Below are 85,953 nucleotides of genomic sequence, written 5' to 3'. Positions count from 1 at the left end.
GGCGCTGCCGGCCCTGCTCCCCGCCGGCGTCCGCGCCGCGCTGCCCGCCGCCCCCGTCCCGCCGGCGGACCCGGCCGCGCCCGCCGCTCCCGGCGTCCCGACCGGCGACCCCTCGGTGACCGTCGACCTCAACGGTGTCAACGGCACCCCGTCGAGCTCGATCACGGTGCTGCTCGCGCTCACGGTGCTCTCCGTCGCGCCCGCGGTCCTGCTGATGATGACGAGCTTCACCAAGATCTTCGTGGTGCTCGCGCTGACCCGGAACGCGCTCGGGCTCACGGGCGTGCCGCCGAACCAGGTGATCGCCGGCCTCGCGCTGTTCCTCAGCCTGTTCATCATGGCGCCCGTGCTCGGCGCGGTGAACGACGCCGGGCTCCAGCCGTACCTGAGCGGCGCGCTGACGTTCACGCAGGCGGTCGACGTCGGCGTCCAGCCGTTGCGCGAGTTCATGCTCGCCCACACGCGCGAGGAGGACCTCGCGCTCATGACGCGCGCGGCCGACCTCCCCAACCCGGAGAACCCCGAGTCCGTCGAGACCCTCACGCTCATCCCGGCGTTCATGCTCTCCGAGCTCCGCTCGGCGTTCATCATCGGGTTCGTCATCTTCGTGCCGTTCCTGGTCATCGACCTGGTCGTCGCGTCGGCGCTGATGGCGATGGGCATGGTGATGCTCCCGCCCGTCATGGTGTCGCTGCCGTTCAAGCTGCTGCTCTTCGTGCTCGTCGACGGCTGGGGGCTCATCGTCACGTCGCTGGTCGGCAGCTACAACGGGGGCGGCTGACATGGACAGCAACGCCGTCCTCGACATCGGGCTCGACGCCCTGATCCTCGCCGCCAAGCTGTCCGCGCCGATCCTGGTGACCGCGCTCGTCGTCGGGTTCGCGGTCTCGCTGCTGCAGTCGATCACGCAGGTGCAGGAGGTCACGCTCAGCTTCGTGCCCAAGGCCATCGCGGTCTCGGTCGCGCTGCTGGTCGCGGGGCACTGGATGATCTCGGAGACCGTGAGCTTCACCCAGGAGCTCTTCACGCGCATCCCGTCCCTGCTGAGCGGGGGCTGACGCGTGAACATCGCGCTGCCGTGGCTCGCGCTCGAGTCGGTCGTGCTCGCCGGGGTCCGGATCGCCGCGTTCCTGGTGATCGCGCCCCCGTTCGCCCACCGTGGCATCCCGGGCACCGTCAAGGCGATGCTCGCGACGGGGCTGGCCCTGCTGGTGGCCCCGCGAGCGCGGGCCGCGTCCGACCCGGCGGACGTCGCCGCGTTCGTCGCTCAGCTGATGCTCCAGGTGCTGATCGGCGCCGCGCTCGGGTTCCTCGTGGCACTCGTCTTCTCGGCGGTCCAGGCCGCCGGCGGGCTGATCGACCTGTTCGCCGGCTTCCAGCTCGCGCAGGCGTTCGACCCCTTGAACCTCACGAGCGGCGCGCAGTTCCAGCGGCTCTACCAGCTCACGGCGATCGTGCTGCTGTTCGCCTCCGACGGGTACCAGCTCATCGTCGCGGGCCTGGTCCGGACGTTCGACGTGCTGCCGCTGGGCACGCCGCTCGACCTCGCCGCGATGGGCGCCGCGAGCGCCGACGGCCTCACGCAGATGTTCCTCGCCGCGCTCCAGGTCGCGGGCCCGCTGATCGTCGTGCTGTTCCTCGCCGACGTCGGGCTCGGGCTCCTCACGCGCGTCGCCCCGGCGCTCAACGCGTTCGCGCTCGGCTTCCCGCTCAAGATCCTGATGACGCTCCTCCTCGTCGGCACGGCGTTCGTCGCGCTGCCCGCACTGGTCTCGTCGCTCACCGACGACGCCGTCACGAGCCTCATGGGGGTGAGCGGATGAGCGAGGACGCGGCCTCCAAGAGCGAGAAGGCCACCCCGAAGCGGATGAAGGAGCTGCGCCGCGACGGCTCGCTCCAGCGCTCGCAGGACCTCTCGGCCTGGCTCGGCATGGGGGTCGCCGCCGCGACGCTCGGGATGGTGCTGAGCCGCGGCTCCGAGGCGGCGACCGAGCAGCTCACGACCGTGCGGGCGGTCGTCGCCGACCCGGACCCGGCGCGCGCCGTCCAGGCGCTCGACGACGGGCTCGGCTCCGTCCTGACGACCGTGGCGCCGCTGCTCGCCGTCGTCGTCCTCGCCGCTGTCGTCGCCTCGGCCGCCCAGGGCGGGCTGCACATCTCGACCAAGAAGCTCAAGCCGACGTTCAAGCAGTTCAACGTGGCGAAGGGGCTCAAGCGCGTGCTCGGCGGCCAGGCGTGGTGGCAGGGCGCGAAGGCGCTGCTCAAGACGGTGGCCGTCGGCGGCGTGCTCGCCGTGACGGTGCAGGGGATCGCGCCGATGCTCCTCGCGTCCGGCGGGCTCTCGCTGGACCAGGTCATGCAGCTGGGCGGCAACGGGGTCGCGTCGCTCATGCGCACCGCCGTGGCGGCCGGGATCGGGCTCGCGATCCTCGACATCCTCGTGATCCGCCGGGCGAACCGGAAGAAGACGATGATGAGCAAGCAGGAGATCAAGCAGGAGAACAAGTCGTCCGAGGGCGACCCCCTGCTCAAGAGCGCGATCCGCTCCAAGCAGATGTCGATGAGCCGCAACCGGATGATGGCGGCCATCGCCGACGCCGACGTCGTGCTCGTCAACCCGACGCACGTCGCCGTCGCGCTGCGCTACGAGCCGGGTAAGGGCGCGCCGCGGGTCGTCGCCAAGGGCTCGGGGCACGTCGCGGCGCGCATCCGGGCCGAGGCCACGAAGAAGCGCGTGCCGCTCGTGGCCGACGTGCCGCTCGCGCGCGCGCTGCACGGCGCGTGCGGGCTCGGCCAGGAGATCCCGACCGAGCTCTTCACCTCCGTCGCCAAGGTCCTCGCGTTCGTCATGGCGCTCAAGCGCCGCGGCGCCGCGCAGGGCGTCCACACGGTCCCCGCCGGGAGGGCCGCATGACCGCCCGCCAGAGCACCGCCGTCGTGCCCCCGCCCACCGCCCCTACCGCCACCCTCGCCCCCGCCGTCGTGCCCCCGCCCACCGCCCCTACCGCCACCCTCGCCCCCGCCCGCGCTCCCGCCGCCCACGCACCGGCACACACCCACGCACCGGCACACACCCACGCACCGGCACACACCCACGCACCGGCACACACCCACGCACCGAGGACGAGTCGATGAAGAACAAGAACATCGCGGGGCTCGCGATCCCCGCGGGCGTCGTCGGGATCGTGCTGCTGCTCGTCGTGCCGCTGCCCGCGCCGCTGCTCGACGTGCTGATCGTCGTCAACATCGTCGGCTCGCTCGTCATCCTGCTGACCAGCATGTACGTCAAGCGGCCGGTCGACTTCTCGATCTTCCCCTCGCTGCTGCTGGTCGCGACCCTGTTCCGGCTCGGCCTCAACGTCGCGTCGACGCGCCTCGTGCTGCGGGACGGGTACGCGGGGGAGGTCATCGGCGCGTTCGGCGAGTTCGTGGTCGGCGGGTCGCTGGTGATCGGCCTCGTGATCTTCCTGATCCTCGTCGTCATCCAGTTCGTCGTGATCACCAACGGCGCGGGCCGCGTCGCCGAGGTCGGGGCCCGGTTCACGCTCGACGCGATGCCCGGCAAGCAGATGGCGATCGACGCCGACCTCAACTCCGGCCTCATCGACGAGGACACCGCGCGCCGGCGCCGGGCCGACGTGAGCGCCGAGGCCGACTTCTACGGGGCCATGGACGGTGGCTCGAAGTTCGTCAAGGGCGACGCCATCGCGGGCATCATCATCACGGTCATCAACCTGGTCGGCGGCTTCATCATCGGCATGGTCCAGATGGGCATGTCGGCCGGCGAGTCGCTCGAGCGGTTCAGCCTCCTGACCATCGGCGACGGCCTCGTCACCCAGATCCCGGCGCTGCTCCTGTCGGTCTCGAGCGGCATCATCGTCACGCGCTCGGGCGCCGACGACGACCTCGGCTCGGCCGCGAGCAAGCAGCTCGGCCAGTCGCGCCAGGCGCTGCAGATCGCGGGTGCCGCGTCGATCGGCATGGCGTTGATCCCGGGCCTTCCCAAGGTCCCGTTCGTCGCGGTCGGCGCCCTGCTGCTGCTCGCCGGTCAGCGCGTCAAGGCGCGCGACGCCGCCGACGCCGAGGCAGCGGCTGCCTCCGCGACGTCGCCCGCCGCCGCGGCGCAGTCGCCCGACACCCCCGAGGCGCTGATCGAGCAGATGCGCGTCCACGCGCTCGAGATCCTGCTGGCGCCCGACCTCGTCGACCTCGTCGGCGGGGGCGACGGCGACCTGCTCTCGCGGGTGCGCGGGCTGCGACGGAAGATCGCGATGGACCTCGGCGTCGTCGTGCCGCCCGTCCGCACGCGCGACTCCGTCGACCTGCCGCGCTCGACCTACGCCGTCCGGATCTCGGGCGTCGAGGTCGGCCGCGGCGAGCTGCCCGTCGGGCGGATGCTCGCGCTAGGAGATTCCCTCGACGCTCTTCCAGGCCAGGCGGTCCACGAGCCGGTGTTCGGGCTCGCGGGCAAGTGGATCCCCGCCGAGCTGCGGCACGCCGCCGAGATGGCGGGTGCGACCGTCGTCGACCGCGTCTCGGTCCTCATCACGCACCTCGGCTCGATCATCACCCAGCACGCCTCGCGCCTCCTGACCCGGGAGGACGTGCGCGTGCTCACCGAGGGCGTCAAGCAGGTCAACCCGTCTGTCGTCGACGAGCTCGTCCCCGGGCTGCTGAGCCTCGGCGAGGTCCAGCGCGTGCTGCACGGGCTGCTCGACGAGCAGGTCGCGATCCGCGACCTGGGTCGCATCTACGAGGCCCTCACGCTCCGCGCCAAGCAGAGCACCGACGTCGGCGGGCTGGTCGAGGCGGCCCGCGCCGCGCTGGGGCCGGCGCTCGCCGCGCCGTACGGGCACGACGGCGTGCTGCGCGTCGTCGTCGTCGACCCCGTGCTCGAGCAGCAGCTCGTCGAGTCGCTGCGCCCGGCCGAGGGCGGGACGCAGATCATGCTCGAGCCCGCGCGCGTCGAGGGCGTGCTCGCGTCGGTCCGGTCGTGCGTCGCGGCGGGGGAGGCGTCCGGGTTCCCGGTGGTGCTGACCTGCGCGCCCGCGCTGCGGCCCGCGATGCGCAGGCTCGTCGTGCTCGCGACCCCCGAGCTGCCCGTTCTCTCGTACACCGAGGTGACGGGGTCCGGGCTGCGGATCGAGACGGTCGGGACGGTGCGCGATGCCCACGCGATTGCTGCTTGACGGCGAGGACCTCGCGAGCCTCGTGCGCCGCGTCTGCGCCGAGATGGGGCCCGACGCCGTCATCGTCAAGGCCGAGCGCGTCCGCACGGGCGGGATCGGCGGGTTCTTCGCCAAGGAGCACTTCGAGCTGACCGTCGAGGTGCCCGAGCCGCGACCGCGGATCCCGCGGCGCCGACCCGTCGTTGCGCCGGCCCCGGGCCCGGCCGCCGCCCCCGCGGTCGGGCTGTCCGCGCTGATCGACGCCGCCGACGCCGCCGAGGTGCACGACGCCGCACCCCGCGTCTCGACCGACGCCGCGACCTTCGCCTCGGTGCTGGCCTCGATCGACGACATGGCCGACGTCCCGGGCGGCGCGCACGCCGGGGTCGAGGGCCGACTGGCCGCGACGCCGGTGGTCGAGCACCAGGGTGCGCGGCGGATCGAGGACCTCGGCGTCGTGGGCGCCGCGGGTGCGGCGGGTCCCGTGGGCGCGGCGGTCTCCGCGGTCGACGCGACGGCCGTCGCCGGGGTCGATGCCGGCGCGACCCCCGGTGGTGAGGCGGCGGGCGCGCCCGCGCTGCCGCCGGCTCGCTTCGCGCCGCGCGGGGCGGTCGTGACGCCGGTCGCGTTCGACCCGATCCGCGCCGGGATCCCGACCCAGGCGGGCGCGCCCGAGTCCGGTGCGACCGAGCCGGCGGGTGCGGCTGACGAGGTCGGCGCGGCCGAGGAGGCGGGCGCGGCTGACGAGGTCGGCGGGACCGACGGGTCCGGGGCGTCGGCCGCGGCGGGCGCCGTCGGCCCTGGGCCGGGGTCGACCTCCGCGGCGACCCCCGACGGTGCCCCGCGCCCTCCCGACGGTGCCCCGCGCCCTCCCGGGGGCGACCGCCGTGCGCTGCTCGCGCTCGGCGTGCCGTCCGCGCTGCTCGGTGACGGGCCGCTCGACGAGCCGCTCCCGCTCTCGAGCCTGCTCGCGTCGATGACCCGTCCGCCGACCCTGCTGCGCACGTCCGGGGCGATCGTCGCCGTCGTCGGCGAGAAGGCCGAGGCGCTCGCGGTGGCGACGCAGATGGCGGGGCGGCTGCGGCTCGACCCGCACGACGTGGTGCTCGCGGGCGAGATGCAGCCGGTCGCGGGGCACGGACGCCGGCTCCTCAGCCCCTCGGCGGCGGCCCGCTACCGGGCTCGCGTGACGGACGGTGAGCAGGTGAGCATCGTCGCGCTCGGCGTCGGGCCTGGTGCGGAGGACCGCCGCGCGGCCGCCGAGCTGCTCGCCGAGCTGGGGGCCGACCAGACGTGGGCCGTGCTCGACGCGCGGCGCAAGGCGGCGGACCTGCGGGCCTGGATGGCGGCGGTCGGCGGGGCGGTCGCGGGGGGTGGAGGGTTCGACGCCGTCGCCGCGGCCTCGGTCCACGAGACCCAGGAGCCGGGCACGGTGCTGGGCCTGGGCACGCCGGTCGGCTGGATCGACGGCCTACCGGCGACCCCGGTCGTCTGGGCGGCCCTCCTCAGCGAGCGCCTGGGCACGGGCGCCCACTGGGACTGAGGGAGGAAACTGCGCACCCACGCGCACTTTCCTCCCGCGGGCGAGCCTCCCGCCCAGCGGGGCGAGGCCGGGCGGTGGGGACGTGAGCGGATAGTGTCGTCGGCATGCTGGTGCTGAGCCGTCGCGTGGGTGAGCGACTGATGATCGGGGACGACGTCGTGGTGACCGTCCTCGAGGTGCGCAGCGACGGCGTCCGCCTCGGCATCGACGCGCCGCGCACGGTCGCGGTCAACCGGGCCGAGGTGATCGAGGCGGTGACGGAGTCCAACGTCCAGGCCGCCACGGCGGACGAGGGCGCGGTCGACGCGCTGCGACGCCTGATGCCGCCGAAGCCACCCGCCTAGCGCGCGGACCTCCGCCGCGCGCTGAGCACGCTCCGGCCGCCTGATCACCCGTCCGCCCCCCCGACCTGCGGAGAGGTCCGGGCGCGCGCGGGTGAGACGGGGGCGTCGCGCTCACATCTCGACAGGTCGTGCCGATCGAGAGGTCTGGCGGGACCGATCGAGCGTGGGGAGGGCAGTCGTGGACGACATGGACGAGATCGTCCGCGAGTTCCTCGTCGAGAGCTACGAGAACCTCGACCAGCTGGACCAGGACCTCGTCGAGCTCGAGAAGAGCCCGGGCGACCGAGCACTGCTGAGCAGCATCTTCCGCACCATCCACACGATCAAGGGCACCAGCGGGTTCCTCGCCTTCGGTCGGCTCGAGCGGCTCACGCACGTCGGCGAGAACCTGCTCGTCGAGCTGCGCGACGGCCGGCGCGCGATGGACGAGAGCTCCACGACCACGCTCCTGCTCATGGTCGACGCCGTGCGCGAGATCCTCGCGTCGATCGACGCCACCGGCGCCGAGGGCGACGTCGCCGTCGATCCCGTCATCGAGCGCATCAGGGCCGTCCTGGAGAACCGTCACCCGACGCCCGCCGCCGCCCCGCTCACGGCCGACGCTCCCGCCGACGGCACCAACGGCGCTCTCACCGACGGCACCGACGGCGCTCTCACCGACGGCACCGACCAGGCGGCCGACCACGCGGCGTCTGCCTTCGCGTTCCTCGCCGCGGACGACGACGTCGCGTTCGTCCCGGAGGTCGCGTCGCCGGTCGAGCCCGCCGGGCTGCCGACCCGCGGCGCTCGTGCCCTGCCGGTGCGGACCCCCCGCCCCGAGCCGACGGCGTCGACCCCGAGCCCGTCACCTGAGCCCATCCCGGCGCCGCCCGACCCGAGCCCGCCCGCAACCCCCGGCCCCGCCGACGCATCCGCCTCCGCCGACCCGACCAGCCCCGCCGACCCGACCTCCGCCGACCCGACCTCCGCCGACCCGACCAGCCCCGCCGACCCGACCTCCGCCGCGCGCGGCTCCCACGAGACCTCGGTCCGCGTCGACGTCGACCTCCTCGACGCGCTCATGCGCCAGGTCGGCGAGCTCGTGCTCGCGCGCAACCAGCTCAAGCTGCTCGCGGCCGAGGCGCAGGACCCGGCGCTCACGCGCGCGTTCCAGCGCCTCAGCGTCATCGCGGGCGAGCTGCAGGACGGCGTCATGAAGACCCGCATGCAGCCGATCTACCAGGTGTGGGGCAAGGTGCCGCGCCTCGTCCGCGACCTCGCCGCGGTGACCGGCCGCAAGGTCCGCCTCGACATGATCGGGGGCGAGACCGAGCTCGACCGCACCCTGCTCGAGGCGGTCAAGGACCCGCTGACGCACCTGATCCGCAACGCCGTCGACCACGGCATCGAGGACACCGACGTGCGCGTCGCCGCCGGCAAGAACCAGGTCGGCGTGGTGACGCTCCGCGCGTCCCACGCGGGCGGGCAGGTCGTGGTCGAGGTGACCGACGACGGCGGCGGGATCGACCCCGGCCGCGTCGCCGCGAAGGCGGTCGAGCGCGGGCTGCGCACGGTCGAGCAGGTCGCCGCCATGAGCGTGCCCGAGCTGCTCCACCTGCTCTTCCTGCCGGGGTTCTCGACGGCCCAGGCGGTCACGAACGTCTCCGGCCGCGGCGTCGGCATGGACGTCGTGCGGACCAAGGTCGAGGCGATCGGCGGCTCGGTCGACGTCGAGTCGACCGTCGGGGCGGGAACCACGTGGCGCCTGCGGATCCCGCTGACGCTCGCGATCGTGCCGGCGCTCATGCTCGAGGCCGCGGGCGGCACGTACGCCATCGGTCAGGTCGGGCTGCAGGAGCTGGTCGCAGTCGAGGCGGAGAAGGTCGCCACGGTGATCGAGCACATCGGCTCCGCCCCGGTGTACCGGCTGCGCGGCGACCTGCTGCCGCTGGTCGGCCTGCGCGACGTGCTGGGCCACGGCAGCTTCCGGGACACCGACGGCTCGCTGATCATCGCCGTGCTCGAGTCGGACAGCCACCGGTTCGGGCTCGTGGTCGACCGCGTGCTCACGACCGAGGAGGTCGTCGTCAAGCCGCTGCCCGCGCGCCTCAAGGCGATCGGCCTCTACGCGGGCGCGACGCTGCTCGGCGACGGCCGGGTCGCGCTCATCCTCGACGGACCCTCGATCGCGCGTCACGCGCTCGCGGCCGACGCCGCGGACCTCGAGGAGGCCGTGATCGAGGAGGAGGTGGACCACCGGGAGACGGAGGAGATGCTGGTCGCGGGGGTCGGTGGCGGGCACCGCGTGGCGTTCCCGCTGGCCCTCGTGACGCGGCTCGAGCGGCTCCGCGGGGTCGACGTCGAGCACGTCGGCGGACGCGAGGTCATCCAGTACCGCGGTGCGATCGTCCCGCTGCTCCGGCTCCAGCGCCTGGTCGGCGTGGAGGAGGAGCGCGCGGGCGGCGAGCTGCTCGTCGTCGTCGCGTCGCGGGGGAGCCGGACGGTCGCGATCACGGTGGACGAGATCCTCGACATCACGCACGACGACGTCGCGGCACGCAGCCTGGTCGACGCGCCCGGCCTGCTCGGCTCGAGCGTCCTCAACGGGCGGGTCACCGGCCTGCTGGACTGGCACGCCGCGCTGCTGAGCGCCGACGCCGGCTACTTCGACGAGGTGCTCGACGAGCCCGGCGCGGAGTCCGCGCGCACCGCCGACCTGGTGGGGGTCTGAACGTGGCCACGCAGCTCGCGACCTTCTCGCTCGACGGCGCCCGGTACGGCGTCGACGTCCTGCGCGTCCGTGAGGCCCTGCGGCTCCAGGACCAGACCCCCGTGCCGCACGCCCCCGTGGGCGTCGTCGGGCTCGTCAACCTGCGCGGGCAGGTGATCCTCTCGTTCGACCTGCGCAGCCGGCTCGAGCTGCCCCCGCCGCCTGCGGACGCAGAGCCGATGATGCTCGTGGTCCAGGTGGGCGGGGAGTCGATCAGCCTGCTCGTGGACGAGGTCGGCGACGTGGTCGACGTCGAGGACGACCAGTTCGCGCCGCCGCCGGACACGCTCGGGAGCCCGCTCCGGCAGATCATCCGCGGCGCGTACAAGCTCGACGACGGCCTGCTGCTGGCCCTCGACCTCGACCGCGCTACCGCGCCATGAGCCGGCGACCTCACCGCGACACCGACCGTGCGACAGCCGAGACGAAGGGCCTCGCGATGAAGCGACCCGGACCGACCGCAGGCAACCGCGTCCCCACGCCCCACCCCCCGGTCGACGCCGTCGCCGACCCGCAGCCCGCGGTCGACGCCGTCCCCGCGCCCCAGCCCGCGGCCGGCGGCGTCGTGCACCGGCTCACCGCTCGGGTCAGGTCGCTGATCCCGCGCGCCCGGAGCGCAGACCGGGACGCCGCCAGCCCCGAGGCGCGCTCTGCCGACACCCCGCAGGCCGACCCCCCGCAGGCCGACGCCCCGCAGGCCGACGCCCCCCAGGCCGACGCCCCGCAGCCCGACACGCCGCAGAGCGGCCGGCCCACCGCCGCGCGACGTCGTCGTCGTCGTCGTCCACGCCTGCCACGACTGTCGCGCGTCCGCGTGCCGTGGCTCGGCGCGCTGTCGATCCGCTCGAAGATCCTCGTCAGCATCGGCCAGCTGGCGGTCGTCGCGGTTGCCGTGACCGGGGTCGCGCTCGTCCAGATGGACGGCATGGCGAAGGACACGACCCAGCTCGCGCGGATCAACGACCAGGCGATGGCGAGCCTCATCGCCGTCCGTCGCGAGCACCTCGAGGCGCAGATGGTCCTCGCGCAGGTCGCGGCGTCGACGACGAACGCCAGCACCGCCGAGTGGCTCACGGAGGTGGACGAGGCCGACGCGCGGTTCGACGAGGCGGCGGACGCCTTCGAGGCAGCGACGGCGAGCAGCGGCACGCTGTCGGACGAGTGGGAGCTCGCGCGCACCGCCTGGGAGGACTGGCGCGAGATCCGCGAGTCCCGCCTGCTGCCGTACGCCGTCGCCCGCGACCGCGCGGCGTACGAGACGCTCCAGGTGCAGGAGGGCCAGCTCACCGTCAGCAGGTTCGAGGGTCACCTGAACGAGGTCGAGGCCGACCTCGCGACGCGCATCGAGGCGCTCGCGGCGGAGTCCGCCACGACCGCGCGCTCGGCCGTCCTCCTGGTGGTCGCCGCCCTCGTCCTCGGCGTCGTCCTCTCGCTCGTGCCCGCGGTGCTGATGACCGGCACGATCCGCCGCAAGGTGGACAGGGTCAAGGGCTCGCTCGAGGCCATGGGCGCCGGGGACCTCACGGTCACCGCCGACGTCCACAGCCGCGACGAGCTCGGCCAGATGGCAAGGTCGCTCGCCACGGCTCAGGAGTCGTTGCGGGCGACGCTCGCCGGCGTCTCCGGCACCGCGCACGCGGTCGCCGAGTCGGCCGAGGAGATGGCCGCGGCCGGCGCCCAGGTGGCGGCCGGCTCGGAGGAGACGAGCGTGCAGGCCGGGGTCGTCGCGGCCGCCGCGGAGCAGGTCAACCGCAACGTCCAGACCGCCTCCGCCGGCGCGGAGCAGATGGGCGCCTCGATCCGGGAGATCGCGCAGTACGCCAACGAGGCGGCCAAGGTCGCGGAGCGCGCCACGGGAGTCGCCGCCGAGATGACCGGCACCGTGACGAAGCTCGGCTCGTCGAGCGAGCAGATCGGCGCCGTCGTCCGCGTCATCACGGCCATCGCGGAGCAGACCAACCTCCTGGCGCTCAACGCGACCATCGAGGCGGCCCGCGCAGGCGACGCCGGGCGCGGCTTCGCCGTCGTGGCCGGGGAGGTCAAGGAGCTCGCGCAGGAGACCGCCCGGGCCACCGAGGAGATCACGCGCCGGGTCGAGGCGATCCAGCAGGACACGACCGGTGCGGTCGCCTCGATCGGCGAGATCTCCGAGATCATCACAGCGATCAACGACTACCAACTCACCATCGCCTCGGCGGTCGAGGAGCAGACGGCGACGACGCACGAGATGGGACGCTCGATCGCGCAGGCCGCCGCCGGCTCGAGCGAGATCGCGGACGGCATCAGCAGCGTGGCCTCCGCCGCGACCACGTCCACCGAGGTGTTCGGCACCGTCAACGACTCGGTCGACGAGCTCGCCCGGATGTCCGCCGACCTGCGCCACCGCGTCGAGGTCTTCACCTACTGAACCGCTCGTCGATCCATGTGGCCCGATCCACGTGACCGCCCCGCCGACCTCATCCGGCCGCCGCGACGGCCGATGGGAACGACGGCACCCCGAACACCCAGGAGCACCCAGATGAGCACCGTGACGACGACCGGCACCACGGTCAGCGCCGACGCCGCGCGTACCGGCACGACCCCCGTCGTCGACCCGTCGCCGATGCCTCAGGGCGGCGCGGCCCCGACCGTCGTGCCGACCCCCACCGCAGGTCCCGCGTCCACGCAGGCGCCCGACGCCGAGGTCGCCCCGGCGTCGGCCGCCGCCACCGCGCGGTGGTCCTCGATGCGATCGATCCGGGCCAAGATCCTCGGTGCGATCGGCATGCTCGCCGCCGTCTCCCTCGGCGTCGGCCTCCTCGCCGTGGTCGGCATGACCGGGATGGCGTCCGACGCCGCGGAGATCGCCGCGGTGAACAAGCAGGCGACCATGGCGCTCGCGGGCGTCGACGAGGCACAGCTCACCGCTCGCATGAGCATCGCCCAGCTGGCGGCGGCCACCTCGGACGCCGGCAAGGCCGGCTGGGAGGAGAAGATCGACGCCGCGGACGTCATGTTCGACGAGGCGGCCGCGCAGTTCGCGCAGACCGAGGGCACCAGCCGCGTGCTCCCGGAGGAGTGGGAGTCGCTGCTCGCGAACTGGGAGACCTGGAAGCAGGCGCGTGACGAGGGGCTGCTCCCCGCGGCGATCGCGAGCGACCGGAACGCCTTCGAGCTCGAGCGCATCCAGCGGGCCCAGCCCGCGATCGACTCGTTCGACCGCGACCTCGCGGCGGTGCAGGAGCACCTGATGCGCTACGTCGACGGCCTCGCGACCCAGTCGCAGGCCGAGGCACGCCGCGCCATGGCGCTCCTGCCCGTCGCGCTGGGCATCGGGCTGGTCCTGTCGCTCGTCCCGGCCTTCCTGATGACCCGCACCATCCGGCGGAAGATCGACCGGGTGAAGTCCTCGCTCGAGGCGATGGCCGACGGCGACCTCACGGTCGCGGCCGACGTGCGCAGCGCGGACGAGCTGGGCCAGATGGCGCGCTCGCTGGCACGCGCGCAGGAGTCGCTGCGGGCCACGATGGCCGGGGTCGCGGGCACCGCGCAGGCGGTCGCCGCGTCCGCCGAGGAGATGTCGGTCGCCGGGGCGCAGGTCGCCGCCGGCTCGGAGGAGACGAGCGTCCAGGCCGGCGTCGTGGCGGTCGCCGCGGAGCAGGTCAGCCGCAACGTGCAGACGGTCGCCGCGGGCGCCGAGCAGATGGGCGCCTCGATCCGCGAGATCGCGCAGTACGCCAACGAGGCGGCGAAGGTGGCCGAGCAGGCCACCGGCGTCGCCGCGGCGATGACCGGCACGGTGACGAAGCTCGGCTCCTCGAGCCAGGAGATCGGGAAGGTCGTGCGGGCCATCACGTCGATCGCCGAGCAGACCAACCTGCTCGCGCTCAACGCGACGATCGAGGCCGCCCGGGCCGGGGACGCGGGCAAGGGCTTCGCCGTCGTGGCCGGGGAGGTCAAGGAGCTCGCGCAGGAGACCGCCCGGGCGACCGAGGAGATCACCCGCCGGGTCGAGGCGATCCAGGTCGACACCACCGGGGCGGTGGCGGCCATCGGCGAGATCTCCGAGATCATCGCGGCGATCAACGACTTCCAGCTGACGATCGCCTCCGCGGTCGAGGAGCAGACGGCGACGACGCACGAGATGAGCCGCTCGGTCGCCCAGGCCGCCACGGGGTCGGGCGAGATCGCCACCGGCATCAGCAGCGTGGCCGAGGCGGCCACCAGCTCGACCCAGGTGCTGCACACCGTCGGGGAGTCGGTCGACGAGCTCGCCCGGATGTCGGCCGACCTCCGGCACCGCGTCGACGTCTTCACGTACTGATGTGGCCGGGCGACGAGCACGGGATCAGGAGCGTGGGATGAGGAGCACGGGACGTCGCGGGCGTACCGGCGCGCGGGGGCCGGGACGCCTGCGCACAGCGTTCGGGTCGTGGTCACGGTCGCGCTCCATCCGCCGGAGGCTGCTGGTCTCGCTCGGCATGCTGGCGGTCGTCGCCGCAGGTGTCGCCGCGCTCGCGGTGTCCCAGCTCTCCGCGCTGGCCGCGGGGAACGAGGACCTCGCCCGCGCCGACCGTGCGACGACGAGCCTCGCGCGGATGGGCTCCGCGCAGCTCACGACGCGTGCCGCGGTCGCCGAGCTGGCCGCGACCGCCGGCAGCACGGACGTGGCCGCCCGGCTGGCCGAGGTCACAGCGGGGGACCGGGCCATGGCTGCGGCCGTCGAGGGGTTCGTCGCGGCGGTGGGCACCGACCGCGAGCTGCCCGAGGCCTGGCCCCAGGTGCTGAGCAGCTGGGACCGCTGGGTGACCGTGCGCGAGGAGCGGCTGCTGCCCGCGCTCTTCGCGCGGGACCGGGTCGCCTACGAGCTCGGGCAGACGCAGCAGGCGCAGCCGTACCTCGACACCTTCGACCGGAACTTCCGGTCGGTCCAGGCCGAGATCGTCGGGGTCGCCGAGGCGCGCAACGTCGCGCTCCAGGCCCAGGCCCAGCGGGCGAGGCTCGTCCTCGGCGCGGCGCTCGTCGTCGGCGTCGGGATCGCTGCCCTGACCGCGTACACGTTGCCGCGCACGATCCGACGCCGGATCGACCGCGTGAGCCGCTCGCTCGACGCGATGGCGGACGGTGACCTGACCGTGGTCGCGCGCGTCACGAGCGGCGACGAGCTGGGCCGGATGGCGCGGGCGCTCGCGACGGCGCAGGAGACGCTGCGGGGGACCCTGGCCGAGGTGGCGGTCACCGCGCAGGCCGTGGCGGACTCCGCCGAGCAGCTGTCCGCGGCCGCCGCGCAGGTCGCGGCCGGCTCGGAGGAGACCAGCGTGCAGGCCGGGATGATCGCGGTCGCTGCCGAGCACGTCACCGACAACGTCGAGACCGTCGCGGCGGGCGCCGAGCAGATGGGTGTGTCGATCCGGGAGATCGCGCAGTACGCCGACGAGGCCGCCACGGTCGCCCAGCGCGCCACCGGGGTCGCCGCCGACATGACCGGGACCGTGACCAAGCTGGGCTCGTCGAGCCAGGAGATCGGGAAGGTCGTGCGGGCCATCACGTCGATCGCCGAGCAGACGAACCTGCTCGCGCTCAACGCGACGATCGAGGCCGCCCGGGCGGGGGACGCCGGCAAGGGCTTCGCGGTCGTCGCGGGCGAGGTCAAGGAGCTGGCGCAGGAGACCGCGCGGGCCACCGAGGAGATCACGCGCCGGGTCGAGGCCATCCAGGCGGACACGGCGCTCGCGGTCGCGTCGATCGGTGAGATCACGGGGATCATCGCGGCGATCAACGACTTCCAGCTGACGATCGCCTCCGCCGTGGAGGAGCAGACGGCGACGACGCACGAGATGAGCCGGTCCGTCGCGCAGGCGGCCACGGGGTCGGGCGAGATCGCCACGAGCATCGGCAGCGTCGCGCAGGCGTCGGCGGGTGCCACCCAGGTGCTGCACACGGTCGGCGACTCGGTCGAGGAGCTCGCCCGCATGTCGTCTGACCTGCGTGCCCGTGTCGCCGCGTTCACGTACTGAAGATCGCCACAGAATCGCCCATACCGCGTCGCGGCGGTGGCTCACATCGGGGGACCCGGCGCCGATAGAGGAGTCAGTGCAGGGAGGCCCCCGACCCCGCACCGAGCCGGCCGCAGGCACACGCACACCAGCCCGACGCCCCAGCCCGACGCACCAGCCCGACAGACCAGCCGACGCACCAGCCGACAGACCAGCCGACCGACCAGCCGCTCGAGCCGCACCGGCCGAGCGGCGCGACGAGCGAAGGAGCGCACGTGTCCCGCATCCGGGTCCTCGTGGTCGACGACTCCGTCGTCGTGCGGCGGCTCGTGGTCGGTGCGCTCGAGGGCGACCGCGACATCGACGTGGTCGGAACCGCCGCGAACGGCCGGATCGCGCTCGACCAGGTGACCCGGCTCCGGCCGCACCTGGTGACGATGGACATCGAGATGCCGGAGATGGACGGCCTCGAGGCGGTCCAGGAGCTGCGTCGTCGGGGCGACCGGTTCCCGATCATCATGTTCTCGACGCTGACCGAGCGCGGCGCCGAGGCCACGCTCGACGCCCTCGCCGCGGGCGCGACGGACTACGTCACCAAGCCGACGAACGTGCCCGACCTGCGCGCGGCGCTCACCGACGTGGCGCAGCAGCTCCTGCCGCGCATCAAGGCCCTCGTCCCGCACGTGCTCGACGCCGACGGCGGCTCGTCCGACCGCGGGACCGGGTCGCGGGGTGCCGGGCACGACGGCGGCGCGTCGCCCGAGGCGGGACGTCCCGTGTCGGCGCTGCGGACCCCCCTGCGCCCGCTCTCCGAGGCGACCCGGCGCCGCGCGCGTCGCACGGCGGAGCTGTCCGGTGGCACCGGTCCCACCCCCACCTCGTCTGCGCTCCGTGGCGTCACGGGCCCTCGGAGCGCGGACGCCCCCGTCACGGCCGCGGCACGTGGCGTGCCCGGCGCGACGGCGCGGCGTCCGATCGCTCTTGCCCACCACGCCGACGGTGCCGTGCGCCCGGTCCGGGCCGTCGTCATCGGCGCGTCCACCGGGGGCCCCGAGGCGCTGACCCGGCTCGTCGCGTCGATCGCCCGGCCCCTGCCGGTGCCCGTCGTGGTCGTGCAGCACATGCCGCCGGTCTTCACGCGCCAGCTCGCGCAGCGGCTCGATCGCACGGGCGGCTCGACGGTGGTCGAGGCGGTGGGTGGCGAGGAGCTGCTGCCTGGGCACGTCTACGTCGCCCCCGGCGACCACCACCTCGAGCTCGAGCGGACCGCGCGCGGCGCACGCACCCGCCTGACCCAGGACCCGCCCGTCAACTTCTGCCGCCCGGCGGTCGACACCCTCTTCCGCACCGCGGTCGACGTGTACGGCGGCGACCTGCTCGCCGTCGTGCTCACCGGCATGGGCACCGACGGGCGCACCGGCACCGGCGCGGTCGTCGCGGCGGGGGGCACCGTCGTCGTGCAGGACGAGGCCTCGAGCGTGGTCTGGGGGATGCCGGGGGCCGTGGCCGCCGCGGGTCTGGCGCACCGCGTCGTGCCGATCGACGAGATGGCGGCCACGGTCGTCGGGCTGGTCCAGCGCGGCGTCGACGACGCCGGCAGCCACGCGGACACCCACCCCGCCCCCACCGACACCCCCGCCTCGCGGACCGGTGCCCTGACCCCCGCCCGAGGAGGTGCCCGGTGACGTTGGCCCCCGAGTCGTTCCGGTACGTCGCTGACCTGGTCCGAGAGCGCAGCGCCATCCAGCTACCCGCCGGCAAGGAGTACCTCGTCGAGAGCCGCCTCCAGCCGCTCGCCCGGCAGGCCGGGCTCGTCGAGGTCGACGAGTTCGTGCGCGCGCTGCGCACCGCGTCCAAGCCGGCCGACCATGAGCGCGTCGTCGAGGCGCTGACCACGAACGAGACCTCGTGGTTCCGCGACGCGACGCCGTTCCAGGCGCTCGTGCGGCATGTCGTCCCCGAGCTGCTGGCCCAGGACCCGGCGCGCACGTCGCTGCGCATCTGGTCCGCCGCCTGCTCGACCGGTCAGGAGCCGTACAGCATCGCGATGCAGCTGCGCGACGGCTTCCCGGAGCTCGACTCGCGGATCGTCGCCACGGACCTGTCCGCGGAGGTGCTCCTCAAGGGGCGCGCGGGCCGGTACAGCCAGCTCGAGATCAACCGCGGCCTGCCGGCGACGATGCTCGTCAAGCACCTCACCCGCGCGGGCACCGAGTGGGAGGTGAGCGACGGGCTCAAGTCGATGGTCACCTTCACGCGGCACAACCTGCTGCACACGCCACCCGCGGGCGGGCCGTACGACATCGTCTTCCTGCGCAACGTGCTCATCTACTTCGACCTCGCGGCGAAGCAGGAGGTCCTGCGGCGCGTCCAGTCGGTCGTCCGCCCGGGCGGCTTCCTGCTCCTCGGCGCCGCCGAGACCACGATCGGGATCGACGACAGCTGGGAGCGCGTGCCGGTGGGCCGCAGCTCCGTCTACCGACTCAACGACCGGAGGGCGTCATGAGAGCGCTGGTGATCGACGACTCCCGGGCGATGCGGCGGATCGTCGCCGGCATCCTGTCCGGGCTCGGCTACGAGACGGCGCAGGCCGGGCACGGGGCCGAGGCGCTCGAGCTGCTGGACGCGGGGGAGCGCTTCGACCTCGCCTGCATCGACTGGAACATGCCCGTCATGGACGGCATGGAGTTCGTCCTCGCGGTGCGCGCGCGCCGCGAGCTGCGTGACATGACGCTCATGATGGTGACGACCGAGGGTGAGCACAGCCAGATCGTGCGTGCGCTCGCGGCCGGAGCCCACGAGTACCTCATCAAGCCGTTCACCCCGGACGCGATCCGGGACAAGCTCGAGCTGCTCGGGCTGATGCCTCTCGAGGAGTCCGTATGAGTTCCACCGCCCTGTTCGGCGCCGAGCAGATCACGGCGATCGCGGAGGAGGTCTTCGCCGCCATGGTCGACGGCGAGACCGGCGCCCTGAACCCGTGGCTGGACGGCCCGGTCACCCTGACGAACCCGCTGCACGCGTGGGTCGAGCTCCAGGTGGAGCTGCCGAGCCGCGTGCTGCTGACCACGGAGCGCGAGACGGCCGACGACCTCGCGCGGGCCTTGCTCGCGATGGAGCCCGACGAGCCGGTGTCGGAGGACGACCTGGTCGACGCGTTCGGCGAGGTGGCGAACGTCGTCGGCGGCAACCTCAAGGCGCTGCTGCCGGTGCACGGCAAGCTCGCGCTCCCGCAGGTGAGCGCCGACGCGCCGTCGGCCGAGGGGGCGACGCCGATCGACGACGTCGCGCTGTCGTGGCGCGGTCGCCTGCTCACCGTCTCGGTGTGGACGCTCTGACTGCGTCTGTCCCGCTCCCCCCGGGTGCGAACCGCGGTTCCTTCTGTGCAGGGTTCCTCCATGCAGAGTGACGAGATGGGTAGACGACGTTGGTACGAGTAGTGATCGCGGACGACAGCAGGGTGATGCGCAAGATCGTCATCCGTACGCTCCGGCAGGCGGGGTACGAGTGGGACGTCTTCGAGGCCGGTGACGGCGCCGAGGCGCTCACGCTGGTCGCGGCCGAGCAGCCCGACCTGGTGCTCTCGGACTGGAACATGCCCGAGCTGACCGGCATCGACCTCCTGCATGCGCTGCGCGCGGGCGGCGACGACGTGCCGTTCGGCTTCGTGACGTCGGAGGGCTCGCCCGAGATGCGGGCGCAGGCCGCGGAGGCGGGGGCGCTGTTCCTCATCGCCAAGCCGTTCACCGCGGAGTCGTTCCGCGAGGTGATCGAGCCGGTGCTGGTATGAGCAGCGGACCCGTCGAGGGAGCCACGCCGCTGCCCGCCGCCAAGGACGTGCGTGACCTGCTCGAGGTGACGCTGGGCCGCGACGTCGACGTCGCCACGGGCGGGCCGATGGTCAACCCCGGGGCCGACGACGGCGCCCTGGTCGGCGTCTACGTCGACCGCGGGCTCCGGTTGAGGGCCCTGGTGCTGTTCGACCTCGCGCTCGCGGCCCGGGCCGGCGCGGCGATCGCGCTCGTGCCCCCGGGCGCGTCCGAGGGCGCGATCGAGGCCGGCGCGCTGCCGGACCCGCTGCTCGAGAACGTCGAGGAGATCCTCAACATCGTGCGCTCGCTGTTCAACGTCGAGGGCGCCCCGCACCTGACGCTCGACACGACCGTGCCGCCGGGCGTGCCGCTCGCGGCCGACGTCGCGCGCTGGCCGATGGCGTACGTCCCGCGGCTCGACCTCGAGGTGGACGTCAAGGGCTACGGCCCGGGAAACCTGTCGATCGTCCTCCCCACCTGACGGCCAACGTCCGGTGTCAGACCGAGCGCGCGCCAGACCCCGCCCTGACTCTGACACGTGCCCGTGGACGTCGGGTGTCAGACCGAGCGCGCGCCAGACCCCGCCCTGACTCTGACACCTGACGACCGCCCCCGCCCCGCACCGCCCCGCGCTCCCACTCCCGCCCCCGTTCCCGCTCCCCCGGGGCGCCGTACTCCGGGGCGGGTCGGGGCGGAGCGGGGTGGATCGACGGGGCGGGAAAGGACTGCGGGGCCGGGCCCGGAACGTGAGCTCCTGGTCCGGCCCCGCAGGCGTGGCGCCTACCGACCCCGTGGGGTCAGTGGCGTCGGATGCTCACCGCCCGGCGGCTCGCACCGGTCAGGGCCCACCCGAGCGCCACGAGCGCGAGTGCGCCCAGGCCGAGCAGCCCGCCGTTGAAGCCGGTCGCCGCCAGAGCCGCCGCAGCCGGAGCCGCCGCAGCCGGAGCCGAGGTCACCGGCGCGACGACCGGCGCCGCGGCGACGTTCACCGAGACGGTCGCGGTGTCGCACAGACCCGCCGGGTCGCAGGTCTCGACCGCGAAGGCGTACGCCCCGGCCGCGGCCGGCGTGAACCGGACCTGCGCGCCGCTCTGAGCGGGCACGACGGCCGCACCGGCGGTCTGGGTCCACCGGTGGACGAGCGAGTCGGCGTCGGGGTCGGTCCCGGCGGCGGTCAGGGTGACCTCGCTGCCGGCGGTGCCGGTCTGCGTGGTCCCGCCGGTGACGGCCGCGGTCGGGGCGTCGTTGACGGCGCTCACCGTGATCGTGACGGTGGCGTCGTCGCACAGCCCGGTGTCGTCGCAGATGGTCACGACGAAGCCGTCGGCACCGTTGGTGTCGGCGTCGGGGGTGTACATGAACCCGCCCAGCGCGTCCAGCGCCACGGTGCCCGACGACGGCGGCGTGCTGACCGTGAACGTGAACACGGCGCTGTCGACGTCGGTGACGTACACGCTGCCCTGCACCGGCACGTCCTCGGTGGTCGTCAGCGACTCACCGGTAGCGACCGGCGAGTCGTCGACCGCCGCGACGGTGTAGGTCGCGGTCGCCGGGTCGCAGGCGCCGTCGGGGTCGCACGCCTGCCAGGTGAGGGTGTCCGTGCCGTTGAAGTCGGCGTTCGGGGTGTACCGCAGGTTGTTGCCGACGACGACGGCGGTGCCGTTCGCCGGGCCGGTCACCACGCTGTAGGTGAGGTCGGTGGCCGGGTCGTGGTCCGGGTCGGTCGTGCGGTTGGGCAGGACGGTCTGGTTGAACGCGTCCTCGATGAGGTTGCGCTGGAAGTTGGACGTGACGGGCGGTTCGACGACGGAGCTCACCGTGACCGAGACGGTCGCGGTGGTGCAGAGGCCGGACTGGTCGCACGCCTCGAGCTCGAAGGAGTCGGCGCCGTAGTAGTTGGCGTCGGGCGTGTACGTGAAGGCGCCGGTCACGGCGTCGACGACGACGGTCCCGTCGGTCGGGTTGACCGACACGGACACGGTGAGCGCGTCGCCGTCGACGTCGGAGGCGTTCGCGTTGCCGCTGACGGCGGTGTCCTCACCGGTCACGATCGACTGGCCGGTGACGGTCGGGGCGTCGTTGACGGCAGCGATGGTCAGGCTCACGGTGGCGACGTTGCTGCTGTCGGTCCCGTCGTTCGCCTGGTAGGTGAAGGAGTCGGTGCCGTTGAAGTTCGCCGCGGGCGTGTAGGCGAACGTGCCGTCGGCGTCCAGGGTCACGGTGCCGTTCGTGGGCGACGTGACGAGCGACGCGGTGAGGGTGTCGACGGTGTTGACGTCGCTGTCGTTGGTCAGCACGTTCCCGTTCACGACGACGTCCTCGTCGGTGGTCGCGGCGTCGTCGGCGGCGAGGGGGACGGCGTTCCCGACGGTGATGGTCACGGTCGTGGACGGGGACTCCACAAAGGGGGCGGTCCCGCTCGCCCAGGTGTCCCAGACGCTGTACCAGATGTTGTTGTCACCCTTGAACCCGGGAGCCGGGGTGTAGGTGAACCCGCCCTGGTCGCGGGTGAGAGCCCCGTTCGCCGGGACGTACCCCCAGCTGGCGATCGAGAAGCCGGTGCCGTCGACGTCGACGTCGTTCGCGAAGATCCCCGGGTTCGGGACGATCAGGGTGGTGCCGCTCGGGGTGGTGTAGAAGTCCGGGTTGGCGACGGGTGCGTCGTTGACGGGCGTCACGGTGACCGTCACGGTCGCGGGGGCGCTGTTCTGCGTGCCGTCGCTCGCCGTGTAGGTGAACGAGTCCGTGCCGTACCAGTCGAGGTCGGGGGTGTACGTGTACGTCCCGTCGGCGTTGACGACGGCGGTGCCGTTCGCCGGGGCCGTCGCGAGCGATGCGGTGAGCGCGAATCCTTCCGGGTCGGTGTCGTTCGCCAGGACGTCACCGCTCACTGCGGTGTCCTCGGCGGTGGTCGCCGAGTCGGCGTTCGCGACGGGCGGATCCTTCTGCACGGTGACCGTGACGCGCGTGTCGAACCCCTGGAAGTACCCGTCCTCGGGTCGGTACGTGAACGCGTCGGTTCCCACGAACCCGCCTGTCGGGGTGTACACGAAGGAGCCGTCCGGGTTCACCGTGACCGAGCCGTTCGAGGGCTGGCCATAGCTCGCCACCCGGATCGGCACCGGGTAGACGGTCACGTCGTTGGCGACCACGCCGGGCGCAGCCACGGTGAGGACCGTGCCCGTCCGTGTGACGTAGCTGTCGGGCCGCCCCATCTGCGCGTTGTACGCGGCAGCGGGTCCCGCCGTCGCGACCAGTGGGACGGCGACGAGAAGCGCTGCGAGCACGCCCCGGATCAGGGTGTTCATGAGGCGCACGGAGGGGACTCCTCGAGTAGGTGTGTGCCCGCAGCGTCGCAGCCTGCCCGAACCGGCGAACCTCGCCGTCACCCGTTCGCGAGACACTTCACCCGGATTTGTTATGTCATTTCAGGTGAAGGCCGACAATTCGGTATCCGCCCACGTTGTCCGACTCGTTGAGCTGGGTCAGCCACGGGTCAGCCCCGGGTCAGCCCCGCGCGACGGCCCCGATGACGGTGACGGCCGGCAGCAGCTCGTCGAACGACCGCTGGTAGAGCGCGTCGTTCCCGCCGTAGGGGTCGACGACGTCGTCGTCGCCCTGGTCGGGGCCGCTGAGCCCGCGCTGGGCTGCGGCGAGCGGGATCAGCGCGGCGAGCCGCTCGGCGGGCGTCCCCGCGGGCAGCGCACCCGGACCGACGCCCTGCGCGAGCCGGGCGAGCTCGCGGAGCGTGAAGGTGCGCCGCACGGCTCCGGGGAACAGCTCGACGATCCGCCGCCGGTCGCAGCCCCTGCGCCCTGCACGAGCCGGGCCATCTGCGGCGGCATCGCGGCGCCGACGACGGCACCTACGCCCGCACTGGCGACCACCAGCGCGGAGACTGCGTGCGCGGTCGCGGTGGTGTCGGCGGTGAGCTCGGCGGCGAGCAGGCGCTCGACGGCGGGGGAGCTGTTTGCTGGCGCACGGCGGGGAACCCAACCGGCCGCCGACGTCCGCCACGTGCTCGCAAATCGAGGCAGGAGGATTGTGGGAATCACCGGAGCATCGGCAGGCGCGCCGTGCCCGAAATGTCCCGTGTGGGCCCCTGGAAAACTGAGCCGCGGATCTCGCTTAGAATTGCCCGGTGTCGAGGACAGAGCCGGTGAAGCCCGAAGCCGACGGCTCTCGGACCCCCGAACCCCCCCGCCGCAGTCGGCGCAAGACCAAGGACCGTCGCGCGCTCATCATCGCGCTGTCGCTGGTCGCCGTCCTCGGGCTGGGCGGCATCGTGGCCGTCTGGGCGGTCCAGCAGCGGCTCGTGGGCAACGTCGAGAGCCTCGGCGACCCGTTCGACGCGATCCCCACCCGGCCACCTGCCGCCGCACCGGCGCCCGGTGCAGAGGGGGTCACGAACGGCGCCGTGCCGTTGAACCTCCTGGTGGTGGGGTCCGACAGCCGGATCTCGGCCGGCGACCCCAGCCAGTGGAAGGCGGGTGCGCAGCGAACCGACGCGATCATGCTGATCCACCTCCCAGCCGACAGGCGGGGGGCCTACGCCATGTCGATCCCGCGTGACTCATGGGTCGACGTCCCGGGTCGCGGCAAGGCGAAGATCAACGCCGCCTTCTCGTACGGCGGGCCCTCGCTCCTCATCCAGACGGTCGAGCAGCTCACGAATGTGCGTATCGACCATTTCGCCGTCACGGACTTCGAGTCGTTCCAAGCGATCACCGACCAGCTGGGCGGCGTTCAGATCACCCTCAAGAAGGACCTCTACTCCGGCAGTCGGCTCGTGCTCCCCGCGGGCGAGCACCTCATGAGCGGTGACCAGGCGCTCGCGTACGTCCGGGACCGCAAGAGCCTCGCACGCGGCGACTTCGATCGTGTGCAGCGGCAGCAGGCATGGATGCGGGCGATCTTCGCGCGCATGCGCAACGAGCAGACGCTGCAGAACCCGGTCAAGTCCGTGCCGTTCCTCGACGCCGTCTCGAAGTCGATCGCTGCCGACGACGGGCTGACGCGGGACGTGATGACGGACCTGGTGGACCGGGCGAAGGGCCTGGGCTCGAGCGACATCGCGTTCTTCACGGTCCCGATCGCGGGAACCGGGCGCAGCGCCGACGGCCAGAGCATCGTCAACCTCGCGCAGCCGGCGTTCGACGAGCTGATGGCGGCCGTCGCGGCCGACGACGTCGCCACGTATCTCGAAGCCAATCCCGACGACGTCGACCTGCTGCCGCCCGTCGCATCGTGAGCCCGGCGCCCCGGCCGACCCACTCGCTCGCCGAGCTCCGGCGGGCGCTCTGGCATCTCCGGACCGGTGGCGTCGCGCAGTACCGCACGTACGCCCGGCGTCGCGGGATCGAGTCGCGGCCGAGCGTCGCGGGCTCGGTGGGGCGTGACGGCGCCGTGACCTTCGCGCCCTGGCCGGTCGAGGGTCGTCTCCCCGCCCGTCCCGCGCTCCGCGCCGGGGTGATCCTCGACGACTTCTCCCGGCTCGCACTGCGGTACGAGTGGGAGCAGGTCGAGCTGAAGCCCAGCTCGTGGCGCGAGGTGCTCGAGGCAGACCCCGTCGACGTCCTGTTCGTCGAGTCGGCCTGGGCAGGGAACGGTGGCGCCTGGCGCTACCACCTCACGGGGCCGACCTCCCCGCGCCAGGCTCTGCTCGACCTGGTCGCCTTCTGCCGCGGGCAGGGCATCCCCACGGTCTTCTGGAACAAGGAGGACCCGGCGCACTTCGACGACTTCCTCGAGACGGCGCGCCTGTTCGACGTGGTCCTCACCTCGGACGTCGAGCGGCTCCCGGCCTACCGCGAGGTTCTCGGTCACGACCGCGTGGACGTCCTGCCCTTCGCCGCGCAGCCGGCGCTGCACAACCCCGTGCGGTCGGGCGCCGGCCACCAGGTCCGTGACGTGGCCTTCGCGGGGATGTACTTCGCGCACCGGCACCCCGAGCGGCGCGAGCAGATGGACCTCCTGCTCGGTGCGGCGGTGCGAGCGGGGAAGCGCATGGAGACCGGCCTCGAGATCTTCTCCCGTCAGCTCGGCGGCGACGACCGGTACCAGTTCCCTCAGCCCTTCGCGGAGCACGTGGTCGGGTCGCTGCGGTACGAGCAGATGCTCTCGGCGTACCGTGCCTACAAGGTCTTCCTCAACGTCAACACCGTGGTCGACTCGCCCAGCATGTGCGCCCGCCGCATCTTCGAGATCACGGCGAGCGGCACCCCCGTGGCGAGCACCCCGAGCGCGGCGATCGACCACTTCTTCGCGCCGTCCGAGGTCGTGCAGGTCTCCGGCGGCGACGAGGCCGAGCACACGATCCGGGCGCTCGTCCGCAGCGCGGAGCTGCGCGACCGCATGGTGCACCTGGCGCAGCGGCGCATCTGGTCCGAGCACACGTACGCCCACCGCGTCGACAGCGTGCTGGCCGCGGCGGGGCTCGACGTGCCGGCGGCCACTCGGCGCCCCACCGTCTCGGCGCTGGTCTCCACCAACCGGCCGGAGCAGCTCGACCATCTCCTGGCACGGGTCGGCGGGCAGGTCGGGCTGCCGGTCCAGCTCGTCCTGCTCACGCACGGGTTCGCGCCTCCCGAGGCGGAGCTCCGCGCACGGGCGTCGGCCCACGGCGTCGAGGACGTCGTCAGCCTCGCCGCGGACCCCTCCGTCCCGCTCGGGGAGTGCCTCAACCGGCTGGTCGCCGCAGCCGACGGGGAGCTCGTCGCGAAGATGGACGACGACGACCTCTACGGTCCGCAGTACCTCAGCGACCAGGCCTATGCGCTCGCCTACAGCGGCGCTGACCTGGTCGGCAAGCAGGCGCACTACATGCGCATCGAGGCCGGCGATGCCACGCTGTTGCGGTTCGCCGAGCGCGAGCACCGGTTCACCGACTTCGTGATGGGTCCCACCATCGTGACCCGCCGCGACGTGGCGCTGGCGCACCCGTTCCCGGCTCTCGACCGCGGGGAGGACACAGGCTTCCTGTCGGCTCTCAGCGGGAGTGGTGCCACGATCTACTCGGCAGACCGCTTCAACTTCGTCCAGGTGCGCCGGGCCGGCGCGAGCGGGGGGCACACCTGGACGGTGTCCGACGCGGCGCTGATGGCGTCCGGCGACGTACAGACCTTCGGCTTCAGCAGCCACCACGTGATGTTCTAGGGGGATCGGCATGACAGATCAGCAGACAGTCGCCGTCGTCGGGCTCGGGTACATCGGGCTCCCGACGGCCGCGGTCCTCGCCATGCACGGCTCGCACGTCATCGGCGTCGACGTCAACCAGGCCACGGTCGACGCGGTGAACCGCGGCGAGGTCCCGTTCGTCGAGCCGGACCTGGAGATCGCCGTGGCGGGCGCGGTGAGCCAGGGGCGGCTCAAGGCCGACACGACGACCCCGCAGGCCGACGTGTACATCGTCGCGGTCCCCACGCCGTTCGCCGAGGGCTACGCCGCCGACCTCTCCTACATCGAGGCGGCCGCGGACGGCATCGCGGACCAGCTCACCGGCGGTGAGCTCGTGATCCTCGAGTCGACGTCGCCTCCCGGTGCCACCCAGCACATGGCCGACCGCATCCTCGCCCGACGACCCGACCTCAGCCTGGACGGCAGGGACTCGCGACGCCAGATCCACGTCGCGCACTGCCCCGAGCGTGTGCTGCCGGGTCGCGTGATGATCGAGCTCATCACGAACGACCGGATCGTCGGGGGGCTCACGAAGAAGGCCGCCGAGCTGGCGAAGTCGCTCTACCAGACGTTCTGCCAGGGCGAGATCATGCTCACGGACGCGGTCACGGCCGAGATGGCGAAGCTGGTGGAGAACTCCTACCGCGACGTGAACATCGCGTTCGCGAACGAGCTGTCCCTGATCAGCGCCAAGCTCGGCATCGACGTCTGGGAGCTCATCGAGCTCGCGAACCACCACCCGCGCGTGAACATCCTCCAGCCCGGCCCGGGCGTGGGCGGGCACTGCATCGCGGTCGACCCGTGGTTCATCGTCTCCTCCGTCCCCGAGCACGCGAACCTGATCCGGACCGCGCGCGAGGTCAACGACGCCAAGCCCGGCCAGGTCATCGAGAGGGTGGTCGCGAAGGCCGCCCGGCTCAAGGACCCACGGATCGCGGCGCTCGGGCTCGCGTTCAAGCCCGACATCGACGACCTGCGCGAGTCGCCGGCCCGGCGCATCGTCGCGCGCCTGGCCGACGAGCTGCCCGACGCCGAGATCTACGCGGTCGAGCCGCACATCGAGCAGCTGCCGCGTGAGCTGGCCGAGCGCTCCAACGTCTCGCTGATGCCGTTCGAGGCCGCGGTCCGGGACGCCGACATCGTGCTCATGCTCGTCGACCACGAGACGTTCAGGGCCGCGGACCGCCGCAAGCTCAAGCTGCGGGAGAAGATCGTCATCGACACACGGGGCGTGTGGCGCTAGTGGAGGAGCAGGGCGGCGCGGCGGTGCAGACGGCCGAGTCCACCGAGCTGCGACCGGCGCAGGTGCTGGTCGTCACGAACGCGTACCCGAGTGACGCGGCGCTGTACCGGAACGCCTTCATCCACCGGAGGGTCCGGAGCTATGTGGACGCGGGGATCAGCGTCGAGGTCTTCTACCTCCACCCACCTGTCGAGACGCCGTACTCGTACCTCTTCGACGGCGTCTCCGTCACCGTGGGGAACGCCTCTGCCTATGACCGGCGGATCGCCTCGCGGTCGTACCGGTCGGTCCTCGTGCACTTCGCGAGCCCCGAGATGCTGGATCCCATCGTGCGGCACGCCCCCACCACGCCGGTGATCGTGTGGGTCCACGGGTTCGAGGCCGAGGCATGGCACCGCCGCTGGTTCAACTTCACCGAGTCCGCGAAGGAGATCCGGGAGGCCTTGGCACGACGGAGCTCGTACTTCCACGGGCAGCTCTCCTTCATGGCATGGCTGCTGTCGACGAACGACCTCGACGTGCAGGTCGTCCACGTGTCCGACTGGTTCCGCCGCCATGTCGTCGAGCCGGATGCCGGTACCGCCACCCGGCGCCCCCACGTCATCCCGAACGTGATAGACGAGGATCTCTTCCGGTACCGCCCGAAGTCGGCGGACGACCGGTTGCACATCCTCTCGGTCCGTCCGTACGCCTCACGCAAGTACGCGAACGACCAGACGGTGGCGGCGATCGTCGAGCTCTCGCGACGGCCGTTCTTCGACCGGCTGCGCTTCACGATCCGTGGTGAGGGCCCGCTGTTCAAGGAGACCGTGCGGCCCGTCGAGGGGTTGGAGAACGTCTCGATCCACCCCGGCTTCCTCCGGCAGGAGCAGATCGCCGAGCTGCACCGCCTCCACGGGGTGTTCCTGGCGCCCACCCGGTTCGACTCTCAAGGCGTCTCGATGTGCGAGGCGATGGCGAGCGGGCTGGTTCCCGTGTCGACGCGGATCACGGCCATCCCCGAGTTCGTCGAGGACCGGGTCTCCGGCATGCTCGCCCACCCGGAGGACGCGGTCGACCTGGCGAACCAGATCGAGATGCTCTACTACAACAGCGAGCTGTTCCTCTCCCTCTCACAGAGTGCCGCCTCGTCCGTCCGGGAGAAGTGCGGCTTCGCGTCGACCGTCGGTCGCGAGATCGAGCTGATCGGGGTCGACGCATGAACCGCTCAGGGAGCGAGCCCGTCGCCGACGTGGACTGGGCCTCTGCGTACGCGTACCTGGAGGAGCAGCAGGAGGCGATCCTGCGACGCCTCGCGGACCGCCTCGGTCGACTCGAGACGGAGGTGGAGGAGCTGACGCGCGCGCGTATCCGCGCGGTCTCCCTTGAGGTCGAGGAGGAACGGACGCTGCACAGCGTGATCGAGGCAGACGGGTCCGACCTGTCCTTCGCCTTCTACGTCTACCGCGAGGACGATCTGCGGTGGCGTCAGCCATACGGCCGGTCGAATACGCTCCGGTTGTCCCCCGAGGAGCCGGGTCGTTATCGCGTCAGGGGCTTCGTCCGTCGCGGCACGGAGTCGTCGCCGGCGGACACACGCGTCTCGACGACCGTCACTCTCGCCACGGAGGGGACGTGACCGCCGTGAAGGCTCAGCCGTTCAGGGTCCTGTTGTATGCGCACGTCGACCTGAACGTGATCGACGGGTCCGCGTTCTTCGTGGCAGGGGCCGCGTCGCTGCTCACCTCAGCACCCGGCGTTCAGGTCGACGTCGTCGCGGCGACACCGATCACCCGCTCCGTCGTCGTGCAGGAGATGCTGGTCAACGACCGCGTCACCGTGACAGACCCGTTTGCCGATCCCGGGCTTGCGGTGCACAAGCCCGAGTTCGAGGGCGCCCGCAGGATGGACGAGGGTATGGCGGCGAGCGCCCTCGACCACTACCTGGACCGGGCGGCGTACGACGTCGTCATCGTGCGCAGCACGGAGGTCGCCGACGAGCTGGCGCAGCGCAGACCTGACCTCGGGCGTCGGCTCTGCGTCTACGTCACCGGCGTCGTGGCAGCCGACGCGCCGATCGGCGAGGAGGCGCTGGCGAGGCTCGAGCGCCTGGTCGTCGGCGAGGCGACGCTCCTGTGCCAGACCCCCGAGATGCGCGACCACCTCGGCGCCCTTCTCCGGGCAAACGGGTCGACGACGCGACTCGCTGTCATGAGTCCGTCCGTTCCCGCGGAGAACGAGGCGATCCTGCCGGGGACCGACGGTCCCCTCGTGCTGGCCTACACCGGCAAGTTCGCGCCCGCCTGGCACACCGTGGAGATGCTCGCCGCGTTCAAGGAGGCGGCGTCGGCTGGTGCGGACCTGCGGATGCTCGTGGCAGGCGATCACTTCAAGCGAGCCCCCGAGTGGCCGACCTTCGGTGCGGAGGTCCGCTACCTGCTGGAGTCGCACCCCGGCATCAGCTGGCGCGGAGCGGTGACGCGCGCCGAGGCGAGGCAGCTCGTGTCGAGCGCACATGCGGGCATCGGGTGGCGGCACCCCTCGCTCGACACCAGCCTGGAGCTCTCGACCAAGCTGCTCGAGCACGGCGTGCTCGGTCGGCCCTGCGTCATCAACCCCACGGCGATGCATCAGCGCCTCTTCGGTGCCGACTACCCGCTGTTCGCCTCGTCCATGACCGAGTTCGTCGCTCTCCTCGGCCGCATGGCGAGCGACCGCGGGTTGGTTCGCGCGGCCGCCGAGACGGCCGTCGACGTGGCCGAGGGGTACACCTACGAGAGGGTTTTCAGAGACGTCTTCCCGACGCTCGTGGACGCCGCCCTCGGCGACTCGCCCCCGCGCGGCGACATCAGCGCCAGCGTGCGTGCGCTCGTCACGTCCGACGAACGCCTGGTCACGCGTGACGGATGGACGGTGGCTTGGCTCGCCGACTCCGCCGACGCCGCGCGCGTCCTCGCTGCATCACAGGCGCGTGACGAGCTCCACGCAGTCGAGAGGATGGGGCCTTTCGTGCGGTGGTCCTCGGACGGAGCGACTCCGTCGAGTGCGGGGCGCACCACCGTGCCGACCCTCGAGCTCGTCGTCGACGTGCTCGCAGCCGAGCGATCCGCTGGGACCGGTGCCGCCAAGGCTTCCGCCGGTGAAGTGGGCCCGACGACGGTCGTGCACGACGCCGCGGGTCGGTTGGGCCTCGTCCCGGCCGCGGAGCCTGCGCGCGACGCGCGCGACGCGCCCGGCGTGTCCGGCGCGACGGGCACGCCGCGGTCGTCGTCGCCTCGGTCCGAGCGGGCAGGAACTCCGCGCACCGCCGATGCGACGTTGCGCACGGAGATCGAGCACCTGTCAGCTGATCTGGCGCGACAGGTCAAGGAGACGCAGCGACTCAAGGACAGGTACGAGGCGTTGTCAGGCAGCCGGCTCGGCCGTCTCCAGCTCTCCTACTGGGAGATGAGGTCGAGGCGACGACGCCGGCCGCCCACGGACGACACCTCGGCGGTCACGTGACGGCATGGTGGCAGCGGCAGTTCTCGTCCGGCCGAACATCGTGCCCGTCCCGCGGTCCGGTCGACGCCCGGGCACAGAACGCCGCTCGGTTAGGGTGGGGGCGGTTCGACCGACACAGACCGCAGGTCGGCGGTGCGCGACCGGGGGAGGCGGCGCTCGTAGCGCCTCCGACAGGCGGCCCTCCCGCCGCCGGCGGCGCGGTCGAAGGGCGAGGGTGCGGGGGACCGCTTCGCCGCACGTCCACACCATGCCCACGCGGGAGCCGTGGTGCTTCCCGTGCAGCAGACCCGCATGCGTCGTCAGCGGCGCTCACCTTGGAAGGGAAGGAGCAGCCTTGACGATCGAAGACCTCGACCAGCAGGTCGAGCTCGACGATTCGGTGTCGTCGATCTTCGTCGAGATCCACTTCGCGAACGGAGGGGTGGCGACCCGGAAGGCGGCACTCGTTGCCTTCGCCTTCACGGACGAGGCGGGTGAGTCCGTCGTCCCGGTGTCGCCATACCTCGAGTCCGAGCGGTTCGGTCCGTACTTCTACCTCCACGCAGGGCCCGACGAGGTCTCCGTCTCTCGCACGACGATCCCTCGACCGGAGGGCGCGACGCGGCTCACCCTCCGGGGCCACCCCTGGTTGAGCAAGACGCCCGTCGAAGTGGTTGGGGCCCCCACCATCGTGGTCGAGAGACCGGGCAGTGAGTCGACATTCGCGGATTCCGCCGGCAAGCCGGCGTCCGTGCTCATCGACCAGCTCAAGGTCGTCTACGACGTCGAGCCTGGCGTGCGTTATCGGGTCGAGTGGACGGTGGATGCTGCACCCGGTGCTCAGGCGCTGATGCTCTTCGACTACCAGGACGCAACCGGTGCCTCGCTCCCGCCGGGGCCCGAGTTCCAGATCCAGCCGCAGTTCGGCGCCTTCACGTATGCGGTCGGTCCTGACGGTGAGGGAACGCGCGCGATCGAGATCACGGTGCCGAGGGGGGTCGCCAGATTGGTGCTCACCGGCCAGACGTGGAAGACGGGCGCGATCACCGTGCCTTCGCGGCCGGTCGTCACCGGTGCCGGGCTCGAGGTCGGCGCCCTGTCGAGCGAGCAGCTGGTTCAGCACCTCGGCGCGATCCCGTCGGACGCCAAGGTGCTCGTCGTCTACACCACGGCCGGGCCGATCTCCCTCAAGAACAGCCTGCTCCGCCGCTCGAACCGGCTGGCGATGGAGTACGCGGATGCCGGGTGGAACGTCGTCTTCCTCGCCTTCGGCACCCCGGCGCCCGACGAGTCGGGCCTCATCGCCGAGCGCATCCTCCAGGTGGGGCGTGACTCGCTCAGTCTCGTGATGGACGTCCTGCTTGCACGTACTGGCGCCAACAACGTCCTGCTCTGCTCCTCCTTCGCCGACATGTCGATGGTGGGACTCCTCGATCGCTGTCACGACCACGGCTGGAGAGTCATCTACGAGGTCCGCGACGACATGGAGGAGTTCAAGCGCGTCGGCTACTCGAAGTGGTACGAGCAGAACTTCGAGGTCCGTTTCGCGAAGCGCGCCGACGCCGTCCTGGCAGTGAGCCCCCGGCTCCGGGACAAGATCGCCGTCATCACCGGCCGCGAGGACGTCCAGCTGGTCCCGAACGCGGCGCCGGACGCGCTCATCGAGGCTGCGGCCCCGCTGCGGACCGCCGAGGCGTGGGAGCGGCGGGCGAGGCTGCGGAAGGTCGGGTACGTGGGCCATCTCACCGCCTCCTGGTTCGACTGGCCGTGGTTGCTGGCTTCTGCCGACGAGCTCAGCGACGTGCGGTTCGAGATCATCGGTCACGGCATGCCGGACGATCTCGTCCTGCCCTCGAACGTGCGGTACCTCGGGCCCAAGACCCATGACGAGTGCCTGCCTTACGTCGAGGAATGGAGCGCCGGGCTCGTGCCCTTCAAGATCTCCCGCCTCACCTACGGAGTGGACCCCAACAAGGCCTACGAGTACGTCGCCATGGGCATCCGCACGATCTCTGCACCGATGGGCCAGGTGGAGTCGATGCCGGGCGTGCTGACGTACACGACGCAACGGGGGATGGCCGAGGCGATCAGAGCGTCCGTGTCGAAGCCGCTCGGCGCGCAGGAGCTCGAGGGCTTCGAGGACTACCTGGCGACGGCGTCGTGGTCCGAGAGGGCCGGTCGGATGCTGAACATCCTGGAGGGCGAGTGAGCATGGAGCGTGTACTGAGCACCTACGTCAACTGCTCTCTGGGCGGCATGACGAGCGTCTACCGCGCTCGCGCGCTGGCCAACCCGAGCACCCGCTACGACCTCGTCTTCACCAAGGACCGCGGTGGGGAGTCGGCGTTCGCCGACTTGCCGAACTGCAACGTCCGCATCGTCCGCCCCGACCGCCTCAAGAACTACCTGTCGTTCGCGCTCGCCACCGTGGACTACGACTTGTTTACCGTGACCAGCCAGCCAGAGCTCATGAACCAGGTGTCCGCGCCGGCACGGACGAAGGTGGTGTACGAGGTGCACGCCCCGATCGAGACCGTCGTGGAGTCCGAGATGAGAACCCTCGACGTCACCAGGGTGGATGAGATCTGGGCGCCGAGCGAGTGGGCCGCGGACGTCGTGCAGCAGGCGTTGCCGAGACGGAAGCATGCTCGGGTCCGCGCAGTGCCCAACCTCATCGACCGCACGCGCTTCAACCCGACGGCGCGGGAGGTCGCTCCGCTGCGCGGAAGGCCCGGTGCGATCCCTGTGATCTGGATCGGGCGGATGGAGAACGTGCAGAAGAACTACACGGACTTCCTCCGCGTACTGCGTCTCCTGCCGCCGGAGTACTACGGACTCCTGCTCTTCAGCTTCGAGACGGACCCGGCTCGCATGAGCGCGGTGCTCGGCGCCGCAGGGATGCTCGGCGTCGAGGACAGGATCGACTTCTACTTCAACGTGCCCCAGCAGGACGTCGGGGCGCTGCACCGCGCCGTCCGTGATGCCGGAGGCGTGTTCTGCTCGACCGCGCTCTCCGAGTCATACGGGTACGGGGTGGTCGAGGCCGGTGCGTGTGGGCTGCCGGTCGCCGCGTACGACGTCGGCCCGCTCAGCGAGCACGTGCTCGAGGACTACAGGCTCGTGCCGGTCGGCGACCTCCGCGGGATGGCGCACGCCGTCCGGGCCCTGTCCGGTCGGGTGACGGCTGAGGCATGACGTTGGCTCTCGTGGCGACGACCACCGCGAGCGACGGAGTGGGATGCCCGCGAGGCGATGTCATGTCCGCGTGAAGTCGGCGTGCGTCTCGTTGGAGGGCGCGGACGGCTGGTCCTTCGAACCTCGAAGCCGTTCCGCTGCTGCATCCCACATCCGTCCTAGGCGCTCCGCCTCGGCCTGACTCATCAGCTTGCGGTCCCGGTAGTAGAAGGTGCCCGGGAAGAACGTGATTTCACCGAGGTAGATCCCTGCAGGTGTGTCGTACAGGTCGACCCGGCAGAAGCTGGACGCGACAGCCGTCGACACGCGTTTGGCGACGGCCAGCAGCTCACGCCAGTTCTCCGGCGTCGTCGCGGGCACGATGGCCTCGAGATGCTCGGCGCTCTTGGCCACGCCATAACGGCCGGTGACGTCGGGGAACGGCAGAAACTCACCGTCGAAGTACATCGCGCTCGCGGGACCGGCGAGATGCTCCTCCTTGAGGATCATGCCGATCTCGCCCTGGAACGTGTAGAACCGGATGTCTTGCGGAGGAGTCCGTCCCTCGTGGTCCCGGAGCAGCTCCTCGGCGATGAAGTGCCCTCGCGCTGCATCTCCGTAGTAGCGCTCGGAGATCGCGCCGCACCTGCTGAGCACCTCCTCGCCGGAGATCTCCTGACCATCGAGCAGATTGATGAAGGAGCCGGCGCTCGCCCTCTTGAGCAGCAGCACGCCGATGGATGTGGACGCGAAATCCGGCTTGAGCGCGAACTCCTCGGGGAGGTCGCGCTCGAGGAGATCAGCGATGGGCCCGACGTAGAACGTCTCGGGAACGCGCACCCCGACAAAACCGGCGAACTGCCTCAACTTCTTCTTGTCGCCGATCCGCGCCGGGGTGAACGGCTCCTGGCCTGCGAGTCTCCGGCGCATGTGCTCGAAGTAGTCCACTGCTCAATTTCCCTCAACTCTGGGTGGGCGGGTGTTCCCCGGCAATCGGCTGCCAATCGTACCGGACGGCCGTGCCGGTATCAGGCTGCGCCGGCCGGAAAGACGCCTGCAGCACGAGCACGGACGTGCGGGTGATATGCGAAGAATGGTACCGAAAGCGCAATGGAAAATACGTCGCCGCGACGATCCGCCCAGGGAACGGTCGTGCGATGAGTCAGACCGCCGTCGTGTCCTGAAGGCGCCGCCGCGGACGACACACACGCGGACGCCACACAGGGGGTCGCACGTGAGCGAGGCGCTCGGGCGCGCCCGGCGCCGGGCAGTGTGAGCCCACACACACCGCCGATGGGACCGGATGCCCCGAAGGGTGAAGTACCTTTGAAAGGCGAAAGGCTCGCGTCGACTCTCCGCTCAAGAGCATGCGGGCCGTTGAACGTATGGATGTCGTCGCAGAAGCGACCGTAGCCGCACACCGGCTCGCATCCCGCCGCCCGATGTGACCGACCTATGACCTGCCGGATCCCTCACAATCGCTCGGCGCCGACCGAGGAGTAGTACATGACCCTGTCCTGGCGCAGTCGCGCGGCCGCATTCGTCGTCATGATGGCGTTGGTGCTCACCGGACTCGTAGCGATGCCACCGCGAGCGTCTGCGGCTGAACCTGTCGTCACAGGCGCCGAGAAGGATCTCGGTGTACAGATCCCGGGCGCCGAGGGCGCCGTTCGCTCCGAGCAGTCAGCACAAGGGGCTCTGGCTGACGGTCGATATCTCACCTACTTCACCAGCAGTGGTGGTCCCGGCACGCCAGCACGCTTCTTCGCGATGGACCTCGATGGCACCATGGCTGCGGAGATCAGCATCCCCACCGGGGTAGACGTTCTGAGCATCGTCTACTCGGCCGCGTCGAAGTCGGTCTACCTCGCAGCGAACGACTCCGCTGCCGCGCACCTGTACCGATGGGGGGGCGGTTCCACCCTCACCAAGGTCGGGACCATCCCTGGCCAGTACGCAGTGCGGCTCGCTCCTGCTCCCGACGGCGACCTGTACATCGGCACCTACGCGCCGTCGAACGGTCGTCTGTACGTCCTCGCGGACGGCGCTGTCCGCGCCCTCGGACAACCCATTCCCGGCGAGTCCTATGTCCGGTCGCTGGCGGTCGACGAGACCAACGTCTGGCTCTCGAACTACGCCGAGGCGTCGGCGAAGCTCGTCAAGGTGGACCGGGCGACCGGGAGGGCGACCGTGGTGACCACCCCTGCGGCGTTCGGAGCACAGTGGTCGGCGTTCGACATGTCGCGCGCCGGGGACTTCCTGTTCCTACGCATGGTCAATCAGCCGTACCTGTTCGCGTACAACGTCTCGACTGGCGCCTTCGAGAACTTCGACGACCAGGTGGGTCGGCTGACGGGTGGCACCGAGACGCCGAACGTCGTGCCCTACATCGAGGGCATCTCGCCGTATGGGATCTCCCCGCTCATCGAAGGGCGCTACGTGTACTTCCAGCGTTCGGGTGCGGGGCTCATGCGGGTCGATCTCGCGAATCACCTGAAGACCGTGCGAGTCGACAAGTACAACGCGAAGGACAACCCCAAGCCCTGGCCCTCGTCGTCAGTCGCCGGACCGGTCTCCTACGCTTGGCTCGACGGGGTCGCCGGGCGGTCGGGCTTCTCTCTCGTGACCACGACGATCGACGGCAAGGTGGTCATCAACTCGGCAGGCCAGACGAGCCCGGTCGTCAAGACCCTGCGTGCAACCGACGCGCCGTCGACCATCATGAGCCTGGGCACTGACGCGGCCGGCGCCATCTACTCCGGCGGTTACGACCTCCCGTCCGGGATCGGGCGCCACGTGCCGGGAGGCGGGGGCACAGCTCTGCTGCCGGGTCCGCAGATCGAAGGGTTCGGAGCCTTCGACGACGCGGTCGTCATGGGGGGATACACCGGCAACTCGTCGGCGTCTGCGCCGATCTACCTCTATGACGGCGCCTCAAACCCTGCACTCCGCCTCCACCTCAACAACAGCCAGGAGCGCCCGGTCGCTATTCGCCAGGTCGGCCGGCAAGTGGCGATCGGCTCCGTGCCGATCAAGAACACCCTCGGTGGAGCAATGAGCCTCTGGAACCCAGCGACGAACGCACTGACGGTCAAGCGCAACATCATCCCCAACCACAGCGTCATCTCGCTCGCGGCGCACGGCGACATCGTGGTCGGCGGCTCGTCGAACACCGGTGGTACCGGAGCGGTCCCCGCGGCGTCTCCGGCGGAGATCTTCACCTACAACGTGACCACCGGAGCGGTGAAGCGGTTCACGCCACCCGGTGCCAGCTCGGCCACATACTCATGGGTCGCCGCGATCACCCCCGACCCCAGCCAGCAGGGGCACTTCTGGGCGATCTCGACGGGTTTCCTCATCCAGTTTCGTGTCGGGGCCGACGGTTCCATGACCCTGACGCGAAACCTGGGTGGCTACCCCAACACGTCATCACCCACCGGCAAGGAGCTCGGGATCGCGTTCGTGAACGGCACGCTGTTCGCCACGCTCGGTCAGGAGCTCGCCGCAGTGAACACGACGACGGGTGAGCGGACAACGGTCGCGGGCAAGAACGATGCCGGTCCCGTCACCGCGCTGGTGCAGGACGGCGACGACCTGTATTTCGCGCGCGGAGCCCGGCTGTACCGATACGAGGTCTCGTCCGCCGAGACAGCCACGGCGCTCCAGGCGCCACTCGTGACGTCACCGGACCTCTCGGCGACCCAGGCACCAGGGTCGTTCGTCTTCTCCGGAACCGGGACGCGCAACTCGACGATCACGCTCAGTGACGGATCGCGCACACGCTCGACGGTCGTGATGGACGGCGGCGCCTGGACCCTCGGAGCCATCGACTTCGCGGCAGGCTCCTACGACCTGACCTTCACGGCAACGCTGGACGGTCAGCCGGCTCGGGTGACCCGAGCGGTCCTCACGACGACGGGGCAGTCCTCGTACACCTGCACCCTGCCTGCTCCTACGCCTGACAACGTGGTCGTCGGTGGGTACAACGAACCGAACCGCGAGTACGCGTTCCGAGGGACGGGCGGAAAGCCCGGATCCGTCATCACAGTCGTCAGTGGCACAAGGAAGCGCTCCGCCACGGTGCGCGACGACGGCACATGGGCGACGTCGCCGCTCTGGATGGGGTGGTGGGCGGGTGCGGTGCCGTTCACAGCATCCGGTGCAGGCTGCGCCAGCGCGACCAACAACGTCTCGCTCACCTTCGCGACGAAGCCGACATCGCACGTACGACCGTTGCTCATCAGCCACAACAGCACGAGCTTCTACCCGGGTGGCGAGGTGGGGTTCAGCGGCAAGGGCACCCCAGGCGCCATGATCACGCTTCAGGCCGGAAGTCAGGTCCGTTATGCGGCCGTGAGCTCGACGGGGAGGTGGCACCTGCGGACCATCGCCGTGAGCCCGTCGCCGATGACGTTCACATTCCTCTCGCAGGTACCGGGTTACGCCGACCAGTCGACTTCTGTGGACGTCTACTTCGGGGAGGCGCCGACGGCACTCTCCGCACCGATAGTCATGAGTCACGGCTCGGGCGACACCGTGGCCGCCGGTCCGGTGGTGATCACCGGGCGGGGCACGCCGAACTCCAAGGTGGTGCTCACGGTCGGTGGGAAGACCTACTCGACATTCGTCCGGGGCAGCGGCAGGTGGGATCTCCCGGCTATTCCGCTCACGGCCGGTGCGCACCGACTGACACTCAGTGCGTCGGCGCCCGGGTTCACAGCGCTCACCTCGCGGCTGGACCTCGTAGCCTCGTGATCCGGCACATGTGACGGGTCTGCGCTGCGCTGGCCAGGTGCATGTGGCGGCGCAACCGGTCGCCGTGACGCGAGCTAAGATCCGGTGAATGACATCCCGTGACCTCACCCGCTTCCCGGATGCGGTTCACGTCTATGACGGCGTTGATGCTGTGACGGCTGAGACGATCGCACCGGGCATCCTCAGCATCGACTATGGCGGATCACCGCTCGACATCTTGCATCGGCCTCGCGGGGCAGACACAACGCTGGTCATCTTCCATACCGCTCTACCACCCCGTGTCACGACTTACCCGGTGTTCTCAGGTCTCGCACTCGCGGGCGATCTCAGCGTCAATGTCGTATCGGTGTCGGATCCGGTGCTCTCTCGGTCGCCCGATCTGAAGCTCGGGTGGTTCGCCGGCGCCGACTCTCAACCCCTTCAGCGCGACCTCCCTCGTGTGCTGGACCAGATATTCGCGGCCCAGGGCTGTCGGAACATCATCTTCTTCGGGGCGTCCGGCGGTGGTTTCGCCGCGATGTACTACTCACGCCGGTTCCCCGGCTCCCTTGCGATACCGGTCAACCCACAAGTCGTGCTCAAGGACTACAACGACGAAGCTCTCCTCGCCTACGCCCGCGCGGCGTTCGGCGCGCGCGACCTGGACGAGGCACGGCGACTGGTGCGGGACAACGTCGCGGGCGACTTGCGCCCCGTGTACGACGGTGAGCTCTCCAACACCGTGGCCTACATGCAGAACACGAAGGACTCGCATCATCTCTACCGGCACCTGACCCATTTTTTGAGGGCCGTCTCGGATCGAGACCGGATTCATCTTCTTCTGGACGACTGGGGGCAAGGCCACGTTCCCCCGCCTCGGTGGGTCCTTCGCGCGGTGCTGCGCGAATGCATCGCATCTGAGGGGCGTTGGGCCACTGCGTTGGATTCGCTCGGGTTCGTCCGTGGACCCTCGCCGGCGTTCCCGGTGGATGTGCGGGAAGGTCGGGCCCTCGTCCCCGGGATCCCCGGCGACTTGGAGCAGGCCAACCGTTAGCTCCTCGGTTCGTCCCGCGGCTCCACCTGACGGGCGTTCTGGACCTGCTCATCGATGCGTTCGATGAGCGCGCGGTAGGTGGCATCGTCATAGTGGAACGGCGCAGCCCCCCACCTGTGCCCTGCGGACGCGATCACCCGGTCGACGGGGAGTCGAACGGCGGTGACGCCAAGCTCGCCGATCGCGCGGTAGTACGGCTCGTAGAGGCTGTTCGCATCAGGTGGGAGCAGCCCGAAACTACCCGGGACAGGTGTGCCGTCGAGTGATCGCTCCGCCCACGCGGGAGCGAGAACGAGGGTGCGATCCAGCAGCTCCAGCTGCCCGAGCGTGTCGACGAACTTGGTTGCAGCGTCGACCCACAGGCCCCGGTGTTGATCGCTCCCGAACCGTATGAGTGTGGATTGCTCCTGCAACCCCGCCTCGAATGACGTGCCCACATTGTCAGACGTCCGCGTCGCGTACGCACCATCGCGTAGTTGATAGACACCGAGTCGCTCGTCGGTGAGGTCCCACAGGAGAAGGTCGACGCTTCTCGCGGCGGCGGCCAACTTCCGCGTGAGATCACCTTCCAGGTCTCCCTGGATCATCCGACGCTGAAACGGCGACAGCTCCTCCGGTGTGGCGACGTCTGCAGGTCGCGGGCCGAACGCGCTGATCAACGATTGACGCGCGACATAGGCGAGCAGCGTGTACCGCTCGTGGTCCATCAGCTCGAAGGTGTCACGCGACACGCAGCTGCCGTAGATGAAGACCCGGGTGCGGTCGGGGACGCTCATGTCGCGATCACCCCGAAGTCGTCGATGCGCTCACCCAGCCCCAGGTGGTGCGCGATCGCCGCGACCGTCCGCTCGCTCGCCCGGCCGTCCCCGTAGGGGTTCACCGCGTTCGCCATCGCCGCATAGTGGTCGGCGTCGTGGAGCAGGCGTGTCACCTCGTCGACGATGCGCTGCTCGTCCGTCCCGATGAGCATCACCGTGCCGGCGTCGACCGCCTCCGGGCGCTCGGTGTTCTCGCGCATGACGAGCACCGGCTTGCCGAGGCTCGGCGCCTCCTCCTGCACGCCGCCGGAGTCCGTGAGGACGACCGTCGCGACGCTGAGCATGCGCGTGAACTGCCCGTAGGCGAGCGGCTCGGTCACGAGGACGTTGGCCAGACCCGCGAGGTGCGGCAGCACAGCCTCCCGGACGACGGGGTTCCGGTGGATCGGGAGCACGACCGTCAGCTCCGGCTCGGCGCGTGCGATGCGGGCGATCGCGCGGCCGACGCCGTGCATCGCCTCGCCCCAGTTCTCCCGGCGGTGCGTCGTCACGAGCAGCACCGGGCGGCCCGAGCCCGCGAGCTCCTCGAGTGCGGGGTCGGTGAACGGCAGGTGCTTGTCGACAGTCCCCAGCAGCGCGTCGATCACCGTGTTGCCGGTGACCGCGATGGTCTCCGCCGCCACGCCCTCGCGCATCAAGTTCGCCCTGCTGACCGATGTCGGCGCAAGGTGCAGCGCCGAGATCTGCGTCGTGATCTTGCGGTTGGCCTCTTCCGGGAACGGCGAGGAGATGTCGTGCGAGCGCAGGCCGGCCTCGAGGTGCACCACGGGGATCTGGCGGTAGAAGGCCGCGAGCGCTGCCGCCGTCGACGTCGTCGTGTCGCCCTGGACCATGACCGCGTCGGGCCGGACCGCCTCGAGGATCGGGTCGAGACCCTCGAGCACGCGCCCGAGGATCTGCGCGAGCGTCTGACCGTGCTTCATGATGTCGAGGTCGTGGTCCGGCACGATCCCGAAGATGTCGTTGACCTCGTCCAGCATCTCGCGGTGCTGCCCGGTCACGACCGTGATGCTCCGCAGCACCGAGCTGTCCTCGAGCGCACGGATGACGGGTGCGACCTTGATCGCTTCGGGCCGGGTTCCGTACACGGTCATGACGAGCGGCTTCATGAGTCCTCCAGGAGTCGGTGCGCAGTCAGGTGCGCCGTGCGTGCCGCGGGGGGCCCTTGACGGGCAGCGGGTCGGGGAAGTGGACCTGCGTGTCGTGGCCCGAGCGGAAGGCGTCCTCGAGCAGGCCTGCGGCCTTGTCGGTCTCACCCTTCGCGAGGTTCCACGCCCACCAGCGGTACTTCTGCGCGACCTCGAACGCGGGCCCGTCCAGGACGAGGCGGCCTTTGTGCAGCCAGAGGGCGCGCGTGCACTCCTCCTCGACCGTCTTCGCGGCGTGGCTGACGAGGAACACCGTGCCCGCGTGCGAGCGCAGCTCGTCCATCTTCTGCTCGCTGCGCTCACGGAAGGCCGCGTCGCCGGTGGCGAGCGCCTCGTCGATCAGCAGGATGTGCGGGTCGGCCGCGACGGCGATGGCGAACCTGAGCCTTGCCCCCATGCCGGACGAGTACGTCTTCATGGGCAGGTGGATCGCCCGGCCGATGTCGGCGAGCGCGACGATCTCTGGGAGCGCCGCGCGTGCCTCGGCGGGGCTCATCCCCATGGCGAGGCACCCGAGGTGCACGTTCTGCGCTCCGGACAGTTCGGGCAGCAGCGCGGCGTTCACCCCGAGGAGCACGGGGGTGCTGGACGCGAGTACCTCGCCACGCATCGGCGTCTCGAGACCCGCGATGATCCGCAGCAGGGTGCTCTTGCCCGAGCCGTTGAGGCCCACCAGCCCCACGGACTCGCCCGCGCGCGCCACGAGAGAGATCCCGGCGAGCGCGCGCACGATCTCCACCGGTTCCCGGCCGAGGAGCCGGTTCGCGATGCGCGCGGGACGCGAGGTGGCCTTGCGCGACCGGTCGGTCGACGCCACCCGGTACCGCACATGGACGTCAGAGACCGCCACCGTGACGGGATCGTCATGGCGCTCCCAGAAGGGCTGGAGCTCAGGCTCCGCCATAGCTCTCCTCCCCGCGCCAGAAGAAGACGAACCCACCGCCGAGCACGATGACCGTCCAGCCGAGGAGCACTGCCCAGGAGCCGATGTCCGGAAGCGTCGCGTAGAGCAGGAGGTCACGCGCCATGTCGAGCACCACGAACATCGGGTTGAGCTCGAGCACACGCAGCAGGGTCGGGTGGTCCACGAACTGGTCGTACGAGAAGAACACGGCTGAGCCGTAGAGCCAGAAGCGGATCCCGAAACCGATGACGTGCTGCAGGTCCGGGATGCGGGCTGTGGCGCGCGCGGCGATCAGCGCCAGCCCGAGGTTGAACCCCGACTGGAGAACCAGCACGAGCGGCAGCAGCAGCCAGCGCCAGGTGACCGCTTCGGTCGGGGGCAGGGCGAGGACCAGCACGAGCAGCACACCGATCACGGGCAGCAGCGCGATGGCCTCGCGCGCCACGGTCGCCAGTGGCAGCGCGGCGCGGGGGAACGCGAACGCCTTGATGAGGTTGCGGCCACCGATGAGGGACTGGGCTCCGCGGTTGAGCGACCGGGACGTGTAGTGGAAGAGGAAGACCCCGATGAGCAGGTAGCCGACGAAGTTGTCGATGCCCCGGCTGACGCCGAGCAGCAGCCCGAAGATCACGTAGTACACCGCGCCGTCGAGCAGCGGCTGGAGGATGAGCCACAGGGTGCCGAGGTAGGTGCCGCGGGTCCCGCTGATCACCCGGCCCCGGGCGTCCGCCAGGACGAAGTGGCGGCGGGCAGAGAGCTGGGCGACGTACTCGCCCAGCGGAGGCCTGCGCGTGACGCTCTTCAGGCGGCCGGGCTGGATCACCTCGTGCACCACGCCGCGTCCGTGCTCCGACGCCAGGACCGTCATGCCGCCACCCTGCCGACGAGCGCCCCGTACAGCCGGCGGTACGTCTCGCCGGCCGCCCCCCAGGTGCGGGACGCCGCGAACGCGCGCCCCGCCGCGGCAAGCCGCTCGCGCTCCTCGGTCGACCCCGCGAGCCGCGCCAGCTCGTCGGCCAGCGCCTCGGCGTCATCGGGCGGGACGACCCGGCCGCTCCCGTGCGGCAGCACCAGCTCGCGCAGCGCCGGCAGGTCGCTGACCACGACGGGCCGACCGCACGCCATCGCCTCGATCGGCTTCAGCGGGGTCACGTGGCGAGCGACCCGCACGTCGCGCCGCGGCACGACGAACACGTCGAGCGCCTCGTGGTGGTCGGCCGCGCGGTCACGGGGCACCCGGCCGGTGAACGTGAGGTGCGCGGCGACACCCGCCTCGCGCGCCCGACGCTCCAGCGCGGGCCGGGAGACGCCGTCGCCGACGATGAGGCCCCGTGCGTCGAGCCCCCGCGCGCGCAGCGCCGCCACCGCGTCGATCACCGTGTCCAGCCCCTCGTACTCGACCAAGCTGCTCACCGTACCGACCCAGAATCCGTCGACCGGCAGGCCGAGCGCACCTCGAGCGGCCGCGGACGCCGCGGACCGGTCGAGCAACGCGGCGTCGACGGCGTTGGGCACCACGGTGATGCGCGCCCCGTCGACCCCGCGCCCGACCAGCTCGCGGCGGAGCGTCTCGCTGAGCGTCACGACGTGGTCCGCCGCCTGCGCGAGCTCGGTCTCGCGCTCGCGGAGCAGCCGGTACCGCTCGCTCTCGGCCGCCGACCGCCGTGCCGCCTCGGTCGGCCGCCCGGCGACCCAGGTCTCCTCGAGCAGCCCGCGCACCTCGTACACCCAGGGCAGCCCGACGTGCCTCGCGAGGGACTGCGTCACCAGCGCGTTCGCGTAGTTCGTCGTCGTGTGCAGGACGTCGGGCCGGAACTCGTCGACGACGGGCAGCAGCAGCTCGACCTGCTGACGGACGCGCGCGCGGGCGTCGGCGGCCGCGCGGGTGGGGATGCAGCGCTGGTAGGTGACGCCGTCGACGACGTCGCGGTGCCGGGCGCCGACGACCCCGATCGCCACGGGGTAGCCGAGCCGCGTCGACGCCATGACCCGGATCCCGGCGGACTGCTGGGCGCGGAGCACTGCGTGGCTGCGCAGCGTGTACCCGCTCTGGGTGTGCGGGAGCGAGTTCGTCAGGACGTGAAAGGCTGCCAGCTGCTCGCGCCCGGGCGTCGTCGCGGTCGGCGCCGTCGCCCCTGCTGCCGCTGATGCCGCAGACGCCGACGGGGCCTGCCCGGTGCCCGAGGAGGCGCCGTCGTCGGCCCGCCAGCCGCGGAGCAGCGCGAGCTCGGACGCGAGCCGCGCCTCCAGGAACGACCCGCCGCGACCCGACCGCGCCTCCGCGAGGGCACGCGTGAGGTCGCCGTCCGACCAGGCGGCACGAGCGCGCAACGACCGTGCCGCGCCCCCGGACCCGGCGTCGGGACCGCCCGCGGACGCTCCCACGTCATCGACGCCGACCTGCGCCGCGAGCTCCGCGAGCAACTGGGCGCGCACCCCGCTGGGGTGCGTCGCTGCGACCGCGCGGACGATCCTCGCCGCGTCCGCCGGGTGCCCGGTCAGCCACGCCGCGTACGCGGCTCGCACCGAGTGGTGCCGCGGGCCACCGGCACCCGGCGTCAGGACGTGCGCGGCGGCGGTCACCCACCGGCGCGGCAGGCGCCGGCTCGCCTGGACGGCGAGCAGCAGCGGGTCCTCGACGACGTGGTGCGCGACCGTCGAGCCGACGAACGCCAGGTTGCGCGCAAGCTCGCCGGCTCGCCTCACCGTCGTGGCCGTGCTCACCGGACCACGTCCTCGAGCAGCGCGAGGTACCGCGAGGCGAGCACGTCGAAGTCGGCGTGCCGGAACGCCCAGCGCCGGCCGTCGTCGGGCACCTCGAGTCGCTCGCGGTTCTCCGCCAGGCGCCGCCACAGGGCGGCGAGCGACCCGGCGTCCTCGGGCGGGGTGACGTTGCCCGCCCGCGTCGAGCGCACGAGAGCGGCGGCCTCGCCGGCCAGCACCCCGGAGATGTGCCGGCTCGTCGCGAGCGACTCGTACAGCTTGGACGGGACGGTCCACTCGAAGGGCCCCCACGCCCGCAGGGAGACGAGCAGCGTGTCCGCCCACCGGTAGTGGTCGATGACCTCCGACCGCGGGACCGCGCCGAGGACCTCGACCGGGGCCCCCAGCTGCGCCGCCAGGTCGCCCAGGCGCCCGTGCTCGGCGCCCGCCCCGACGATGCGGAGCCGGACCGGCACGCCCTGGTCCGCGAGGATCGAGGTGGCGCGGACGGCGGTCGACAGCCCCTGGCTCCGCCCGACCGTGCCGAGGTAGAGCACCCGCAGCGCCGGGTCGTCGGTCGGCTCGCGCGGCCCGAGCCGGGGGATCTCGTGGAGGTACGCGCCGTTGCGCACCACCTCGACCCGCGGCATCGAGCGCTCGCGGAGCACCTCCGCGAAGGCCTCGGTCGTGGTGACGACGGCTGCGGCGTTCCGCTGCAGGTGCGTCATCCCGCGGTGGGCCTGCGCGGTCACCACCCCGCGCCAGCCCTGGCGGCGACGCGACTCGCTGCGCAGCGAGAAGGTCGGCTCGATCAGGTCGGGCCAGGCGTCGCGCATCTCCACCACGAACGGGACCCGCAGCGACCGCGCGAGCGCCGCGCCGGCCGCGATCGAGGGCATCCCCGGAACGGTCGCGATCACGACGTCGGGGCGCTGCTCCGGGCGCCGGAGGTGCCGGACGCCGCGCGCCACGGTGTACACCCCGACCACGCTCTGGTCGATGGTGCGGGACACGAGCCCGGGACCGTGCTCACGGAACCGCAGGCGGTAGATCGTCTCGCCGTGCTCGCCGACGGTGATCGCCCCGGGTGCGGTCGCGGGATCGAGCTCGCCGGCCTTGCCGCTGGGATAGTGGGGCGAGGGGGTCAGGACCATGACCTCGTGGCCGGCGTCCACGAACCGCGGGATGAGCCCGCCCCAGCGTCGCTGCGGCGCGCCGATCTCGGGCGCGTAGTGGTGCGTGACGAGAGCGATCCGCATTCAGGCCGCCCGAAATGCGCAGTTCGGCACGATCTCGGGAGTCACCGGCGACTGCACGCGATGCAGGCGCTGAGGCACAACGATTTCCCCACGGTCCTCGGAAATTGTCGGCGTGTGCTTCCACGACGCCTGTACCAGGGTATCCGGTCGTCGCGGAGCCGCTCACGCCCGCCGTCTCCACCCGCGGAGAGCACTGCCGCCCGACCTGCAGGTTCTGCCAGGATGCCCCCCATGGCGACCAGCACCCCGAAGACCCCCACGAAGCCCACCGCCCCGCCCGGCCGGCTCGACACCTTCTTCCGGATCAGCGAGCGCGGCTCGACGATCGGGACCGAGGTCCGTGGCGGCCTCGTGACCTTCTTCGCGATGAGCTACATCATCGTGCTGAACCCGCTGATCATCGGGACGGTCCAGGACGGCACCGGCCAGTTCCTCGGCGGCGGCGCCGACGGACCGAACCTCGGCATGATCGCCGCGACCACCGCCCTCGTCGCGGGAGTGATGACGATCCTCATGGGGGTCGTCGCGAACTTCCCGCTCGCGCTCGCCGCCGGCCTCGGGCTCAACGCGGTCGTCGCCTTCTCCATCGCCACCCTGCCCGACGTCACCTGGGCGGACGCCATGGGCATCGTGGTGCTCGAGGGCCTGATCATCCTGCTGCTCGTCCTCACCGGCTTCCGAGAAGCGGTCTTCCGCGCCGTCCCCGTCGAGCTCAAGACCGCGATCAGTGTCGGCATCGGGCTCTTCATCGCACTGATCGGCCTGGTCGACGCCGGGTTCGTGACCCGCGGCGCCGGGACCCCGCTTCAGCTCGGCACCAACGGGTCGCTCGCCGGGTGGCCGATCGTCGTCTTCGTGTTCGGCCTCGTGCTGATGATCATCCTGATCACCCGCCACGTCCGCGGCGCGATCCTCATCTCGATCATCGCGGCCACGCTGCTCGCGGTCGTGATCGAGGCGATCGCGCAGCTCGGTCAGCGCAGCGAGGAGAACCCTGGCGGCTGGAGCCTCGACGTGCCCGCCCTGCCCGACCAGATCATCGCGACGCCGGACTTCTCCCTGCTCGGGCAGTTCTCGCTCTTCGGGTCGATCGAGAAGATCGGCGTCGTCGCCGTCATCCTGCTGGTGTTCTCGATCATGCTCGCGGACTTCTTCGACACGATGGGCACCATGGTCGCCATCGGCGGGGAGGCCGGCCTGCTCGACGAGAAGGGCAACCCGCCCAAGAGTCGCCAGATCCTCATCGTCGACTCGGTCGCCGCGGCCGCCGGTGGTGCCGGGAGCGTGTCCTCGAACACCAGCTACATCGAGTCGGCGGCGGGCGTCGGCGAGGGCGCGCGCACGGGCCTGGCCTCGGTCGTGACCGGCATCGCGTTCCTGCTCGCGACGTTCCTGTCCCCGCTCGTCGCGATGGTGCCCTTCGAGGCGGCCACCCCGGCGCTCGTCATCGTCGGGTTCCTCATGATGATGCAGGTCGCCGGCATCACCTGGTCGAACTACGACATCGCCATCCCGGCGTTCCTCACCATCATCCTGATGCCGTTCACGTACTCGATCACCGTCGGGATCGGCGCCGGGTTCATCGCGTACGCGATCATCAAGATCGCGCGTGGCAAGGCCCACGAGCTCCACCCGCTCATGTGGGTCTCGGCGATCCTGTTCGTCATCTACTTCGCTCTCGGGCCGATCCGCGAGCTGCTCGGGGTCTGATCTCACCCGGCGCGGGGGCCACTTCTCGGCGGCCCCCGCGCTCCGAGAACCTAGGGTGGGACAAATCGCCCTTCTCGCGTTCTCCGGAGGAACAGATGCGCATCTCCGTCATCGGCTGCGGCTACCTGGGCGCCGTCCACGCCGCCGCGATGGCGAAGCTGGGGCACGACGTCGTCGGCGTCGACGTCGACGCCGCCAAGGTCGACGCGCTCGCGCACGCCCGGGCACCCTTCTACGAGCCCGGCCTGCCCGAGCTGCTGGCCGAGTCCGCGGCCACCGGTCGGCTGCGCTTCACGACCGACCTCAGCGAGGTCGTCGGGGCACAGGTGCACTTCATCTGCGTCGGCACGCCCCAGAAGCGGGGGGAGTTCGGCGCGGACCTGAAGTACGTCGAGGCCGCGTTCGAAGGCCTGCTGCCGCACCTCGGTGACGGCGACGTCGTCGTCGGGAAGTCGACCGTGCCCGTCGGCACGGCGGAGGACCTGGCCCAGCGCCTGGCCGACGCCGGCCCCGGCGCCACGCTCGTCTGGAACCCCGAGTTCCTGCGCGAGGGCTTCGCCGTCCAGGACACGCTGCACCCCGACCGCATCGTCTACGGCGTGCCGGAGGGGGAGCGCGGGGAGAAGGCCAAGGCGATCCTCGACGAGGTCTACGCCACCCCGCTCGACGAGGGCATCCCGCTGGTGGTCACCGACTTCGCGACGGCGCAGCTCGTCAAGGTCGCCGCCAACGCGTTCCTCGCGACCAAGATCTCCTTCATCAACGCCATGGCCGAGCTCTGCGAGGCGACCGGCGCGGACGTGACCAGCCTGGCCGACGCCATCGGGCACGACGAGCGGATCGGCCGGAAGTTCCTCAACGCCGGGCTCGGGTTCGGCGGCGGGTGCCTGCCCAAGGACATCCGGGCGTTCATGGCGCGGGCCGGCGAGCTCGGCGCCGACCAGGCACTGTCGTTCCTGCGCGAGGTCGACTCGATCAACATGCGTCGCCGGGTCCGGATGGTCGACCTGGCACGCGAGGTGTGCCAGGGGTCGATCGTCGGGCGCAGCGTCGCCGTGCTGGGCGCCGCGTTCAAGCCGAACAGCGACGACATCCGCGACTCGCCCGCGCTCTCGGTCGCCGCGCAGATGCAGCTCCAGGGCGCGCGCGTCGTGGTGACCGACCCGCAGGCGATCGCGAACGCGCAGGAGAAGTGGCCGGACCTCACCTACGCCGCGACCGCCGAGGAGGCCGCGAAGGAGGTCGACGTCGTGCTGCTCGCCACCGAGTGGGCCGAGTACCGCGAGCTGGACCCGGTGGAGCTGGGCACGGTCGTGCGCACCCGCACGATCGTGGACGGCCGCAACGTGCTCGATCCCGCCGCATGGCGGGCGGCCGGGTGGACCTACCGCGCACTCGGGCGGCCGTGAGGCGACTGCCACCCCGGGCCGCGGCGCTCGCCGGGGCACGCGCAGAACCTCCTGAACCCGACGCTCACCGAGCTCGGCGTCAGCTGTGTGCGCGACGGCGCGGCGATGCTCTGCGCGCAGATCTACCTGGGGCCATGACGCGCCCCGCGACGACGACGCCGAGCGCCGCACCCACCGTGTTCGCGACGACGTCCCCCCACGACGCGAACCGTTCCGGCCGCAGCACGAGCTGACCGAGCTCGGCAGCAGCGGAGAACGCCGCCGGCCCGACGACGGCCCACCACCACCACCACCGTCCCGTGCGCGCGCGGCCGACGAGCGGGCCGACGACCGGGCCGACGACCGGGCGCGCGAGCATGCCGACGAGCAGGCCGATCGGGACGAACAGCGCCACGTTGGCGACCCGCTCGAGCAGCCCGTAGCCGAACCACTCCGGCACGCCGCGCTCGTGGAGCCAGGCGTAGACGGCGGCGAGCGTGCCGCGCGCGCCCGTGTCGACCGATGCACGGATTTTGTTACCCAAACTAATGACCTAGACTAACGACCATGCCTGCACCCACCCCCGCGCCGTCGTCGTCGGTGAAGCCCGAGGCGGTGAAGCCCGCCTCGCTGACGCCCGCGCAGTGCCGCCCCGGCACCCTGGCCGGCGAGCTGCGCGTCGCGGTGGTCCGCATGGTCCGGCGCCTGCGCATGGAGCGCAGCAGCGAGGACATCACCGACGGCCAGTACTCCGTGCTCGCGGCGCTCTCCAAGAACGGCCCGCTCACCCCGGGCGACCTCGCGGACCGGGAGCACGTCCGCCCACCCTCGATGACGCGCACGGTGGCCCACCTCGAGCAGGCGGGGCTCGTCGCCCGCTCCGACCACCCGACCGACCGCCGGCAGGTCCTGGTCACCATCACCGAGCAGGGCGAGGCCGAGGTGCGCGAGACGCGCCGCCGCCGCGACCTCTGGTTGTCGAAGCAGCTCGCGACGCTCACCGTGGAGGAGCGGACCACGCTCGCCGAGGCCACCGAGATCCTGCGGAGGATCGCCACCACATGAGCCCGACCTTCAGCTCCCTGCGGTACTTCAACTACCGCCTCTGGTTCGCCGGTGCGCTCGTCGCCAACGTCGGCACCTGGATGCAGCGGGTCGCGCAGGACTGGCTCGTCCTGACGGTCCTGTCCGACGACTCCGGCGTCGCCGTCGGCATCGTCACCGCCCTGCAGTTCCTGCCCGTCCTGCTGCTCTCCGCGCACGCCGGCGTCCTCGCCGACCGGGTCAACCGGCGCAAGCTGATCATCGCGACCCAGTCGTCCCTCGCGGTGCTCGCGCTCGCGCTCGGCGGGCTCGTCCTGTCCGGGTACGTGCAGCTGTGGCACGTCTACGTGTTCGCGCTGCTGCTCGGGATCGTCACGGCGATCGACAACCCGGTGCGCCAGACGTTCGTCGCCGAGATGGTGCCGACCGACAAGCTGTCGAACGCCGTCGGGCTCAACAGCGCCTCGTTCAACGCCGCGCGCCTGATCGGGCCCGGGATCGCGGGGCTCATGATCGCGTGGGTCGGCACCGGCTGGGTGTTCGTCATCAACGGCATCTCGTTCGTGGCGACGATCTTCGCGCTGACCCGGATGCGGACGCGCGAGCTGCGGCCCATGCCGCACGCCGCGCGGCACGAGAAGGGCCAGATCCGCGCGGGCCTGCGGTACGTGCGCGGGCGCAGCGACATCCTCGTGATCATGGTCGTGGTGGGCGTCGTCTCGACCTTCGGCCTCAACTTCCAGCTCACGAGCGCGCTCATGGCGCGCACCGAGTTCGGCAAGGGCGCGCAGGAGTACGGGATCCTCGGCTCGATCCTCGCGATCGGCTCGCTCACCGGCGCGCTGCTGGCCGCCCGGCGCGAGCGCCCCCGGGTGCGCCTGGTGATCGGCTCGGCGTTCGCGTTCGGGATCACGACCGGCGTCCTGGCGCTCATGCCGACGTACGAGTCGTTCGCGCTCGCGTGCATCCCGGTGGGGCTCGCGTCGCTCACGATGATGACCGCCGCGAACGCGACCATCCAGATGGGCACCGACCCCGCGCTGCGCGGCCGCGTCATGGCGCTCTACATGATGGTGTTCCTGGGTGCGACGCCGATCGGGTCGCCCCTCGTGGGCTGGATCGGCGAGACGTTCGGCGCGCGCTGGTCCATCGGCATCGGCTCGATCACAGCCCTGCTCGTCTCGACCGGCGCGGCCGTCTGGGCGGTCCGCCGCTGGCACCTGCAGGTCCGGTACAGCCTGCGGAGCCGACCGCACCTGCAGGTCATGTACCTCGACCGGGAGCCGGGGCACCCGCTCGAGGCGGAGCGCCTCGCCCGCGAGGAGGCCGCGCGGGCGCTGCGCGCCGAGGAGCTGCGCGACGCGAACACGCGCGCGTAGGGCGGCGTCCTGCATAGGGCGGCGTCCTGCGCGGGACGGCGCACCGCCTTCCCCGACGGTGGGAGAGCCGTACCGCGGGACGTGCCGGCGCCCCGCGGCGATGGGGTGAACCCGCTCCCTGGCGGCCGTCGGGCGGTGCCCGGTATGTCACGATCGACCCGTGAGCAGGCCGACCGGTTCCGCGGGTGCGGACGCGATGCCCGACGCCGCCCCGGACGACCCGGCGGAGCGCTCGCTCGGCACCGACGCCCCGACGCCGACGCGCCGACCGCAGCGGGCCTGGCGGCTGGTTCGGCGGACGCTGCTCGTGGTCGGGGTGCTGCTCGTCGTGGCGACCGGGTGGCTCGTCTTCCGTGGCGTGCAGGCGGCCACCTCGCTCATGCACGCGGAGGGGGTCGTCCGCGAGATCCGTGACGGCCTGTCCGACGTGCGGAGCGAGACCGTCGTGGCGCGGCTCCCGGAGCTCGAGGCGGACACGGCGCGAGCGCGCCGTGCGACGTCGGACCCGGTCTGGGCTGCTGCCTCGCGGTTGCCCGGCATCGGACCCAACCTGGCCGCCGTGGCGACGGTCTCGGCAGCCCTCGACGACGTCGCGCGCCTGGCGATGCCGACGCTGCGGGATATCGACGCCATCGGGGAGGCGCAGGGCCTGCGCGGGACCGACGGCAGGATCGACGTCGGCCCGATCGCCGCCGCGGCTCCCGGCCTGGCTCGCGCCGCCGATACCGTCGCGGCGGCGGAGCGGTCCGTCGCGGCGATAGACACGCGCCCGCTGCTGGACCGGCTGGCCGGGCCCGTCGAGCAGGTGCAGGGCGGGCTCGCGGAGGTGTCCGAGCTGCTCGACGGCGCGGCCCGGTTCTCGGCGCTGCTGCCGCCGATGCTGGGCGCCGACGAGCCGCGCACGTACCTGCTGCTCTCCCTCAACAGCGCCGAGCTGCGTGCGGCCGGCGGGATCGTCGGCGCGGTGGCGGTCCTGCGCGCGGAGAACGGCGTGCTCGACCTCGTCGAGCAGCGCACGACCGTGGAGTTCCCCGCCCTCGACGCGCCGGTCCTGCCCCTGACCGCCGACGAGCTGCAGGTGCACAGCGACCGCCTGGGGCGCTGGCTGCAGAACACCACGCTCACGCCGGACTTCCCGCGGACGGCCGAGCTGGTCCGGGAGCACTGGCGCACGACGATCGGTGGTGACGTGGACGGCGTGATCGCCCTCGACCCCGTCGCGGTCGCGTACGTCCTCGAGGCGACCGGTGCGGTGGTCGAGCCCGGCGGGCTGCGGTTGGATGCGGGGAACCTCGTCGAGGAGCTCCTGCACCAGAGCTACCTGCGGCTGCAGGACCCGCTCGAGGCGGACGCCTTCTACACCGGGGTCGCCACGACGATCTTCCGGGCGGTCGGCTCCGGCCAGGGCGACGCCCGACGCGTCGTGGAGCAGCTCGGCCGCGCGAGCGGCGAGCACCGTGTCCGCGTGTGGTCGGCGCGTCCGGACGAGCAGGCGGTCCTGGCGGCCACCACCGTCGGCGGTGCGTTCCTGTCGGGCGGTGCGGACGCCGCCGCCGGCGTCTTCCTGAACGACGGCGCCGCGGGGAAGCTCGACTACTTCCTGCGCACGGACGTCGCGATCGAGGACGTGCGGTGCGATGCGGGTTCCACGACGTCGGTCGTCCGGGTCGACCTCTCGTATGCGCCCCCCGCCGACATCGCGGACTACCCGAGGTACGTGACGGGATGGAGCGGTTCGGCGCTGCCCACCGGGTGGGTGGCGACCAACCTCACGGTGTACGCACCGGTCGCGGGCTCGCTGGGCCCCGTCATGTCGGGGGACGTCGGGATCGGTGGGCTCCGGGCGGTCGAGCGGGGACGTGACGTCCAGGTGCTGACGTCCTGGCTGGCGCCGGGGCAGCGCGCGACCTACCGGTTCGAGGTCCGCACGGAGCGCCCGGCCGACGAGCTGCCCGTCTGGCTCACGCCGACCCTGACCAGCCCGGGGATCCTGACGGCCGTCTGTCCCTGACCGCCGGCGCTGCCGGCGCAGCCTGCGCGGCCCGGCGCCGACGACGTGCGCGTGCCCAGGTCCTGACGGTCGGCGAGGTTCACCCGATCGGGCTGCACCGGTCCCGCGCGGAATGCGTACCCTGATCACGATATGTCCTTTTTGCCGCTGATCGAAGGAGCTCCTGATGCGACCCCTGGCGCGATCTCTGGCGGTGGTGCTGTTCGGGCTCCTCTCGGTCCTCGCGGCCGGTCTGCCGGCCTCGGCCCAGGTCGGCACCTGCGACCGGCAGGACAACAACTACGCCGCCGGCGGTGTGTGCGCGGTGTCGGTGGAAGAGGCCGTGCCGGCCTGCCCCGCGGGCGTGCTGGAGCTGAGGTACCGCGTGGTCCCTTCCGGGACGTCGGCGACCACCGTCGACCTGCGTTGGCAGGCGCCGGGAGGTGAGGTGCTCAGCGCCGGCCTGCCGCTCACGGGAAGCGTCGCCTGGCCCGCGACCGTCCCCAGGGGTGCGGTCGACGTCCGGTTCGTCGCCGGCGGGGAGGCCACCGTGCGCGTGGATGCCGCCGCCGTCGCCGCGACCTGCGTCGTCCCCATGAGCGAGGTCCTCAGCGCCGGGAACGCGGCGCCGGTGCGGTCCTCGCAGGTGCTCGCGGCCACCGGCTTCGACGCCGTCTCGCTGGTGGCGGCCGGTGCCGCTCTGCTCGTGGTGGGTGCGGGAGTCCTGGTCGGGCGGTCGCTGCGCCAGCGCCACACGCACTGACCTCCGGTCGCCGTGGCTGGGGCCCCGACGTCCGCCGTGCCGGGGCCCCGGCACGGCGGACCCCGAGCTCAGCTCCTCGTCTGCCGGTGCGCGAGACGCAGGCCCGCCAGCACGGCCGCCGCACCGCACCCGATGAGCAGCGGCACGAGCACGAAGGCGGTGTGCGAGCCGACCTGGTCCGCCGCCGCGCCGAGCGCGAACGGTGCGACGGCGATCGCCGCACCGGTGCCCATGGTCGCGAGGGCCTGAGCGCCGTCGGGGCGGCCCGCAGAGGCGCGCAGCACGAGCGACACCGACAACGGGTACTGCGCGCCGTAGCCCAGGCCCATGACCACGAGACCGACGACCGCGACGGCCGCGGACGTCGTCGTCCACAGGACGAGCCAGCCCAGGGCCGCGATCGCGAACGCGACCAGGAGCAGCTTCTCCGGCGCGCGGCGCAGGGACAGCGGCCCCGCGACGAACCGTGAGACGCACATCCCCGCGATCAGTCCTGCCACCGCGCCGGTGGCGGCGCCCGGGCCGGCGCCGGTGCGGGTGACGATGAGGTCGGCGGCCCAGAAGGTGGTCGCGTTCTCGATCGCGACGACGGCGACGAGCCCGAGCCAGAAGTGCCACAGCAGCCGGGGGAACCGGCCGGGAGCAGGCCGGGCGGGCACGGCGGAGCGGGCGGGCACGGCGGAGCGCGCGGACGTTGCGGAGCGGGCGGGCGCGGCGGGGAGCGCGTCCACGGCAGGCACCGGGGCCTCGGGGCGACCCAGGGCGCCGCGGCTCGGCAGGCGCGCGAGCAGCACGGCCGCGACGGCCGCGAGCACGATCGTCACCGCGACCGCCGGCCGCCACCCCCAGCCGATCGCGACGGCGCCGCCCACGGCGAGCGGGGACAGCAGGCCGAACAGCGCACCGACGCCGTTCGCCTCGCTGACCGCAGCGGCGCTCGCCTCGTGGTGGTGGACCGCGAGCGCCGGCTGCGCGGCCGAGATCCACAGCGATCCGCCGAGCGAGGTGACGAACGCACCCGGGAGCGTGAGCGCGAGCGAGTCGCCCGTGACGAGAGTCCCGACCCCGACCGTGATGACCAGGCTGCCCAGCAGCATCGTCCGGCGACGCCCGAACCGGTTGGCCAGCCCGGGGCTCAGGAACGCGGTCGAGAACGTGCCGAGCGCCATCGCGGTGCCGTGCAGGCCGGCCTGCGCCTTCGTGATGCCGAGCTCGGCGGCGAGCAGCGGCACCGCAGGCGAGAAGCCGTAGATCAGCCAGGCCCAGCCCACGAAGTGGGCGTAGATCGCGACCGTGACCCGGTCCCGTTGCAGCCGGATGGGCTGGACGGGCGCGGCCGCCGCGGGGAGCGGTTCGGTGGGCACGGGCTGGGAGGGCGCGGGCTCGGAAGGCACAGGCTCGGAGGGCACGGTTCGTCGACTGACCGGTCAGGCCAGCCGCTCGACCACGTGGTCGACGCAGGCGGTGAGCGCCTCGACGTCGGCCGGGTCGACCGCGGGGAACATCGCGATGCGCAGCTGGTTGCGGCCGAGCTTGCGGTACGGCTCGAGGTCGACGACACCGTTCGCGCGCAACGCGGCCGTCACCTGCGTCGCGTCGATCGCGGGGTCGAGGTCGATCGTGCCGACCACCGTCGAGCGCTCGGCCGGGTCCGCGACGAACGGGGTCGCCCAGTCGCGCGTCTCGGCCCACCCGTAGAGGTGCCGGGCCGACGACGCGGTCCGCGCCGCCGTCCACGCCAGCCCGCCGTTGTCGAGGATCCACGTGAGCTGCTCGGCCAGGAGCACGAGCGTGGCCAGCGCGGGCGTGTTGAGCGTCTGGTCCTGACGCGCGTTCGTCACGGCCGTGGTGAGCGAGAGGAACTCGGGCACCCAGCGCCCGCCGGCCTCGATCTCCGCCGCGCGCTCGACCGCCGCGGGCGACAGCAGGGCCAGCCACAGGCCGCCGTCGGACGCGAAGCCCTTCTGCGGCGCGAAGTAGTAGGCGTCCGTCTGGGCGACGTCGACCGCGAGCCCACCCGCCGCCGATGTCCCGTCGACCAGGGTGAGCGCACCCTGCTCGCGCGAGCCCGCGACCCGGCGGACCGGTGCCATCGCGCCGGTCGACGTCTCGTTGTGCGGCCAGGCGTAGACGTCGACGCCGTCCTCGAGCTCGGGCAGGGCGATCGTGCCGGGCGCCGCCTGGCGGACGGTCGACGGCGCGAGGAACGGCGCGCGCGACGTGGCGGTCGCGAACTTGGCGCCGAACTCGCCGAAGGCCGCGTGCTGCGCGCGCTCGCGGACGAGGCAGAGGGTCGCGACGTCCCAGAACGCGGTGGAGCCGCCGTTGCCCAGCACCACCTCGTAGCCGTCCGGGAGGCCGAAGAGCTCAGTCAGGCCCGCGCGGATGCGTCCGACCAGGCCACGGACGGGCGCCTGCCGGTGCGAGGTGCCGAGCAGCGTGCGGCCGACCTCGGCGAGGGCCTCGACCTGCTCGGGGCGCACCTTGCTGGGGCCTGAGCCGAAGCGCCCGTCACGCGGCAGGAGCTCCGGGGGGATCGTCAGGGCAGGACGCTGCGGCACGGGCAGAGCCTAATGGCGCTCAGCCCGGCCCCGGTGCCCGCGGCCACCACGTAACCTGTCACGAGCGCGAGGACTACGGGAGGCCTGAGACGTGAGCGACCTGATCGACACCACCGAGATGTATCTCCGGACCATCTACGAGCTGGCGGAGGAGGGCATCGTGCCGCTCCGGGCGCGCATCGCGGAGCGTCTGGGGCACTCGGGCCCGACGGTGTCGCAGACCGTCGCCCGCATGGAGCGCGACGGGCTCCTGGTCGTCAGCGGGGACCGGCACCTCGAGCTCACGGAGGCGGGCCACCTCAAGGCGGTGCGCGTCATGCGCAAGCACCGGCTCGCGGAGCGGCTGCTGACCGACGTGATCGGGCTCGACTGGGAGTTCGTGCACGAGGAGGCCTGCCGCTGGGAGCACGTCATGAGCGACCGCGTCGAGAAGCGGCTCCTGACGCTGCTCGACCACCCGCACCACTCGCCGTACGGCAACCCGATCCCCGGTCTCGACGAGCTCGGCGACGTGCGGGCGCCCGAGCACTTCCTCGACGGCGTCGTCGCCCTCACGCAGGCGGTGCCGGCGGACGGGCAGCCGGGGCGCGTCGTCGTCGCCCGGCTCGGCGAGCCGCTCCAGACCGACACGGAGCTGCTGGCGCGGCTCGCGAACGCGGGCGTGGTCCCCGGCGGCGAGATCACCGTGGAGCGCGGGGCCGGGGTGCTGACCGTGAGTGCGCCGGGCGCGGAGACGGTGCTCGACCTGCCGATCGAGGTCTCGCGCCACATCTTCGTCGCGGCGACGGTGGCGGACCCGGTCGCTCCGTAACATCCGTCCGTCCGTCCGTCCGTCCGTCCGTCCTCGTCCGCTCCCGTCTCTCGGCGCGTCGTCACGACCCATCACGATCGGTCGTGGATGCTCCGAGGATCGTCATTGGACAACGACGTCCACGTGTTGAGAGGCTGCGTCTCATGACACGGAACACCGAGGTGGCCACCGCCACCTGCACGCAGCCTCGAGCCGCTGCTGCCCACCGGTCGTGTCGAATGTGTTGCGGCTCGACAGGCGCGCCGGAGCGTGCCGCGTACCGCGGGTGCTGTCGCGCCTGAGCTGAGCGACGCCGGGCCGGTCCCGGCACCCTGAGACGTCGCCGCGTCGTCGGCCCTCGTCGGCCCGTCGCCGGCCGCCCGACGCGGCGCGCTCCCCGACAGCACCTCTCGTGCGCCCTCGGGTGCACCACGCACGCACACCACCGTGCCCCTCGCTGCCCCTCGCTGCCCCTCGCTGCGCGCCTCGTCTGCGCGCCCCGTCTGCGCCGGCGCTGCGCCCTCCGCTGCCCACGTTCCCGCGACCCGGACCTGCCGGGGCCCGGGTCCGGTCCGGCAGGTCCGAGGCGTCGCCGCACCATCCACCCTCGCGAAGAACCAGGACCCACCATGCAGTCACGGAACGCCCCCCGACGTCTGGTCCGGTCCCTGACCGGGCCGCTCACCAGGTCCCTGACCCGCCCGCCGACCGGCCCGCCGACCGGCCCACCGAGCCGGCCCGTGCGCCGGCCCCGGCTGGCGTCGTTCGTGCCCGTCGCCCTCGTCGCTGCCCTGCTCGCCGGCTGCTCACCGACGGCCGGGCGGTCGACCACCACGGACGGCGCCACGGCGGACGTCTCCCCGGGGAACACGCTGACGTGGGGCTGGTACCTGCCCACGTCCTGGGACCCGGTCACCTCCACCGCGGGCCAGGACGTGCACGCGCTCGCGCTCGTCTACGACGCGCTCGTCCAGCAGGAGGACGACGGCGACGCCCGGCCCGGGCTCGCGGAGTCGTGGACGTACAACGAGACCGGCGACCAGGTGACCTTCCACCTGCGTGACGGCCTCACGTTCACCGACGGCACCCCGCTCGACGCCGAGGCGGTGAAGGCGAACCTGCTGCGTGGCCGGGACCAGCCCAACTCGACGATCGCCGCACAGCTCTCCGTGATCACGGACGTCACGGTCGACAGCCCGACCGACGTCACGCTGCACCTCGACCAGCCCGACTTCCAGATCCCCCTGCTGCTCGCCGGCAAGAACGGCATGCAGGTGAGCCCGGCGGCGTTCGGTGCCGACGTCGACGCGATCGCGACCGCCCCCGTCGGGTCCGGCCCGTTCACCCTCACCGAGTACGTGCCGGACTCCCACGCCGCCGTCGTGAAGAACGAGGAGTACTGGAACGCCGACGCGATCCTGCTCGGCGGCGTCGACCTGCGGCCCACGCCCGACCCGACCGTCGCCGTCGCCGGCATCCGGTCCGGGCAGTACGGGCTCGCCGTCGTCCCGCCCGCGCAGGTCGCCGCGGCCGAGCAGGCGGGTCTCACGGTCGAGGAGATCACGGCCTTCACCGTGCGGGTCATCGACGTCGACGCGACCGTGGCGCCGTACGACGACCCGCGCGTCCTCCAGGCGATCAGCCACGCCCTCGACCGGCAGGCGCTGGTGGACGTGTCGTTCTTCGGCCGCGGCTCGCCGAACTGGCAGCCGTTCCCGGACGGCTACGTCGCGTACGACGACGACCTCGACGAGCTCTACGAGTTCGACCAGGACGCCGCCCGCGCGCTGCTCGCCGAGGCGGGTCACGCGAAGGGGCTCGACCTCACCCTGACGATCGGCACGGCCGTCGACCAGGCGCTGGCCGAGCAGATCCAGTCGCAGCTCGCCGAGGTGGGGATCACGGTCACCATCCAGATGGCGACGCCCGGCACGAGCAACTACGTCACGCGCGAGTACCCCTTCTACCTCGACAGCTTCTCCGGGCGCGAGTCCCCGGTGCAGGCGCTCGAGGTGCTCTTCGGCCCGGAGGGCCTGATGAACCTCGGCCGCACGAGCCCGCCCGACCTCCAGCCCGCGATCGACGCGGTCCGCGCGGTCCCGCTGGACGACCCCGCCTACCCCGGGCTGCTCCAGGAGGCGGTCTCGACGGCCGTGACGCAGATGCCGAACACCTTCCTGTTCACGTGGCCGCGGATCTTCGTCCACGACGACCGGGTCCGCGACTTCCGCCACCAGATCGGGACGGTCCGGTTCGAGGGCGTCTGGGTGGAGGCGTCGTGACCGGGACCGTGGCGACGGCGCGCCGCGAGCACGCGGCCCCGGGCCGCGCGTCCGTGCCGGGGCCCTCGGGTGCGGCAGCCCCGGGCGCCGGAGCGGTCGTCGCCGCACCGCTCGACGAGCGGCTCGACCTGCCCCGGCACGCCGCGCTGCGCGCCGTGGGCGCCACGCTCGGCCGGGGCGTCACGACGGCGGTCCCCGTGCTGCTCCTCGCGAGCGGCATCACGTTCGCGCTGGGAGCGTTCGGCGGGCAGGACCCGGCGGCCGCGGTGGTCGGGGACGTCGCGGGCCCGGAGGACGTCGCGCGCATGGAGCGCGAGCTCGGCCTCGACCGGCCCGTGTGGCAGCAGTACGTGTCGTGGGTCGGCGCCGCGGCGCGCGGGGACCTCGGCGCGTCCTGGTTCACGCAGATCCCGGTCACCGAGTCGATCGCCCAGCGACTGCCGGTGAGCCTGTCGGTCGCGGGCTTCGCGCTCGTGCTCGCCGTGCTCTTCGGCGGGGCCGCGGGGATCGCCGCAGCGCTGCACCGCGGCCGCCTGCTCGACCGCGCCGTGACCGCGGTCTCGGCCGCGCTGACGACGGTGCCCGCGTTCGTCGCGGGGATCGGGCTCATCATCGTGTTCGCGGTCCTGGTGCCCGTCCTCCCCGCGGGCGGGTACGTGCCGCCCTCCGTGAGCGTCACGGCCTGGCTCACCTCGCTCGTGCTGCCCGCCGTCGCCCTGAGCCTCGACACGGCGGCCGACGTCGCCCGCCAGCTGCGGACGGGCCTGGTCTCCGCGCTCGGCGAGAACTACGTCGTCGGCGCGCGGGTGCGGGGCCTGTCCGGACGGCGGGTCGTGCTCGGCCACGTCCTGCGCAACGGCGTGGCGCCCGCCGTCGCCGTCGTCGGGCTGCACGTGCCGCGGCTCGTCGGCGGGGCGGTGATCACGGAGGCGGTGTTCCAGATGCCCGGCCTCGGTCAGCTGGCGCGCGACGCGGCGATGCGGGGCGACGTCCCGGTCGTCCAGGGCACCCTCCTGGTCGCGGTCGTCGTCGTGCTCGCGTCGTCGCTCGTCGTCGACGTCGTCCAGGCGCGCCTGCTGCCCGCCTCGGTGCGTGCGGCATGATCCGCCGGGCACTGAGCAGCCGGACCGGCGCCGCGGCCGCCGTCGTGCTCGCGCTCGTCCTGGTCCTCGCCGTGGTCGGCGCCGCCCTGGCGCCGTACGACCCGCTCGCGCAGGACACGACGGTGCGCCTCCAGGGACCTTCGGCGGCCCACTGGCTCGGCACCGACTACCTGGGTCGGGACGTGCTCTCGCGGCTGCTCGCAGGCGCCCGGGTGTCGGTGCTCGCGGCGGTCGTCGCGGTCGCGATCGGCGCCGCCGTCGGCGTCGTCCCGGGCATGCTCAGCGTGTTCGTCGGTCGTGTGCCGGCCTGGCTCTCGCTCCGGTTCGCCGACACGCTCATGGCGCTGCCGTTCATCATCTTCGCGATCGCGGTCGCGGGGCTGTTCGGGAACGGGCTCTTCCAGGCGATGATCGCCGTCGGCGTGCTCGTGGCGCCGGTCTACTTCCGCGTGGTGCGCGCCGCCGCGCTCAGCAAGCACGGCGCGCAGCACGTCGAGGCCGCCCACCTCCTCGGGGTCCCGCGCTGGCGCGTGCTGGCGACGCACGTCTGGCCCGCCGTGCTGCCGACGGTCGTCGTGACGACCGCGAACCTCCTCGCGACCGGCCTGCTCGTGGTCTCGTCGCTGACCTTCCTGGGGATCGGCGTCGAACCGCCCGCCCCCACCTGGGGCGGCATGCTCGCGAGCGACCTGCTGTACCTCACCTACCGCCTCGACGGCCCGCTGGCGCCGTCGCTCATGATCATGGTCACGGTCGGGGCGCTCAACGCGCTGGCCGACGCCGTCCGCGACGCCGGCGGTGACAGCGGGCGTGCGGCGCACGCCGTGCGGCGGGAGGTGTCCCGTGCGCGCTGACCTGCTGGAGGTCACCGACCTCCGCCTCACCGCACCCGACGGCCGCGAGGTGGTGCGCGGCGTGTCCTTCACCGTCCCGCGCGGCGGGTCGCTCGGCATCGTCGGCGAGTCCGGCTCAGGAAAGACGCTCACGTGCCGGTCGCTGCTCGGGCTGCTGCCGCCCGGCGTCTCGGTGGCGGGCGGCAGCGTGCGGTTCGACGGCGCGGACCTCGCCCGGCTCACGCCGCGACAGTGGCAGGACGTGCGCGGCGCGCGCATCGCTGCCGTGTTCCAGGACCCGGGCTCGTACCTCAACCCGTCCGTGCCGGTGGGTCGTCAGCTCGCGGAGGTGCTCCGGGTGCGCGGCGGTCTGCGCCGGCGCGAGGCGCGGGACAGGGCGGTCGAGCTGCTCGAGCGCCTGGGCCTGCACCGCCCGGCGCTGGTGGCGCGGCAGCACCCGCACGAGCTGTCGGGCGGCATGCTCCAGCGCGTCCTGATCGCCGTCGCCATCAGTCTCGAGCCCGAGCTCCTCGTCGCGGACGAGGTCACCACCGCGCTCGACGTCACCGTGCAGGCCGAGGTGCTCGACCTGCTCGACGCGATCCGGGCGGAGCGGGACCTCGCGCTCGTGGTCGTCTCGCACGACCTCACGGTCGTCGCCCGGAGCACCGAGCAGCTGCTGGTGCTCCGCGACGGCGAGGTCGTCGAGGCCGGACCGACCCGGCGCGTCCTGGACGACCCGCAGCACCCCTACACCCGCCTCCTCGTGGAGCACCACGAGGCCTACGCGCTCGACCGCTACCTCGACCGGGACGGTACCCATGCGTGACTCCCAGCCGGCCGCACCGCGACCCGGTGCGGCGTCGCCCGGCGTGCCCCGGGCCGGTGCGGCCCCGACCGGCGTCCCGCTCCTCGTCGCCGAGCAGCTGCGCGTGGACCTCGGTGGACGCCCCGTGCTGCGCGGCGTCGACCTGACCGTGCACGCGGGCGAGGTCGTCGGGCTCATCGGCGAGACCGGGTCGGGCAAGACGACGCTCGCGCGCGCCGCGCTCGGTCTCGTCCGACCGGCGGCGGGCCGGGTGACCGTCGACGGCGTCGAGCCCTCGACGCTGCGCCCCCGCGCCCTGCGACGGTTCCGGCGCGAGGGTCACCTGCAGTACGTCTTCCAGGACCCGCTGCGCAGCCTCCACCCGGACCGCACGGTGGGCCGGTCGGTCGCCGAGGGGCTCGAGGTGCAGGGCGGTCTCCGCGCGGGCGAGATCAGCGCGCGCGTGGCCGAGACCCTCGCGGACGTCGGCCTCGACCCGGAGCTGGCGGACCGGCATCCAGGCCAGCTGTCGGGCGGTCAGCGCCAGCGGGTCGCGATCGCCCGGGCCCTCGCGGTCCGCCCGCGACTGCTGCTGTGCGACGAGCCCGTGAGCGCGCTCGACGCCGCGCACCGCCACCACGTGCTCCAGCTGCTCGACCGGCTCGGGCGCGACGGCCTCGGCCTGCTGGTCATCTCGCACGACCTCGGGTCGGTCGCCGCCATCAGCGACCGCGTGCTGGTCCTGCACCGCGGGCGCGTCGTCGAGCACGGGACGACTGCCGAGGTCCTCGCCTCCCCGCAGCACCCGTACACGCGCATGCTCCTCGCCTCGAACGGGACCCTCGCGGGCCGCGGCGCGAGCGTCGAGCTGCGCAACCGGCTGCGCGCCGAGCTCGAGGCCGACCAGCTCGCGCACGCGTGAGCCCCACCCTGACAGCCCCACCCTGACAGCCCCACCCAAGGAGAGAACCATGAGCATCCAGATCCTCGGCATGGTCGCACCGCAGAACGGGTCCGAGTCGCTCGGCTGGGACCAGCGGCCGATCGTCGACCCGGCCTTCCTGCGGGCCTTCGCGCGCGCCCACGAGGAGGCGGGCTTCGACCGGACGCTGATCGGCTACTCGGCGTCCGCGCCCGACGGCTTCGCGCTCGGGGCCCACGTGCTCGCGAGCACCGAGCGGCTGGGAGTCCTGCTCGCGCACCGCCCCGGCTTCGTCGAGCCCGTCCTGGCCGCACGCAAGCTCGCGACGCTCGAGAACCTGCACGGCCCGGGCCGCGTCGCGATCCACCACATCTCGGGCGGGAGCGACGCCGACCAGCGGCGCGAGGGCGACTTCTCGGACAAGCCCGCGCGCTACCGCCGCACCGGCGAGTTCATCGAGGTGCTCCGGCGCACGCTCACCTCCGACGAGCCGTTCGACCACGAGGGCGAGTTCTACCGCTACGAGGGCGCGTTCAGCGCGGTCAAGCCGCACGCGCCCGTGCCGATCTTCTTCGGCGGGCAGTCGCCCGAGGCCGTCGAGGTCGGGGCGCGGCACGCCGACACGTTCATGCTCTTCGGCGAGCCGCTCGCCCCGACCGCGGAGCGCATCGCCCTGATCCGGGCCCGCGCGGCCGAGCTCGGCCGGGAGGTCGAGCTCTCCGTCTCGCTGCGCCCGATCGTGGCGCAGACCGAGGACGCCGCCTGGGACAAGGCGCGGCGGATCGCCGCCGCGACCGCGGAGCGCGTCGGTGCACCCGGGCAGGCCGGCTGGTTCCGCTCACGCTCAGCCGGCGACGGCGCGCCCGTCTCGGCGCAGCGGCTCCAGGAGGCGGCAGCCCAGGACGAGGTGCACGACGAGCGGCTGTGGCTGGGCATCACCCGGCTGACCGGTCCGGGCGGCAACTCGACCGCGCCGGTCGGCACGGCCGAGCAGGTGGCCGAGGCGCTGCTGCGGTACCACGACCTGGGTGTCACCCGGTTCCTCATCCGCGGGTTCGACCCGCTGCAGGACGTCCGCGAGTGGGGCGAGGAGCTCGTGCCCCGGCTGCGGGCCGGTGCGGCGGCGCGTGAGGCCGCGTCCGTCGCCGGCCTGGCCGCCTCGGTGGGTGTCGCATGAGCGCCGCCGTGACGGACGCCGTGTCCGACGCCGTGACCGACGCTGTGGTCGACGCGGTGAACCGGCCCGTCCCGACGTCGTGGGCGCCGCAGGCGGCTGTCCGCGGGACCGTCGTCGTGCTCCCCGGGCGGGGCGAGGGACCGCAGCACTACGCGCGGCTCGGGCGCCGGCTCAGCGGGGACGGCTACCAGGTCGAGGTGCTCCTGGAGGTGCCCGACGACGCCGCCGCGCTCGAGGCGGCATGGGCCGGCCTCGACGCCCCGCTCGTGGGCCCGGTCGTCGTGGTCGCCGCGGACGCCTCGGCCGGTGCGGCGGTGGAGTCCGTCGTCACGGGTCGGGTCGTCCCGGACGGCCTCGTCCTCGCCGGCGCGGTCGTCGGCGACGGGCGCCCCGCGCCGGCCGACGCCGACGTCGTCGCGTCGCGCACCACGTGCCCGGTGCACCGCGGCGTCTGGGAGTCGACGGCCGGCGACCGGGCGGACGAGCTGCGCCGCACGTCGGCAGCGGCTCGTCGGTGGGCCGAGGCGGCCGGGGCGTGGCGCGTCGGGCTGCCCGCGCTCGTGCTGCACGGCGCGGCGGACCCGCTGAGCCCGGTCGACGCCGTCGTGGGCGCGGTGCGGTCGTGGCCCGCCGCGTCGGTGCTCGCGGTGCGCGGCGGCGTCCACGACGTGCTGAACGACGCGGCGCACCGCAGCGTCGCCGCGGCTGTCGTCCAGTTCCTCGAGGACCTGCGCGGGTCGCGGGTCGCCGCGCCGGGCGCCGCGCCCGGCGGGCCGCTCCTGCAGCCCGTCGACCTCGGCCAGGATCTCGGCCAGGAGCTCGTGCAGGACCTCGGCCGGGGTCTCGTGCAGGCGGCCGGACGATGACCGGCTTCGCGACCCGCCAGGTGCACAGCGGGGCCGGGCCGGACAGCGCCCAGCGCGCCCGCGCGACCCCGATCTACCAGACGGCCGCGTACACCTTCGACGACACGGACCACGCCGAGGGCATCTTCTCCCTGACGACCCCCGGCAACCTCTACTCGCGCACGGGCAACCCGACGTCGGCCGTGCTCGAGCAGCGGCTCGCGGCCCTCGAGGGCGGGGTCGCCGCGGTCGCGACGGCGTCGGGCCAGTCCGCGGTGGCGCTCGCGCTGCTCGCGCTCGCGGGCGCCGGTGACCACGTGGTCGCCGCGACCTCGCTGTACGGCGGCACCTTCGACCTGCTCGACGAGACGTTCGCCGACCTCGGGATCCGCACCACGTTCGTGGACCCGGACGACGAGGACGCGTGGCGGCGAGCCGTCGAGCCGCGGACGCGGGCGTTCTTCGCCGAGAGCATCGGGAACCCGCGCGGGGACGTCCTCGACGTGGAGCTCGTCGCGGGCATCGCGCACGACGCCGGCGTGCCGCTGGTCGTCGACAGCACGCTGGCCTCGCCGTACCTGCTGCGGCCGATCGAGCACGGCGCCGACGTCGTCGTGCACTCGACGACGAAGCTCCTCGGCGGTCACGGCACGGCGCTCGGCGGCATCGTCGTCGACGGCGGGACGTTCGACTTCGGCGCCGAGCCGGCGAGGTGGCCGCGCCTCACGGCGCCCTACCGCCGCTACGGGGGGCTCGTGCTCTGGGACCGGTTCGGCGCCGAGGGCGGCGCGTACGCGGCGCTCGTCCGGACGCGCTACCTGCACGACCTCGGCCCGTCCTCGACGCCCTTCACCAGCTTCCTGCTGCTCCAGGGCGTCGAGACGCTCGACGTGCGCGTCGAGCGGCAGGTCGCGTCGACGCTCGAGATCGCCCGGGTGCTCGAGGGCCTGCCGGGGATCGAGGCGGTGCACTACGCCGGGCTCACGTCGAGCCCGTGGCACGCGCTCGCGCAGCGGTACCTGCCGCGTGGCGCGGGCGCGGTGCTCGCCTTCGACGTCGCCGGGGGAGCGGAGCAGGCGCGCGCCGTCGTCGACGGTCTGCGGCTGTTCAGCCACGTCGCGAACATCGGCGACGTCCGCTCGCTCGCGATCCACCCCGCGACGACCACGCACAGCCACCTCGAGCCGGCCGACCAGGCCGCCGCCGGCGTGCGGCCGTCGACGGTCCGGCTCTCCGTCGGCCTCGAGTCGGTCGCGGACCTCGTCGCCGACCTCACCGCGGCGGTCGCGGCCTCGCACGTGCGCCCCGACGCCCGCGAGCCTGCGCGCGCACCTGCCCTCGCACCTGCACGAACCCCCGCCACGATCGGAGAAGCACGATGAGACTGGGCTACTGGACGCCGATCTACGGCGGTTTCCTGCGCAACGTGGGGGACGAGGGCATGCCCGCGACCTGGGACTACGTGCGCCACGTGTCGCAGCTCGCGGACCGCCTCGGGTACGACATCACGCTCGTGCCCGAGCTCTACCTCAACGACCGCAAGGGCATCGACGCGCCCAGCCTCGAGGCGTGGGAGCTCGCCGCCGCCATCGCCGCCGTGACCGAGCAGGTCGAGATCATGGTCGCGGTCCGGCCGGGCTTCCACCTGCCGGCCGTCGCGGCCAAGCGGGCCGCGACCCTCGACGAGATCAGCGGCGGGCGGATCGCGCTCAACGTGGTCTCGGCGTGGTGGCAGGAGGAGGCACGCCAGTACGGCGGCACCTTCGGCGTGCACGACGAGCGGTACGTCCGCACGGAGGAGTGGGTCGACGTCGTCGACGGGCTGTGGCGCCGGACGCCGTTCACCTACGTGGGCGACCACTACGAGGTGCACGACGCCGTGCTGTCGCCGAAGCCGCGCCGTCGCCCCACGCTCTGGGCGGGCGGCGAGAGCGACGGGGGCAAGGCGTCCATCGCGCGGTTCGCCGACTCCTACGTCATGCACGGGGGCACGGTGGACGAGATCCGCACGAAGACCGCGGAGATGCGGCGCCGCCGCGAGCAGCTCGGGCGCGAGCCGTTCGCCGAGTTCGGGATGGCCGCGTACGTCATCGTGCGTGACACCGAGGCCGAGGCCGCGGCCGAGCTCGAGCGGATCACCGCCGCACCGGGCGCGGGCAGCCCGGGCTACGCGTCCTACCAGGAGTTCGTCCAGCACTCGCAGCTCGAGACGGCGGTGAGCCTGCGCGAGTACTCGGTCGGCACGCGCGGCCTGCGCCCGGACCTCGTCGGCACGGCCGAGCAGGTCGCGGAGAAGCTGCACGCGTACGCCGAGGCCGGCCTCGACCTCGTGCTCATCCAGTCCTCGCCGCTGGACACCGAGCTGGAGCGGATCGCGGAGCAGGTGTTCCCGCTGGTGCGGGGTGCCGCGGCGGCTCAGGCGCCGCGCGGGACGGCGGTCGCCGCGGGGGTCTGAGCGAGGTGGGCGGCGACCGCGCGCACGACGACGTCCTGCGCCCGGCCGCCGCCCGCCGCCGCGCGCGCACGCAGGGGCACCGCCTCGAGCGGGGGGAGCGAGGTGCAGCGCTCGAGGCCGTCGGGCAGCGGCCCGCTCGTCACGAGCGCGGCGACCCCGAGGCCGCCACGCACGGCCAGGAGCACCCCGGACAGGCTCGCGCTCGACACCTGGACGTCCGCGGTCCGGCCCGCGCGCCGGAGCGTGCCCACGGCCCACTCGCGGATGAGGCACGGCTCGTCGAGCGCGACGAGGGGCACGGGCGCGCCCGGTTCGGGTTCCGGCGCCCCGGCCGCGCGCACCCAGTGCAACGGCAGGTCGGCGGCGACCCGGCCGTCCTCGGGCGAGCGCGGCGCTCCGAGCAGCAGCGCGACGTCGACCTGGCCGGACGCGAGGCCCTCGGTGAGCCCGGCGCCCTTGTCGAGCCGGTAGGTCACGACGGCGTCCAGCTCGTCCACCAGCGCCCCGGCGACCACGGGCAGCAGCTCCTGGGCGCCGTGCTCCGTCGACCCGAGCACGATCCGCCGTGGGCCGCCGACGAGGCGCAGGAGCGCGCCGTCGTGCGCTGCGAGGATGAGCCGCGCGTGGGCCAGCAGCTCGATGCCCGCGGGAGTGAACTCCGTGCCGCGGCCGCGGCGGACGACGACGGGCTTCCCGACGACGCGCTCGAGCCGCCGGACGTGCTGGCTCACGGCCGACTGGCTGAGGTGGAGCGCGTCCGCCGCCCGCCCGAACCCGCCGCAGTCCGCCACGGCGACGAGGCTGCGCAACGGGGCGATGTCGAGGGTGGCGGACACCCAGCGAGTATAGGAAGCCGTCGGACGGCACCCGCCAGGGCGGCTCCTCGGAACCTCCTGGCGTGGGAGCCCTCGAGCGGGACGCCCGGTCCTGCCACCGCGGCTCTCGTGTGTTTCACGGTCTTCGGTGCGGTTACGCTGGGCGGGCTTGCACCTCCCTGTCGGGTCCGGCCAGCCAGCCGGGCCCGTGATGTGGTCAGGAGATCGACGTGCTGATGCCGGCGGCGCCCCCTCGACGGACGCTGCTGCTCAACGCCAGCCTCGAGCCCCTGTGCGTGGTCAGCGTCCATCGCGCCGTCGTGCTCGTGCTCACGGGTAAAGCCACCGTGCTCGAGACCGACGGCCGGCTGCTCCACTCGGAGCGGACGGCCGTTCCCGTACCGCTCGTGCTGTGCCTCACCCGGTACGTGCACGTGCCGCACCGCCGCACGGTGCCCCCGACCCGCCGGACCGTCCTGCAGCGCGACGGCTACCGGTGCGCGTACTGCGGTGGCGCCGCCGACACCGTGGACCACGTGCTGCCGCGCTCGCGCGGTGGGCGGCACGAGTGGACCAACGTCGTCGCGGCGTGCAGCCGCTGCAACCACCGCAAGGCGGACCGGCTGCTCGCGGAGATCGGGTGGCGGCTGGACTCCACGCCGCGCGCCCCACGCGGCGCCGCCGCCCTCCTGGCCGCGACGGCCAAGGCCGAACCGAGCTGGTCGCCGTACCTGGTGGCGTAGGGCGACGAGCTCGGACCGGCGCCCAGCGCGTCGGATCGCCCGCGAAAAGCTGTTGGCGATGTCAGTGGCGCAGGGGAGTATCGAGCAATGCCGAATCAGCAGGAGCTGGCCATCGAGGCCCGTGGCCTCGTCAAGCACTTCAAGGAGACACGCGCCGTCGACGGCGTCGACATCGAGGTGCCCGAGGGCACGGTCTACGGGCTGCTGGGGCCCAACGGAGCGGGCAAGACGACGGCGGTGCGCATGCTGGCCACCCTGCTGCGCCCGGACGCCGGTTCGGCCCGCGTGCTGGGGCACGACGTCATCCGGGAGGCCGACACGGTCCGCGGGCTCGTCGGGCTGACCGGGCAGTACGCGTCGGTCGACGAGGACCTGACGGGAACCGAGAACCTCGTCATGCTCGCGCGTCTCTACGGGTTCTCCAGGGCCGCCTCGTACGCCCGCGCGCGGTCGCTGCTCGAGGCGTTCGACCTGGGCGACGCGGGCGGGCGGCAGGTCAAGACGTACTCGGGCGGCATGCGGCGGCGGATCGACCTCGCCGCAAGCATCGTGATCAGCCCCCGGGTGCTCTTCCTCGACGAGCCGACGACGGGCCTGGACCCGCGCAGCCGGAACCAGGTGTGGGACATCGTCCGCGTCCTCGTGGACGACGGCGCCACGGTGCTCCTCACGACGCAGTACCTGGAGGAGGCGGACCAGCTGGCGGACCGGATGTCCGTGATCGATCACGGCAAGGTGATCGCCGAGGGCACGTCGGTCGAGCTCAAGGCGTCGGTCGGGTCCGGCGCGGTCCACGTCCGGCTCGCCGACTCCACGGACCGCCCGGCGGCCGAGCGCATCATCGCCCAGACGCTCGACGCTCCGGTGACCCTGGCGTCGGACCCGTACGCGCTGTCGGCCCGTGTGGCCGACGACGGCACCGAACGGGCCTCGCGACTCCTGCCCGCGCTCCACGAGGCGCGCATCATGGTCGCCGAGTTCTCGCTCGGTCAGCCGAGCCTGGACGAGGTGTTCCTCGCCCTCACGGGCCGCCCCACCGAGCCGGAGACGTCCGACGACGTCGAGACGGAGACGAACGAGGCCGTGGCATGACCACCTCACCCGCACGCACCGGCGTGACGCCTGCCCGCACGGATCCGGGGCTGAACCCGCTCCGCGCCGCGCTCGCGCTCGACGAGCGCCCGTCGCGACCCGGCTCGCTGGGCGCGGCCCTGACGTTCGGCTGGCGCGCGCTGCTCAAGATCAAGCACGTCCCCGAGCAGCTGTTCGACGCGACGCTGACCCCCGTCATCTTCACGCTGATGTTCACGTACCTCTTCGGGGGCGCGCTGGCCGGCGACCCGCGGTCGTACCTGCAGTACCTGCTGCCGGGGATCCTCGTCCAGAGCGTCCTGATCATCACGGTGTACACCGGCTTCACGCTGAACACCGACATCTCGAAGGGCGTCTTCGACCGGTTCCGGTCGCTGCCGATCTGGCGGCCCGCCCCGATCGTCGGCGCGCTGCTCGGCGACACGGTCCGCTACTCGGTCGCCTCCGTGATGACCATCGGGCTCGGCCTGATCCTCGGCTTCCGGCCCGACGGCGGCGTCGTGGGCGTCGTGCTCGCGGTCCTGCTCCTGCTCGTGTTCTCGTTCTCGCTCAGCTGGATCTTCACGATCCTCGGGCTGGTCATGCGCAGCCCGAACGCGGTCATGGGCGTCAGCATGATGGTCCTGATGCCGCTGACGTTCGCGAGCAACGTGTTCGTGGACCCGTCGACGATGCCGGGCTGGCTCCAGTCCTGGGTCGGCGTGAACCCGGTCAGCCACCTGGTGACGGCGACCCGTGGCCTCATGGCGGGGACCGCGAGCACGTCGGAGGTCGTCTGGGTGCTCGTCGCCTCGGCGGTGCTCACGGCCGTGCTCGCGCCGATCACGATGCGGATCTACCGCAACCGCAACTGAGGTCAGGCGGCGGGGCCCCTGGGTAGCGCCACCCTCACACCGAGGCGGTGAGGCTCAGACCTCCGGATGGAGGTCGCCGACACCGCTGACGCGCCCGGTGTGAGGCGTCTCGTCGTCCGCGCAGCGCTGGGTCACGACCATGACCGGGCAGGCGGAGTGGTGCAGCACCGCCTGGCTCGTGGAGCCCAGGAGCAGCCCGGCGAACCCGCCCCGACCGCGCGATCCGACCACGATGAGATCGGTCGCCGTCGAGAACTCGGTGAGAAGAGCCGCGCCGGTGCCGTCAAGCACATGCCGCTTGACCTCGACCCCGGGCAGGTCGATGAGCGCGCGCTCGACGACTACGTCGAGCCCCTCGGCGACGTCGCGCAGCACGGCCTCGTGGTCGATCGCCGCGGGTAGCCAGGCGAGGGCGCCCGCGCTCGCCCCGATGGGCACGCCGGCGACGGCGGTGAGCTCGGCCCCCCATGCCTTCGCCTCACGGATCGCGCGGCGCAGCGCGAGGTCGGCGGCGGGTGACCCGTCGACCCCGACGACGATGCGCCGGACCGGCCTCGGCTCGGGCAGGGCCAGCTCGTCACCCGTGCTCTGCGCGCGCAGCGGCACGACGACGGTGGGGCAGTACGCGTGCGCGGGGAGCGCGGAGGAGACGGTCCCGAGCAGCCGGTCGGCGAACCCGCCACGTCCGCGGGTCCCCACGACAGCGAGCCGTGCGCTGCGCGACATCTCCACGAGCACCCCGGCCGCATCGCCGGTCGCGACGGAGGCGGTCGACCGCACGCCGCGTGCGTCGGCGCGTTCCTGCGCCTCGGCGAGCACCGCCTTGGCGCCCTCCTGGATCGCGGTGTCGTCGAGGGCGGCGTACCCGCCGTCGAGCGACGCGGCGGTGAAGGACGGGAGGGCGTAGGAACAGACGATCTGCAGGGTGAGCCCATGGGTGGTCGCCTCGGCGGCTGCCCAGTCCAGCGCGTGCAGGCTCGGTGCGGACCCGTCCAGCCCGACGAGCACCACATCTTCGCGAGTCATGGCCGTACCTCCCGCTCGTACCGGATCCGTCCACGCCCAGTGTGCCTCGAAATCGCCGCGGGGAGGGGGACATCGTCCCGAAGTCTTTACCTCGACCTGGGGCTGACTTGTCCCACCGGTGTACCCCCGCACGCGGGCACCCTCGCGCTCGGGGCGTGGGACGCGGTCCTGGACGCCGGACGCAGCGGCCTTGAGCAGATCTTGAGCCAACGCACGCGGTCCGCTCAAGGAGCGGCACGCAGGATCGGGTTGTCAGCACCACACGAGCGACGGAGGGGTTTCACGATGATGGGATACGGATGGGGGATGGGTGCGGGCGGCTGGATCGCCATGATCGTCTTCTGGGTGGCCCTCGTCGCACTGGTCGCGTGGCTGATCGTGCAGGCACTGCCCAGCAGGCGGCGTGAGGACGACCGTGACCGTCTGACGGGCGCCGAGACTGCCGAGCAGATCCTCGACCGCCGGTACGCCGTAGGCGAGATCGACGCGGACACCTACCAGGTGATGCGGGTCAACCTCGCTTCCGGCCGAACGAGTGGTCGGGACGCGGCACGATGACGCGCGCGGGGAGGTCCTGGTGGATCCCGTTGGTCGCGACGGCGGCGCTGCTCGGGTCGGGGCTGTGGATGGTGCTGCAGGGTGCCGGAGCCTCGGGATCGATGGCCTCCAACGGTCCTGCCAGCTTCTCGTACGGCTCGATGATGAGCGAGCACGCCCGCTGCGGCTCGATGATGGACGAGCAGGGGAACGGCTCGATGATGGACGAGCAGGGGACCGACTCGATGATGGACGAGCAGGGGACCGACTCGATGATGGACGAGCAGGGGAACGGCTCGATGATGGATCGGTGATGTGGCTGGGCGAGCTGTTCGTCACCGACACCGGGTGAGCGGCGACGCCGCCGGCTCCGCGGGCCTGGCGTTCCAGGACGCCGGGCGAGGACTTCTCGCCATGCTGCGTGTCAGGCGGAGGCCGGTGCCTCGGCGACGACGGGCAGTCCGGCGGCCCGGGCCGAGAGGTCGAAGCTGTCGTCGACCACGACCACGTGCCGACCCGTGGCAGCGATCAGGGACGCTGCGATCGAGGCCCGGTAGCCGGACGCGCAGTGCACCCACACCTCGCCCTCGGGCACCTGCTCCATGCCGGTCACGACGTCGTGGAGGGGGATGTGCACGGCGCCGTCGATGTGGGCCTCGCGCCACTCGCCGACCCTGCGCACGTCCAGCACGGTGACGGACCTGTGATGGCGGACCTGGGCGAGGTCGGCGAACCTGGCGCTGGGCAGCGTGGCGAGCGGGCCGTCGGTCCACTCCTCGGGTCGGCCGGTGGCGGCCGCGGCCGGCCGGTCGATCCCGATCCGGCCCAGCTCCCGCTGTGCCTCGGCGATCTGCTCGGGGGACTCTGCGAGCAGCGTGACCGGCGAGCCCCAGGGGATCAGCCAGCCGAGGTACGTGGCGAACTGCCCGTCGAGGCCGAAGTTGAACGTCCCGGGGACGTGTCCCGCGGCGAAGGCGGTGCGGGTGCGCAGGTCCACCAGCCACTCCCCGGCCTCGAGGCGGCGGCGGATCTGCTCCTTGTCCGCCCGCTCGGGCTCGGACAGGTCGCCGGCGCTCGGGCCGGCCGCGTTGGCCGGGCCCATGTGCACGTAGTAGGCGGGATAGGCGTCCAGGCCGGCGAGGGTGGCGGCGACGAAGTCCTCCTCGTCCTGCGACATCACCGGGTTGATGAGCCGCTCCTGCCCGATGGTGGAGGCGGTGGCGTCCGCGCCCGCGGAGGTGGCGGCGCAGAAGGACCCGAAGCCGTGGGTGGGCATCACACTCGTCTCGTCGCTCAGCTCGGCCGCGAGCCTGCGGGCGGAGCGGTACTGGTGACGGGCCAGGTCGTCGGTGTGGGCCTCACCGAGCAGGTCGGGGCGGCCGGTCGAGCCGAACAGCAGCGAGCCGCCGGAGAACACCGCCGGTTCGCGGCCCTCCAGCACGTAGGACAGGTGGGTGAAGGTGTGGCCCGGGGTGTGGATCGCCCGCACCCGCATGGTAGGGCTGACCTCGACCGCCTGGCCGTCGAGGATCGGTGTCCGCTGGAAGGAGACCTCGTCCTCCCCGTTGACGAAGTAGCTCGCCCCGGTCTCCTGCGCCAGGGCATAGCCCCCGGTGACGTAGTCGTTGTGGAGGTGGGTCTCGAAGACGTGGGTGATCCGCACGCCCGCCCGTGCGGCCTCGTCGAGGACGCGGTCGATGTCGCGCTGCGGGTCGACGACGAAGGCGACCTCGCCGTCGTGCGCCAGGTAGCTGCGGTCGCCCAGCGAGGGCGTCTCGATCGTGAGGATCGTCGTGGCCATCAGCAGTCCCTCCGGGAGCTGGGTGAGGAGTGGGCTGGTCAGCAGCGGGCTGCGCGGTCGGGACCGGGGGTCATCGGCTCGGCTCCGCGACAGGGATCCGATACCCCCCAGGGTATACGACCGGCGGCGAGGACGCGCGTCGTGAGTGGCTCAAGCCTCCGGGACGGCCTGCACGTCCGGCCGCCGGACCAGCGCCGAGAGGACGATCGTCGACCTCGTCCGGGCCACGAACGACTCGGCGTTGATCCGCTCGATCACCCGCTCGAGGTGACGCATGTCCCGGGCACGCACGTGCAGCAGGAGGTCGACCTCGCCGGTCACCGTGCTCGCCGAGATCACCTCGGGATGGCGCTCGACGGCGGCCCGCATCCTGGCCGGGCTCGTCGACCCGATGCAGAACACCTCGACGTACGCCTCGGTGTGCCAACCCAGCGCGCCCGGATCCAGCCGCACGGTGAAGCCGCGGATGATCCCGCGCTCGCGCAGGCGGTCGACCCGGCGCTTGACCGCCGGGGCGGACAACGAGACGACCGAGCCGATCTCCGCGTAGCTCGCCCGCGCGTCCACCGCGAGCTCGCGCACGATGGCCGCGTCGAGCGGGTCGAGGGGCGAGCCGGGACCACCCGCAGCCGCGTCGGGGCCCGCGGCGTCGGCGTCCGTCACCGCAGCGCGTCGGCGAGCTGGTCGAGGCCCCATCCCAGGTCCGCCGCGCTGATCATGAGCGGCGGCGCGAGCCGGATCGTCGAGCCGTGCGTGTCCTTCGCGAGCACGCGCCGCTCCATGAGTCGTTCGCACAGCTCCCGGCCGGTCATCCGCGCAGGGTCGACGTCGATGCCGGCCCACAGCCCAGCCCCTCGCCGGGCCACCAGGAGTCCGTCCGCCACCAGGGCGTCGAGCCGGTCGGCGAGGTGCGCGCCGAGCTCACGTGCACGTGCCTGGAACTCGCCGGTCTCGAGCAGCTCGATCACCGCCAGCCCGACCGCGCACGCGAAGGGGTTCCCGCCGAACGTCGACCCGTGCGTCCCGGCGGTCAGCACCCCGAGCACGTCGGCCCGCCCCACGACGGCGGACACCGGCAGGATCCCGCCGCCGAGCGCCTTGCCGAGCGTCATGAGGTCGGGCGTCACGCCCCAGAGCTCGCACGCGAACGTCGTACCCGTCCGGCCGAGACCCGACTGGATCTCGTCGGCGATGAGCAGCGCACCCGCCTCGTCGCACGCGGTCCGCACCGCGGCGAGGTACCCCTCGGGCGGCATGATGACGCCGGACTCGCCCTGGATCGGCTCGATCAGCACGGCGACGGTCGTCTCGTCCATCGCGGCCCGCAGCGCGTCCGCGTCGCCGAACGGGACCACGCGGAAGCCCGGCGTGTACGGACCGAAGCCCAGGCGTGCGTCGTCGTCGGTGGAGAAGGAGACGACCGTCGTGGTGCGGCCGTGGAAGTTGCCGTCCATGACGACGATCGTCGCCTGGTCGGCGGGCACGCCCCTGACGTCGTAGCCCCACTTGCGGGCCGCCTTGATCGCGGTCTCGACCGCCTCGGCGCCGGTGTTCATCGGCAGCACCATCTCGGTGCCGGTGAGCGCGGCAAGGCGGTCGGCGAACGGCTCGAGCAGGTCGTGGTCGAACGCGCGCGACGTCAGCGTGATCCGGTCGAGCTGCGCGTGCGCCGCCGCGACCAGCGCCGGGTGCCGGTGCCCGAAGTTGAGCGCCGAGTAGCCCGCCAGCATGTCGAGGTACTCGCGGCCGTCCGTGTCACGCACCCACGCGCCCTCGCCCGCGACGAGCGTGAGGGGCAGCGGGTGGTAGTTGTGGGCGAGGTGGCCGCCGACGGCGTCGCTCGCCGGCCCGGCGGCCGCAGCATGCACGGTCCGCAGGGCCGCAGCCCCGGGGGTCCGCAGGGCGCCGGGGGTCATGCCGTCGCGCCCGTCTCGCCGGCGCCCGCTGCGGTGCCGCGGATCTCGAGCGTGCAGCACTTCGCGCCGCCGCCGCCCTTGAGGAGCTCGCTCGTGTCGACCGGCATCGGGTTGTACCCGCGCTCGCGGAGGGCGGCGGCGAGGTCGACCGCGCCGGGCGCGACGACGACGTTGTGCCCGTCGCTGACCGCGTTGAGCCCGAGGGCCGCGGCGTCGGCCGAGGTGGCGATGACGGCGTCGGGGAAGAGCTGCTCGAGCACCTTGCGCGAGCCCGCCGAGAAGGCCGGCGGGTAGTAGGCGATCTGCGGGGCTGCCGGGTCGCTCGACAGCACGGCGAGGGCGGTGTCGAGGTGGTAGTAGTGCGGGTCGACCAGCTGGAGGGAGACGACCGGGAGACCGAACAGCTCCTGCGCCTCGGCGTGGGACGCGCGCTCGGTGCGGAAGCCTGTGCCGGCGAGGACCAGGTTGCCGACGGTCAGCAGGTCGCCCTCGCCCTCGTTGGTCTCCGCCGCGGTGTGCGTGAGGTAGCCACGGTCGGCGAACCACTTCTGGTACGCGGGGCCCTCGGCGCCGCGCTCGGGGTACCGGAACTTCGCGGAGTAGACCACGCCGTCGATCACGGTGGCGCCGTTCGCGGCGTAGACCATGTCGGGCAGGCCCTCGAGCGGCTCGATCGTCTCGACCGTGTGGCCGAGCTCGAGGTACGTGTCGCGCAGCACGCGCCACTGCCGGACGGCGAGGCCGCTGTCCGTGTGCCGGGTCACGTCCATCCACGGGTTGATCTCGTAGCTCACCGTGTAGTGGACGGGCTCGCACATCAGGTAGTGGCGGGGGGTGGCGACCGGCATGGTGTCCTCCTGGTCGGGCGCGCGGGGGTGGGCGCGCCGCACGATGGGCTGTCCCGCTCAGGCTACGGGGGCTGACACCTCCGAAGGATGCCGCCGGGTGAGTGCAGTCGTTGCGTCGTCAGCCGCCTCGGCGGCGATTCATTGCGCGATGGCGGTCGCTCACCTCGCGGGCCGCGCGCCAGAGGGCGAGGCGGACCATCGCGGCCAGGGCCGGTGCGAGGGCCGCGCGCGTGACCGCCCGCGGCAACGGCCCTGCCAGGTGGACGTCCTCGGTCCAGGTCACCCGGCTCGTCGCGTGGCCGAGCGGCGTGACGCGCACGCCTGCCGTGCCCAGCAGCACGGGCCCCACCTTGCGCAGCTCGCACACGCCGTCGGCCCGGTCGGTGGGGGCGTCGAAGCGGTCGACGACCATGCGGTCGACCAGGCCCGTGCCGCCGCGCCGGGCGGTCGGGCCCGTGATCCCGACCACGCGCGAGCCGGCCGCGAGCGGGACGCCCCGGACCTCGACCCGCGTGAGCGGGATCCAGCGCGGGTGGTTACGGGGATCGGCGACGAGGTCCCAGGCCGCGGCCGCCGGGAGCGGAAGGGTGCGCGAGACGACGACGCCGTCACGCGGGGTCGACGGCGTCGTGCGACGCGTGGCGGTGCGACGGGTAGAGGTCATGCGTCGGCGGCGGCGCCCGAGCACCTCCGGGGACGCGTCACGCGGTCACCTCGGCTCACGTCAGTGCGGGTGGCCGTTGGTGGTGGGGCCCGGGCCGCCCTGCCAGTCCGGGCCGACCGGTCCGCTCGACGACGGGATGACACGGGGCGCGGCGCCCGTCTCGACGACCTCGACGAGCTGCGGGAACCGCTGCGGCGGCGGACCGAACGCCTTGCGTGCGCCCTCGATCACGGTCTTGCCGAGCGCGCGCGCCCCGGTGACGCCGATGAAGGCCCCGATGCCGAACGGCGCGAGCCGCCCGAACGCGAGCGCGCCCTGCTTCATCGCCTGGCGCCGGATCAGCCGCTTCGTGAGCGTCCGGTTCACGCGCTTGATCGTCGAGGTCGGCATGCGGGTCAGGAGCGTCCGGGCGAACGCGCCCGAGGTGATCTCCGCGGCGTCGCCCGTGAGCCCCGACTCCCCGAGCACGGTGGTGAGGAGCAGCGCGCGGCGTCGTCCGGCGTCCTCCACCTCGATGCCGTGGACGCTCGCGACACCGAGCGCGAACGCCGCGGACGACGCGAAGAAGGCCGCGACGTCGCCCGCGGTGAGCACCGTCGCCACGCCTGTCCCGACGGCCGGCGCGGCCGCCGCGGCGCCGACGGCACCGCCCGCCCCCTGGATGACGAGCATGTACTCGCGTTCCAGCAGCGCGATGATCTGCGCGGGGGAGGCGTAGGGGTTGCGTCGGCGCAGGCTCTGGACGTGCTCGTGGATCTTGCTCGACGGGATCGTGACCGCCTTGTCGAGCACGGCGTCGACCAGCGGGGTACGGCCCGGGTGCGGGTGCGTGACGTCCGTCGTCGGGGGCGGCGCGGGATCGACGTGCTGGCCGGAGCGGGGCCTGCGGAGGGGGGCCATGCGGGTCACCTCGGGCCCGTGACCGTGAGCTCGACGGTCGCGCCGGCCTCGAGCGTGCGGCCCACCGTGCAGTGCTGCTCGATCGCGCGGTGCACGACGGTCAGCAACCGGTCACGCGTGGTGACGTCCAGGCCGGAGAGATCCACGACGAGCTCCTCGCGGAAGTGGGGGTAGCGGTCCTCGGTCGGGTGGGTCGGGGCCTCGACCGTGACGGTGGCCTCGAAGTCGTCGCCGAGCCGGTGCGCGAGCTTCGCGTCCGCGCTCATGCCGCTGCACGCGGCGAGGGCGATCTTGAGCAGCTCGCCGGGGGAGAACGCGCCCTCCGTCCCGGTCGGCCCGATCAGCACCTCGGCGCCGCGCGAGCTGTGACCCGTGAAGCGGCGCGTCCCGGTGCGCTCGACCCACAGCGCGGTCGTCACCGGGGCGGGCGTGGGCTCGGAGGCGGGCTCGGAGGCGGGCTCGGAGACGGGCTCGGCGGTCATGACGCCGATCCTGCCACGCACGTCCCGCGCCGGCTCGGCCGCGGCGGCCCCCCGGCCGGCACCGCGCGGCGGGCACCGTGCGGCGGGCACCGCTGCGACGTTCGTCACCTTCGTGCGTCAGATTTCGGGTGATCCCACCTCAACCGGGCACCCGGGTTTGCCGATGAGGGTGCAGGGCTGCTGCCCTGGAAAGTTCGTGTTCCCACCCGTACCAGGACACCGAGGTCGAGATGGCACATCCCCGACAGGTCACCCGCGCGCCCGCGGCAGGTCGCGCCCACCCGGACGCCGCGCCCGACGCCCCGCCGTCGACCCGCGTGCTGCCGGCGGCATCCCGGCCCGGTGCAGTCCCCACCCAGCGCCCCGGTGCCGTCCCCACCCAGCGCTCCGGCGCGATGGACGACGACGTCGCACGGGTCCCGGGCGTCCCGACCTCCGCCGGTGCCGCTGGTACGGTCGCCGGCCAGGCGCGCGAGCCTGGCCTCGAGGGGCGCGGCGGCGCGGTGCGTCGGCGCCTCGTCGTGTCCGTGGTGGCAGGGGCGCTGGTGCTGGGCGGGACCGGTGGCGCGATCGCCGTCGTGCAGGACGGCGCGCGGACGGCCGAGCTCGCGCGGCAGGCCCGGGCGGCCGAGGCGGTCGCGCGGACCGAGGCGGCGGCGTTCGCGGGTGAGCAGGAGCTGCTGCGTCGCCAGAACTCGGCGGCGTCGTGGGCCGTCACGCTGGCCGAGCGCAACCAGGCCCTGACCGGCGCGGCGGCAGCGATCGAGGCGGCGAGCGGCGTGCTGGCGGCGTCGCCGCACGCGAGCCCCGAGGCGCTGGCCGTGCTGCAGACGGCGATCGAGTCGGCGTCGGCGGTCGTGGCGGCCGAGCCGACGCCGCCGGTCCGCGCGATCGAGGCGTCCGTCGCGGCGCTCGCGGCACCGCAGCAGGCGGTCGCAGAGGCCGAGGCCGCGTGGCAGGCCGCGGAGGCGGCGCGCGTCGAGGCGGAGCGTGTCGAAGCGGAGCGTGTCGAGGCGGAGCGCGTGGCCGCGGAGCGGGCGGCGGCCACGGCGACCCGGTCGAGGCCGACGACGTCGCGCGCGCCGCGGGCGACGTCGTCCGGGGCGAGCGCGGCTCCGGCGCCGGCACGCGCGCCGTCGGCGAGCGTGCCCGAGTTCAGCGCCGGCGCCCTCGGCAACGCGATCAACGCGTACCGCGAGTCGCGCGGTCTGCCCGCGCTGTCGATCTCGCGCTCGGGCGCGCTGGTCGCGCACGCCGAGGACATGGCGCTCGCAGGGAGCATCTGGCACAGCGGGAGCGACAACATCGTGGGGTACGTGCAGCCGTCGAGCGCCGCGTCGCTCGTCCAGGCGTGGGCGAACTCGCCCAGCCACGACGCCCAGATGCTACGGAGGGACGTGTCGTCGATGCGCGTCGGCGCGACCGTGCTGGACAACCGGCTGTACGCGGCGGTCGGGTTCGGCTGATCGGGCCGGGCGACGGCGTCGGCGGTTGTGCCGATACTGGGACCCCGACCGACCTCGCACCCCAGGAGCACCCGTGGCGGCACACCCGACCCCGGCCGCACCGGCCGCCGGCGACCCGGCGCGACGCGAGCCGTGGAGCAACCCGGAGGGCACCGGCTGGGTCGACCTCGCACAGGTCGGCGACCGCGACTTCGTCGTGCTCGCGCCCCTGACGTACACGGCCCGGGACGGGCGCACGACGACGGTCCCCGTCGGCTCGCGCACGGACCTCGCCTCGGTGCCGTGGCCGGGGTGGTCGCTGGTGGGGCCGTTCGGGCGGCAGACGAGGGCCGCCGTCGTGCACGACCACGGACGGCGCGTCGTGCGCGCGACCGGGCACTCGCGGCGGGAGAAGCTCACCGAGCGGCGGGCGCTCGACGACCTGTTCCGCGAGGCGCTGCTCGACTCGCGCGTGCCGTGGCTGCGGGCGCACGTCATGTGGGCGGGCGTGACGCTCGCGTCCTACTGGGAGTTCGCGCGGGTGCGGTTCGTGCTGCTGGTGCTGCAGCTCGTGGCTGGGCTCGTGTGGTGGGGGTACGTGGCGGTCGGGATGTCGGGCCCGTGGTGGCTGCGCGTGCTCGCGACGCTGGTGCCGGTGGTACTCGCGGGGGTGTGGGGACGCACGCTCGCGGGGGCGGTCGCGCTGGCGCAGGTGGTGCTGGTGGTGGCGCTGCCGGTGCTCGCGGTGAACTTCGTGGCGGCGCTGGTGCTGTTCGTCGCGGGGTGGGTCGCGCAGCGGTTCGTCGACCCGGAGGTGGACGTGCCGGTGCGGCCGACGGTGCTCGGCGGGGTGTGACGGTGGAGCGTGACCGGGGCGTCAGCCTGCGACGGCGGCGATCCCCTGGACGAGGCGGTTGACCAGAGCGCTGCCCAGGACGCCGACGGCGATCCACGCGACGCCGCTCACGACGAGGTACTGCACGAACCGCGCCTTGCCGGCCGCCGACCCCTCCCAGCGCGGGGCGGGGGTCTCGCGATACCAGCGCACGACGTCGCCCACCGTGCGACGCGTCGGGGTGGCGCGGGAGGTGAGGGTCTGCGTGGTCACGGTGCGGCTCCTTGTGGGTGCGTGCGGGTATCGATCCGAGGATCGGGTGCGTTCGCGGAGAATGCATGGGCCTTTGGGCCCAGACACGCTGCGCGAAGTTGTACGTTCAAGGATATCCCGCGAGCGTGCTCCTGGGGCAGCCGGTTCGCAGCTGCCGGATCGTGGCGGCGCGGCCGAGGAAAGGTGGGCACATGGGTGGGGGCCTGTCGTCGTGGTGACCTTCGTGACGATGTCGGCTGCCGAGGCCAAGCAGTTCCTCCAGCTGTTCCTGGCGAACACGCCCGGACGGCTGGAGGAGCTCGGGCGTCGAGTCGTGGCCGACGGCGCGGCGCGCGAGGAGCAGCTCGACCTCGGCCCCGACGCGCTGGACCTGGTGTGGGAGTGGGCGCGCCCGCAGCTCGCCTGGCGGGAGGGGTACGTCCCCCCGCCGCTCGGGCAGCCCGGTCCCCGGGGGCCGGTGGGCGACCTCGAGCCGCCGGACCAGCTCCCGGAGTGGTTCGACCCGCCCGTGTACGACTGGTGGCAGTTCTCCGCCTCGACCCTCTGGCTGATCGACGGCCTGGCCCGCTACCTCGGGGAGAGCCTGCTCGAGGCGGTGCCGGGGTCGAGGTGGACCGTCGGGAGGTCGCGGACCAAGGGGTACGTCTACCAGAACCATCCCGTGATCGCCGGCCTCCCGCTGGGCGACGACCTGGAGCCGATGACTGTGGTCACCGTCCTCCTGAGCAAGGCGCTCCGCGGGGAGCCGTGGCCGCTGCGGCGGATGTATGACACGTGGGCCGGGATCGTGAAGATCTGAGGGCGCGCGAGGCGTCGGCCGGGTGGAGTGCGTCGGGGCGGCGGACGGTAGGCTCTGATCGCTCGTCAGCACGGTGGACGAGAGTTCGTGGGGCTGTTCGGCCGGGTTGGTGACCTTGTCGTGGCGGGTGTCCCGCGCCTGTAGCTCAGGGGATAGAGCACCGCTCTCCTAAAGCGGGTGTCGGCAGTTCGAATCTGCCCAGGCGCACGGGGTATTGATGCAGATCAGCGGCCTCCTTCGCGACTTGGGCGCGTCGGCGCGAGGGCCCGTTATAGGCCCGTGGTCAGCGTGTGGTCAGTGACTTGTCTCAGGACGTGGACGGCCTGTCAAGAACGTGGACGGACTTCGACGGACGCAGCGCGGGCGGCGCGGCCGAGGGGCCCGCGCGCGCCCCTCGAGCTGTCGACCGCCTACGGCTCGTGAACGGGCTGCCCTCGACCAAGAGCAGCTGACGGACGATGGGAGTGCGTGGATCTCCTGGCCGCTCTGTTGCCGACTAGCGCCGGTGCGCTCCTCCCATGGCTCAGCGCTCGCGGCGGGGCGCATGCTGCTCCCACGAGCGCGCAACGACATCGATTTCGTGGATCGGCTGGGCGATCGACGGCAGGCGGCGCTCTTGCGCGACTGGGCGCGGGCCGGCTGTGGGTGGGGCTTCGAATTCACACGTTCATATTGTCGGGCGACTCCGGTCGATGAGTTCTCCGGCAGTGATCGTCTCCGTGAACCAGTAGAAGTCCTCCCTCGGATCAAGCCCGGCACAGACGATGCGCCTTGCGTGCTCGTGTGCTCGCGGAAGGGGTACAGCGAGCTCCTCAGGGGCGGGCGTCATGTCTAGCGAGCGATGCGCCGAACTTCCTGTGAGCCACATTCCCGAATCGTTCTTTAGGGGCCCAAGTCGGGCGTCTCCGTGAGCACGTTGGCCCGGTCCGATGGGTGGCCAGTATGGCTCGTTGTAGGACGCGAAGAGGTCGACGTCCCATGCGCGGCCGACCTTGAGCAACGTGCCGAGCCGGGCGCCCCGCTGGAAGCTGGTGTCAGGTTCGGGAACTGGCCTACGGTGGAGCGCGGCAGTCCGATACTTGCGCTGCTGTAGGTGCCATGGCCAGCGGATGCGAGCCACGAGCCACGCGCTGTCGGCAACCTCCTTGCCGTTGAACGGCTGGCCTCGCCGGGGTATGCCGTGGACAACGACGTGCCCGCCCACCTCCGAGACGGCGGGCAGCGGGCGGTCAAGCTTCAGGTGGAATCGATGGGCTGAGTGTCGCTCACCAGGGCCGTGCATCGAGAGGTGCATTACGCCGTCCGGTCCGAAGCCGTCCAGGTAGAAATCGGAATTCTTGGCTGTGATCCGCCAGATACTTCCGAGCTGTCGACGACGCGTGAAAACTGACCCCTGTGCGACGGATGAAATTTGACCCCCTCCTGAACCCTTGGAGGGTGATCGCGATGGAGGACTGGGCAGAGATCCGTAGGTTGCACCTGTTGAGCGACATGGTGGCTGATCAGGTGTAGGTGGGTTGGCGTCGTCGAGCACGAGGACGTGTTCGACGTCGCGGGCGGTGGGTGTCCCTTTAGGGTTCGCGTCAAGAGCGTGACCATGCTCTGGA

The 85,953-nt window shown here is 72.6% G+C and carries 74 protein-coding genes and 1 tRNA gene; 53 read left to right on the top strand and 22 right to left on the bottom strand.

Going from position 1 to position 85,953, the window contains the following annotated elements; translation table 11 throughout:
- Positions 1–4: 4 nt before the first annotated feature.
- The 18 genes from fliP to HIR71_RS09995 all read left to right on the top strand — a co-directional run bounded on the left by fliP (position 5) and on the right by HIR71_RS09995 (position 20,072).
- Positions 5–781, top strand: coding sequence for a flagellar type III secretion system pore protein FliP (gene fliP, locus HIR71_RS10080; RefSeq protein ID WP_211374024.1), 777 nt, complete (start codon positions 5–7; stop codon positions 779–781).
- A gap of 1 nt (position 782) precedes the next feature.
- Entirely contained in the window at positions 783–1,058 is a 276-nt protein-coding gene (gene fliQ, locus HIR71_RS10075; RefSeq protein ID WP_169324929.1) for a flagellar biosynthesis protein FliQ, read from the top strand.
- Positions 1,059–1,061: 3 nt separating this feature from the next.
- On the top strand, positions 1,062–1,823 hold the full coding sequence (locus HIR71_RS10070; RefSeq protein ID WP_169324928.1) for a flagellar biosynthetic protein FliR: 762 nt from the start codon (positions 1,062–1,064) through the stop codon (positions 1,821–1,823).
- Complete coding sequence (locus tag HIR71_RS10065) at positions 1,820–2,914, top strand: EscU/YscU/HrcU family type III secretion system export apparatus switch protein (protein WP_169324927.1); 1,095 nt, start codon at positions 1,820–1,822, stop codon at positions 2,912–2,914. The genes HIR71_RS10070 and HIR71_RS10065 overlap by 4 nt, the downstream gene beginning before the upstream one ends.
- 217 nt (positions 2,915–3,131) lie before the next feature.
- Entirely contained in the window at positions 3,132–5,189 is a 2,058-nt protein-coding gene (locus HIR71_RS10060) for a flagellar biosynthesis protein FlhA (protein WP_169324926.1), read from the top strand.
- Positions 5,167–6,711 (top strand): hypothetical protein, encoded by a 1,545-nt coding sequence (locus tag HIR71_RS10055; RefSeq protein ID WP_169324925.1) that lies wholly within the window; start codon positions 5,167–5,169, stop codon positions 6,709–6,711. Before HIR71_RS10060 ends, HIR71_RS10055 begins: the two co-directional genes overlap by 23 nt.
- A 104-nt stretch (positions 6,712–6,815) precedes the next feature.
- Positions 6,816–7,055 (top strand): carbon storage regulator CsrA, encoded by a 240-nt coding sequence (gene csrA, locus HIR71_RS10050; RefSeq protein WP_169324924.1) that lies wholly within the window; start codon positions 6,816–6,818, stop codon positions 7,053–7,055.
- A gap of 187 nt (positions 7,056–7,242) precedes the next feature.
- Complete coding sequence (locus tag HIR71_RS10045; protein ID WP_211374022.1) at positions 7,243–9,765, top strand: chemotaxis protein CheA; 2,523 nt, start codon at positions 7,243–7,245, stop codon at positions 9,763–9,765.
- Positions 9,766–9,767: 2 nt separating this feature from the next.
- Positions 9,768–10,187, top strand: coding sequence for a chemotaxis protein CheW (locus HIR71_RS10040; protein ID WP_169324922.1), 420 nt, complete (start codon positions 9,768–9,770; stop codon positions 10,185–10,187).
- Between the two features lie 56 nt (positions 10,188–10,243).
- Positions 10,244–12,211 (top strand): methyl-accepting chemotaxis protein, encoded by a 1,968-nt coding sequence (locus tag HIR71_RS10035; RefSeq protein WP_211374015.1) that lies wholly within the window; start codon positions 10,244–10,246, stop codon positions 12,209–12,211.
- A 111-nt stretch (positions 12,212–12,322) separates the two neighbouring features.
- Positions 12,323–14,107 (top strand): methyl-accepting chemotaxis protein, encoded by a 1,785-nt coding sequence (locus tag HIR71_RS10030; RefSeq protein WP_249051742.1) that lies wholly within the window; start codon positions 12,323–12,325, stop codon positions 14,105–14,107.
- A gap of 37 nt (positions 14,108–14,144) precedes the next feature.
- Positions 14,145–15,800, top strand: coding sequence for a methyl-accepting chemotaxis protein (locus tag HIR71_RS10025; RefSeq protein WP_249051741.1), 1,656 nt, complete (start codon positions 14,145–14,147; stop codon positions 15,798–15,800).
- Between the two features lie 254 nt (positions 15,801–16,054).
- Entirely contained in the window at positions 16,055–17,464 is a 1,410-nt protein-coding gene (cheB, locus tag HIR71_RS10020; RefSeq protein WP_169324921.1) for a chemotaxis-specific protein-glutamate methyltransferase CheB, read from the top strand.
- Entirely contained in the window at positions 17,461–18,285 is an 825-nt protein-coding gene (locus tag HIR71_RS10015; RefSeq protein ID WP_169324920.1) for a CheR family methyltransferase, read from the top strand. The genes cheB and HIR71_RS10015 overlap by 4 nt, the downstream gene beginning before the upstream one ends.
- Positions 18,282–18,665, top strand: a complete 384-nt coding sequence (locus tag HIR71_RS10010) for a response regulator (protein WP_169324919.1) — start codon at positions 18,282–18,284, stop codon at positions 18,663–18,665. Before HIR71_RS10015 ends, HIR71_RS10010 begins: the two co-directional genes overlap by 4 nt.
- Entirely contained in the window at positions 18,662–19,117 is a 456-nt protein-coding gene (locus HIR71_RS10005) for a chemotaxis protein CheX (protein WP_169324918.1), read from the top strand. Before HIR71_RS10010 ends, HIR71_RS10005 begins: the two co-directional genes overlap by 4 nt.
- A gap of 89 nt (positions 19,118–19,206) precedes the next feature.
- A complete protein-coding gene (locus tag HIR71_RS10000; RefSeq protein ID WP_169324917.1) occupies positions 19,207–19,569 on the top strand; it encodes a response regulator in 363 nt (120 codons plus the stop codon).
- Complete coding sequence (locus tag HIR71_RS09995; RefSeq protein ID WP_169324916.1) at positions 19,566–20,072, top strand: hypothetical protein; 507 nt, start codon at positions 19,566–19,568, stop codon at positions 20,070–20,072. The genes HIR71_RS10000 and HIR71_RS09995 overlap by 4 nt, the downstream gene beginning before the upstream one ends.
- 316 nt (positions 20,073–20,388) lie before the next feature.
- On the opposite strand, the gene HIR71_RS09990 is transcribed toward HIR71_RS09995, so the two are convergent.
- Positions 20,389–22,899, bottom strand: coding sequence for an Ig-like domain-containing protein (locus HIR71_RS09990; RefSeq protein ID WP_249051749.1), 2,511 nt, complete (start codon positions 22,897–22,899; stop codon positions 20,389–20,391).
- Between the two features lie 199 nt (positions 22,900–23,098).
- The gene (locus tag HIR71_RS09985; protein WP_169324914.1) at positions 23,099–23,356 is read right to left on the bottom strand and encodes a hypothetical protein; all 258 of its coding nucleotides are present in this window, start codon (positions 23,354–23,356) and stop codon (positions 23,099–23,101) included.
- 394 nt (positions 23,357–23,750) lie between these two features.
- On the opposite strand from HIR71_RS09985, the gene HIR71_RS09980 reads away from it, so the two are divergent.
- The 8 genes from HIR71_RS09980 to HIR71_RS09945 all read left to right on the top strand — a co-directional run bounded on the left by HIR71_RS09980 (position 23,751) and on the right by HIR71_RS09945 (position 34,667).
- Complete coding sequence (locus HIR71_RS09980) at positions 23,751–24,842, top strand: LCP family protein (protein WP_311836209.1); 1,092 nt, start codon at positions 23,751–23,753, stop codon at positions 24,840–24,842.
- Positions 24,839–26,746: a glycosyltransferase family protein gene (locus HIR71_RS09975; RefSeq protein ID WP_169324913.1), complete on the top strand. Its 1,908-nt coding sequence runs from the start codon at positions 24,839–24,841 to the stop codon at positions 26,744–26,746. Before HIR71_RS09980 ends, HIR71_RS09975 begins: the two co-directional genes overlap by 4 nt.
- A gap of 10 nt (positions 26,747–26,756) precedes the next feature.
- Entirely contained in the window at positions 26,757–28,010 is a 1,254-nt protein-coding gene (wecC, locus tag HIR71_RS09970) for a UDP-N-acetyl-D-mannosamine dehydrogenase (RefSeq protein WP_169324912.1), read from the top strand.
- Positions 28,001–29,212, top strand: coding sequence for a glycosyltransferase family 4 protein (locus tag HIR71_RS17485; RefSeq protein ID WP_169324911.1), 1,212 nt, complete (start codon positions 28,001–28,003; stop codon positions 29,210–29,212). Before wecC ends, HIR71_RS17485 begins: the two co-directional genes overlap by 10 nt.
- On the top strand, positions 29,209–29,628 hold the full coding sequence (locus HIR71_RS09960) for a hypothetical protein (RefSeq protein ID WP_169324910.1): 420 nt from the start codon (positions 29,209–29,211) through the stop codon (positions 29,626–29,628). The genes HIR71_RS17485 and HIR71_RS09960 overlap by 4 nt, the downstream gene beginning before the upstream one ends.
- Positions 29,625–31,493, top strand: coding sequence for a glycosyltransferase family protein (locus tag HIR71_RS09955; protein WP_169324909.1), 1,869 nt, complete (start codon positions 29,625–29,627; stop codon positions 31,491–31,493). Before HIR71_RS09960 ends, HIR71_RS09955 begins: the two co-directional genes overlap by 4 nt.
- 334 nt (positions 31,494–31,827) lie before the next feature.
- Complete coding sequence (locus HIR71_RS09950) at positions 31,828–33,681, top strand: glycosyltransferase family protein (protein ID WP_169324908.1); 1,854 nt, start codon at positions 31,828–31,830, stop codon at positions 33,679–33,681.
- A gap of 2 nt (positions 33,682–33,683) precedes the next feature.
- Positions 33,684–34,667: a glycosyltransferase family 4 protein gene (locus tag HIR71_RS09945; RefSeq protein WP_169324907.1), complete on the top strand. Its 984-nt coding sequence runs from the start codon at positions 33,684–33,686 to the stop codon at positions 34,665–34,667.
- Between the two features lie 60 nt (positions 34,668–34,727).
- Here the strand turns inward: HIR71_RS09945 and HIR71_RS09940 are convergent, their stop codons facing one another.
- The gene (locus HIR71_RS09940; RefSeq protein ID WP_211374014.1) at positions 34,728–35,594 is read right to left on the bottom strand and encodes an ATP-grasp fold amidoligase family protein; all 867 of its coding nucleotides are present in this window, start codon (positions 35,592–35,594) and stop codon (positions 34,728–34,730) included.
- Positions 35,595–36,416: 822 nt separating this feature from the next.
- On the opposite strand from HIR71_RS09940, the gene HIR71_RS09935 reads away from it, so the two are divergent.
- Both HIR71_RS09935 and HIR71_RS09930 read left to right on the top strand, forming a co-directional pair.
- A complete protein-coding gene (locus HIR71_RS09935) occupies positions 36,417–39,401 on the top strand; it encodes a hypothetical protein (RefSeq protein ID WP_169324906.1) in 2,985 nt (994 codons plus the stop codon).
- A gap of 88 nt (positions 39,402–39,489) precedes the next feature.
- Complete coding sequence (locus HIR71_RS09930) at positions 39,490–40,434, top strand: hypothetical protein (RefSeq protein WP_169324905.1); 945 nt, start codon at positions 39,490–39,492, stop codon at positions 40,432–40,434.
- On the opposite strand, the gene HIR71_RS09925 is transcribed toward HIR71_RS09930, so the two are convergent.
- From HIR71_RS09925 to HIR71_RS09900, 6 genes are read right to left on the bottom strand one after another with little or no spacing between them, the layout of a single operon-like run.
- Complete coding sequence (locus HIR71_RS09925; RefSeq protein WP_169324904.1) at positions 40,431–41,210, bottom strand: DUF6270 domain-containing protein; 780 nt, start codon at positions 41,208–41,210, stop codon at positions 40,431–40,433. The two genes, HIR71_RS09930 and HIR71_RS09925, sit on opposite strands and share 4 nt — an antisense overlap.
- Complete coding sequence (wecB, locus tag HIR71_RS09920; RefSeq protein WP_169324903.1) at positions 41,207–42,361, bottom strand: non-hydrolyzing UDP-N-acetylglucosamine 2-epimerase; 1,155 nt, start codon at positions 42,359–42,361, stop codon at positions 41,207–41,209. Before wecB ends, HIR71_RS09925 begins: the two co-directional genes overlap by 4 nt.
- Before the next feature lie 25 nt (positions 42,362–42,386).
- Positions 42,387–43,304: an ABC transporter ATP-binding protein gene (locus tag HIR71_RS09915; RefSeq protein WP_169324902.1), complete on the bottom strand. Its 918-nt coding sequence runs from the start codon at positions 43,302–43,304 to the stop codon at positions 42,387–42,389.
- Positions 43,291–44,172, bottom strand: coding sequence for an ABC transporter permease (locus tag HIR71_RS09910; protein ID WP_169324901.1), 882 nt, complete (start codon positions 44,170–44,172; stop codon positions 43,291–43,293). The genes HIR71_RS09915 and HIR71_RS09910 overlap by 14 nt, the downstream gene beginning before the upstream one ends.
- On the bottom strand, positions 44,169–46,028 hold the full coding sequence (locus tag HIR71_RS17480) for a glycosyltransferase family 4 protein (RefSeq protein ID WP_169324900.1): 1,860 nt from the start codon (positions 46,026–46,028) through the stop codon (positions 44,169–44,171). Before HIR71_RS17480 ends, HIR71_RS09910 begins: the two co-directional genes overlap by 4 nt.
- On the bottom strand, positions 46,025–47,266 hold the full coding sequence (locus tag HIR71_RS09900; protein ID WP_169324899.1) for a glycosyltransferase family 4 protein: 1,242 nt from the start codon (positions 47,264–47,266) through the stop codon (positions 46,025–46,027). The genes HIR71_RS17480 and HIR71_RS09900 overlap by 4 nt, the downstream gene beginning before the upstream one ends.
- Before the next feature lie 231 nt (positions 47,267–47,497).
- Between HIR71_RS09900 and HIR71_RS09895 the strand changes: the two genes are divergently transcribed.
- Together HIR71_RS09895 and HIR71_RS09890 are read left to right on the top strand one after the other, a co-directional pair.
- Positions 47,498–48,976 (top strand): NCS2 family permease, encoded by a 1,479-nt coding sequence (locus HIR71_RS09895; protein ID WP_169324898.1) that lies wholly within the window; start codon positions 47,498–47,500, stop codon positions 48,974–48,976.
- Between the two features lie 95 nt (positions 48,977–49,071).
- Entirely contained in the window at positions 49,072–50,385 is a 1,314-nt protein-coding gene (locus HIR71_RS09890) for a UDP-glucose dehydrogenase family protein (protein WP_169324897.1), read from the top strand.
- Positions 50,386–50,464: 79 nt separating this feature from the next.
- On the opposite strand, the gene HIR71_RS09885 is transcribed toward HIR71_RS09890, so the two are convergent.
- On the bottom strand, positions 50,465–50,908 hold the full coding sequence (locus HIR71_RS09885) for a VanZ family protein (RefSeq protein WP_169324896.1): 444 nt from the start codon (positions 50,906–50,908) through the stop codon (positions 50,465–50,467).
- A 23-nt stretch (positions 50,909–50,931) separates the two neighbouring features.
- Here HIR71_RS09885 and HIR71_RS09880 point away from each other — a divergent pair, with 23 nt between their 5' ends.
- The 4 genes from HIR71_RS09880 to HIR71_RS09865 all read left to right on the top strand — a co-directional run bounded on the left by HIR71_RS09880 (position 50,932) and on the right by HIR71_RS09865 (position 55,540).
- The gene (locus HIR71_RS09880; protein WP_169324895.1) at positions 50,932–51,429 is read left to right on the top strand and encodes a MarR family winged helix-turn-helix transcriptional regulator; all 498 of its coding nucleotides are present in this window, start codon (positions 50,932–50,934) and stop codon (positions 51,427–51,429) included.
- Positions 51,426–52,787, top strand: coding sequence for an MFS transporter (locus tag HIR71_RS09875; protein ID WP_169324894.1), 1,362 nt, complete (start codon positions 51,426–51,428; stop codon positions 52,785–52,787). Before HIR71_RS09880 ends, HIR71_RS09875 begins: the two co-directional genes overlap by 4 nt.
- Before the next feature lie 160 nt (positions 52,788–52,947).
- Complete coding sequence (locus HIR71_RS17475) at positions 52,948–54,798, top strand: DUF4012 domain-containing protein (protein ID WP_169324893.1); 1,851 nt, start codon at positions 52,948–52,950, stop codon at positions 54,796–54,798.
- Between the two features lie 166 nt (positions 54,799–54,964).
- Positions 54,965–55,540, top strand: a complete 576-nt coding sequence (locus HIR71_RS09865; RefSeq protein ID WP_169324892.1) for a hypothetical protein — start codon at positions 54,965–54,967, stop codon at positions 55,538–55,540.
- Positions 55,541–55,608: 68 nt separating this feature from the next.
- Here the strand turns inward: HIR71_RS09865 and HIR71_RS09860 are convergent, their stop codons facing one another.
- Together HIR71_RS09860 and serC are read right to left on the bottom strand one after the other, a co-directional pair.
- Positions 55,609–56,904, bottom strand: coding sequence for an MFS transporter (locus HIR71_RS09860; protein ID WP_311836208.1), 1,296 nt, complete (start codon positions 56,902–56,904; stop codon positions 55,609–55,611).
- A gap of 63 nt (positions 56,905–56,967) precedes the next feature.
- On the bottom strand, positions 56,968–58,101 hold the full coding sequence (serC, locus tag HIR71_RS09855; protein ID WP_311836207.1) for a phosphoserine transaminase: 1,134 nt from the start codon (positions 58,099–58,101) through the stop codon (positions 56,968–56,970).
- Between the two features lie 91 nt (positions 58,102–58,192).
- On the opposite strand from serC, the gene HIR71_RS09850 reads away from it, so the two are divergent.
- The 10 genes from HIR71_RS09850 (at position 58,193) to HIR71_RS09805 (ending at position 69,316) form a co-directional block, all read left to right on the top strand.
- The gene (locus HIR71_RS09850; protein WP_169324891.1) at positions 58,193–58,912 is read left to right on the top strand and encodes a metal-dependent transcriptional regulator; all 720 of its coding nucleotides are present in this window, start codon (positions 58,193–58,195) and stop codon (positions 58,910–58,912) included.
- A 608-nt stretch (positions 58,913–59,520) separates the two neighbouring features.
- Positions 59,521–61,173: an ABC transporter substrate-binding protein gene (locus HIR71_RS09845; protein WP_169324890.1), complete on the top strand. Its 1,653-nt coding sequence runs from the start codon at positions 59,521–59,523 to the stop codon at positions 61,171–61,173.
- The gene (locus tag HIR71_RS09840) at positions 61,170–62,276 is read left to right on the top strand and encodes an ABC transporter permease (protein WP_311836206.1); all 1,107 of its coding nucleotides are present in this window, start codon (positions 61,170–61,172) and stop codon (positions 62,274–62,276) included. The genes HIR71_RS09845 and HIR71_RS09840 overlap by 4 nt, the downstream gene beginning before the upstream one ends.
- Positions 62,273–63,130 (top strand): ABC transporter permease, encoded by an 858-nt coding sequence (locus tag HIR71_RS09835; RefSeq protein ID WP_169324889.1) that lies wholly within the window; start codon positions 62,273–62,275, stop codon positions 63,128–63,130. Before HIR71_RS09840 ends, HIR71_RS09835 begins: the two co-directional genes overlap by 4 nt.
- Positions 63,120–63,938: an ABC transporter ATP-binding protein gene (locus tag HIR71_RS09830; RefSeq protein WP_311836205.1), complete on the top strand. Its 819-nt coding sequence runs from the start codon at positions 63,120–63,122 to the stop codon at positions 63,936–63,938. Before HIR71_RS09835 ends, HIR71_RS09830 begins: the two co-directional genes overlap by 11 nt.
- Entirely contained in the window at positions 63,931–64,839 is a 909-nt protein-coding gene (locus HIR71_RS09825; RefSeq protein ID WP_169324887.1) for an ABC transporter ATP-binding protein, read from the top strand. The genes HIR71_RS09830 and HIR71_RS09825 overlap by 8 nt, the downstream gene beginning before the upstream one ends.
- A gap of 49 nt (positions 64,840–64,888) precedes the next feature.
- Positions 64,889–66,016: an LLM class flavin-dependent oxidoreductase gene (locus HIR71_RS09820; protein WP_169324886.1), complete on the top strand. Its 1,128-nt coding sequence runs from the start codon at positions 64,889–64,891 to the stop codon at positions 66,014–66,016.
- Positions 66,013–66,882: an alpha/beta fold hydrolase gene (locus HIR71_RS09815; RefSeq protein WP_169324885.1), complete on the top strand. Its 870-nt coding sequence runs from the start codon at positions 66,013–66,015 to the stop codon at positions 66,880–66,882. Before HIR71_RS09820 ends, HIR71_RS09815 begins: the two co-directional genes overlap by 4 nt.
- A complete protein-coding gene (locus HIR71_RS09810; protein WP_169324884.1) occupies positions 66,879–68,243 on the top strand; it encodes an O-acetylhomoserine aminocarboxypropyltransferase/cysteine synthase family protein in 1,365 nt (454 codons plus the stop codon). The genes HIR71_RS09815 and HIR71_RS09810 overlap by 4 nt, the downstream gene beginning before the upstream one ends.
- Entirely contained in the window at positions 68,240–69,316 is a 1,077-nt protein-coding gene (locus HIR71_RS09805; RefSeq protein WP_169324883.1) for an LLM class flavin-dependent oxidoreductase, read from the top strand. Before HIR71_RS09810 ends, HIR71_RS09805 begins: the two co-directional genes overlap by 4 nt.
- Here HIR71_RS09805 and HIR71_RS09800 read toward each other — a convergent pair.
- The gene (locus tag HIR71_RS09800) at positions 69,277–70,152 is read right to left on the bottom strand and encodes a LysR family transcriptional regulator (protein WP_169324882.1); all 876 of its coding nucleotides are present in this window, start codon (positions 70,150–70,152) and stop codon (positions 69,277–69,279) included. The two genes, HIR71_RS09805 and HIR71_RS09800, sit on opposite strands and share 40 nt — an antisense overlap.
- 215 nt (positions 70,153–70,367) lie before the next feature.
- On the opposite strand from HIR71_RS09800, the gene HIR71_RS09795 reads away from it, so the two are divergent.
- The 3 genes from HIR71_RS09795 to HIR71_RS09785 all read left to right on the top strand — a co-directional run bounded on the left by HIR71_RS09795 (position 70,368) and on the right by HIR71_RS09785 (position 72,820).
- The gene (locus HIR71_RS09795) at positions 70,368–70,874 is read left to right on the top strand and encodes an HNH endonuclease (RefSeq protein ID WP_169324930.1); all 507 of its coding nucleotides are present in this window, start codon (positions 70,368–70,370) and stop codon (positions 70,872–70,874) included.
- An 87-nt stretch (positions 70,875–70,961) separates the two neighbouring features.
- A complete protein-coding gene (locus HIR71_RS09790) occupies positions 70,962–71,966 on the top strand; it encodes an ATP-binding cassette domain-containing protein (RefSeq protein ID WP_169324881.1) in 1,005 nt (334 codons plus the stop codon).
- Positions 71,963–72,820: an ABC transporter permease gene (locus tag HIR71_RS09785; protein WP_169324880.1), complete on the top strand. Its 858-nt coding sequence runs from the start codon at positions 71,963–71,965 to the stop codon at positions 72,818–72,820. Before HIR71_RS09790 ends, HIR71_RS09785 begins: the two co-directional genes overlap by 4 nt.
- 54 nt (positions 72,821–72,874) lie before the next feature.
- Here the strand turns inward: HIR71_RS09785 and HIR71_RS09780 are convergent, their stop codons facing one another.
- On the bottom strand, positions 72,875–73,846 hold the full coding sequence (locus HIR71_RS09780) for a universal stress protein (RefSeq protein WP_169324879.1): 972 nt from the start codon (positions 73,844–73,846) through the stop codon (positions 72,875–72,877).
- A gap of 285 nt (positions 73,847–74,131) precedes the next feature.
- Between HIR71_RS09780 and HIR71_RS09775 the strand changes: the two genes are divergently transcribed.
- Both HIR71_RS09775 and HIR71_RS09770 read left to right on the top strand, forming a co-directional pair.
- Positions 74,132–74,404 (top strand): SHOCT domain-containing protein, encoded by a 273-nt coding sequence (locus HIR71_RS09775; RefSeq protein WP_169324878.1) that lies wholly within the window; start codon positions 74,132–74,134, stop codon positions 74,402–74,404.
- Positions 74,401–74,697 carry a hypothetical protein gene (locus HIR71_RS09770; protein ID WP_169324877.1) on the top strand — a complete coding sequence of 99 codons (297 nt, stop codon included), beginning with the start codon at positions 74,401–74,403 and terminating at the stop codon, positions 74,695–74,697. Before HIR71_RS09775 ends, HIR71_RS09770 begins: the two co-directional genes overlap by 4 nt.
- Positions 74,698–74,807: 110 nt before the next feature.
- Here the strand turns inward: HIR71_RS09770 and HIR71_RS09765 are convergent, their stop codons facing one another.
- The 7 genes from HIR71_RS09765 to HIR71_RS09735 form a co-directional block, all read right to left on the bottom strand.
- Complete coding sequence (locus HIR71_RS09765; protein WP_169324876.1) at positions 74,808–76,184, bottom strand: MBL fold metallo-hydrolase; 1,377 nt, start codon at positions 76,182–76,184, stop codon at positions 74,808–74,810.
- A 150-nt stretch (positions 76,185–76,334) separates the two neighbouring features.
- A complete protein-coding gene (locus HIR71_RS09760; RefSeq protein WP_311836204.1) occupies positions 76,335–76,847 on the bottom strand; it encodes an Lrp/AsnC family transcriptional regulator in 513 nt (170 codons plus the stop codon).
- On the bottom strand, positions 76,844–78,100 hold the full coding sequence (gene rocD, locus HIR71_RS09755; RefSeq protein WP_169324874.1) for an ornithine--oxo-acid transaminase: 1,257 nt from the start codon (positions 78,098–78,100) through the stop codon (positions 76,844–76,846). The genes HIR71_RS09760 and rocD overlap by 4 nt, the downstream gene beginning before the upstream one ends.
- The gene (ddaH, locus tag HIR71_RS09750) at positions 78,097–78,990 is read right to left on the bottom strand and encodes a dimethylargininase (protein WP_396031342.1); all 894 of its coding nucleotides are present in this window, start codon (positions 78,988–78,990) and stop codon (positions 78,097–78,099) included. Before ddaH ends, rocD begins: the two co-directional genes overlap by 4 nt.
- 76 nt (positions 78,991–79,066) lie before the next feature.
- Positions 79,067–79,612 carry an SRPBCC family protein gene (locus HIR71_RS09745; protein ID WP_169324872.1) on the bottom strand — a complete coding sequence of 182 codons (546 nt, stop codon included), beginning with the start codon at positions 79,610–79,612 and terminating at the stop codon, positions 79,067–79,069.
- A gap of 60 nt (positions 79,613–79,672) precedes the next feature.
- Positions 79,673–80,512 carry a hypothetical protein gene (locus tag HIR71_RS09740; RefSeq protein WP_211374013.1) on the bottom strand — a complete coding sequence of 280 codons (840 nt, stop codon included), beginning with the start codon at positions 80,510–80,512 and terminating at the stop codon, positions 79,673–79,675.
- 5 nt (positions 80,513–80,517) lie between these two features.
- On the bottom strand, positions 80,518–80,994 hold the full coding sequence (locus HIR71_RS09735; RefSeq protein ID WP_169324871.1) for an OsmC family protein: 477 nt from the start codon (positions 80,992–80,994) through the stop codon (positions 80,518–80,520).
- A gap of 230 nt (positions 80,995–81,224) precedes the next feature.
- Here HIR71_RS09735 and HIR71_RS09730 point away from each other — a divergent pair, with 230 nt between their 5' ends.
- Together HIR71_RS09730 and HIR71_RS09725 are read left to right on the top strand one after the other, a co-directional pair.
- Complete coding sequence (locus HIR71_RS09730) at positions 81,225–82,460, top strand: CAP domain-containing protein (RefSeq protein WP_169324870.1); 1,236 nt, start codon at positions 81,225–81,227, stop codon at positions 82,458–82,460.
- A 73-nt stretch (positions 82,461–82,533) separates the two neighbouring features.
- A complete protein-coding gene (locus HIR71_RS09725) occupies positions 82,534–83,295 on the top strand; it encodes a DUF1353 domain-containing protein (protein ID WP_169324869.1) in 762 nt (253 codons plus the stop codon).
- Positions 83,296–83,316: 21 nt separating this feature from the next.
- On the opposite strand, the gene HIR71_RS09720 is transcribed toward HIR71_RS09725, so the two are convergent.
- Entirely contained in the window at positions 83,317–83,547 is a 231-nt protein-coding gene (locus tag HIR71_RS09720; protein ID WP_169324868.1) for a hypothetical protein, read from the bottom strand.
- 223 nt (positions 83,548–83,770) lie between these two features.
- On the opposite strand from HIR71_RS09720, the gene HIR71_RS09715 reads away from it, so the two are divergent.
- Entirely contained in the window at positions 83,771–84,346 is a 576-nt protein-coding gene (locus HIR71_RS09715) for a hypothetical protein (RefSeq protein ID WP_169324867.1), read from the top strand.
- Between the two features lie 134 nt (positions 84,347–84,480).
- A tRNA-Arg gene (locus HIR71_RS09710) sits at positions 84,481–84,553 on the top strand.
- Positions 84,554–85,953 lie beyond the last annotated feature (1,400 nt).

Source organism: Cellulomonas fimi (assembly GCF_012952065.1).
Taxonomy (GTDB): Bacteria; Actinomycetota; Actinomycetes; order Actinomycetales; family Cellulomonadaceae; genus Pengzhenrongella; species Pengzhenrongella fimi_A.
This window is presented reverse-complemented; position numbering and strand designations above follow the sequence as displayed.

Bases quoted from the DNA above. Each gene is read 5' to 3' on its own strand.
- fliQ (WP_169324929.1), top strand. From the start codon at position 783: ATGGACAGCAACGCCGTCCTCGACATCGGGCTCGACGCCCTGATCCTC.
- HIR71_RS10065 (WP_169324927.1), top strand. From the start codon at position 1,820: ATGAGCGAGGACGCGGCCTCCAAGAGCGAGAAGGCCACCCCGAAGCGG.
- HIR71_RS10060 (WP_169324926.1), top strand. From the start codon at position 3,132: ATGAAGAACAAGAACATCGCGGGGCTCGCGATCCCCGCGGGCGTCGTC.
- HIR71_RS10055 (WP_169324925.1), top strand. From the start codon at position 5,167: ATGCCCACGCGATTGCTGCTTGACGGCGAGGACCTCGCGAGCCTCGTG.
- csrA (WP_169324924.1), top strand. From the start codon at position 6,816: ATGCTGGTGCTGAGCCGTCGCGTGGGTGAGCGACTGATGATCGGGGAC.
- HIR71_RS10045 (WP_211374022.1), top strand. From the start codon at position 7,243: ATGGACGAGATCGTCCGCGAGTTCCTCGTCGAGAGCTACGAGAACCTC.
- HIR71_RS10035 (WP_211374015.1), top strand. From the start codon at position 10,244: ATGAAGCGACCCGGACCGACCGCAGGCAACCGCGTCCCCACGCCCCAC.
- HIR71_RS10030 (WP_249051742.1), top strand. From the start codon at position 12,323: ATGAGCACCGTGACGACGACCGGCACCACGGTCAGCGCCGACGCCGCG.
- HIR71_RS10025 (WP_249051741.1), top strand. From the start codon at position 14,145: ATGAGGAGCACGGGACGTCGCGGGCGTACCGGCGCGCGGGGGCCGGGA.
- HIR71_RS10010 (WP_169324919.1), top strand. From the start codon at position 18,282: ATGAGAGCGCTGGTGATCGACGACTCCCGGGCGATGCGGCGGATCGTC.
- HIR71_RS10005 (WP_169324918.1), top strand. From the start codon at position 18,662: ATGAGTTCCACCGCCCTGTTCGGCGCCGAGCAGATCACGGCGATCGCG.
- HIR71_RS09995 (WP_169324916.1), top strand. From the start codon at position 19,566: ATGAGCAGCGGACCCGTCGAGGGAGCCACGCCGCTGCCCGCCGCCAAG.
- HIR71_RS09990 (WP_249051749.1), bottom strand. From the start codon at position 22,899: ATGAACACCCTGATCCGGGGCGTGCTCGCAGCGCTTCTCGTCGCCGTC.
- wecC (WP_169324912.1), top strand. From the start codon at position 26,757: ATGACAGATCAGCAGACAGTCGCCGTCGTCGGGCTCGGGTACATCGGG.
- HIR71_RS09960 (WP_169324910.1), top strand. From the start codon at position 29,209: ATGAACCGCTCAGGGAGCGAGCCCGTCGCCGACGTGGACTGGGCCTCT.
- HIR71_RS09945 (WP_169324907.1), top strand. From the start codon at position 33,684: ATGGAGCGTGTACTGAGCACCTACGTCAACTGCTCTCTGGGCGGCATG.
- HIR71_RS09935 (WP_169324906.1), top strand. From the start codon at position 36,417: ATGGACCTCGATGGCACCATGGCTGCGGAGATCAGCATCCCCACCGGG.
- HIR71_RS09930 (WP_169324905.1), top strand. From the start codon at position 39,490: ATGACATCCCGTGACCTCACCCGCTTCCCGGATGCGGTTCACGTCTAT.
- HIR71_RS09925 (WP_169324904.1), bottom strand. From the start codon at position 41,210: ATGAGCGTCCCCGACCGCACCCGGGTCTTCATCTACGGCAGCTGCGTG.
- wecB (WP_169324903.1), bottom strand. From the start codon at position 42,361: ATGAAGCCGCTCGTCATGACCGTGTACGGAACCCGGCCCGAAGCGATC.
- HIR71_RS09915 (WP_169324902.1), bottom strand. From the start codon at position 43,304: ATGGCGGAGCCTGAGCTCCAGCCCTTCTGGGAGCGCCATGACGATCCC.
- HIR71_RS09910 (WP_169324901.1), bottom strand. From the start codon at position 44,172: ATGACGGTCCTGGCGTCGGAGCACGGACGCGGCGTGGTGCACGAGGTG.
- HIR71_RS09900 (WP_169324899.1), bottom strand. From the start codon at position 47,266: ATGCGGATCGCTCTCGTCACGCACCACTACGCGCCCGAGATCGGCGCG.
- HIR71_RS09895 (WP_169324898.1), top strand. From the start codon at position 47,498: ATGGCGACCAGCACCCCGAAGACCCCCACGAAGCCCACCGCCCCGCCC.
- HIR71_RS09890 (WP_169324897.1), top strand. From the start codon at position 49,072: ATGCGCATCTCCGTCATCGGCTGCGGCTACCTGGGCGCCGTCCACGCC.
- HIR71_RS09880 (WP_169324895.1), top strand. From the start codon at position 50,932: ATGCCTGCACCCACCCCCGCGCCGTCGTCGTCGGTGAAGCCCGAGGCG.
- HIR71_RS09875 (WP_169324894.1), top strand. From the start codon at position 51,426: ATGAGCCCGACCTTCAGCTCCCTGCGGTACTTCAACTACCGCCTCTGG.
- HIR71_RS09865 (WP_169324892.1), top strand. From the start codon at position 54,965: ATGCGACCCCTGGCGCGATCTCTGGCGGTGGTGCTGTTCGGGCTCCTC.
- HIR71_RS09845 (WP_169324890.1), top strand. From the start codon at position 59,521: ATGCAGTCACGGAACGCCCCCCGACGTCTGGTCCGGTCCCTGACCGGG.
- HIR71_RS09835 (WP_169324889.1), top strand. From the start codon at position 62,273: ATGATCCGCCGGGCACTGAGCAGCCGGACCGGCGCCGCGGCCGCCGTC.
- HIR71_RS09825 (WP_169324887.1), top strand. From the start codon at position 63,931: ATGCGTGACTCCCAGCCGGCCGCACCGCGACCCGGTGCGGCGTCGCCC.
- HIR71_RS09820 (WP_169324886.1), top strand. From the start codon at position 64,889: ATGAGCATCCAGATCCTCGGCATGGTCGCACCGCAGAACGGGTCCGAG.
- HIR71_RS09815 (WP_169324885.1), top strand. From the start codon at position 66,013: ATGAGCGCCGCCGTGACGGACGCCGTGTCCGACGCCGTGACCGACGCT.
- HIR71_RS09810 (WP_169324884.1), top strand. From the start codon at position 66,879: ATGACCGGCTTCGCGACCCGCCAGGTGCACAGCGGGGCCGGGCCGGAC.
- HIR71_RS09805 (WP_169324883.1), top strand. From the start codon at position 68,240: ATGAGACTGGGCTACTGGACGCCGATCTACGGCGGTTTCCTGCGCAAC.
- HIR71_RS09795 (WP_169324930.1), top strand. From the start codon at position 70,368: ATGCCGGCGGCGCCCCCTCGACGGACGCTGCTGCTCAACGCCAGCCTC.
- HIR71_RS09790 (WP_169324881.1), top strand. From the start codon at position 70,962: ATGCCGAATCAGCAGGAGCTGGCCATCGAGGCCCGTGGCCTCGTCAAG.
- HIR71_RS09785 (WP_169324880.1), top strand. From the start codon at position 71,963: ATGACCACCTCACCCGCACGCACCGGCGTGACGCCTGCCCGCACGGAT.
- HIR71_RS09780 (WP_169324879.1), bottom strand. From the start codon at position 73,846: ATGACTCGCGAAGATGTGGTGCTCGTCGGGCTGGACGGGTCCGCACCG.
- HIR71_RS09775 (WP_169324878.1), top strand. From the start codon at position 74,132: ATGATGGGATACGGATGGGGGATGGGTGCGGGCGGCTGGATCGCCATG.
- HIR71_RS09770 (WP_169324877.1), top strand. From the start codon at position 74,401: ATGACGCGCGCGGGGAGGTCCTGGTGGATCCCGTTGGTCGCGACGGCG.
- HIR71_RS09765 (WP_169324876.1), bottom strand. From the start codon at position 76,184: ATGGCCACGACGATCCTCACGATCGAGACGCCCTCGCTGGGCGACCGC.
- rocD (WP_169324874.1), bottom strand. From the start codon at position 78,100: ATGACCCCCGGCGCCCTGCGGACCCCCGGGGCTGCGGCCCTGCGGACC.
- HIR71_RS09745 (WP_169324872.1), bottom strand. From the start codon at position 79,612: ATGACCTCTACCCGTCGCACCGCCACGCGTCGCACGACGCCGTCGACC.
- HIR71_RS09740 (WP_211374013.1), bottom strand. From the start codon at position 80,512: ATGGCCCCCCTCCGCAGGCCCCGCTCCGGCCAGCACGTCGATCCCGCG.
- HIR71_RS09735 (WP_169324871.1), bottom strand. From the start codon at position 80,994: ATGACCGCCGAGCCCGTCTCCGAGCCCGCCTCCGAGCCCGCCTCCGAG.
- HIR71_RS09730 (WP_169324870.1), top strand. From the start codon at position 81,225: ATGGCACATCCCCGACAGGTCACCCGCGCGCCCGCGGCAGGTCGCGCC.